Source organism: Methylobacterium sp. A54F, assembly GCF_053346035.1.
Genome location: NZ_JBKFBF010000018.1, coordinates 1 through 85,340, shown reverse-complemented (window position 1 = coordinate 85,340; position 85,340 = coordinate 1). Strand labels below are relative to the sequence as shown.

Annotated in this window: 83 protein-coding genes and 1 pseudogene; 56 read left to right on the top strand and 28 right to left on the bottom strand. The window is 72.6% G+C overall.

Annotated elements, in window-relative coordinates:
- Together ACLBXP_RS23060 and ACLBXP_RS23055 are read left to right on the top strand one after the other, a co-directional pair.
- On the top strand, nt 1-1,532 hold a 1,532-nt coding region (locus ACLBXP_RS23060), incomplete at its 5' end, for a hypothetical protein (RefSeq protein WP_447670166.1).
- 179 nt (nt 1,533-1,711) lie between these two features.
- Complete coding sequence (locus tag ACLBXP_RS23055) at nt 1,712-2,683, top strand: hypothetical protein (RefSeq protein WP_447670165.1); 972 nt, start codon at nt 1,712-1,714, stop codon at nt 2,681-2,683.
- A gap of 42 nt (nt 2,684-2,725) precedes the next feature.
- On the opposite strand, the gene ACLBXP_RS23050 is transcribed toward ACLBXP_RS23055, so the two are convergent.
- Both ACLBXP_RS23050 and puuE read right to left on the bottom strand, forming a co-directional pair.
- Nucleotides 2,726-4,090: an 8-oxoguanine deaminase gene (locus tag ACLBXP_RS23050; RefSeq protein ID WP_447670164.1), complete on the bottom strand. Its 1,365-nt coding sequence runs from the start codon at nt 4,088-4,090 to the stop codon at nt 2,726-2,728.
- A 352-nt stretch (nt 4,091-4,442) separates the two neighbouring features.
- Nucleotides 4,443-5,333 (bottom strand): annotated as a pseudogene (puuE, locus tag ACLBXP_RS23045) (allantoinase PuuE); the annotation flags it as partial.
- A gap of 313 nt (nt 5,334-5,646) precedes the next feature.
- Here puuE and ACLBXP_RS23040 point away from each other — a divergent pair.
- From ACLBXP_RS23040 to ACLBXP_RS23005, 8 genes are all read left to right on the top strand, one after another.
- Nucleotides 5,647-7,053: a nucleobase:cation symporter-2 family protein gene (locus tag ACLBXP_RS23040; RefSeq protein ID WP_447670163.1), complete on the top strand. Its 1,407-nt coding sequence runs from the start codon at nt 5,647-5,649 to the stop codon at nt 7,051-7,053.
- Nucleotides 7,054-7,145: 92 nt separating this feature from the next.
- Nucleotides 7,146-9,980, top strand: a complete 2,835-nt coding sequence (locus ACLBXP_RS23035; RefSeq protein ID WP_447670162.1) for a xanthine dehydrogenase family protein molybdopterin-binding subunit — start codon at nt 7,146-7,148, stop codon at nt 9,978-9,980.
- Nucleotides 9,977-10,516 (top strand): (2Fe-2S)-binding protein, encoded by a 540-nt coding sequence (locus tag ACLBXP_RS23030; protein ID WP_447670161.1) that lies wholly within the window; start codon nt 9,977-9,979, stop codon nt 10,514-10,516. Before ACLBXP_RS23035 ends, ACLBXP_RS23030 begins: the two co-directional genes overlap by 4 nt.
- A 9-nt stretch (nt 10,517-10,525) precedes the next feature.
- On the top strand, nt 10,526-11,851 hold the full coding sequence (locus ACLBXP_RS23025) for a c-type cytochrome (protein ID WP_447670160.1): 1,326 nt from the start codon (nt 10,526-10,528) through the stop codon (nt 11,849-11,851).
- A gap of 54 nt (nt 11,852-11,905) precedes the next feature.
- Nucleotides 11,906-12,886: a LysR family transcriptional regulator gene (locus tag ACLBXP_RS23020; RefSeq protein ID WP_447670159.1), complete on the top strand. Its 981-nt coding sequence runs from the start codon at nt 11,906-11,908 to the stop codon at nt 12,884-12,886.
- Nucleotides 12,887-12,930: 44 nt separating this feature from the next.
- Nucleotides 12,931-14,760, top strand: coding sequence for a glyoxylate carboligase (gene gcl, locus ACLBXP_RS23015; RefSeq protein ID WP_447670158.1), 1,830 nt, complete (start codon nt 12,931-12,933; stop codon nt 14,758-14,760).
- Nucleotides 14,761-14,979: 219 nt separating this feature from the next.
- A complete protein-coding gene (hyi, locus tag ACLBXP_RS23010; RefSeq protein ID WP_447670157.1) occupies nt 14,980-15,765 on the top strand; it encodes a hydroxypyruvate isomerase in 786 nt (261 codons plus the stop codon).
- A 27-nt stretch (nt 15,766-15,792) separates the two neighbouring features.
- On the top strand, nt 15,793-16,683 hold the full coding sequence (locus ACLBXP_RS23005) for a 2-hydroxy-3-oxopropionate reductase (protein ID WP_447670156.1): 891 nt from the start codon (nt 15,793-15,795) through the stop codon (nt 16,681-16,683).
- Here ACLBXP_RS23005 and ACLBXP_RS23000 read toward each other — a convergent pair.
- Nucleotides 16,680-16,985 carry a hypothetical protein gene (locus ACLBXP_RS23000; protein ID WP_447670155.1) on the bottom strand — a complete coding sequence of 102 codons (306 nt, stop codon included), beginning with the start codon at nt 16,983-16,985 and terminating at the stop codon, nt 16,680-16,682. The two genes, ACLBXP_RS23005 and ACLBXP_RS23000, sit on opposite strands and share 4 nt — an antisense overlap.
- A 112-nt stretch (nt 16,986-17,097) precedes the next feature.
- Here ACLBXP_RS23000 and ACLBXP_RS22995 point away from each other — a divergent pair, with 112 nt between their 5' ends.
- On the top strand, nt 17,098-17,517 hold the full coding sequence (locus tag ACLBXP_RS22995) for an FKBP-type peptidyl-prolyl cis-trans isomerase (RefSeq protein ID WP_447670154.1): 420 nt from the start codon (nt 17,098-17,100) through the stop codon (nt 17,515-17,517).
- A gap of 16 nt (nt 17,518-17,533) precedes the next feature.
- Nucleotides 17,534-18,913, top strand: a complete 1,380-nt coding sequence (locus ACLBXP_RS22990) for a Wadjet anti-phage system protein JetA family protein (protein WP_447670153.1) — start codon at nt 17,534-17,536, stop codon at nt 18,911-18,913.
- Here ACLBXP_RS22990 and ACLBXP_RS22985 read toward each other — a convergent pair.
- Nucleotides 18,903-19,163 (bottom strand): hypothetical protein, encoded by a 261-nt coding sequence (locus ACLBXP_RS22985; RefSeq protein ID WP_447670152.1) that lies wholly within the window; start codon nt 19,161-19,163, stop codon nt 18,903-18,905. The genes ACLBXP_RS22990 and ACLBXP_RS22985 overlap by 11 nt on opposite strands.
- Before the next feature lie 121 nt (nt 19,164-19,284).
- On the opposite strand from ACLBXP_RS22985, the gene ACLBXP_RS22980 reads away from it, so the two are divergent.
- Both ACLBXP_RS22980 and ACLBXP_RS22975 read left to right on the top strand, forming a co-directional pair.
- Nucleotides 19,285-19,917 (top strand): DUF4194 domain-containing protein, encoded by a 633-nt coding sequence (locus ACLBXP_RS22980; RefSeq protein ID WP_447670151.1) that lies wholly within the window; start codon nt 19,285-19,287, stop codon nt 19,915-19,917.
- Between the two features lie 113 nt (nt 19,918-20,030).
- Nucleotides 20,031-23,480, top strand: a complete 3,450-nt coding sequence (locus ACLBXP_RS22975; RefSeq protein WP_447670150.1) for an SbcC/MukB-like Walker B domain-containing protein — start codon at nt 20,031-20,033, stop codon at nt 23,478-23,480.
- A 261-nt stretch (nt 23,481-23,741) separates the two neighbouring features.
- Here the strand turns inward: ACLBXP_RS22975 and ACLBXP_RS22970 are convergent, their stop codons facing one another.
- On the bottom strand, nt 23,742-23,957 hold the full coding sequence (locus ACLBXP_RS22970; protein ID WP_447670149.1) for a hypothetical protein: 216 nt from the start codon (nt 23,955-23,957) through the stop codon (nt 23,742-23,744).
- 429 nt (nt 23,958-24,386) lie between these two features.
- On the opposite strand from ACLBXP_RS22970, the gene ACLBXP_RS22965 reads away from it, so the two are divergent.
- The 3 genes from ACLBXP_RS22965 to ACLBXP_RS22955 are packed head-to-tail and all read left to right on the top strand — an operon-like array spanning nt 24,387 to nt 26,497.
- Nucleotides 24,387-25,535: a S1C family serine protease gene (locus ACLBXP_RS22965; protein ID WP_447670148.1), complete on the top strand. Its 1,149-nt coding sequence runs from the start codon at nt 24,387-24,389 to the stop codon at nt 25,533-25,535.
- Nucleotides 25,536-25,540: 5 nt separating this feature from the next.
- Complete coding sequence (locus ACLBXP_RS22960; RefSeq protein WP_447670169.1) at nt 25,541-25,783, top strand: hypothetical protein; 243 nt, start codon at nt 25,541-25,543, stop codon at nt 25,781-25,783.
- Between the two features lie 6 nt (nt 25,784-25,789).
- Complete coding sequence (locus tag ACLBXP_RS22955; RefSeq protein ID WP_447670147.1) at nt 25,790-26,497, top strand: J domain-containing protein; 708 nt, start codon at nt 25,790-25,792, stop codon at nt 26,495-26,497.
- Nucleotides 26,498-26,645: 148 nt separating this feature from the next.
- On the opposite strand, the gene ACLBXP_RS22950 is transcribed toward ACLBXP_RS22955, so the two are convergent.
- The gene (locus ACLBXP_RS22950; RefSeq protein ID WP_447670146.1) at nt 26,646-28,139 is read right to left on the bottom strand and encodes a D-alanyl-D-alanine carboxypeptidase; all 1,494 of its coding nucleotides are present in this window, start codon (nt 28,137-28,139) and stop codon (nt 26,646-26,648) included.
- Between the two features lie 287 nt (nt 28,140-28,426).
- On the opposite strand from ACLBXP_RS22950, the gene ACLBXP_RS22945 reads away from it, so the two are divergent.
- The 5 genes from ACLBXP_RS22945 (at nt 28,427) to ACLBXP_RS22925 (ending at nt 33,729) form a co-directional block, all read left to right on the top strand.
- Nucleotides 28,427-28,759 carry a phasin family protein gene (locus ACLBXP_RS22945; RefSeq protein ID WP_447670145.1) on the top strand — a complete coding sequence of 111 codons (333 nt, stop codon included), beginning with the start codon at nt 28,427-28,429 and terminating at the stop codon, nt 28,757-28,759.
- A gap of 267 nt (nt 28,760-29,026) precedes the next feature.
- Complete coding sequence (gene clpS / locus ACLBXP_RS22940; protein ID WP_447670168.1) at nt 29,027-29,380, top strand: ATP-dependent Clp protease adapter ClpS; 354 nt, start codon at nt 29,027-29,029, stop codon at nt 29,378-29,380.
- Between the two features lie 22 nt (nt 29,381-29,402).
- The gene (clpA, locus tag ACLBXP_RS22935; protein WP_447670144.1) at nt 29,403-31,889 is read left to right on the top strand and encodes an ATP-dependent Clp protease ATP-binding subunit ClpA; all 2,487 of its coding nucleotides are present in this window, start codon (nt 29,403-29,405) and stop codon (nt 31,887-31,889) included.
- A gap of 126 nt (nt 31,890-32,015) precedes the next feature.
- The gene (locus ACLBXP_RS22930; RefSeq protein ID WP_447670143.1) at nt 32,016-32,324 is read left to right on the top strand and encodes a hypothetical protein; all 309 of its coding nucleotides are present in this window, start codon (nt 32,016-32,018) and stop codon (nt 32,322-32,324) included.
- Between the two features lie 64 nt (nt 32,325-32,388).
- On the top strand, nt 32,389-33,729 hold the full coding sequence (locus tag ACLBXP_RS22925) for a flavin monoamine oxidase family protein (protein WP_447670142.1): 1,341 nt from the start codon (nt 32,389-32,391) through the stop codon (nt 33,727-33,729).
- Here the strand turns inward: ACLBXP_RS22925 and egtD are convergent.
- A complete protein-coding gene (gene egtD / locus ACLBXP_RS22920; RefSeq protein WP_447670141.1) occupies nt 33,726-34,703 on the bottom strand; it encodes an L-histidine N(alpha)-methyltransferase in 978 nt (325 codons plus the stop codon). The two genes, ACLBXP_RS22925 and egtD, sit on opposite strands and share 4 nt — an antisense overlap.
- Nucleotides 34,704-34,783: 80 nt before the next feature.
- Nucleotides 34,784-36,052 (bottom strand): ergothioneine biosynthesis protein EgtB, encoded by a 1,269-nt coding sequence (egtB, locus tag ACLBXP_RS22915; protein WP_447670140.1) that lies wholly within the window; start codon nt 36,050-36,052, stop codon nt 34,784-34,786.
- 234 nt (nt 36,053-36,286) lie between these two features.
- Here egtB and murI point away from each other — a divergent pair, with 234 nt between their 5' ends.
- From murI to rpsD, 3 genes are all read left to right on the top strand, one after another.
- Nucleotides 36,287-37,162: a glutamate racemase gene (murI, locus tag ACLBXP_RS22910; protein WP_447670139.1), complete on the top strand. Its 876-nt coding sequence runs from the start codon at nt 36,287-36,289 to the stop codon at nt 37,160-37,162.
- A gap of 22 nt (nt 37,163-37,184) precedes the next feature.
- Nucleotides 37,185-37,514 carry a GlpM family protein gene (locus ACLBXP_RS22905; protein WP_447670138.1) on the top strand — a complete coding sequence of 110 codons (330 nt, stop codon included), beginning with the start codon at nt 37,185-37,187 and terminating at the stop codon, nt 37,512-37,514.
- A gap of 190 nt (nt 37,515-37,704) precedes the next feature.
- On the top strand, nt 37,705-38,322 hold the full coding sequence (gene rpsD, locus ACLBXP_RS22900; protein ID WP_447670137.1) for a 30S ribosomal protein S4: 618 nt from the start codon (nt 37,705-37,707) through the stop codon (nt 38,320-38,322).
- A 13-nt stretch (nt 38,323-38,335) separates the two neighbouring features.
- Here the strand turns inward: rpsD and ACLBXP_RS22895 are convergent, their stop codons facing one another.
- Together ACLBXP_RS22895 and ACLBXP_RS22890 are read right to left on the bottom strand one after the other, a co-directional pair.
- Nucleotides 38,336-39,304 (bottom strand): ABC transporter ATP-binding protein, encoded by a 969-nt coding sequence (locus ACLBXP_RS22895; RefSeq protein ID WP_447670136.1) that lies wholly within the window; start codon nt 39,302-39,304, stop codon nt 38,336-38,338.
- A gap of 40 nt (nt 39,305-39,344) precedes the next feature.
- Nucleotides 39,345-39,614, bottom strand: a complete 270-nt coding sequence (locus tag ACLBXP_RS22890) for a hypothetical protein (RefSeq protein WP_447670135.1) — start codon at nt 39,612-39,614, stop codon at nt 39,345-39,347.
- Between the two features lie 135 nt (nt 39,615-39,749).
- Here ACLBXP_RS22890 and ACLBXP_RS22885 point away from each other — a divergent pair, with 135 nt between their 5' ends.
- The 9 genes from ACLBXP_RS22885 (at nt 39,750) to ACLBXP_RS22845 (ending at nt 45,345) form a co-directional block, all read left to right on the top strand.
- Nucleotides 39,750-40,109: a DUF2293 domain-containing protein gene (locus tag ACLBXP_RS22885; RefSeq protein WP_447670134.1), complete on the top strand. Its 360-nt coding sequence runs from the start codon at nt 39,750-39,752 to the stop codon at nt 40,107-40,109.
- Between the two features lie 72 nt (nt 40,110-40,181).
- A complete protein-coding gene (locus ACLBXP_RS22880; protein WP_447670133.1) occupies nt 40,182-40,391 on the top strand; it encodes a TOBE domain-containing protein in 210 nt (69 codons plus the stop codon).
- A 4-nt stretch (nt 40,392-40,395) separates the two neighbouring features.
- The gene (locus tag ACLBXP_RS22875; protein WP_447670132.1) at nt 40,396-40,914 is read left to right on the top strand and encodes a hypothetical protein; all 519 of its coding nucleotides are present in this window, start codon (nt 40,396-40,398) and stop codon (nt 40,912-40,914) included.
- A 24-nt stretch (nt 40,915-40,938) separates the two neighbouring features.
- Nucleotides 40,939-41,349 carry a VOC family protein gene (locus ACLBXP_RS22870; protein WP_447670131.1) on the top strand — a complete coding sequence of 137 codons (411 nt, stop codon included), beginning with the start codon at nt 40,939-40,941 and terminating at the stop codon, nt 41,347-41,349.
- A 76-nt stretch (nt 41,350-41,425) separates the two neighbouring features.
- On the top strand, nt 41,426-42,475 hold the full coding sequence (gene tsaD, locus ACLBXP_RS22865) for a tRNA (adenosine(37)-N6)-threonylcarbamoyltransferase complex transferase subunit TsaD (protein ID WP_447670130.1): 1,050 nt from the start codon (nt 41,426-41,428) through the stop codon (nt 42,473-42,475).
- 45 nt (nt 42,476-42,520) lie between these two features.
- Nucleotides 42,521-43,441: a GNAT family N-acetyltransferase gene (locus tag ACLBXP_RS22860; RefSeq protein ID WP_447670167.1), complete on the top strand. Its 921-nt coding sequence runs from the start codon at nt 42,521-42,523 to the stop codon at nt 43,439-43,441.
- Nucleotides 43,438-44,430 (top strand): NAD(P)H-dependent glycerol-3-phosphate dehydrogenase, encoded by a 993-nt coding sequence (locus ACLBXP_RS22855; RefSeq protein WP_447670129.1) that lies wholly within the window; start codon nt 43,438-43,440, stop codon nt 44,428-44,430. Before ACLBXP_RS22860 ends, ACLBXP_RS22855 begins: the two co-directional genes overlap by 4 nt.
- A complete protein-coding gene (locus tag ACLBXP_RS22850) occupies nt 44,427-44,891 on the top strand; it encodes an opioid growth factor receptor-related protein (RefSeq protein WP_447670128.1) in 465 nt (154 codons plus the stop codon). Before ACLBXP_RS22855 ends, ACLBXP_RS22850 begins: the two co-directional genes overlap by 4 nt.
- A 37-nt stretch (nt 44,892-44,928) precedes the next feature.
- Nucleotides 44,929-45,345 (top strand): EVE domain-containing protein, encoded by a 417-nt coding sequence (locus ACLBXP_RS22845; RefSeq protein WP_447670127.1) that lies wholly within the window; start codon nt 44,929-44,931, stop codon nt 45,343-45,345.
- Nucleotides 45,346-45,351: 6 nt separating this feature from the next.
- Here ACLBXP_RS22845 and ACLBXP_RS22840 read toward each other — a convergent pair whose 3' ends face one another.
- Nucleotides 45,352-46,875 carry a sensor histidine kinase gene (locus ACLBXP_RS22840; RefSeq protein ID WP_447670126.1) on the bottom strand — a complete coding sequence of 508 codons (1,524 nt, stop codon included), beginning with the start codon at nt 46,873-46,875 and terminating at the stop codon, nt 45,352-45,354.
- Nucleotides 46,876-47,110: 235 nt separating this feature from the next.
- Between ACLBXP_RS22840 and ACLBXP_RS22835 the strand changes: the two genes are divergently transcribed.
- From ACLBXP_RS22835 to ACLBXP_RS22800, 8 genes are all read left to right on the top strand, one after another.
- Nucleotides 47,111-47,566 (top strand): (2Fe-2S)-binding protein, encoded by a 456-nt coding sequence (locus tag ACLBXP_RS22835; RefSeq protein WP_447670125.1) that lies wholly within the window; start codon nt 47,111-47,113, stop codon nt 47,564-47,566.
- 25 nt (nt 47,567-47,591) lie between these two features.
- A complete protein-coding gene (locus ACLBXP_RS22830; protein WP_447670124.1) occupies nt 47,592-49,829 on the top strand; it encodes a molybdopterin cofactor-binding domain-containing protein in 2,238 nt (745 codons plus the stop codon).
- A gap of 165 nt (nt 49,830-49,994) precedes the next feature.
- A complete protein-coding gene (locus ACLBXP_RS22825; RefSeq protein WP_447670123.1) occupies nt 49,995-50,642 on the top strand; it encodes a uracil-DNA glycosylase family protein in 648 nt (215 codons plus the stop codon).
- Between the two features lie 62 nt (nt 50,643-50,704).
- The gene (locus tag ACLBXP_RS22820; RefSeq protein WP_447670122.1) at nt 50,705-51,667 is read left to right on the top strand and encodes a glycosyltransferase family 2 protein; all 963 of its coding nucleotides are present in this window, start codon (nt 50,705-50,707) and stop codon (nt 51,665-51,667) included.
- Entirely contained in the window at nt 51,664-52,344 is a 681-nt protein-coding gene (locus ACLBXP_RS22815; RefSeq protein WP_447670121.1) for a class I SAM-dependent methyltransferase, read from the top strand. The genes ACLBXP_RS22820 and ACLBXP_RS22815 overlap by 4 nt, the downstream gene beginning before the upstream one ends.
- A 104-nt stretch (nt 52,345-52,448) precedes the next feature.
- A complete protein-coding gene (locus ACLBXP_RS22810) occupies nt 52,449-53,000 on the top strand; it encodes a PAS domain-containing protein (protein ID WP_447670120.1) in 552 nt (183 codons plus the stop codon).
- A gap of 67 nt (nt 53,001-53,067) precedes the next feature.
- Nucleotides 53,068-53,763, top strand: coding sequence for an orotidine-5'-phosphate decarboxylase (pyrF, locus tag ACLBXP_RS22805; protein ID WP_447670119.1), 696 nt, complete (start codon nt 53,068-53,070; stop codon nt 53,761-53,763).
- A gap of 16 nt (nt 53,764-53,779) precedes the next feature.
- A complete protein-coding gene (locus ACLBXP_RS22800) occupies nt 53,780-54,124 on the top strand; it encodes a DUF1330 domain-containing protein (RefSeq protein ID WP_447670118.1) in 345 nt (114 codons plus the stop codon).
- On the opposite strand, the gene ACLBXP_RS22795 is transcribed toward ACLBXP_RS22800, so the two are convergent.
- A complete protein-coding gene (locus ACLBXP_RS22795; RefSeq protein ID WP_447670117.1) occupies nt 54,073-54,759 on the bottom strand; it encodes a TetR/AcrR family transcriptional regulator in 687 nt (228 codons plus the stop codon). The two genes, ACLBXP_RS22800 and ACLBXP_RS22795, sit on opposite strands and share 52 nt — an antisense overlap.
- Nucleotides 54,760-54,956: 197 nt before the next feature.
- Here ACLBXP_RS22795 and ACLBXP_RS22790 point away from each other — a divergent pair, with 197 nt between their 5' ends.
- Nucleotides 54,957-55,727: an SDR family NAD(P)-dependent oxidoreductase gene (locus ACLBXP_RS22790; protein WP_447670116.1), complete on the top strand. Its 771-nt coding sequence runs from the start codon at nt 54,957-54,959 to the stop codon at nt 55,725-55,727.
- Between the two features lie 205 nt (nt 55,728-55,932).
- Nucleotides 55,933-57,555 (top strand): methyl-accepting chemotaxis protein, encoded by a 1,623-nt coding sequence (locus tag ACLBXP_RS22785; RefSeq protein WP_447670115.1) that lies wholly within the window; start codon nt 55,933-55,935, stop codon nt 57,553-57,555.
- A 4-nt stretch (nt 57,556-57,559) separates the two neighbouring features.
- Here the strand turns inward: ACLBXP_RS22785 and ACLBXP_RS22780 are convergent, their stop codons facing one another.
- The 4 genes from ACLBXP_RS22780 to ACLBXP_RS22765 form a co-directional block, all read right to left on the bottom strand.
- Nucleotides 57,560-57,757, bottom strand: a complete 198-nt coding sequence (locus ACLBXP_RS22780; RefSeq protein ID WP_447670114.1) for a hypothetical protein — start codon at nt 57,755-57,757, stop codon at nt 57,560-57,562.
- A 219-nt stretch (nt 57,758-57,976) separates the two neighbouring features.
- Nucleotides 57,977-59,824, bottom strand: coding sequence for an NADPH-dependent assimilatory sulfite reductase hemoprotein subunit (locus ACLBXP_RS22775; RefSeq protein WP_447670113.1), 1,848 nt, complete (start codon nt 59,822-59,824; stop codon nt 57,977-57,979).
- Between the two features lie 65 nt (nt 59,825-59,889).
- Nucleotides 59,890-61,659 carry a diflavin oxidoreductase gene (locus tag ACLBXP_RS22770; protein WP_447670112.1) on the bottom strand — a complete coding sequence of 590 codons (1,770 nt, stop codon included), beginning with the start codon at nt 61,657-61,659 and terminating at the stop codon, nt 59,890-59,892.
- A 110-nt stretch (nt 61,660-61,769) separates the two neighbouring features.
- Nucleotides 61,770-62,285 (bottom strand): Lrp/AsnC family transcriptional regulator, encoded by a 516-nt coding sequence (locus ACLBXP_RS22765; protein ID WP_447670111.1) that lies wholly within the window; start codon nt 62,283-62,285, stop codon nt 61,770-61,772.
- 222 nt (nt 62,286-62,507) lie between these two features.
- Here ACLBXP_RS22765 and ACLBXP_RS22760 point away from each other — a divergent pair, with 222 nt between their 5' ends.
- The 3 genes from ACLBXP_RS22760 to cysN are packed head-to-tail and all read left to right on the top strand — an operon-like array spanning nt 62,508 to nt 65,673.
- Nucleotides 62,508-63,332 (top strand): phosphoadenylyl-sulfate reductase, encoded by an 825-nt coding sequence (locus tag ACLBXP_RS22760; RefSeq protein ID WP_447670110.1) that lies wholly within the window; start codon nt 62,508-62,510, stop codon nt 63,330-63,332.
- On the top strand, nt 63,329-64,270 hold the full coding sequence (cysD, locus tag ACLBXP_RS22755; protein WP_447670109.1) for a sulfate adenylyltransferase subunit CysD: 942 nt from the start codon (nt 63,329-63,331) through the stop codon (nt 64,268-64,270). The genes ACLBXP_RS22760 and cysD overlap by 4 nt, the downstream gene beginning before the upstream one ends.
- Nucleotides 64,270-65,673, top strand: a complete 1,404-nt coding sequence (gene cysN, locus ACLBXP_RS22750) for a sulfate adenylyltransferase subunit CysN (RefSeq protein WP_447670108.1) — start codon at nt 64,270-64,272, stop codon at nt 65,671-65,673. Before cysD ends, cysN begins: the two co-directional genes overlap by 1 nt.
- Before the next feature lie 144 nt (nt 65,674-65,817).
- On the opposite strand, the gene ACLBXP_RS22745 is transcribed toward cysN, so the two are convergent.
- Nucleotides 65,818-66,474, bottom strand: a complete 657-nt coding sequence (locus ACLBXP_RS22745) for a GntR family transcriptional regulator (RefSeq protein WP_447670107.1) — start codon at nt 66,472-66,474, stop codon at nt 65,818-65,820.
- 165 nt (nt 66,475-66,639) lie between these two features.
- Between ACLBXP_RS22745 and dctP the strand changes: the two genes are divergently transcribed.
- Genes dctP through ACLBXP_RS22730 form a run of 3 tightly spaced genes read left to right on the top strand, consistent with a single transcriptional unit; the run spans nt 66,640 to nt 69,697 of the window.
- Nucleotides 66,640-67,662 (top strand): TRAP transporter substrate-binding protein DctP, encoded by a 1,023-nt coding sequence (dctP, locus tag ACLBXP_RS22740; protein ID WP_447670106.1) that lies wholly within the window; start codon nt 66,640-66,642, stop codon nt 67,660-67,662.
- Nucleotides 67,659-68,348, top strand: coding sequence for a TRAP transporter small permease (locus tag ACLBXP_RS22735; protein ID WP_447670105.1), 690 nt, complete (start codon nt 67,659-67,661; stop codon nt 68,346-68,348). Before dctP ends, ACLBXP_RS22735 begins: the two co-directional genes overlap by 4 nt.
- Complete coding sequence (locus tag ACLBXP_RS22730) at nt 68,345-69,697, top strand: TRAP transporter large permease (RefSeq protein ID WP_447670104.1); 1,353 nt, start codon at nt 68,345-68,347, stop codon at nt 69,695-69,697. Before ACLBXP_RS22735 ends, ACLBXP_RS22730 begins: the two co-directional genes overlap by 4 nt.
- 57 nt (nt 69,698-69,754) lie before the next feature.
- Here the strand turns inward: ACLBXP_RS22730 and ACLBXP_RS22725 are convergent, their stop codons facing one another.
- The 5 genes from ACLBXP_RS22725 to ACLBXP_RS22705 all read right to left on the bottom strand — a co-directional run bounded on the left by ACLBXP_RS22725 (nt 69,755) and on the right by ACLBXP_RS22705 (nt 75,500).
- Nucleotides 69,755-70,549, bottom strand: a complete 795-nt coding sequence (locus ACLBXP_RS22725) for an enoyl-CoA hydratase/isomerase family protein (RefSeq protein WP_447670103.1) — start codon at nt 70,547-70,549, stop codon at nt 69,755-69,757.
- Nucleotides 70,550-70,572: 23 nt separating this feature from the next.
- Nucleotides 70,573-71,793: a CaiB/BaiF CoA transferase family protein gene (locus ACLBXP_RS22720; RefSeq protein WP_447670102.1), complete on the bottom strand. Its 1,221-nt coding sequence runs from the start codon at nt 71,791-71,793 to the stop codon at nt 70,573-70,575.
- A 7-nt stretch (nt 71,794-71,800) separates the two neighbouring features.
- Nucleotides 71,801-73,108, bottom strand: coding sequence for an MFS transporter (locus ACLBXP_RS22715; RefSeq protein ID WP_447670101.1), 1,308 nt, complete (start codon nt 73,106-73,108; stop codon nt 71,801-71,803).
- Nucleotides 73,109-73,612: 504 nt separating this feature from the next.
- A complete protein-coding gene (locus ACLBXP_RS22710) occupies nt 73,613-74,866 on the bottom strand; it encodes an MFS transporter (protein WP_447670100.1) in 1,254 nt (417 codons plus the stop codon).
- Between the two features lie 262 nt (nt 74,867-75,128).
- Nucleotides 75,129-75,500, bottom strand: a complete 372-nt coding sequence (locus ACLBXP_RS22705) for a hypothetical protein (protein ID WP_447670099.1) — start codon at nt 75,498-75,500, stop codon at nt 75,129-75,131.
- 311 nt (nt 75,501-75,811) lie between these two features.
- Here ACLBXP_RS22705 and ACLBXP_RS22700 point away from each other — a divergent pair, with 311 nt between their 5' ends.
- Nucleotides 75,812-76,726, top strand: a complete 915-nt coding sequence (locus ACLBXP_RS22700; protein WP_447670098.1) for a L,D-transpeptidase — start codon at nt 75,812-75,814, stop codon at nt 76,724-76,726.
- Between the two features lie 10 nt (nt 76,727-76,736).
- Here the strand turns inward: ACLBXP_RS22700 and ACLBXP_RS22695 are convergent, their stop codons facing one another.
- The 3 genes from ACLBXP_RS22695 to ACLBXP_RS22685 form a co-directional block, all read right to left on the bottom strand.
- Complete coding sequence (locus ACLBXP_RS22695; protein ID WP_447670097.1) at nt 76,737-76,910, bottom strand: hypothetical protein; 174 nt, start codon at nt 76,908-76,910, stop codon at nt 76,737-76,739.
- Between the two features lie 182 nt (nt 76,911-77,092).
- Nucleotides 77,093-77,359, bottom strand: a complete 267-nt coding sequence (locus tag ACLBXP_RS22690) for a hypothetical protein (protein WP_447670096.1) — start codon at nt 77,357-77,359, stop codon at nt 77,093-77,095.
- 336 nt (nt 77,360-77,695) lie between these two features.
- Nucleotides 77,696-78,190, bottom strand: coding sequence for an HD domain-containing protein (locus ACLBXP_RS22685; protein WP_447670095.1), 495 nt, complete (start codon nt 78,188-78,190; stop codon nt 77,696-77,698).
- A gap of 156 nt (nt 78,191-78,346) precedes the next feature.
- Here ACLBXP_RS22685 and ACLBXP_RS22680 point away from each other — a divergent pair, with 156 nt between their 5' ends.
- From ACLBXP_RS22680 to ACLBXP_RS22670, 3 genes are all read left to right on the top strand, one after another.
- Entirely contained in the window at nt 78,347-78,946 is a 600-nt protein-coding gene (locus ACLBXP_RS22680; RefSeq protein WP_447670094.1) for a PAS domain-containing protein, read from the top strand.
- Nucleotides 78,947-79,069: 123 nt separating this feature from the next.
- A complete protein-coding gene (locus tag ACLBXP_RS22675; RefSeq protein ID WP_447670093.1) occupies nt 79,070-79,270 on the top strand; it encodes a hypothetical protein in 201 nt (66 codons plus the stop codon).
- Between the two features lie 215 nt (nt 79,271-79,485).
- Nucleotides 79,486-79,746, top strand: a complete 261-nt coding sequence (locus ACLBXP_RS22670; protein ID WP_447670092.1) for a hypothetical protein — start codon at nt 79,486-79,488, stop codon at nt 79,744-79,746.
- Nucleotides 79,747-80,003: 257 nt separating this feature from the next.
- Here the strand turns inward: ACLBXP_RS22670 and ACLBXP_RS22665 are convergent, their stop codons facing one another.
- Nucleotides 80,004-80,405 carry a hypothetical protein gene (locus ACLBXP_RS22665; RefSeq protein WP_447670091.1) on the bottom strand — a complete coding sequence of 134 codons (402 nt, stop codon included), beginning with the start codon at nt 80,403-80,405 and terminating at the stop codon, nt 80,004-80,006.
- Nucleotides 80,406-80,737: 332 nt separating this feature from the next.
- Here ACLBXP_RS22665 and ACLBXP_RS22660 point away from each other — a divergent pair, with 332 nt between their 5' ends.
- A complete protein-coding gene (locus ACLBXP_RS22660) occupies nt 80,738-81,832 on the top strand; it encodes an NAD(P)/FAD-dependent oxidoreductase (RefSeq protein WP_447670090.1) in 1,095 nt (364 codons plus the stop codon).
- Between the two features lie 30 nt (nt 81,833-81,862).
- On the opposite strand, the gene ACLBXP_RS22655 is transcribed toward ACLBXP_RS22660, so the two are convergent.
- Complete coding sequence (locus ACLBXP_RS22655) at nt 81,863-82,186, bottom strand: hypothetical protein (protein ID WP_447670089.1); 324 nt, start codon at nt 82,184-82,186, stop codon at nt 81,863-81,865.
- Between the two features lie 62 nt (nt 82,187-82,248).
- A complete protein-coding gene (locus ACLBXP_RS22650; protein WP_447670088.1) occupies nt 82,249-84,324 on the bottom strand; it encodes an NAD(+) synthase in 2,076 nt (691 codons plus the stop codon).
- A gap of 283 nt (nt 84,325-84,607) precedes the next feature.
- On the opposite strand from ACLBXP_RS22650, the gene ACLBXP_RS22645 reads away from it, so the two are divergent.
- On the top strand, nt 84,608-85,340 hold a 733-nt coding region (locus tag ACLBXP_RS22645; protein WP_447670087.1), incomplete at its 3' end, for a hypothetical protein.

Genomic DNA, 85,340 nt, shown 5'->3' with positions numbered 1-85,340 from the left:
GTGGGCCCGCCGGGGGGGCCTCGGAGGGCGCCGCGCTCGCGGGAGCTCTGTTTCGAGGGCAGCAGCGCGGCCGCCCCGGGATCAGCTCGCGCGGGGGATCCGTGGAGCGGCGGGACCTCCCGCCGGTCCGCGGCCCGCCCGTATCAGATGTGGGCCGGCTCCATCCGTCCGGCCGGGGCGGGGTGCGCGCCCGGCTCGGCCTCGCGCCTCCGCCCGCGCCGCCCCCGGCCCCCGAGGCTCCCGAGGCCCGCGCCGAGCGCCGGCTCGCCGACTGGGCGGCGCGGGCGGAGGCCGACGAGCTCGAAGCCGCGGCCTGCGCGGCGCTCCGGCGCATCGTCGCGGCGATCCTGCGCCATCGCGGCAAGCTCATCGGCGATGCCCGCCTGATCACCGGCCTCGCCGCCATCCTCGTGGCGAACGACCTCGGCAGCCGGCGCATCGGCCGGATGATCGAGCCGTGGTTCGCGCAAGGTGCGGCGCGCGCCGGTCACCACCGGGTCCGCCCGCAGGAACACCCGGTGGTGATGAACGTGAAGGGCGCCTCGGCCTCCGGCAAGAGCACCATGCGGCCCCTGCAGCGCGCGCTCGCCGGCCGCCTCGGGATCGACTGGACGGACTTCGCCCTGATCACCCCCGACATCTGGCGCAAGTTCCTGCTCGACTACGACTCGATCGGCCCCGCTCAGGGCTACGCCGGCACGCTCACGGGCCACGAGGTCGAGATCGTCGATCGCAAGCTCGACCGCTACATGGCCGACAAGGCCCGCCAGGGGCGGATGTCGCACCTGCTGATCGACCGCTTCCGGTTCGACAGCTTCGCGGCGAACTCGGACACGCAGGACGGCAGTCAGCTCCTCACCCGCTTCGGCCACCTCGTCTACATGCTGTTCATGATCACGCCCCCGGACGCGACGGTGGTGCGGGCCTGGAAGCGCGGCGAGATGTTCGGCCGCTACAAGGCGGTGGACGATCTCCTCGCCCACAACGTCGAGGCCTATTCGGGCATGCCGGGCCTGTTCTTCACTTGGGCGCTCAAGGCCGACAAGCGCGTCCACTACGAGTTCCTGGACAACAGCGTCCCGGAGGGCGCGCGGCCCCGCACGGTGGCCTTCGGCACGAACGGGGCGCTCACGATCCTCGACCTGAAGTACGTCCTCGACATCGACCGCTACCGGAAGATCAACATCGCGGCGACGAGCCCGGAGGCGGTCTACCCGGATGCGGGCGCCATGGCGCCGGAGCGCAACACCGACTTCCTGCGCCAGTGCGTGCGCCGCCTCGCGACCGTGCGCTTCGCCGACCATGCCACCGGGCAGGTCTACGCCCGCGTCGACGGCGGCCGCTTCACTTGCCTCGACCGGGCGCTGTTCGCCCGGGCCCAGGCCGATCCCGACGCTGCCGCGGGGCTCGCCGCGGCCGGCGGCTCCGGCGCTCCCGACGCTCCGGATCACCCCGGCGAGCGCCTGCGCCGGGAGGCGACCCACACGCTGGGCGCCTGGGGCGCTGGGCCGGGGGCCGACGACGCGGGCTGACCCGCTCCGGGCGTCCGCACCACAGGTCGTCGACGCGCGATCCCGCGTAATCCGAAACGCTTCCGGAGATTTTCGCGAGGACGCCGCCCGTTTGCCGCCGACATACTTCCCCCGCCGGAGACCTCGGGCGGTGGCCGACCGGCCGGAAAGATATCCTGCACCGTCCGGAGGGGGCACCGATGGACGCACGGTTGAGAACCGCCACGCGGGTGGCGGCGGGCGTGATCGCCCTGGGGCTCGGGAGCGCCGCAGCGGCCGATCTGCAGGAAAAGATGGCGCCCGAGGCGCGACCCGTGCCCGAGACCGGGTTCTTCCTGTTCTCCGACACGCAAATCGGCACCTACCACGAGTTCAGCGCCCGGGAGCCCGGCATCCCGGCGACCGGCGGCAACCCCCTCGACGGGCGCGGGATCCCCAAGACCGTCCTCAACATCAGCCACGCGGATGCCTGGGCCTACGGCACCAACTTCTTCTCCCTCGACATCCTGAAGTCGGGCTCGCAGGACCCGGCCGGGTACGCCTTCCCGAACAGCGGCATCGCCACCGGCGTCGGCGCCACGGAGGCCTACGGCCTCTATCGCGGCACGCTGAGCGGCAACGCGCTGACGGGTACGACGGCCTTCGCGGTGCCGGGGCTGATCAAGGACGTGTCGCTCTCCTACGGGACCGACCTGAACTCCAAGAACACCGCTTTCGGCTCGGAGAAGCGCCTCGTCGTGGCGGGCCTCAACGTCGCCTTCGACCTGCCGGCGGGCTTCCTCAACCTCGCGGTCCATGCCTCGAAGGAGTTCAACCGCAACGGCCTCGTGCCGCTGCCGGCCCGCGCGGTGGAGTTCAACGTCACGCCGGAGTTCGAGATCGTCTACAAGCTGCCGCTCGGCTTCACGGGCCTGCCGCTCAGCCTCGCGGGCTTCAACAACATCGTGCTGCCCAAGGGCCGGGACGGCTTCGGGGCCGAGACGGTGACGGAGTTCCTCTCCCGCACGAACCTCGTGCTCGACCTCGGCAAGCTCGTCTACGACCAGCCCGGCAAGGTCGACGTCTTCGTGGGCTTCCAGTACTGGCGCAACAAGTTCGGCAACGACGCCCGCCGCGTGCCCGGCTCCGAGGAGAAGACCTTCCTGGCCGGCGTCAGCCTGCACGTGTTCTGAGGCGCCGCCCCGCGAGGCGGCCTCGCTTGGCGGCGGGGCGCCTCAGCGCCCCGTCTCGCCCCGCACCAGGGCCGCCGCCAGCGCGTTGTGGCGGGCGACGAGCGCCCGGGTGTCGACGGTCTCGAGCCGCCCTTCGCGCACCACGACCCGGCCGTCGATGATGCTCCAGGCCACGCGCGGGGGCGCGCAGAACACCAGCGCCGCGACGGGATCGTGCAGGGCGCCCGCGGTCTCGAGGCCGCGCAGGTCGAACGCCACCACGTCGGCCGCCATCCCGGGCGCGAGCGCCCCGATGTCGTCGCGGTTGAGCACCGCGGCGCCCCCGAGGGTGGCGATCTCCAGGGCCTCCCGGGCGCTCATGGCGGCGGGCCCGTGGCCGACGCGGGCGAGCAGCATCGCCTGGCGGGCCTCGCCGAGGAGGTGCGAGCCGTCGTTCGAGGCGGAGCCGTCGACCCCGAGCCCCACCGGCACGCCCTCGCAGCGCATCCGCCCCACCGGCGCGATGCCGGAGGCGAGCCGCATGTTGGAGCAGGGGCAGTGCGCGACGCCGGTGCCGGTGCGCCCGAACAGGGCGATGCCCGGCGCGTCGAGCTTCACGCAGTGGGCGTGCCAGACGTCCCGCCCGACCCAGCCGAGGTCCTCGGCGTACTGCGCGGGGCTCATCCCGAACTTTTCGAGGCTGTAGCTGATGTCGTTGTCGTTCTCGGCGAGATGGGTGTGGAGGGAGACGCCGTAGGCGCGCGCGAGGGCGGCCGATTCCCGCATGAGATCGCGGCTCACCGAGAAGGGCGAGCAGGGCGCCACCACGATGCGGCGCATGGCGAAGCGCGCGGGGTCGTGCCAGCGCTCGATCAGGCGGCGGGTCTCGGTGAGGATCGCGCCCTCGTCCTCCACCACCGCGTCCGGCGGCAGGCCGCCCTGGCTCTCGCCGACGCTCATCGAGCCGCGGGCGGCGTGGAAGCGCATCCCGATTACCTCCGCGGCCTCGATCGAATCGTCGAGCCGGCAGCCGTTCGGGTAGATGTAGAGGTGGTCGCTCGACGTGGTGCAGCCGGACAGGATCAGCTCCGCCATCGCGGTCTGCGTCGAGACCTGCACCATCTCGGGGGTGAGCCCGGCCCAGATCGGGTAGAGCGCCTTCAGCCAGCCGAACAGCTCGGCGTCCTGGGCCGCCGGCACCGCCCGGGTCAGGGTCTGGTACATGTGGTGGTGGGTGTTCACGAGGCCCGGCAGGACGACGTGTCCGGCGAGGTCGATCACCGTGTCCGCCGTGTCCGGCAGCTCGTCCGCCGTGCCCACCGCCACGATGCGGTTGTCCTCCGCGTAGAGGCCGCCGCCGCGGATCTCCCGGCGCGCCCCGTCCATGGTGACGAGCACGTCGGCGTTCTTCAGGAGGAGGGTGGGCATCGGCGGGCTCCTTCGTGTCGAGATCGGTCCGTTCACCTGCGACCTCGTCCTGAGGCGCGAGGCGGAGCGGCGCCCCGGAGGGTGGCTCCAGAAATCGCTGCGGCCTCTGGAGAGCTCCTTCGAGGCCCCCTGGCGGGGGCACCTCGGGATGAGGTGTATGGCTGGGAGACTCCGCCCCTCGCTCCCACCCGCGACCTCATCCTGAGGTGCGCAGCGCAGCGCAGCGAAGCCTCGAAGGAGGGCTCCAGGAAGCTCCGCGCCGTCCGGAGGGCATCCGAGGCCCGCCTCCAGCGGCCGCCTCAGGTCGCCGCCGCGGGTGGGCAGGATCCCCAAAAGGCAGCCCTCACCGCGGCGGGTGGCGGCGGGCCCAGTGCTCGGCGATGTCGACCCGGCGGGCCACCCAGACGCGGTCGTGGGCGGCGACGTGGTCGAGGAAGCGGGCCAGCGCCGCGACGCGTCCGGGGCGGCCGACGAGGCGGCAGTGCAGGCCGACCGACATCATCTTCGGGGCGGTCTCGCCCTCTGCGTAGAGCACGTCGAAGGTGTCGCGCAGGTACTGGAAGAACTGCTCGCCCGCGTTGAACCCCTGCGGGGTCGCGAAGCGCATGTCGTTGGCGTCGAGGGTGTAGGGCACCACGAGCCCGGTGCCGCCGCGGCCGCTGATCCAGTAGGGCAGGTCGTCCGCGTAGGCGTCGGACAGGTAGGAGAAGCCCCGCTCCAGGGCGAGGTCCAGGGTGTGGATCGAGGAGCGTCCGGTGTACCAGCCCCGGGACCGCGCACCGGTCACCGCCTCGTGGATCGCGAGCGCCTCGTCCATGTGGGCCGATTCCTCGGCGCGGGAGAAGTCGCGGTAGTCGATCCACCTGAGGCCGTGGCTCGCGATCTCCCAATCCGCCTCGCGCATGGCCGCGACCGCTTCGGGGTTGCGCTGGAGCGCGGTGGCGACGCCGAACACGGTGACGGGCAGGGCGCGCCCGGTGAACAGCCGCCAGAGCCGCCAGAACCCGGCCCGCGACCCGTACTCGTAGATCGATTCCATGTTCATGTGGCGCTGGCCCGGCCACGCCTGCGCGCCGACGATCTCGGACAGGAAGGCCTCCGAGGCGGCGTCCCCGTGCAGGATCGAGTTCTCGCCGCCCTCCTCGTAGTTCAGGACGAACTGCACCGCGACGCGGGCGCGGCCCGGCCAGTCGGCGTGGGGCGGCGTACGGCCGTAGCCGATCATGTCGCGGGGATAGGTCATGCGTCGGGGCCCTGGCGGACTGCGATGCGGCCAGAATACGACCGCGCGGCCGCCTGACCTCCCTGCCTTTTCCGAAGCTGTTCGCGAATTTCCGGCGTGGTGCCGCCGGGTCGATCTGCAAGACTTGCAGGGCAGGCAGTTGAAATTCGCATGAACGGCCACGCTTGGCGGCCGTCCCGGCGAATCCACCGTCGGCAGGGAGAGGCCGCAGCGCCGCTCCGACCCGCGGCGAGGCACGGCGCGTCAGACGCCCCCGCCCCGATCATCATAGCCGAGACGCCGGAAGACCTCGGCCACCCGCGAGGAACGTCCCATGGACCGAGCCGAAACACCAGAGGCGGATTCCGTCGACGCGATGCTGCCGCTGCCGCGGCTCCTCGCCTACGGCATGCAGCACGTCCTCGTCATGAGCGCCGGCGCGGTGGCGCCCCCGCTGATCATCGGCGCCGCGATGGGCCTGCCCACCGAGACGGTGGCCTACCTCATCAACTGCGACCTCCTCGTGACGGGCCTGGCGATCCTGATCCAGTCCTTCGGGCTCGGGCCCTTCGGCGTGCGCCTGCCCGTGATCATGGGCGTCAGCTTCGCCTCCGTCGGCCCGATGGTGGCCATGGCGCAGGACCCGGCGATCGGCCTGCCCGGGATCTTCGGGGCGACCATCGCGGCCGGGATCTTCGGGCTGATGATGCGGCCGTTCTTCTACCGGCTCGTCGGCTTCTTCCCGCCCCTCGTCACCGGCACGGTGATCCTGATCATCGGCGTCACGCTGCTGCCGGTGGGCATCAACTGGGCGGGCGGCGGCTTCGGGGCGCCCGATTTCGGGGCGCCGGTGCACCTCGGCGTCGCGGCCCTGGTGCTCGCCGCGATCCTGGTGGTGAGCCGCTTCGCCACCGGCTTCGTGGCCAACATCGCGGTGCTGATCGGGCTCTGCGTCGGCCTCGCCGCCGCCTGGCCGCTGGGGCTGTTCCACCTCGAAGGGCTCGCCGCGCGCCCTGTCGTCGAGGTCGTGACGCCCTTCCGCTTCGGGCTGCCCACCTTCCACCTCACCGCGGTCGTCGCGATGTGCATCGTGATGATGGTGACCCTCGTCGAGTCGACCGGCATGTTCCTCGCCGTCGGCGACATCGTGGGCCGCAAGGTGGATCGGCCGATGCTCACCCGCGGCCTGATGGCCGACGCGCTCTCGACCACCATCGCGGGCGTCCTCAACACCTTCCCGCACACCTCCTTCTCCCAGAACGTCGGCCTCGTGAACATGACGCGGGTGCGCAGCCGCTACGTCACGGCCACCGCCGGCCTCATCATCCTGGCCGTCAGCCTGCTGCCGAAGCTCGCCTACGTGGTGGCCTCGATCCCGCCGGCCGTGCTCGGCGGCGCCGGCATCGTGATCTTCGGGATGGTGGCGTCCGCCGGCCTCAAGATCGTCGGCGGCGCCGACCTCGGCGACCGGCGCAACCAGATCGTGGTGGCGGTCAGCATCGGCCTCAGCCTGATCCCGATGGCGGCCCCGAAGTTCTTCGCCGCCACCATGCCCGACTGGACCGGCCCGATCCTGCACAGCGGCATCACCCTCGGCTCGATCAGTGCGATCGTCCTGAACCTGCTGCTGAACTCGGACCGCCTCGGCCAGGGGCATGAGACCGCGCACGAGACGGCGCACGAGACCGGGCACGAGACGGCCCACGCGCTGCCTCGCGAGGCCGCCCTCGGCCGGGCGTGACAACCACGTCCCCCTCCCCCGCAGCCGGGGAGGGGGATGTCGCGGCCCTCCGAGCGCCTCGTCAGTCCCGAACCCATCACGACGGACGCCCCATGCCCCATCCCACCCACCCGGCCCTGTCCCGCCGCGGCTTCCTGCGCGGCAGCGCCGCCGCCGGCATCGCCGTGAAGGTCACGCTGCTGCGCGGCACCGCCGAGGCGCGCCTCGCCGCGGGCCTTCCGAGCCCGGACTGGATCGCGGGCGGGCGGCCCCGCCAGCGCCTCGATGCGCTCGCCAAGGTGACGGGTGCCAAGACCTTCACGCGGGACTACCGCGCCCGCGACCTGCCCGGCTGGCCGGACGCCCAGGCGCACGCCCTGCTGATCGCCGCGACGCGGGCCGACCGCACCGTCGAGGGGCTCGACCTCTCGCGCCTCGGCGAGGGCCTGCAGCCGGACCGGCTCGTGCGGCACGAGGATCTCGAGGCGGACGGGATCGCGGCGCCGCCGCACCCCGAGTTCTTCGGGGACTGGTTCCTGGTGCCGCGGGGGCGCACGCCCCGCCTCCTCGGCCAGGCCGTCGCGATCCTGATCTACCACGACTACCCGCGCTACGCGGCCGCCCGGCGGCGGCTGCGCTTCGCCGACGACGTGGTGGTCTACGGCCCCGAGACCCCCCTCAACCCGCCGCCCCATTACGGCGCGACGCGCTGGGTGCGCGTGGAAGGGGAGGGGCCCGAGGACGAGGACCGCTTCTCGCCGTTCCGGGACGCTCCGATCTTCGCGGGCTTCCGGGGCGACGACCCGGCCTGGCCCGAGCCCGGCACCGAGGGCGCGGGTGCCCGCGGCATGGCGGCGGCCGGGGCGATCGCCGCCGAGATCGCGGCGGCAGGTCCCGACGCCCTGGTGCTGGCCCGCCGCTTCGCCTCCCAATCCGTCGACGCCTCCGCGATGGAGGCCGACAACGGCAACGTCTGGTACGATCCGGAGAGCGGCCGCCTGCACCTGATGATGGCCACGCAGGCGCCCCACGACGTGGCCGAGGCCACCGCGGCCCTCGTGGCCAAGTCCCGCTTCCGCCTCACCGAGGTGGACCTCAAGGCGGGCTACACCGTGGGCTACGGCACCAAGGACCACCATCTCCACCCGTTCCTGTGCGTGCTCGCCGGCCTCTACGGCGGCGGGCGCCCGGTGCGCCTCGCCAACGACCGGTTCGAGCAGTTCCAGAACGGCCTGAAGCGCCACGCCTTCGACATGGACGTGACCCTGCTCGTCGACCGTGCCAGCGGCCGTTTCCGGGCGATGACCGGGGTCTACGCCTGCGACGGCGGCGGGCGGCCGAACTTCTCGATGTCGGTGTCCTTCGTGGGCGCCACCGCCGCGCAGTCGGTCTACTACCTGCCGAAGAGCGACTTCCAGGCGATCGCGCGGGCCTCCCGCGCGGTGGATGCGGGCTCCACCCGGGGCTACGGCACGCTGCAGACCATGTCGGCCACCGAGATGCTGGTGGACGAGGCGGCGGACGCGCTCGGCCTCGACGCGATCGAGCTGCGCCGCCGCAACGTCTTCCGCACCGGCCAGCGCAACAGCCAGGGCGCGGTGCCGGCGGGTGCGCTGCGCAACGACGAGATCCTGGAGCGCGCGGCCGTCCACCCGCTCTGGCGGGAGCGGCACGCCCGCAAGGCCGCGCACGAGGCCGCCCATCCGGGCCGGCGCTACGGCGTCGGCTTCGCGCAGGTGCACAAGGATTACGGCACCGGCGCCGAGGCGGCGCTCGTCTCCCTGGAGATCGACGCGCGGGGGCAGCTCTCCCTCGCCCACGTCGCCCACGAGATGGGGCCGGGGGTGACGACCTCGCAGGCCGTGATGGTCGGCGAGATCCTGGGGGCGGTGCCGGCCGAGACCGCGTTCGGCGTGGTGCGCTGGCCGCAGATGCCGCTGGAGACCACCGACGAGCCCTACACGACGCCGCAGGCCGAGGAGGATCGCCGGGCCAGGAATCCCCGCTGGGTGCCCCGCATCACCTCGCCGATGTCGGCCACCAACTCGGCCTACTACCTCGGCCACGCGACGCGCACCGCCGCCCGCTTCCTCGCCGACCACGCCCTCTGGCCGGCCGCCCGCTCCCTCTGGGCGCGGGGGCCCGGAGGCGGGCCGCTCGCGGCCTACCACACCCTCGCCCGCGAGGACCTGCGCCTCGCGGACGGGCGGGTCTCCGGCGGCGGCCTGCCGAGCCTGAGCCTCGCGGCGGTGGCGGCGGAGGCGCACCGGCTCGGCCTGCCCACCGGCGTGACGCTGCATACCTTCAACCGCTGGCAGTGGACCGAGGCGGAGTTCGACCTGCCCGGGACGGGCCGGGTGCGGCTGCCGATCGACGCCCTCGCGCTGCGCTACGGCGAGGGGGCCGGGCCGGAGCGGCGGAGCCTGATGACCACCGCCGGCTGGCACTTCGTGGAGCGGGCGGCGGTGTTCTACCCGCCGACCCAGCGCAACAACGTCGGCACCACCTACTACTCGCCGATGGCGACGCTCGCCGAGGTCGAGGTCGACACCGGCAGCGGCGAGATCCGCATCCTCTCCCACCACTCGATCCTTGAATGCGGGCGCCAAGTGGTGCCGGAGCTGGTCTCGGGCCAGGTCCAGGGCGGCCTCGCCATGGGCATCGGCCACGCGCTGAAGGAGTTCCTACCCCTCTACGAAGACGGGCCGGGCGACGGGACCTGGAACTGGAACCGCTACGAGCTGCCCCGGGCGCGCGACGTCGCGGTCTGGAACCAGACCGTCGAGATCTTGGCCCCCCTCTCCGAGACCGACCCGCCGAAGGGCATCGCCGAGGTCGTCATGATCGCGGTGGTGCCGGCCCTCGCCAACGCCGTCGCGCACGCGGTCGGCCACCGCTTCCGCAGCCTGCCGATCCGGCCCGAGAACATCCGCGAGGTCCTCGCATGACCACCGCCGACCCGACCCTCGCGCTCACCGTCAACGGGCAGGCCGTGGGGCCCTTGCCCGTGCCGCGGGACATCTCGATGCTGGAGTTCCTGCACGAGTGGCTCGGCCTCACCGGCAGCCGCATGGGCTGCGGCCAGGGCATCTGCCACGCCTGCACCGTGATGGTGGAGGAGCCGGGCGGCCCCCGGGAGGTGCGCGCCTGTATCACCGGCGCCCACTGGTTCGCGGGCCGCAGCGTCCGCACCGTGGAGGGCCACGCCACCACCCGGGCGGACGGGGCGGTGGAGCTCTCGCCGGTCCAGCGGGCCTTCGTGGAGAACTTCGCCTTCCAGTGCGGCTACTGCACGCCGGGCTTCGTCACCGGGGCCACCGTGCTGGTCGAGCGCCTGAAGCGCCGGCCCGTGCCCCGGGGCGAGGTGGAGCGCGTCGTCACCGAGGCCCTCGATCCGCACATCTGCCGCTGCACCGGCTACGTCCGCTACCATCAGGCCGTGCGCGATCTCATCCTCGCCACCCCCGGTCTCGTGACCGGCTGAGGAACCCCGATGCCGATCCCGTCCCTCTCGCGCCGGCGCGTCGCCGGCCTCGTCCTCGGCGGCGGCCTCGCGGGGCTGATCCTCGCCGGCCTCGTCTTCGCGGGCGCCTTCGAGACGAGCGTCGTCGCCCGCGACGTCGAGGCGGCGCTGTCGCCCGAGGCGATGCGCGCGCTCGCGCCCCGCGGCGCCCGGGTCGCCGAGGCCGCCGACTGCGCGGCCTGCCACACCGCGCGGGGCGGCGCGCCCTGGGCCGGCGGGCTGCCCCTCGAGACGCCCTTCGGCACCATCCACGCCACCAACATCTCGCCGAGCCCCGAGGGCATCGGCGGGTGGAGCCGCGCCGCGTTCCACCGGGCGATGCGCGACGGGCTCGCGCCGGGCGGGCGCCACCTCTACCCGGCGATGCCCTACACGTCCTACCGGGGCCTGACGCCGGAGGACACCGACGCCCTCTACGCCTACCTGATGACCCGCGCGCCCGTGGCGGTGGCGAACCGGCCGAACACGCTGGCCTTCCCGTTCGACCAGCGCTGGACCCTCGCGGCCTGGAACACCCTGAGCCTTCCGGCCACCGTCGCTGCGCCGGACCCGCGCCGCTCCGCCTTGTGGAACCGCGGCCGCTACGTCACCGAGGCGCTCGCCCATTGCGGCGAGTGCCACACCCCCCGCAACCTGATCCAGGCGACGCGGGCGGATGCCGCCCTCACGGGGGCCACCATCGAGGGGGTGGAGGCGCCGGACATCACCCCGGCGGGGCTCGCCCGGATGGGCTTCGCGCCCCAGGGCCTCGCCCGCTTCCTGAAGCGGGGCCTCTCCGCGCAGGGCGGCATGACCAACCAGATGTTCGAGGTCGTCCACTTCTCGACGCAGTACATGCCGGAGGCCGACCTCGCCGCGCTCTCCGCCTACCTGTTCGACCTCGACGCCCTGCCGGACGCGCCGCGGGAGCCCCCCGCGCCCGCGCCGCAGCCCGTCGCGCAGGCGGTGGCGGAGCGGGCCCGCGCGACCTACGCCGGGCTCTGTGCGGGCTGCCACGGGGGCGAGGGCCAGGGCCTGCCCCACGTCTCGGTGCCGCTCAGCACCAACGCGGGCCTGCGGCTCGCGAACCCCGCGAGCGCCGTGCGGGCGGTGCTGGCCGGCCTGCCCGCGCAGCGCTTCCCCGGCGGCGAGCGCATGGAAGCGATGCCCGGCTTCGCCGCCGACCTCGACGATGCCGCGCTCGCCGACCTCGTGAACTGGATGCGCGCGGCCTGGGGCGGCCAGCCCCCGACGCTGGCGCCCGCCGACATCGCCCGCATCCGCGGCGGCCTCGCACGGTCGCATGCGGGGCCCTAGTTGCGGTCGGGCCGCGCGGTGTGCCTCACTTCGAATCACCGCGGAGCCCGACCCATGGACCACCTGACCGGTCTGCGCATCTTCGTGCGGGTCGCCGAGCTGAGGAGCTTCTCGCAGGCCGCGGAGGACCTCGGGATCGCGCAGTCGACCGTCACCAAGAACGTCGCCTGGCTCGAGGCGCATGTCGGCGTGCGGCTCCTCAGCCGGAACACCCGCGGCGTCAGCCTGAACGAGGCGGGGCGGCTCTACTACGAGCGGGCGCGGGCGATCCTGCGGCAGGTGGAGGAGGCGGACGCGCTGGTGCGCAGCCGCGACGGCCAGCTCGACGGCACCCTGCGGATCTCGACCTCGGTGGCCTTCGGCGAGGCGGTGATCGGCCCGCTGCTGGTGTCGTTCATGCGCGCGAACCCGCGCCTCAAGGTCGATCTCGCCTGCGAGGACGGCTACGTCGACCTGATCGCCCGCGGGGTCGACGTGGCGCTCCGCATGGGCCGGCTCGCCGATTCGTCGCTCGGCGGGCGCTACCTCGGCGCGAACCCCTGGGTGATGGTGGGAGCGCCCGCCTATCTGGAGGAGCGCGGTCGCCCGCGGGTGCCGGACGACCTCACCGGCCACGACTGCATCGTCTACAGCAGCGTCCAGGGCGACGCGGTCTGGCAGCTGCGGGCGCAAGGCGGCCCGACCTCGGCGGGCGGGACGCACGCGGCGAGCGTGCGGGGCGCGCTGCGCTCGAACAACCTGCCGACCCTGCTCTCGGCGGCCCGCTCCGGCCTCGGCATCGCGATCCTGCCCCGCTACGTCGCGGAGGGGGCCCTGCGGCGCGGCGAGCTGGAGGCGCTGATGACCGACCACACCCTGCCGGACCAGGAACTCTACGCGGTCTTTCCCTCGCCGAAGCTCGTCTCGGCCAAGGTCACGGCCCTGATCCGCTTCCTCGGCCCCCGCCTGCGAGGAGACTGGTGGCGATCCGCGGAAAGCATTGATCCGGGAATAAATGATATCGCCGCCTCGGTCTTCGAAGGTGAGGCGGTCTAGGGCACAAGTCGATCCGTCAATGAAACGACGGGAGGACTTGAGCCATGGCGAGGATGCGCGCGATCGATGCGGCGGTCCGGGTTCTGGAGCGGGAGGGCGTCACCTGCGCCTTCGGCGTGCCGGGCGCCGCCATCAACCCGCTCTATTCCGCGCTGCGGGCGCGGGGTTCGATCCGCCACATCCTCGCCCGCCACGTCGAGGGCGCCTCGCACATGGCCGAGGGCTACACCCGCGCGCGGGCCGGCAACATCGGCGTCTGCATCGGCACCTCGGGCCCGGCCGGCACCGACATGATCACCGGGCTCTACGCGGCCTCGGCCGACTCGATCCCGATCCTCTGCATCACCGGCCAGGCGCCGCGGGCGCGGCTGCACAAGGAGGATTTCCAGGCGGTCGACATCGAGGCGATCGCCAAGCCCGTCACCAAGTGGTCGGTCTGCGTCCGTGAGCCGGCCCTGGTGCCCCAGGTCTTCCAGCACGCCTTCCACGTCATGCGCTCCGGCCGGCCCGGACCCGTCCTCATCGACCTGCCGATCGACGTCCAGGTCGCCGAGATCGAGTTCGACCCGGATTCCTACGAGCCGCTGACCCCCTACAAGCCGGCCTGCACCCGCCGGCAGGCGGAGCGGGCGATCCAGATGCTGCAGGCCGCCGAGCGGCCGCTCATCGTCGCGGGCGGCGGCATCATCAACGCGGATGCCTGCGACCTCCTCGTCGAGTTCGCCGAACTCACGGGCGTGCCTGTGATCCCGACCCTGATGGGCTGGGGCGCCATCCCCGACGACCACCCGCTGATGGCCGGCATGGTCGGCCTGCAGACGAGCCACCGCTACGGCAACCGCACCTTCCTGTCCTCGGACTTCGTCCTCGGCATCGGCAACCGCTGGGCCAACCGGCACACCGGCTCCGTCGAGGTCTACACGAAGGGCCGCACCTTCGTGCACGTCGACATCGAACCGACCCAGATCGGGCGCGTCTTCGGGCCGGACCTCGGCATCGTGTCGGACGCCAAGGCCGCGCTCGCGATGTTCATCGACGTCGCCCGCGATCTCAGGGCGCGGGGCGCGCTGCGCGACCGCGCGGCCTGGGCCGGCGACTGCCGCCACCGCAAGGCCAGCATGCTGCGCCGCTCGCACTACGACCAGGTCCCGTTGAAGCCCCAGCGGGTCTACCAGGAGATGAACGAGGCCTTCGGCCGCGACACCTGCTACGTCACCACGATCGGCCTGTCGCAGATCGCGGGCGGCCAGTTCCTGCACGTCTACGAGCCGCGCAACTGGATCAATTGCGGGCAGGCCGGCCCCCTCGGCTGGACCCTGCCGGCGGCGCTCGGCGTGCGCGCCGCGGACCCCGACCGGCGGATCGTCGCGCTCTCGGGCGACTACGACTTCCAGTTCCTCATCGAGGAGCTGGCGGTCGGGGCGCAGCACAAGCTGCCCTACCTGCACGTCGTCGTGAACAACTCGTATCTCGGCCTGATCCGACAGTCGCAGCGCGGCTTCGCGATGGACTTCGAGGTCAGCCTCGCCTTCGACAACATCAACGCCAGCCCGGAGGGCGACGCGGTGCCGGGCTACGGCGTCGACCACGTCGCGGTGGCCGAGGGGCTCGGCTGCAAGGCGATCCGGGTCAAGAGCCCGAATGAGTTCAAGGACGCCTTCGCGCGGGCCGAGGCGCTGATGAACGAGCATCAGGTGCCCGTCGTCCTGGAGTTCATCCTGGAGCGGGTCACCAACATCGCCATGGGCACCGAGGTCGACGGGATCAACGAGTTCGAGGAGATCCTCTGCCTCGACCCCGACCTGTCGCTGCGCGAGAGCCAGAGCCTGGAGACCCGCGCCGCGGCCCCGACGCCCGAGCCCGTCCCGGCCTGAGGGCCGGGCACGACATCGAACGCGCCCCGCGCCGCCTTCCTCCTCCCCCCGTCATTCCAGGGCCGCGTAGCGGAGCCCGGAATCCAGAGCCGCCGAGGCGGCAGGACCTGCGTCGACGGCGGGTCTGGATCCCGGGCTCGCTCTGCGAGCGCCCCGGGATGACGGGGGGAGGGGGAGATGTCGCGGGTCGACCCACCAACCCCCCATCCAGGTGCCCCCATGCCGCGTTTTGCCGCCAACCTCACCATGCTCTTCACCGAGCTGCCCTTCCTCGATCGCTTCGGGGCCGCGCGCCGCGCCGGCTTCACGGGCGTCGAGTACCTCTTCCCCTATGCCTTCCCGGCCGCCGACCTCGCCGGGGAGCTCGCCGAGAACGGCCTGACCCAGGTGCTCCACAACCTGCCCGCGGGCGACTGGGATGCGGGCGAGCGCGGCATCGCCTGCCGGCCGGACCGGGTTTCGGAGTTCCGCGAGGGCGTCGGCCGGGCGATCGAGTACGCCCGCACGCTCGGCTGTCAGCAGGTCAACTGCCTGGTCGGCCTGACGCCGCAGGACGTGCCCGCCGGACAGGTGCGGGACACGCTGGTCGCGAACCTCGCCTACGCGGCCGACGCGCTGAAGCGCGCGAGCATCCGCCTGCTGGTCGAGCCCGTGAACACCCGCGACATCCCGGGCTTCCACCTCAGCCGGACGCGCCAGGCCCTCGACCTGATCGCCGCGGTGGGATCCGACAACCTGTTCCTGCAGTACGACATCTACCACGCGCAGGTGATGGAGGGGGACCTCGCCCGGACCATCGCGGAGAACCTTTCGCTGATCGCCCACGTGCAGGTCGCCGACAACCCCGGCCGCCACGAGCCCGGCACCGGCGAGATCAACTTTCCTTACCTGTTCGAGCACCTCGACGCCCTCGGCTACCGCGGCTGGATCGGCTGCGAGTACCGCCCCCGCGGCGCCACCGCGAGCGGCCTGCACTGGCTGCCGAGCCGCCGCCGCGCGGCCTGACCCCAACCTTCGGAGAGGACGCATCCCATGAGCAGAATCGGATTCATCGGGCTCGGCGTGATGGGCCGGCCGATGGCGGAGAACCTGATCCGGGCCGGCCACAGCCTGTTCCTCAAGTCCGGCGCGCGCGCCGTGCCCGAGGACCTGATCCGGGCCGGCGGCACGCCCTGCGACAGCGCCCGCGCGGTCGCCGAGCAGGCCGACACGATCATCACCATGCTGCCCGACACCCCGGACGTCGAGGCGGTGCTGTTCGGCCCCGGCGGCGTCGCCGAGGGCCTGTCTCCCGGCAAGGTCGTGATCGACATGAGCTCGATCGCCCCGCTGGCCACCAAGGACTTCGCCGCGCGCATCAACGCGCTCGGCTGCGACTACCTCGACGCGCCGGTCTCAGGCGGCGAGGTCGGCGCCAAGGCGGCCTCCCTCACCATCATGGTGGGCGGGCCGGACGGCGCCTTCGCGGAGGCGCGGCCGCTCTTCGAGGCCATGGGCAAGAACGTCACGCTGGTCGGCCGCAACGGCGACGGGCAGACCACGAAGGTCGCAAACCAGATCATCGTGGCGCTCACCATCGAGGCGGTGGCCGAGGCCCTGGTCTTCGCCGCGAAGGCGGGGGCCGACCCCGCCAAGGTGCGCCAGGCCCTGATGGGGGGCTTCGCGGCCTCGCGCGTCCTGGAGGTCCACGGCGAGCGCATGATCCGGCGCACCTTCGAGCCGGGCTTCCGGATCGCGCTGCACCAGAAGGACCTGAACCTCGCCCTGGAGGGCGGCCGCGCCCTCGGCGTGCCGCTGCCGAACACGGCGGGCGCCCAGGCACTGTTCACCGCCTGCACCGCGCAGGGCGGGGCCGGCTGGGACCATTCCGCGATGGTGCGGGCCCTGGAGCTGATGGCCGGCCACGCGGTGGCGGAGGCCTAACCCCGCATCCGCTCCCGCAGCCGCGCCCAGGTCCGCTCGATCCAGCGGGCGGACTCCTCCAGGGGCGGCTTCAGGGCGGGCACGTCCTGCGCGAGCAGGGCGAGGCCCAGCGGCAGCATCCAGAGCCCGAGCACCGGCAGGATCGAGAAGATGCCGCCGAGGATGAAGAGGAACGCCGCGCCGAGGCGGAGCCAGAGGCGCGAGGGCTCGCGCAGCCAGTCGACCGCGCGGCGCAGGCGCTCCGGCAGCTTCTCCGACAGGCGGGTGACCCGCGCGTCCCAGTCCTCGGCGGTGGCTCTCATGGCAGGCTGAACGCGCGAAGCCGCCGGAGGGCTCCCGGCTGGCGTCCGGCGGCGCAACCTCGTAAGGACGCCCCCCGAGGGCCCGCCCGGGCGGGCCTGCCGGAGGAAACCGATGCCTCGTCCGATCCTTCCCCTCGCCGGAGCCGTGCTGATCGCCATGACCGCTGCCGCCTACGCCGATTTCACCACCCTCCCGTCCGGCCTCAAGGTCAACGATGAGGTGGTCGGCACCGGGCCCGAGCCGAAGGCCGGGCAGCAGGTGACCGTCCACTACACCGGCTGGCTCGACCAGGGCGGCCAGAAGGGCAAGAAGTTCGATTCCTCGCGCGACCGGGGCCAGCCCTTCACCTTCACGATCGGTGCCGGCCAGGTCATCCAGGGCTGGGACCTCGGCGTCGCCACCATGAAGCCCGGCGGCAAGCGCACCCTCGTGATCCCGCCGGATCTCGGCTACGGCGCCCGCGGCGCCGGCGGCGTCATCCCGCCGAACGCGACCCTCATCTTCGACGTCGAGCTGATCGGCGCGAAGTAGGCCGACCGGTCGTCGGATGCTGTTCACGCACCTCTCCGACGACCTGTTCCGCCCGCTCGCCGCGCCGAGCCGGGCGTTCAACGCGGCGCTCCTCCTGCACCTCCACCGGCGCGTCATGGGCGCCTCGGTGGAGCCGATCCGCAAGGGCGAGCTGATCGCGGCGATCGGCGACTTCGCGGCGGGCTGGACCCAGGCCGACATCGCCGACGACGAGACCACGCCCGTCGATCCCGTGGAGCGCCGCTCGGCGCTCTACCGCCGCTTCCTCGACACCGGCTGGCTGGTGGAGCGGCGCGAGCGCTACGTGCCGGTGGTCGACTTCGACCCGGAGGCGCGCCTCCTCCTCGAGGAACTCTCCCGCCTCGACCGGGGCGAGACCCGCTCCTACGGCGGCGCCGTGCTCGACGTGCTCGGCAGCCTGGAGAGCGCGGTGGCGAACCCCGCCGAGCGCTCGGAGGCGCTCGCCAACGCCGCGAAATCCGCCCGCACCTTCCTCGGCCACGTCCGCTCGCTCGCGGGCTCGATGCGCAAGATCGAGGAGCGGATCCTGCGCGAGGAGGACCTGCGCGCCGCCTTCCGCCTCTACTTCGAGGACTTCGTCGAGCGCCACCTGATCAGCGACTACCGGACGCTGCACACCCGCTTCAACCCGTTCCGGTTCCGCTCGGCGATCGTGCGCGAGGCGGGTCGGGCGCTGCGGGACGGGCTGCTCGTGCGGTCGCTCGCCGACGCGCTGGTGCGCGAGGGGCGCGCCGGGGACGTGGGTGCCGGCGAGCGGCGGGTGCGCACCGACCTCGCCGAGATCCTCAACGTCTTCGACGGTCTCGACCGGCACTTGGAGGCCGTGGACGAGGTGGTGGCCCGCATGGAGCGGCGGATCGCGGCGGCCGTGCGCTACATGGACCGGCCGGACTCCCTCGGCATCGAGCGGACCGCCGCGGCCCTGCGGGCGGTCGGAGCGGCGCCCGCGGCGCCTGACTGCCCCGCCGAGGTCTCGCTGCTGCGCGCACCGCTCGGCGAGGCCCACCTCTACGCCCCCCGCAGCCGCCGGGCGCCCATCGACATCGACCCGCTGCCCGAGGTGCTGCTCGACCCGGCGATCGAGGCCTTCGCCAACGCCAAGGCGGAGTTCCGCCGCCGCACCACCGTGACGCCCGAGGTGATCGCCGCCTACCTCGACCACCAGCTCGCCGGCCGCGCCGCGATCCGCGGCTCCGAGATCGCGGTGACGGATGTGGACGCCTTCGTGGTGTTCCAGCGCCTGCGCGAGATCGACGTGCTGTTCGACGGGCAACTCGCCGACCGCTACGTCCTCGCCCGCAGCGAGGGCCGGGTCGCGAACGGCTGGCTCGAATGCCCGGACTTCGTGGTGTCGCGACGCGAGGTCAGGGCCTGAAAACGCGCGCGAGCGCGATCACGGTGCCGATGATGGCCAGCGTCTGGAAGGCGATCAGCCCGGTGACCCAGCGGATGATCTCGCTCTTGGTCTCGGCGAGGTCCACCTTGGTCGCGAGATCGCCTCGAATGGTTTCGGCCATGGCGTCAGCCAGACCCTCTGCCAATCCTTCCGCCTGCTCTGCCGACAGCTTCGCCTTGTCGCGCAGCGTCCGCGCGAGCTTGAGCGTATCGAAGGTGACGGCCGCCATGGTGATCCTGCCCTTGAGCGGGCTCTCACGGAATCGTAGGGAGATTGCATGATCTCGGTGCGGCTGCCCGGCAGTCAAGGGCACCGAGGCCGTATCGAGCGCCGCACGACCGACCCCGCCCATGCTCGAAGCCTTCCGCGCCATCCTCGACGGTGACGAGCCGCCCCCGCCGGGCGCCCGGGCTCCCGATGCGGAGGAGCTGGCCCGCGCCCTCCAGGTGGTCCTGAAGACCCAGGTCGTCTACGCGGCGACCCCCGGCATCGGCCGCTCCTACGAGCTGGCGCGCCACTACGCGCCCTTCTTCCGGGACTACTTCGCCTGCCTCGGCTACGACTTCGAGGTCCAGCACCGGGACCAGATGGTTTGCCTGCGCCTGCCGCCCGATGGCGCGCGCCACGACATGGCGGCGGAGCGCCTGCGCAAGGACGAGACCCTGGTGCTGCTCGCGCTGCGCCTCGCCTACGAGGAGGGCCTGCGCGATCACCGCGTCACCACGGACGGCGTGGTCGAGTGCACCACCGACGACGTGGCCGAGTCGATCCGCACGGCGACCCGCAACGAGCCGCCCGAGGAGGCCCGCCTCCTCGAGATCCTGCGCCTGTTCGCGCGGCGCGGCGCCGTGCGCCTCGGCGAGCGCGACCGGACCGAGCGCCTGACGCCCCTCGCGGTGCTGCCCGGCATCGCGGTGATCGCGGCCGATTCCTGGCTGGAACGGATCCGGGCCTGGTCGGAGGCCGGGGGCGACGCGCCGTGAGGGCCCGTTCGTTCGGGCTCCGAGCCGGCTAACCGGCCCCGCCGGCCTTGCGCGGGCCCGCCCGAGCGTCCAACAGGGCGCCAGCGCGAACTGCAGCCTCGGACGAGCCGGGAGTGTACCTCCTCACCGACATAGCCCTCTCGAACTGGTACCTCATCCGGCGCGACCAGATCCGAATCCGGGGGGCGGCCGCGCTCGTCGGGCCGACGGGGGCCGGCAAGTCCACGATCTTCGACGCGGTCGGCACGGTGCTGGCCGGCAACAACGCGAGCCGGCTCGCCCTCAACGCCTCCGCCTCGGGCCGCAGCAGCCGCACCGTGCGCGACTACTGCCTCGGCTGGATCAGCGACCCGGCCGAGGGCGGCCGCCCCACTCGCGAGGCCTGCGAGACGGTGCTCTGCCTCACCTTCGAGAACGAGCACACCGGCCGCCTCGTGTCCTTCGGGCTGGCGCTCGCCGCGCGGGCCGAGGACCAGAAGGAGGAGGTGCTCTCCCGCTTCATCGCCACCGGACACCGCTTCGAGATCGAGGATTACGCCCGCGTCACGCCGGAGGGCAGCTTCACGGCGCCCTGGAGCGAGATCGCCGCCGACCTGCGCCTGCGGGCCGAGCGCTTCGAGGAGTTCCGCACCTCGGGCGAGCGCTTCACCGCGGAAGTGCTGGCGACCCTGCGCGAGGGCGCGCCGGTGCCGGACCCGCGCCACTTCCTGCGCACCTTCGCCAACGCCGTGGCGTTCAAGCCGATCTTCGATTCGAGCGCCTTCGTGCGCAGCTTCGTCCTCGAGCCGGAGCCCCTCGACGTCGCGCGGGTGCGCCAGTCCGTGGAGAACTGGCGCCGCCTCCTCGAGACCATCGACGAGCTGGAGGCGAAGCTCGGCCGGCTGCGGCGCCTCGTCGGCCGCTACGAGGCCTGGGGCGACGCGGTGATCGCGGGCGCGATGCACGAGGCGCGGGCCGCGAGCGCCGAGCTGCGCCGGCGCACCCTGGACCTCGCCGCCGTGCGGGCGCGGCTCCGGGAGGGGGCGGACGCGCTGCGCATCGCCCGCGAGAGCGTGCGGTCGAGCCAGGGCTTCGTGCGCGACATCGACGGAGAGATCGCCGACCGCAAGGCGCTCCTCGCCGGCAGCGCCGCCGAGGGTCGGCTTGCGGCCTCGAAGGCGGGGCTCGCCATGCTGGAGCGGGACCGGCGGGAGCTGGTCGCCCGCGTCGCCGACCTCGTCGGGCTCGTCCAGCAGATGGGCCGGCTCCAGGCGGTCGCCAGCGCGCTGCGTGCCGGCGCCCCGCAGGCCGCGCGCCTCGCGGAAGCCTGCGCGCGGGCGGGGCTGCGCAAGGAGGCGCCTCTCGACGAGCTGCTGCGCGGCGACGGACCGCTCGCCACGCTCCTCGACGGGCTCGCGCGGCTGCCCGCCTTCGACGAGATCCTCGACCGCGCCGCCGAGGACGTGGCGCTGCAGGCCCGCTCCCAGGAGGCGGAGGCCGAGCGCACCGCCCCGCCGATCGGCGCCGGGCAGGCGGCCCGGTTGTCCTCCGATACGGTGGCGCTGCGGGCCGAGCTCGGCCGCCGCGGCATCGAGGCTGTGCCCGTCTGCGAACTCGCCGAGATCGTCGACCCGACCTGGGGCCCGGCCCTGGAGGCGCTCCTCGGCCGCGCCCGCGAGGCCCTGGTGGTCGAGCCCCACCGGCTCGACGAGGCGCTCGGCGTGCTGCATGCGGGGCGCCAGCAGTACCACCGCTGCATCCTCGTGAAGACCACCGACACCGCCCGCCACCGGGCGCGGCGCTTCGACGAGGGGGCGCTCTCGGTCATCGAGACGCGCGACCCCCACGCGGAGGCGTTCCTGTCCGTGCGGCTCGGGGGCTACGACCTCGCCCGCAGCGACGCGGAGCTCGCCGGGCTGAGCCGGGCGGTGGCGCCGAGCGGGCGCACCACCGCCGGCATGGCCTACTCGGTGACCCGCGCCGTCGAGCTGATGATGACCCGCGGCGCGCGGGGCCCCACCGCCGAGAGCCGCCGCCTGCACGAGGCCGCCACGGTCGAGGCCCGCCGCCTGCGCCAGGAGGCGCAGGTGCTGCGCGAGGCCGCCCGCGCCGCGGCCGGCATCCGCGCCCGCATCGACCGGGGCCTCGAAGCGGTCGAGGCCCTACGCGAGGAGGCTGACGGGATCGAGGGGCGCCGCCGCACCCTCAACACGGAGCGCGAGGCCGTCGAGAAGCAGGATGCGGACGGCCTCGCGGCTGAGATCAAGGCACTCACCGCCGAGCGCAACGCCTACCTGCGCGAGCTCGCCGAGGTGCTGGAGCCGAAGCTCGACGCGCTGCTCAGCGAGGACGCGCAGCTCCGGGCCCGGACGGCCTCCCTGCGCGAGGCGGCGCGGGCCGCCCTCGCGGCGCGGCGCGGCGCCCTCCACCGGCTTCGCAGCGGCGACCCGATGCGGATCCGCCTGGTGCGCGAGACCGCGTTCGACCCCGCTGAGGCCGCCGCGGTTCGGGCGGAACTCGCCGGCCTCGACGCCAGGGAGGTCTCGGCCCTCGCGGCGGCGGAGCGCGGGGCCGCCCGGGAGGCGGCCGAGAGCGCCCGGAGCCAGGGGCGCGCGGCCGAGCGCGACCTCGCCGAGTACTGCGCCCAGTGGCGCATCGACAATCCCTTGGGCAAGGGCGACGTCCCGGCGACCTTCGGCTACGCCTGGGCGCGCCGCGAGCACGACGAGGTGGCGGGCCACGAGCTTCGCCGCTACCGCGCCCAGGCCGAGCGGGCCGAGGGCGAGATGCGGCGCCTCATGACCGAGGACCTGCTGACCCGCCTCGCGGACAAGTTCGAGCGCGTGCACACCCGGCTCGACACCCTGAACGAGCGCCTCTCGACCCAGACCTTCACGGGCCAGACCTACGCCTTCGAGGCGACGGTCGACCGGCGCTACGCCGCGGTCCATGCGCTCGCGACGGAGGTCGCTCGCTCGCCCGATGCGGCGCAGTCCGTCCTGCCCGCCGGCGGACAGGACGGCGACCAGGGACCGATGGCGGCCGCCGTGGAGGAAATCTCGCAGCTCATCGCCGGCTCGGAGGACGCGGCGCGGCTCGCCGATTACCGCAACTACTTCGTCTACGAGATCGGCATGCGCGACCGGGCGGGCGGCCGCACCACGATGTCGAGCCGGGCGCTGCGGGGCTCGGGCGGCGAGGCGCAGGCGCCCTTCTACGTGGCCATCGCGGCCTCGCTCGCCAGCGCCTATTATCCGGGGGACCGGCCGGGCGACGAGAACCCGGGTCTCGGCCTGTGCCTCCTCGACGAGGCCTTCTCGAAGCTCGACGTGCGCAACAGCCAGGCGCTGGTCGATCTCTACCGGGCCTGGGGTCTGCAGCTCCTGATTGCGGCACCGGAGGACAAGCGCACCACCCTCACCGAGGTGATGGACACCATCGTGACCGTCTACAAGAGCCCGGATCTGACGGGCGTGCGCATCGAGTCGGAGCACCCCCTGGAGGCGGCCAAGCGCGCGCTGGCGGCGATCAACCCGGATCGGCGGGGCATCGAGGGCTACCGTGAGCGCGATGCGGCCGAATGAGGGGGGGTGGCACCGCCGACGCAAAGCGATCGGGGGGAAAGTTCGGACGGCGGTGCCAGCCAGATGAGAGGGGGGTTTAACTCACCCAGCCGCTACACGTGTAGCGGGTAGGTGCCCCCGTCTACATTCACATACGTCAAAATCGACCCAGAAAGGTGGCTGCGGGCACCGCCCGGGCTGAGGGCCCGCTCCGCGCGTCGCGCGCCGATCCCCGCAATCCTCAGGGGGGCCTCGCAGCCTCGGGCGTCTCCGGCCCGATCCTCAGTTGATGTAGGTGCGGATCCAGTTGGGGGAGAGGATCTCGCCCTCCTCGGTGATGATCCAGGGCTGCTTGGCCGGGTCCGCCAGCGCGCCGGCCGCGGCCGCGATGGCCTCGCGCAGGGTGTCGTACCGCTCGGGCTGCGCCAGAGGGGAGCTCGCCGGTACGGTGCGCCAGATGGTCAGATCGGCAGGTCGTTCCAGGGCTTCGGTTTCCATCTCGAAATGTTCCTTCCGAACCGTGTTCGTCCGTTCAGGTCCCGTCCGGAGGCCGCTGGCGACCCACCGGAGGAACGATCGTTTAACGATGAATGGCAACATCTCTGCGGCGGCTTTGCGATTGTTTCAGCCGTCATCTCAGGTCGAGTCACGATCTTGACGCAAATCACACGCAGCGATCTCCATGTTTCTGCCATAAAGATCGTCGCAGCCGCTCCGAGATGTTCTCCGTTCACTTGCGAAGATTGTCTCCCCGAGGGATGACCATTTCGTTAGCCTGGTCGTGGCCCGATCACGGTGCGCTTGCGCACCCGTCCGGTCACGCTTTCCGAAACGTTGAAGCCCGCATCCTGAACGACCAGTTAAGGGTGGCCGCCGGGGGGCGCCCGCGCGCGGCCTCGTGTCTTTCGGGTATCGGAGGTTGAGGTCGTGACGGATCGCTACGGGCGCATCGTGCTCACCGCGGTGCTGGTGCTGCTCGCGCTCTACGTGGCGCAGCCCTACGTCACGGGCCTGCTCTACTCCGCGCAGGCTCCGCGGGCGATCACGGCGCGGGGCGACCTCGCGCCGGCCGAGGCCACCACGGTCGCGCTGTTCGAGCGCGCGAGCCCCTCCGTCGTCCACGTCTTCGCCCAGGCCGCCGCGCAGGGCCGCGCCCTGATGAGCCTCGACGACGAGGACGAGCAGGGCCAGGGGCAGGGGGGACAGGGCGGCACGCAGACCGGCACCGGCTTCGTGTGGGACGCGGCCGGCCACGTCGTCACCAACAACCACGTCGTGCAGGCCGCGACGCAGTCCGGCGGCTCCGTCTCGGTCCGCCTCTCCTCCGGCGAGGTGGTGGGCGCCAGCATCGTCGGGACGGCGCCGGCCTACGACCTCGCCGTACTCAAGCTCGGCCGCACCACCGCGACGCCGCCGCCCCTCGCGGTCGGGACCTCGGGCGACCTCAAGGTCGGCCAGGCGGCCTACGCCATCGGCAACCCGTTCGGCCTCGACCACACCCTGACGACGGGCGTGATCAGCGCGCTCCAGCGCCGCCTGCCGACCGGGGAGGGGCGGGAACTGTCCGGCGTGATCCAGACCGACGCGGCGATCAACCCGGGCAACTCGGGCGGCCCGCTCCTCGACTCCGCGGGGCGGCTGATCGGCGTCAACACCGCGATCTTCTCGCCCTCCGGCGCCAGCGCCGGCATCGGCTTCGCGGTGCCGGTCGACGTGGTGAACCGGGTGGTGCCGGACCTCATCCGCAACGGCCGCGTGCGCAATCCCGGCATCGGCATCATCGCCGGCCAGGAGGCGACGGCGGCCCGCCTCGGCATCGACGGGGTCGTCGTGCTGCGCGTCCTGCGGGGCTCGCCCGCCGCGGCGGCCGGCCTGCGCGGCGTCGATCCGCAGACCGGGGAGATCGGCGACGTCATCGTCGGCATCGGCGACCGCCCGGTTCACCGCCTTTCCGACCTGACGGCGGCGATCGCGGCGGCGGGGCTCGGCACGGCGATCGATCTCGCGGTAGAGCGTGACGGACGAGCCCGCCGGGTGCGGGTGACCACGGCGGACGTCGCGGAGAACCGGCTTTGAGAGCGATGCTGACGGCGCTCCTCGTCCTCGTGCCCTGCCTCGTGCATCCGGCCGCCGCCGGAGAGTTGGGCCGTCCGCGCCTGTGTCCCGAGGACGCGCCGGAGGGGGTGCGGCTTCCGCCGCGGCCCGGCTGCGGCCGGGCGGAGGCGGCCGTCCCCCGTGGGCGCGACGGCTTCCGCGATCTCGGCAACGGGGTGAGCGTGCGCGTCGGCGGCCGGGCCGCCGCCGAGTTCGGCGTGCGACGCTGAACCCGGATGGCGCTGATCCTCGGAATCCTGGCCTGCCTCGGCCTCTGGTGGCTGTCGCGCAATGCGGGACGGCTCAGCCCGCGCCTCACCGCCGCGCTGCTGCGGCGGGTGGGTGCCTGGACGGCGCTCATCCTCGCCGGGCTCTTCTTGCTGCGCGGGCGCCTCGACCTCGCCCTGGTGCTCGGGCTCGGCGGGGTCTGGCTGCTCGAAGGGGCCCGCGACCTCGGCCGGCGCCTGGGGCGGCTCCTGCCCCGGGCGCGGCCGGCGCGGCGCTTCCGCTCCGCCACGATCGAGCTGAGCCTCGCGCCGGACGGCAGCATCGCCACCGGCCGGATCCTGGCGGGCCCCGAGGCGGGCCGGAGCCTCGACAGCCTCGGCCCCGCGGCCCGGCGCGACCTCCTCGGCTACTGTCGGGCCCGCGACCCGGACGGCGCCCGCCTCCTAGAGGCGTATCTGGACCGCCGGCATCCCGGCTGGCGTGTAGACGCTCAGGGTGATCCGGACCCGCGGGCGGGCCGCACGGCGGGTCCAGGGCCGATGACGGAGGAGGAGGCCCACCAGATCCTGGGGCTTCAGCGCGGGGCGTCCCCAGAGGAGATCCGCGCCGCCCACCGGGCGTTGATGAAGCGGGCCCACCCCGACCAGGGGGGCAGCGTCGCGGATGCGGCCCGCCTCAACGCGGCCCGGGACAGATTGACGAACCGACATCGCTGATACTCCACGCGCGTTGCCAGATGTTTTCACAGGTGTTCGATCGGCCGCCCGCGGACGGGCGCCGTACTGGTGCCGGGTGTCGTCTCCCGCTCCGATGTGTCGTGGCGTCCGGCCTCAGCGCGGCCGGCAGGCGCCGGCCCGGAGCTCCTCAGCTCCGCGTCGCGAAGCAGTTGAAGCCGCTGCGCTTGAGGGCCGAGCAGGCATCCTGCGCGGCGTCCTGCTCGGAGAAGCCCGAGAAGCGGGCGCGGTAGAGGGTGGCGCCGCCGTGCTCGACCTTCACGGTGTAGGGCGCCGCCTTGCCGAGGCTGCCGACGCGCGCCCGCGCCTCGGCCAGCATGGACTTCGCCTTGCCCTCGTCGTCCATGGCGCCGAGCTGGATCACCCAGGGCGACGGCACAACCTTGGGTCCGGCGAGCGCCTTCGGCGCCTCGGCGCGGGCCGAGGCCTCCGCCGCGGCGATCCGCGCGTCGGTCTTGCCGGCGCCCGGGAACGGGGCCTGGCCCGCCTGGCCCGCATAGGCCTGGGCCGACCGCGGCAGGGGCTGCGCGCCCGTCCGCCAGGTTCCGCCGGGCGTCGTGGTGGAGCGGTTCGGGCCGATGTCGAGGGGCTGGGCGCGGTCGGTCGAGGCGGTGGTCTCGACCTCGTCGTCGTCCGCCGAGGCGACCTGGGTGCGGGTGCCGCGCGAGGCGGCCTCGGCCACCACCGCCGGGCGGGCGCGCTCGGCAGCCTCGCTCACGCCGGGGACCTGCCGGGCGCCCGCATAGGCCCGGGGCAGGCTCGCGCGCACGAGGTCGGCCATGATGCGGTCGCGGCTCGCGCCTGACTTGCCGCCCAGCACGATCGCGACGATCTGGCGGTCGTCGGACTTCGCCGCGGTCATCAGGTTGAAGCCCGAATCGCGGGTGTAGCCCGTCTTGATGCCGTCGACCCCCTGCACCGCGCCGAGCAGGCGGTTGTGGTTGCCGATCACCCGGCCCCGGAACGCGAAGGAGCGGGTCTGGAAGTAGCGGTAGTAGCGCGGAAAGCGGTCCTGGATGGCGCGGGCGAGCACCGTCAGGTCGCGCGCCGTGGTGATCTGCTCGGCATCCGGCAGGCCCGAGGCGTTGGCGTAGTGGGTGCGGCCCATGCCGAGCGCCCGGGCCTTGGCGGTCATCAGCTCGGCGAAGCGCTCCTCGCTGCCGGCGATGTTCTCGCCGATGGCGCAGGCCACGTCGTTGGCCGACTTCGTCACGATCGCCTTGATGGCGTCCTCGACCGAGATGGTCTGGCCGGGCCGGAGCCCGAGCTTCGAGGGGGCCTGCGCGGCCGCGTGGGCCGAGATCGAGAGCTCGGAATCCAGGGCGAAGCGGCCGCGCTCCATCTGCTCGAAGAGCATGTAGAGGGTCATCACCTTGGTGATCGAGGCGGGGTGGCGCAGCGCGTCCTCGTTGACGGCATGCAGCGTCTTGCCGGTCTTCACGTCGACGACCATCGCCGCGTAGGGCGGGTTGTAGCCGCCGCCCGCCCGCGCATGGTGATGGCGCCGGCGCGCCTCCGCGGGGGAGGCGAGGGCGGTCAGCACGGCCGCGGCGAGGAGCGCCGCGGGAAGGGCCGGAACGGCACGCGACGAGGACGACGTCTGGCGGCCTGGAACGCTACGCATCTCGACTGACCGCCCTCGAAACACACCGGCTGGGCCGGTTGCAACGCACCATCCCAGCGGGGGCGGCGCCCTGCGCCGTCGCCCCGCTACCTCTGTCAAACAGGCTAGGCGGACGCAGTTACGGCGCGGTTAATGGATCGAGGCCATTTCGCGGCGCGTTTCGCGCCGCAACATTGACTTGACGAAGTATGTTGCAGCGCACATATCGCGGATGCCGGCCGATCCGCGGGTGCGTTCCGAACCGGCGTCAACGCGAGGACTGCCCGTAGCGGGCACCGGAGGCAGACATGAACCCAGGCATCGAGAAGACGGAAGCCGCCATGAAGGGCGGCATGGACGCGGTGATGAAGAGCGTCGGCGCGACCACGAAGTCCGCCCAGACCATCGCGATCGAGTGGGCGGACTACGCCAAGGTCTCCTACGAGCAGGCCGCCGCCGCGGCCGAAAAGCTCGCCAAGGCCAAGAACCCCGGCCAGGCCTTCGAGATCCAGACCGAGTACCTGAAGGGCGCCTACGAGCGCACGATGGCCCAGGCCACGACCTTCCGCGACCTCTACGTCGCCATGGCGAAGGACGCCGCCGCGCCGTTCCGTGGCATGGCGCTCCCGAAGACCGCCTGAGGCGCACCCGACACCGGCCCCGGCAGTGCCGGGGCCGCAGCGGGCGGGCCCTGCCTCCCGCAATGCAGCGCGCGGACAAGTGCGCGCAGCCGACTGGCGAACCGACGCCCCAACCTATAGATTGCCGTCGAAGCGAGCGCGTCTCGCCGGCGCCCCTCGGAGGCTCGGCGCCGTCGACGATGCGCCGCCACAGGGGTCGGTTCGATACAGATGTTCCAGGACCGGAATCAGGTCGGCTTGGCCGCGCGCGGAGCGTGGCCGACCGGAATGGGGCGGCCGGCCCCCGTCGCGACCGGCTCGCGCCCGCCCGGCGGCGGCGACGATCGCTCGAACACGGCCATCATCACGCGTACGCGCACCCGCACCAAGCGGCCGAGCCTCTACCGCGTGCTACTCCTAAACGACGACTACACGCCCATGGAATTCGTGGTCCATGTCGTGGAGCGGTTCTTCAACAAGAGCCACGAGGACGCCTACCAGATCATGATGCACGTCCACCACAACGGCGTGGGGGAGTGCGGCGTCTTCACGTACGAGGTGGCCGAGACCAAGGTGACGCAGGTCATGGACTTTGCGCGCAAACACCAACATCCTCTCCAGTGCGTTATGGAAAAAAAGTAGGCACCCCACACAGAGGCCAGCTTTGCCCAGCTTCTCTCGCAGCCTAGAACAAGCTCTGCACCGTGCCCTGGCCCTCGCGGGCGAGCGCCGCCACGAATACGCGACCCTGGAGCACCTGCTCCTCGCCCTCGTCGACGACCAGGACGCCGCCGCCGTGATGCGGGCCTGCAACGTCGAGATCGACGCGCTGAAGCGCAGCCTCGTCGAGTACGTCGACACCGAGCTCTCGAACCTCACCGGCGACGGGCGGCAGGACGCCAAGCCCACGGCCGGCTTCCAGCGCGTGATCCAGCGCGCGGTGATCCACGTCCAGTCCTCGGGGCGCGAGGAGGTGACCGGCGCCAACGTGCTCGTGGCGATCTTCGCCGAGCGCGAGAGCCACGCCGCCTACTTCCTGCAGGAGCAGGACATGACCCGCTACGACGCGGTCAACTACATCAGCCACGGCATCGCCAAGCGGCCCGGCGCCTCGGAGGCCAAGCCCGTGCGCGGCTCCGACGACGAGGGCTCCGCCGAGCGCCCGAGCGGCGAGGAGGGCGAGGCCCGCACCAAGAAGAAGGGCGACGCCCTCGACGCCTACTGCGTCAACCTCAACAAGAAGGCCCGCGACGGCAAGATCGACCCGCTGATCGGCCGCGAGTCGGAGGTGCAGCGCACGATCCAGGTCCTCTGCCGGCGCCAGAAGAACAACCCGCTCCTCGTCGGCGACCCCGGCGTGGGCAAGACCGCCATCGCGGAGGGCCTCGCCCGCAAGATCATCCAGCACGAGGTGCCGGAGGTCCTGGCCGACGCCACCGTGTTCTCCCTCGACATGGGCACGCTGCTCGCCGGCACCCGCTACCGCGGCGACTTCGAGGAGCGCCTCAAGCAGGTGATGAAGGAGATCGAGGCGCACCCCAACGCGATCATGTTCATCGACGAGATCCACACCGTGATCGGTGCGGGCGCCACCTCGGGCGGCGCGATGGACGCCTCGAACCTCCTCAAGCCGGCGCTGGCCTCGGGCACGCTGCGCTGCATCGGCTCGACCACCTACAAGGAGTACCGTCAGTACTTCGAGAAGGATCGGGCGCTGGTGCGCCGCTTCCAGAAGATCGACGTCAACGAGCCCTCGATCCCCGACGCGATCGAGATCGTGAAGGGCCTGCGGCCCTACTTCGAGGAGTTCCACAAGCTCAAGTACACGACCGAGGCGGTGAAGGCCGCGGTGGAATTGTCGGCGCGCTACATCAACGACCGCAAGCTGCCCGACAAGGCGATCGACGTGATCGACGAGACCGGCGCCTCGCAGATGCTGGTGCCGGAGGCGCGCCGCAAGCGCACCATCGGCGTCAAGGAGATCGAGGCGACCATCGCCACGATGGCCCGCATCCCCCCGAAGACCGTCTCGAAGGACGATGCCGTCGTCCTCCAGAACCTGACCGAGAACCTGAAGCGGGTCGTCTACGGCCAGTCGAACGCCATCGAGGCGCTGACCTCGGCGATCAAGCTCGCCCGCGCCGGCCTGCGCGATCCCGACAAGCCGATCGGCTCCTACCTGTTCGCGGGCCCGACCGGCGTCGGCAAGACCGAGGCCGCCAAGCAGCTCGCCGCCTCGCTCGGCGTCGAGATGCTGCGCTTCGACATGTCGGAGTACATGGAACGCCACACCGTGAGCCGCCTCATCGGCGCGCCCCCCGGCTACGTGGGCTTCGACCAGGGCGGCCTGCTGACCGACGGGATCGACCAGCACCCGCACTGCGTGCTGCTCCTCGACGAGATCGAGAAGGCGCACCCGGACCTGTTCAACATCCTGCTGCAGGTGATGGACCACGGGAAGCTGACCGACCACAACGGTAAACAGGTCGATTTCCGCAACGTGATCATCATCATGACCTCGAACGCGGGCGCCTCGGACCTCGCGAAGTCGGCCTACGGCTTCACGCAGACCAAGCGCTCGGGCGACGACGTGGAGGCGATCAACCGGCTGTTCGCGCCGGAATTCCGCAACCGCCTCGACGCGATCATCTCGTTCGGCCACCTGCCGAAGGAGGTCGTGGCGAAGGTGGTGGACAAGTTCGTCCTCCAGCTCGAGGCACAGCTCGCCGACCGCAACGTCACCATCGAGCTCTCCGACGAGGCGCGCGACTGGCTGGTGGAGCACGGCTACGACGACGCGATGGGCGCCCGGCCCATGGCGCGGCTCATCCAGTCCACCATCAAGACGCCGCTCGCCGACGAGGTGCTGTTCGGCCGCCTCAAGGACGGCGGGGCCGTCCGCGTGGTGGTCCGCAAGCCCGAGGACGCGGAGGCCAAGGCCGGCGCCAAGGACAGCCTCGCCTTCGAGTTCCCGGACGGCCCGGTGACCCCGAAGCCCGAGAAGGACGTGAGCAACGCGGCCAAGAAGCACAAGCGGTCCACCAAGCCGCGCGCGGCCACCCGCAAGAAGACCCAGAAGCCCGACAAGGGCGGCGGGTCCGGCGGCGGGGGCGTCCGCACCGTGCCGAAGGTGCCGCTGGTCCGCGCCTGATCCCGCCGAGACGGCCGAGCCCGCGCGCCGCCCGAAGCACCCGCCTCCGCGGTCCTGCTCCGGGCGGTTTCGCATTTGCCCGGGAGGCGTTAAGAGCGCGGCGCGCGAGCGAACCAGAGGGGCACGATGAACAACCACCTGCAGGAGGGGCCCCTCAGCCCGGTCTCCCCGGCGCCCTCGCACGACCTGGCGCCGCAACCGCTGTCGCCGAAGGCTCTGCCGCCCCAGAAGCTGACCCGGCGCGAGGAGCGCCGCCGCCGGCGCAAGCGCCGCCGCCGGGGCGAGGAGATCCTGGCCTGGTTCCTGGTGCCGGCGATCATCCTCGGCATCTACTGGAGCGTCACCGCCGGCCTCGACCTCCTCGGCACCTCGCCGGGGCAGGTCTGGGACCAGCTCATGCAGGTCAAGGCGATGATGGAGAAGCGCAGCTCCTGAGGCGCGAGCCCCGAGGCATCGCCCCCGCGATTCCCGGACCGCGCCTGCGGGCGCCGGCACATTCATGGTGAAGCGAGCAGCCGAACCGGACCCGACACGCCGCGGCCTCGTCCTCGGGGGCCTCGTCCTCGGAGGCTTGTCGCTGCCGTCCGTGCGCGCCGCCGCCGGCGACGGGCCGGTGGTGATCGTCGGGGCGGGCGCGGCGGGGCTCGCGGCCGCGCGGGCGCTGGCGCAGGCCGGCCGGCCCTTCACGCTGATCGAGGCGCGCGCCCGCATCGGCGGCCGCGCCTACACGGACCTCAGCCTCGGGCCCGATCACGGCTTCGATGCGGGCGCGCAGTACGTCCACTGGGCCGAGCGCAACCCCTGGGAGCCGGTCGTGCGGGAGACCGGCGTGCGGATCGCCTCCGATCAGGGCTGGGCCCGCACGCTTCTGATCGACGGCCGGCCCGCGACGGAGGCCGAGCGCACCGCCCGCCGCGCCGGCTTCGCGACGCTCGACGCGCTGCTGAAGCCCGGGGACCACGATGCCTCGATCGCCGAGGCGGCCCGGGGCGGCGGTCCCGAGGCCGAGCGCGCGGCCGCCAGCCTCACCCGGCTCTCGCTCGGCGAGGAGCCCGAGCGGGTCTCCGTCCTCGACTACGACCGCCTGTGGTCGGGCCAGGACCTCTGGGTCGACGGCTACGGGGCCCTCGTGGCGCGGACCCATGCGGACCTGCCCGTGAGCCTCTCCACCGTCGCCGAGGCGATCGACTGGTCGGGCACGGGCGTGCGCGTCGCCACGAACCGCGGCACCCTCGCGGGGGCGGCCGCGATCGTCACGGTCCCGGTCGGCGTCCTGACCGGCGGGGCTCTGCGCTTCGCGCCCGACCTGCCGGAGCCGATCGCGGCGGCGCTGCACGGCCTCGGCATGGGCGCCTACACCAAGATCGCCCTGCGCCTCGACCCCGACCGCCTCCCGCTCGCGGCGCTCGGCGATGCGGTCTCGGTGGCGCGGGCGGACGGACACGATCGGACGCTGTACGTCGAGATGGCGCCGTTCGGCCGTCCGCTCGCCATCGCGCATATCGGCGGCGACGGGGCGCGCGACCTCTGCGCGCTCGGCGAGGACGGGGCGGTGGCGGCCGCCCGCGACCGCCTCGCGGCGATCCTCGGCGGGCGTGCCCGCGAGGCGGTGACGGGCGGGCGCCTCGCCGGCTGGTGGACGGACCCCTTCGCCCGCGGCAGCTACGCGATCGCCCATCCTGGCTCGGCCGAGGCGCGCGTGGCGCTGCAGCCGCCGATCGGCGGGCGCATCTTCCTGGCCGGGGAGGCGCTGGCGCCCGGCAGCGCCATGACGGTCGGCGGCGCGACCCTCGACGGGCAGCGCGCGGCCCGCGCGGTGCTGCGGGCGCTCCCGGGCTAGCCGGCCCGGCGCAGCGCGTGCACCGAGAACAGGGCCTCGGGATCGGTCCAGACCGCCTCGGCCGTCCAGCCCGCCTCCGCGGCGAGGGCCCGGAAGCTCTCGACCGTGTACTTGCAGCTGTTCTCGGTGTGGATGGTCTCGCCGTCGAGGAAGGCGAACGGGTGCCCCGCCACCGTGACGGTCTGCGCCCGCCGGCTGACGAGGTGCATCTCGATGCGCGAGGCCGCGGCGTTGAAGACCGCCCGGTGCCCGAAGGCGTCCCGGTCGAAATCGGCGCCGAGCTCGCGGTTCATGCGGGTGAGGAGGTTGAGGTTGAACGCGGCCGTCACGCCCGCGGCGTCGTCGTAGGCGGCCTCCAGCACCGCGCTGTCCTTCACGAGGTCGACGCCGACGATGAGGCGCGCCCCGGCGCCCAGCACCGTCCCGAACTGCGCGAGCAAGCCCGCGGCGTCCCCGCGCTCGAAGTTGCCGATGGTGGAGCCGGGGAAGAAGCCCGCGGCCGTCGCGCCGCCGAGGTCGTCGGGCAGCCGGAAGGCCTGCGTGAAGTCGGCGGCGATCGGCTCGATGCGCAGGTGCGGGAAATCGGTCCGGAGCGCCTCCGCCTCGCTGCGCAGGAAGCTCTCGGAGACGTCCACGGGCAGGTAGGCGGCGAGGTCCGGGAGGTGGGCCAGCAGGCGCCGGACCTTGACGGTCGAGCCGCTGCCGAACTCCACGAGGGCCGCGCCCCGCGGAAGCCAGGCCGCGATCTCGGCCCCGTGGGCGTCGAGGATCCGCAGCTCCGTCCGCGTCGGGTAGTATTCCGGCAGCCGGGTGATCGCCTCGAACAGGTCGGAGCCCGCCGCGTCGTAGAAGTACTTCGCCGGCAGAGACTTCTGCGGGTTCGCGAAGCCCGCCAGCACGTCGGCCAGGAAGGCGCGGTCGTCGGGCAGCTGCGCGATCGGCCGCGCCTCGGGGAACGTGGGCTTGATGGTCAAGGGCGACCTCCGGAACTGGGCTTCAGGCAAGGTGGCGCGTCGGCGGGGAAACGCCCGGCGCGCCGGAAAGGTCGCGCGGCTCAGGCGCGGTAGGCGGCGAGCCGCAGGCCGGTGAACTGCCAGCGCTGGTGCGGGTAGAAGAAGTTGCGGTAGGGCACGCGGGCATGGCCCTCCGGCGTCGCCACCGAGGAGCCGCGCAGCACGAACTGGTTCGACATGAACTTGCCGTTGTACTCGCCGAGGGCGCCCGGCAGGGGCCGGTAGCCCGGGTAGGCGGTGTAGGCGCTGCGGGTCCATTGCCAGACGAGGCCGAAGGCGTCGCCGAGGAGGTCGTCGCGGGCGGCGATCTCCCACTCGGCCTCCGTCGGCAGGTCCCGCCCGGCCCAGCGCGCGAAGGCGTCGGCCTCGTAGTAGCTCACGTGGCTGACCGGCTGGTCCGGGTCGACCGGCCGGCGGCCGGCGAGCGTCATGCAGCTCCAGCCGGACGCGTCCTGCCGCCAGTAGCCCGGCGCCTCCCAGCCCTCGGCCTGCACCGCGAGCCAGCCGTCCGAGAGCCACAGCTCCGGCCGGGCGTAGCCGCCATCCTCCATGAAGGCGAGCCACTGGGCGACGGTGACGAGGCTCCGGTCGATCGAGACCGGCAGGACCAGCACGTCGTGCCGGGGCGACTCGTTGTCGAAGGAGAAGCCCGCGCCCTCGTGGCCGATGCGGGCGATGCCGCGCTCCAGGGCGGCCTTGCCGCCGCGGGCCTCGGCCGCGGGGAAGCGCCAGGCCGGGTCGTAGGCGGGCTCCAGCGGGTTCTGCGCGAAGGCGTGCAGGATGTCGGTGATCAGCAACTCCTGGTGCTGCTGCTCGTGGTAGAGCCCGATCTCGAGGATCGGCAGCACCGCCTCCAGCGCCGCCGGGGCCGCCTGCCTGAGCAGCGCCGTCACGGCCTGGTCGACATGCGCCCGGTAGCCCGCGACCTCCGCGGCCGTGGGCCGGGTGATCAGCCCGCGGCTGATGCGCGGCTGACGGGGGCCGGCCGCCACGTAGTACGAGTTGAACAGGTAGTGGAGCCGCTCGTCGTAGATGCGGTAGCCCGGCAGGTGCTCGCGCAGCAGGAACTGCTCGAAGAACCAGGTCGTGTGCGCGCGGTGCCACTTGGTCGGGCTCGCATCGGCCATGGACTGGACCTGCTGGTCCTCCGGCGAGAGCGGCGCGGCGCGGCGCTCGGTCTCGGCGCGGACCTCGGCATAGGCCCGCAGCCACGCCCCGGCATCGATCGGGCGGGCCGAGAGGGGCGGGGGCGGAAAGGCCGCGCCCGTGCGGGCGGCCTCGGGTTCGCGGAGGGCGGCGGTCGCGGCCATGCGGAATTCCCCTTTTCGGCCCGGCCGGAGAACGACGTTCCGGCCCGGGCGCTCGCCGTAGAAGGTATGGCTCGCGCGCAATCGGACAACACCGCCGCGCTGCGCAGCTTCGCCGCTGGGGCATGCGCCGCAGCTTTGGGGAATCCGCGGCCTTTTTCGCGCCGCAGTGACAGGGCCTTAACCCTCCGGCGCCGAAGCTGAGCCGATATCCACGCTCAGGTTGCGGGGCGCTTGATGCGGATCGACCTCATGGCTGGAGCGACCCTCTCGGCGATCGCCCTGCGGCCGGCGCTGCCGCCGACGATCCTGGTGTTCGATTCCGGGCTCGGCGGGCTGACGGTGCTGGCGCAGGTGCGCCGCGCCCGGCCCGACGCCCGCTACGTCTACGCGGCGGACGACGCGGCCTTCCCGTACGGCCGCCTTGCGGAGCCGGTGCTGGTCGCGCGGGTGCTCGCCGTGATGGAGCGGCTGATCGCCCGCCACGCCCCCGACCTCGTGGTCATCGCCTGCAACACCGCCTCGACCCTGGTGCTGCCCGCGCTCCGACAGCGCTTCCCGACCCCCTTCGTCGGCGTGGTGCCGCCGATCAAGCCGGCCGCCGAGGCGACGCGCTCGCGCCTCGTGAGCCTGCTCGCCACCCCCGGCACCGTGGCCCGCGCCTACACGCACGACCTGATCGACACCTACGCGGGCGCCGCGCGGGTGACCCTCGTCGGCTCGCCGAACCTCGCGAACTACGCCGAGGCCGAGATGGCCGGGAGCCCCGTGGACGACGCGGCCCTCGGCGCCGAGATCGCGCCCTGCTTCGTGGAGGCCGCGGGGCGCCGGACGGACGTGGTCTGCCTCGCCTGCACCCATTACCCGCTGCTCCTGCCGCGCTTCGAGCGGCTCGGCCCCTGGCCGGTGACCTGGATCGATCCGGCCCCCGCCATCGCCCGGCGGGTGGTCCAGCTGCTCGGGCCCTGCGCGGATCGCGGGGCGCCGGACGAGGCCGGCGTGCGCGGCGCCTTCACGGGCGGGCTCGGCCTCACGCCCGCGCTGCGGGCCGCCCTCGACGCCCGCGGCTTCTCGGGCCTGGACATCGAGGCCATGCCCCTCGGCCTCCAGTAGTCGCGCGGGCGGACCGGTTCGGATGGACGTCCTCTGGAAGGGTCTCGTCGGCGGCCTCGTCACCATGGCGATCGTGCTCGCCTCGCGCCGCGGCAACATCCTGCCCGGCATCCTGCCCCTCGCCCCCACCTTCGCGATCATCGCGCTCCTCGCCGTCGGCGCGAAGGGCGAGGCCGGCGCCTTCCGGGAGACCTGCCTCGCGGGCGCGCGCACGATCCCGGCCTACCTCGTGTTCCTCGGCGCCTGCTGGTGGCTCGGCGGCGGGCTCGACTACCGCCTCGCCATCCTGGGGGGCCTCGCCGCCTGGCTGGTGGTGGCCCTCGCGATCTTCCTGGGGCCGCGCTACCTGTGATCGGCGCGCCTTGACGCGCCGGGCCATCTCCTCTAGGCAGCCCCGGCGCGCGGGGTCCCGGTATCGGGGCCCCGCGGCGTTTTCATACGCACCCGTGGGCGGTTGTCGAAACACCGCCCTGTCGCCCCAGCCCATGGCAGGGGAGAGGAGGGCGCGTTCCTCGATAATCTCGTTTGCGAGAGGAACAGCGATGTCGAAGCGCGTTCAGGCGAAGCACAAGCTCGATCGCCGCATGGGCCAGAACATCTGGGGCCGCCCGAAGAGCCCCGTGAACCGCCGCGAGTACGGCCCCGGCCAGCACGGCCAGCGCCGCAAGGGCAAGATGAGCGACTTCGGCACGCAGCTGCGCGCCAAGCAGAAGCTCAAGGGCTACTACGGCAACATCACCGAGAAGCAGTTCCGCCGCTACTACGCCGAGGCGATCCGCCTGCGCGGCGATTCCGGCGAGAACCTGATCGGCCTGCTCGAGCGCCGCCTCGACGCCGTGGTCTACCGCGCGAAGTTCGTGGCGACGCCCTTCGCGGCCCGCCAGTTCGTGAACCACGGCCACGTCAAGGTGAACGGCCGCCGCGTGAACATCCCGAGCTTCCTCGTGAAGCCCGGCGACGTGATCGAGGTGAAGGAAGCCTCCCGCCAGCTCGAGATCGTCGTGGTCGCCTCGCAGCTCCCCGAGCGCGACGTGCCGGACTACATCGAGGTCGACCATTCCAAGATGACCGCCCGCGTCACCCGCGTGCCGGGCCTCGGCGAGGTGCCCTATCCGGTTCAGATGGAGCCGAACCTCGTGATCGAGTTCTACTCCCGCTGATCCGGGGGAACGCTCAGGACCTTTCCGGAAGGGCCGCCCGCGAGGGCGGCCCTTCTGCTTTCGCGGCCTCCCGCAGCGCGTCGAGGTCGAGCCGCCGCGGTTCCGGGCCCGCGACCCGCAGGCGCACTGCGCCGCGCGCCAGCATCAGGGCCAGGGCGTCGCGCAGGGAAGCCTGCGGCGCGATCTCGGGCATGGCGCCCGCCTCGCCCGGGACCGCCACCTCGGCCACCGTCAGCAGGGCGAGGCGGCGCAGGGCCCGGTCCGGCCCCACGAACGCGGCGACGAAGTCGTCGGTGGGCGCCGCCAGCAGGCGCTCGGGCGCATCCGCCTGCACGAGGCGCCCGGCCCGCATCAGGGCCACCTGATCGCCCATGGCCACCGCCTCGTCGATGTCGTGGGTGACGAGAATGACGGTCTTGCGCAGGCGCCGCAGGATGGCGCGAATCTCCGTCTGAAGCCGCCCCCGCGCGATCGGGTCCACCGCCCCGAACGGCTCGTCCATGAGCAGCAGCGGGGGATCGGCGGCGAGCGCCCGGGCGACGCCGACGCGCTGGCGCTGCCCGCCCGAGAGGGCGTCCGGCCGGCGGTCGCGGTAGGTCGTCGGATCGAGGCCCACGAGGTCGAGCAGGGCATCGACGCGCGCGGTAATGCGGGCGCGCGGCCAGCCGATGAGCTCCGGCACGGTCGCGACGTTCTGCGCGACGCTCCGGTGGGGGAACAGGCCGACCCCCTGCAGCACGTAGCCGATGCCGCGGCGCAGCCGCACGGGGTCCGCGCGCGCGACGTCCTCCCCGCCGAGCAGGATCCGGCCGGAATCCGCCTCGACCAGGCGGTTGACCATGCGCAGCGTGGTGGATTTGCCGCAGCCCGAGGGGCCGATCAGCACGCAGGTCGTGCCCTCGGCCACCGTGAGGTCGAGCCCGTCCACCGCGGGGGCGGGCGCGCCGGGAAAACGCTTCGCGACGCCCTCGAAGCGGATCATGGGGCGCCCGCGGCCATCATGGAACGGAGGGCGTCGCGCCTCAGCAGCCGCGGCAGATCGAGCCGAGGGTGGTGCGCATCCGCGCGTCCCAGGCCTTGTCGCGGGCGGCGGCAGCCTTCTGGGCCTTCTGCATCGCGGCCTCGGCCTCCGGCCGCATCGGCGCGCCGCCGGAGGGCGGCTTGGTGGTGCCGGTGGCGGTTGTGGCGCGTGTGGCCTTCGGCGCGCCCGGCGCGGCGGCCGGGGCCTGCGCGTGGGCGGGCGCGAAGCCGAGGAGCGTAGCGAGGGCGGCTGCCGCCAGTGATGCGCGCATGGCGTGGATTAAGTCCCTGACGAGAGCGGCAGCCTTCGTGCGCCGGGCCGCCTGATCATGCAAGGCTACGCGTGCCTCGCGCAGGAATTATGGCGCGCCGCTTCGCGACGACCGACGGATGAGGAGACGCCGCGCATGGGCCGATCGCCCCCCGAGCCACCCCCGCGCAACCGCCGCGAGGCGGTCGCGGCCGCCCTGCGCCGCCTCGCGCCGCGCCTGCCGGCGTTCGAGGCCGAGGCCAGCCTCGACCGGGCGCTCGCGAGCCCGGGCCTGCGCGGCGCGGCGCCGGAGACCGCGGCCCGCCTCGCCCTCGTCGCCTACGCGCGCCACGTCTTCACCGAGTACGACGCGCTGCTCGCCGAGGGCTACGACCGCGACAGTGCCCGCCACTTCATCCTCGACGACCTCAACGAGACGCTGGCAGTCTGGGGCGCGCGGCCGGTGCCGGAGGATCCGGAGCCGGGCTCGGAGGACGAGGGATTTCCCGATTCCTGAGGTCGCATCGCCGGTGCGGGGTGGTATAGGGGCGCGGCCCGCGACAGGCGGGCGGTGCACAGGACCCCGAGCATGAAGATCAGCGCGCGCAACATCCTCAAGGGCACCGTCGTCTCGGTCGAGAAGGGTGCGACCACCGCTCACGTGAAGATCGAGATCGCGCCCGGCCAAGTGGTCACCGCCGCGATCACCAACGAGGCGGTCGATGCCCTCAAGCTCACGAACGGCGCGCAGGCCTACGCGGTCGTGAAGTCCTCCGACGTGATGGTGGCGGTGGACTGACCGGGTGCGCGCGCTTCCCGTCGTCCTGATCCTCGGGCTCGCGGGTGCCGGGCCGGCCGCGGCCGAGGAGCCTGCGCCGGTGCCCGCCGCCTGCTCGCGCTTCGACTGGTTGCTCGTGCGCGAGGAGGCGTGGTTCTCCGCGCCCGGCCTCGCGCGGGTCGCCTCCGGCGAGCAGGTGGCCCGCGAGATGCCGGGCGCCGTGCTGGCCCTGAAGCCCACGGCCGAGGTCGCCTTCCCGGTGCCCCCCTCGCGGGAGCCAGGCCCGGGCACCTTTGGGGGCGTCCTGCGCTTCCCGGCGCCGATCGCGCCGGGGCTCTATCAGGTGACCCTCTCGGACGACGCCTGGATCGACGTGAGCCAGGACGGTGCGACCACCCGGCCGCCCGTCGCCCACACGATGCAGCGCGACTGCCCAACGGTGCGCAAGAGCCTGCGCTACCAGTTCGGCACGAATCCGGTGACGATCGAGATCAGCGGCGCGAAGGCCGAATCGATCAAGATCGCCATCGCGCCCGCGGAGTAACCCGAACCGTCCCGGAGGATGGCCATGCAGCCGATGATCTTCGTGAACCTGCCCGTGACCGACGTCGCCCGCGCGACCGCCTTCTACGAGGCCGTGGGGGCGACCCGGAACCCGCAGTTCAGCGACGCGCGCACCGCCTGCATGGTCTTCTCCGAGACGATCCACGTGATGCTTCTCAGCCACGAGCGCTTCGCCGAGTTCTCCCCGAAGCCCATCGCCGACCGCTCGACCTGCGAGGTGCTGATCGCCCTCTCGGCCGAGAGCCGCGCGGCCGTCGACGCGGTGACGGAGGCGGCCGGCCCCGCCGGCGGGCGCCTCGACCCCTGTCCCCGGCAGGACCACGGCTTCATGTACGGCCGCAGCTTCGAGGACCCGGACGGCCATATCTGGGAGGTGGTCTGGATGGACGCCTCCATGGCCGGGCAGGGCGCCTGACCCGGATCCCGGCGCGTTGCCCTCCGGCCCCCGGGGCGGCTAGGGTCGCGCCTCCCGCCCCCGCACCGATCGGCCCATGAACGTCCTCGGCATCGAGACCACCTGCGACGAGACCGCCGCCGCCATCGTCGCCTCCTCGGAGGACGGCCCCGGCGACATCCGCGCCAACGAGGTGCTGAGCCAGATCGCCGAGCACGCCGCCTACGGCGGCGTGGTGCCGGAGATCGCCGCCCGCGCCCACGTCGAGGTCCTCGACCGGCTGATCGCCCGGGCGCTCGACCGGGCCGGCACCCGGCTCGCCGACCTCGACGGCATCGCGGTGGCGGCGGGCCCCGGGCTGATCGGCGGCGTGCTGATCGGCCTCGTCACCGCCAAGACGCTGGCCCTCGTCACCCGCAAGCCGCTGCTGGCCGTGAACCACCTGGAGGCGCACGCGCTCACCGCGCGCCTCACCGACGGCCTCGGCTTCCCCTACCTCCTGCTCCTCGCCTCCGGGGGCCACACCCAGCTCGTCGCGGTGACGGGCGTCGGCGCCTACATCCGCCTCGGCGGCACCATCGACGACGCGATCGGCGAGGCCTTCGACAAGGTCGCCAAGCTCCTCGGCCTCGGCTACCCGGGTGGTCCGGAGGTCGAGCGCATGGCGGAGCGCGGCGATCCCGAGCGCTTCGCCCTGCCGCGGCCGATGCTCGGCCGGCGCGAGGCCGACTTCTCCCTCTCGGGCCTGAAGACCGCCCTGCGGGTCGAGGCGGAGCGGATCCAGCCTCTGGCCGAGCGGGACGTGGCCGACCTCTGCGCGAGCTTCCAGGCCGCCGTGGTGGACACCGTGGTGGACAGGGTGCGGGTCGCGCTCCGCGGCTTTCGGACAGTCGCCGGACACCCGACCGCCCTCGTCGCGGCCGGCGGCGTCTCGGCCAACGGCGCCATCCGGCGGGCCCTGTCGGCGCTTGCCGGGGAAGCGGGCCTCGCCTTCGTGGCCCCCCCGTTGCCGCTCTGCGGCGACAACGGCGCGATGATCGCCTGGGCGGGCCTCGAGCGCCTGCGCGCCGGCCTCGTGGACGACCTGACGGCCCCGGCCCGCGCCCGCTGGCCCTTCGCCGAGGCCCCGCGGGCGGCGCTGGCCTAGGTGCGGCGCGCCGGGCGCCTCGTCCTGCCGCGCGGCAACTACCTGATGCAGGCGGAGCCCGAGCCTCCGCCGCCGGAGCCCGCCGTGACGCCGCTCCAGGCCCGCTGGCGCGACCTCGTGGACCGGCGCCTGCCGGCGGCCGCGCCGCACCGGCCGGACTGGCCGGTGCGCCTCGACCACTGCTTCGCCCGCATCCTCCTGGACAACGCCTGCGGGGGCCCCTGGCGGGCCAGCGTGGCGCCGCCGGCCTGGGCCAACATGCCCCCTGAGCGTCTCGCCGTCGCCATCGAGATCGGCGAGGCGGTGCTCGCCGGGCGCGCCGACCTCCGCCTGCTCGACCGCCGCTCCCTGCAATGGCGCGGCAAGCTCCGGCCCCTCCCGGCGCCGGCTTCCCTCGGCGATGCGAGCCTGTGCCTGCGTCGCTGGCGGCGCGCCGACGACGCGCTCTTCGCGGCCCTCAACGGCGACCCGGAGGTGATGCGCCACTTCCCCGCGACGAAGAGCCGGGCCGAGAGCCTCGCCGAGGCCCGGGCCCTCGACCGCCGCTTCGAGGCGGACGGGTTCGGCCCCTGGGCCGTGGAGGCCGCGGGCGGCGGCTTCCTCGGCTTCGCCGGCGGCATGCGGCTGATGCGGCCGATGCCCTTTCCGGGCGCCGAGCGGCCGGGGGCGCTCGTGGAGATCGGCTGGCGGCTCGCCCGGCCCGCCTGGGGCCGCGGCATCGCCACCCGCGCGGCCCGGCTGGCGCTCGCCGACCTGTTCGGACGCTGCGGCATCGCGGCGGTGGTGGCCTTCACGGCCGCCGGCAACGACCGCTCCCGCGCCGTGATGGAGCGCCTCGGCATGACCCGCGACCCGGGGGAGGACTTCGACCATCCGGCGCTCCCCGAGGGCGATCCCCTGCGCCGCCACCTGCTGTATCGTCTCGACGCCGCGAGCTTCGGCGCGGGCCACGGAGATGCCTCATGAGCGAACGGATCGCGGTGGTCGGCGGGGGAGCCTGGGGCACGGCGCTCGCCAATGCGGCCGCGGCCGCGGGGCACGACGTCACCCTGTGGCTGCGCGACGCGCAGGCCGCCGAGCGCCTCGAGGCGAGCCGCGAGAACACCCGCTACCTGCCCGGCGTGCCCCTGCACGCCGGCATCCGGGCGACGGCGGCGGCGGCCGAGCTCGGCGCGGCCGGCACGGTGCTCCTCGTCACGCCGGCCCAGACCATGCGCGCGGTGCTGGGGCAGCTCGCGCCCGCCCTCGCGGCGGGCGCACCGGTGGTGCTCTGCGCCAAGGGCATCGAGCGGGGCAGCGACGCCTTCATGAGCGCCGTGGCGGCCGAGGCGCTGCCGGCCGGCACCCCGGTCGCCGTGCTGTCGGGCCCGAGCTTCGCGGTGGACGTCGCCCGCAACATGCCCACCGCCGTGACCCTGGCGGCAGCCGACGCGGACCTCGCCGCCCGCCTCGCCCGCACGCTGTCGGGGCCGACCTTCCGGCTCTATCACACCGACGACGTGCGCGGCGTCGAGGTGGGCGGCGCGGGCAAGAATGTGCTCGCCATCGCGTCCGGCATCGTCGCCGGCCGCGGGCTCGGCGAGAGCGCCCGGGCGGCGCTGATCGCCCGCGCCTTCGCGGAGCTGATGCGCTTCGCCCGCAGGCTCGGCGGCCGCCCCGAGACCCTGATGGGCCTGTCCGGCCTCGGCGACCTGGTGCTCACCGCCTCCTCACCCCAGTCGCGCAACTTCGCCTTCGGCCTGGCGCTGGGGCAGGGGGCCTCGCCGGAGGCGGCCTCCGGCGGCAAGCTCGCCGAGGGAGCCTTCACGGCCGCCGCCCTGGTGGCGCTCGCCCGGGCCGCCGCGGTCGAGATGCCGGTGGCCGAGGCGGTGGCCGCGGTGGTCTCCGGCGAGACGAGCGTCGAGGCCGTGGTCGCGCGCCTCCTCGCCCGCCCGCTCAAGGGAGAGACCGAGTGAGCCGCATCCACGCCTTCCTGGCCGGCACCGGCCGCGACGGGGCGGGCCGCAGCCTCGCGGACGTCCTGGGCTTCGAGGATGCCCGCATCGAGGGCGTGCACGACTTCATCCAATGGTGCTTCCCGCTCTCCGAGGCGAGCCGTGCGGTGCCGGGCGCGCCCGTTCTGACGGCGGCGGAGGCCGAGGCGATCCGGGCCGATCCGCAGGCGCGGGAGGGGCTCGCGGCGGCGCTCGCGCGGATGCGCCGGTTCTACGCCGAGACCGACTTCTGGCTGCGCCCCCACGACCACAACCACCTGCGCATCAGTCGCATCCTGTCCGCGGTGCGGGCGCTCCTCGGGTCCGAGGCGGCCCTGGATTTTCACGCCTTCGCGACGGCCCGCAACGCCGAGGCGGGATCTCCGGTGAATCCCGAGAGCCTGCGCTTCTGGGGCCGCGCGGCGGGCCTCGGGATGCGCTAAGCGGTCCGCTCACGCTTCGCGCGGGGGGGGGAACCCGATGGCCCACTGGCTCTACAAGTCCGAACCCGACACCTGGTCCTGGGACCAGCAGGTGGCGGCGGGCGAGGCCGGCACCCACTGGAACGGCGTGCGCAACCACCTCGCGAAGAAGCACCTGATGGCCATGCGGGTGGGCGAGCGCGGCTTCTTCTATCACTCGAACGAGGGCAAGGCGGTGGTGGGGGTCGTCGAGGTGATCCGGCCCTACTATCCCGACCACACGGATGCGAGCGGGCGCTTCGGCATGGTCGACCTCAAGGTGGTCGAGCCGCTGCTCCGGCCCGTCTCCCTCGATGTCATCAAGGCCGAGCCCGGCCTGAAGGACATGGTCCTTGTCAACAATTCCCGGCTCTCGGTGCAGCCGGTCACGGATGCCGAATGGGCGATCGTGCGGCGCCTCGGCGGGCTCGGCTGAGGCGGCTCAGGCGGCCTGCTTCTCGCCCTTGTTCTCGACCTTGGCGACGCTCATCGCCGGCAGCGTGTCCATCACGCGGCTCGCCGGCAGCGTCACGATCACCTCGGTGCCCTCGCGGGGCTTCGACTTGAGCGTGAACTGGCCTCCGTGCAACTCGACGAGGCCCTTGACGATCGGCAGGCCGAGCCCGGAGCCCTGCTCGGCGGTCTTGATGGCCAGCGAGCCGCGGCCGAAGGAGGACATCACGGTGCCCAGCTCGTCCTCGGGGATGCCGGGCCCGCTGTCCTTCACGGCGACGTACTGCCCGCCGGAACTCGTCCAGCCGACCTTGATCGAGATCTCGCCGCCCGGGGGCGTGAACTTCACGGCGTTCGACAGGAGATTCAACACGATCTGGCGCAGCGCCCGTTCGTCCGCCCAGAGGCGAGGCAGGGAATCGTCCACGAAATCCTGGAAGGTCTGCGACTTGCCGCGGGCGCGAAGCCCCATCATGTGGCGGCAATCCTCCACGATGTGGGCGAGCTGCACGGCCTCCTCGTTCAGCTCGTAGCGCCCGGCCTCGATCCGCGAGAGGTCGAGGATCTCGTTGATCAGGTTGAGGAGGTGCATCCCGCTGTCGTGGATGTCGTTCGAGTACTCGCGGTAGCTCGGCGCCGCGTGGCTGCCGAACACCTCGTTCTTCATCACCTCCGAGAAGCCCAGGATCGCGTTCAGGGGGGTGCGCAGCTCGTGGCTCATCGTGGCGAGGAATCGGGATTTCGCCAGGTTCGCCTCCTCGGCGCGCCGCCGGGCCTCGTCGGAATTCGCCTTCGCCTGCTCCAGCTCGCCGAACATCGCGTCCTTCTCGGCCCGGGACTGCAGGGTGCCGACCGCCGAGGTGTAGAGGCGCCGCGCGAGCCCGAGGAAGAACACCTCCGCGCCGAGCGCCATCGCGACGAGCAGCATGGCGTTCGTGTCGGGCGAGAAGGCGAGGAGCGCCAGCGTCGCGCAGGAGAGCGGCACCAGGGCGGCCACCGCGGCGGCCGGCACGCTGGCGGCCAGCATCGTCGCCACCGCTGCGGCGATGACGAGGCTGAACAGGGCGAAGCTGCGCCCGCCCGTCGCGCCGAGCCCGACCATGGCCGACCAGGCCAGGCTCTGCAGCAGCTCCCCGCACGCGAAGGCGCGGCGCCAGAGGGTGAACGACACGGCCTCGGCATCGGCCCGCAGGAAGCGCCGCCCCAGGGACGAGTTGATCGTGATGGTGACGAACACGGCGAGCGCCCAGCCCGCCGCCACCACCGGCGGCACCCAGAAGGCGGAGGCCGCCGCCATCGCCATCGCGAACAGGCCGAACGGGATGCCGGCGCCCGCCCGGTACTCGGCGTAGAGGCGCAGCAGCTCGTAGTCGAAGGCGCGCTCGAGCCCCGTCGTCGAGGTCAGCTTCTCGCGGGCCGAGCGCATGTCGCGGGCGACGCCCCGACGGCGGGCGACCTCCTCGGACGCGGGCCCGCGGCCGCGTTGAACCATCTCCACCGTCAGGTCGGACATCGTGGGTCTTTGGAGGCTCGCGAGATCTGGACCGCTGGACGGTCCGGGACACCGGCGCCCAGCATGCCGGGGATGTGTTAAGAACGACCTGCACGGATGCGTCCGATTGCGCCGATGCGCAGCGACAGCGCCCGGCATCCCGTGTGTGCTGCCGCACATCGGCTCGGCTCGACGCCGGACTAGCCCTCGGTAATCCTGGAACGACTTCAAACTTCGCGCCGCGGAGAACCTCGTGATGCTGAAGCTGACCGTCAACGGCGTCTCGCACGACGTCGAGGCCGACCCCGACATGCCGCTCCTCTGGGTCCTGCGCGACCGCCTGGACAAGACCGGCACCAAGTACGGCTGCGGCATCGCGCAGTGCGGCGCCTGCACGGTCCACCTCGACGGCCAGCCCGTCCGCTCCTGCCAGACCCGGATCGGCGACGTCGGCGCGGCGAAGATCACCACGATCGAGGGCGTCTCGGGCCGCGTCGCGGAGGCGGTCCAGGGGGCCTGGCGCAAGCTCGACGTCGTGCAGTGCGGCTACTGCCAGTCCGGTCAGATCATGTCGGCGATCGGCCTCCTCAGCGACAACCCGAAGCCGACCGATGCCGACATCGACGGCGCCATGGACGGCAACATCTGTCGCTGCGGCACCTACCAGCGCATCCGCGCCGCGATCCACGAAGCCGCCCGCTCTCTCGCCTGAGCCCCGCACGGACAGGAGCACGATCATGCTGACACACGGTCGGTCGAACGACGCGGGCCCGGCGCAGGACGTCGCCCCGCAGCCATCCCGCCGCCGCTTCCTCGCCGGCGCCGCCACGGCGGCCGGCGCCCTCGTCCTGGGCTTCCGCCTCGACCTGCGCGGGGCCCGGGCGGCCGGGGGGCCGGACCTCTCGCAGGTCAAGGCGCTCCCGAACGCCTTCGTGCGCATCGCCGCCGACGACACCGTCACGGTGGTGATCAAGCACCTCGACATGGGCCAGGGCAACACCACGGGCCTCGCCGCGATCCTCGCCGACGAGCTCGACGCGGACTGGGCGCAGGTGCGCACCGCATTCGCGCCGGCCGACGCCGCGCTCTACAACAACCTCCTGATGGGGCCCGTCCAGGGCACGGGCGGCTCGACCGCGATCGCCAATTCCTGGTTCCAGCTCCGGAAGGCCGGCGCGGCCGCCCGCGCCATGCTGGTCTCCGCCGCCGCCGCCCAGTGGAGCGCCCCGGCCGGCGAGATCACCGTGGAGAAGGGCGTCGTGCGCCATGCCGGCTCGAACCGGCAGGCCCGGTTCGGGGAGCTCGCGGCCGCGGCGGCGACGCAGACTGTCCCGGAGAACCCCCGCCTCAAGGACCCGTCCGAGTGGCGCATCATCGGGAGCCGGGTGCCCCGTGTCGATTCGGTGGCCAAGACCAACGGCAGCGCGATCTATTCCCTCGATATCCGCCGTCCGGGCCAGGTGACGGCGGTCGTCGCCCATCCGCCGCGCTTCGGCGGCGTTCCGGCCCGCGTCGACGACGCGGCCGCCCGCAAGGTGGCGGGCGTCCTCGACGTGGTGACGATCCCGACCGGCGTCGCGGTCATCGCCCGCGACACCTGGACGGCCATGAGGGGACGCGACGCCCTGCAGGTGACCTGGGACGAGGGCGCGGCCGAGACCCGCTCCTCGGACGTCATCCTGGCGGAGTATCGCGAGACCGCGAAGCGGCCCGGCCTCGTCGCCTCCGAGCGGGGCGATCCGGCTGCCGCCATCCAGGGGGCCGCCAAGGTTCTGGAGGCCGAGTTCAACTTCCCCTACCTGGCGCACGCCGCCATGGAGCCCCTCAACGCCACCATCGAGCGGGCGGCGGACGGCACCTACGACGTCTTCGCCGGCTGCCAGCTGCAGACCATCGAGCAGGCGGTGGTCGCCGCCACCCTGGGGGTCACCACCGACAAGGTCCGGCTGCACACGCAATGGGCCGGCGGCTCCTTCGGGCGCCGCGCGACGCCGGGTGCCGACTACTTCGCCGAGGCCGCCGCCATCGTGAAGGCCACGGGCGGCAAGGCACCGGTCCACCTCGTCTGGACCCGCGAGGACGACATGGCGGGCGGCTACTACCGGCCCACCGTCTACCACAAGCTCCGCGCCGGCCTCGACGCGAAGGGCGGCATCGCCGGCTGGCAGCACGTCGTGGTCGGCAAGTCGATCATGATCGGCTCGCCCTTCGAGGCGATGATCGTGAAGAACGGCATCGACGGCACCACCGTCGAGGGCGCCTCGGACACGCCCTACGCCCTGCCGGCCTACCGCTTCGAGGTCCACAACGCCCGCGAGGGCGTGCCGGTGCTGTGGTGGCGCTCCGTCGGCCACACCCACACCGCGCACGCCATGGAGGTGTTCATCGACGAGCTCGCCCACGCGGCGGGCGCCGACCCGGTCGCCTACCGGCTCTCGCTCCTCACCCGCGCACCCCGCCTCTCCGGCGTGCTGAGGCTCGCCGCCGAGAAGGCCGGCTGGTCGGCGCAGCAGGGCGCGGCGGCGGACCGGAAAGGCCGCGCCCTCGGCGTCGCCGCCCACGAGAGCTTCGGCTCCTACGTGGCGATGATGGCCGACGTGTCGGTCGACGGCGGCAAGGTCAAGGTGAACCGCATCGTGGCGGCGGTGGACGTCGGCATCGCGGTGACGCCGGACGTGATCCACGCCCAGGTCGAGGGCGCGGTCGGCTTCGCGCTCTCCTCGGTGCTGCGCAATCGCATCACGCTGAAGGACGGCGTGGTCCAGGAGCGCAACTTCGACAGCTACGAGCCCACCCGCATGAGCGAGATGCCCGTGGTCGAGGTGCACATCATGCCGAGCGAGGCGGCGCCGACCGGCATCGGCGAGCCGGGCGTGCCGGTGCTGGCGCCCGCCATCTCCAACGCGATCTTCGCGGCGACCGGCCAGCGCCTGAGATCCCTGCCCCTCGATCTCGCCGGCCTGAAGGGGGTGTAGGGGCGCTCCCCACGGGGCCTCCCGCGTGCGCCAGCGCACGGACGCCGGCTCAGCGTCGGCGCAACCTGCGGGCACCTCCCAACGAGACCCCACTCCGACGGCGCGGCTTCCCAGAAGCCGCGCCGTTCTTTCGTTTCGGGACCGGCCTCCCCATCTCCTCCGGGCATGTCCGCCCCGAGCTTCGACGAAACCGCCGCCCTCCTACGCGCCTGCCGCCTCTGTCGCGACGCCCCCCTCTACGGCGGGCCGTTGCCGCAGGAGCCGCGCCCCATCGTCCAGGGCAGCGCCACCGCCCGTCTCTGCATCGCGAGCCAGGCCCCCGGCACCCGGGCGCACCGCTCCGGACGCCCCTTCATGGACCCATCGGGCGTGCGCCTGCGGGCCTGGCTCGGCCTCGACGAGCCCGCCTTCTACGATGCCGCCCGCGTCGCCATCGTCCCGATGGGGGCGTGCTTCCCGGGCCTCGACGCGAAGGGCGGCGACAAGCCGCCCCGCCGGGAATGCGCCGACCGCTGGCGCACCGAGCTGTTCGGGGGTCTGCCCGACCTCGAACTCATCCTGGTGATCGGGCAATACGCGCAGGCCTGGCACCTCGGCCGGATGGAGGGCGGCCTTACCGAGACGGTCCGGAACTGGCGCGGCATCCTCGCGGCCCCCCGGCGCCCGCGCATCCTCCCGCTGCCGCATCCGTCCTGGCGCAACAACGGCTGGCTGAAGCGCAATCCCTGGTTCGAGGCCGAGACGCTGCCCGTGCTGAAGGCGGAGGTCGCCCGCGTGATGGCGCCACCGGAGGCCCGGTTTACCGCCGCTTAAGCACGCGCGGTGGAAGCTTCGCGCCGCCCGGCACCCGTGCCGTCCGGATCCCGAGCCCTCCCGTGCGCTACAGCATCGTCATTCCGGTCTACGACGAGGAGGCGGTGATCCCCCTCCTGCTGCACCGGATCGAGGGGCTTCTCGCCCGCCTCGACGGGCCCGCGGAGGTGATCTTCGTGGACGACGGCAGCCGCGATACCGGGCCGATCGTGCTGCGGGCGAAGGCCTTTTCCGATCCGCGCTTCCGCTTCATCGGCCTCTCGCGCAACTTCGGCCACCAGACCGCGATCACCGCCGGGATCGACGCCGCCGCGGGCGACGCGGTGATCGTGATGGACGCCGACCTGCAGGACCCGCCCGAGCTCGTCCTCGAGATGATCGCCCGCTGGCGCGACGGCTATCAGGTCGTCGATGCGAAGCGCCGGCAGCGGGCCGGCGAGGGCCGCTGGAAGCTCGGCAGCGCGAGCCTGTTCTACCGCCTGCTGAACCGGGTCTCGCGCATCCGCATCCCCGAGGACGTCGGCGATTTCCGGCTGATCGACCGGGCGGTGGCGGACGCGTTCCGGGCCATGCCCGAGCGGGATCGCTTCGTGCGCGGCATGTTCGCGTGGCTCGGTTTCCGCCACGCCACCGTGGAGTACGATCGGGCCGCCCGCGGCGCGGGGGTCACCAAGTATCCGCTCGCCCGGATGCTGCGGCTCGCCACCGACGGCATCATCGGCTTCTCCGACCTGCCGCTGCGGGCGGCCGTCTGGGGCGGCCTCTGCGTCTCCGGCCTCGCCTTCCTCTACGCGTGCTACGTCGGGGTCGCCTGGATGGCGGGCAGCCGCCTCGTCGAGGGCTGGGCCTCCACGGTGATCGTGCTGTCGTTCCTCTCCGGCATGCACATGATGATGACGGGGATGGTGGGCCTCTACGTCGGCCGTATCCACGCCGAGGTGAAGCGGAGGCCGCTCTACGTCGTTGAATCCCGGGTGGGATTCCCGGATGGGGCGGCTGCGCGGCCCGCCGCGAGGGCCGCATGAGCGCGCCCTTCGACGCCTATGCCGACGCCTACGGGGCGGCGGTCCAGGCTTCCATCGACTTCGCCGGCCTGCCGCACGATTTCTACCTGCGCGCCAAGGCCTTGCTCCTCGCCGACGTGATCGCCCGGGAGGGCGGGCGCTTCGAATCCTGCCTCGATGTCGGCTGCGGCGTGGGCGCCCTGCACCCGCACCTGGCGGGGCTGTTTCGCCACCTCGCGGGCGTCGATGTCTCGCAGGAGTCCATCGCGCGGGCGGCGGCGTCCAACGGTCTGTCCAGCTACCGGACCTACGATGGACGCGCGCTGCCCTACGCGGACGGCAGCTTCGATCTCGCGCTGACCTCCTGCGTGATGCACCACGTCCCGCCCGCCGACTGGCCGGCCTTCGCGGCCGAGATGGCGCGGGTGGTGCGCCCGGGCGGCCTCGTCGCGGTGATCGAGCACAACCCCTACAACCCGCTGACCCGCCTCGCCGTGCGCCGCTGCGCCTTCGACCGGGACGCGGTGCTGCTCGGGCCCGGGCGCACGCGGGACCTCTTGCGCGGCGCGGGGCTCGGGCGGGTCGCGGTGCGCAGCTTCCTGCTGCTCCCCACGCTGCACCCCGCGGCGCGCCGCTGCGAGGCCGCGCTCGCGCGGATCCCCCTCGGGGCGCAGTACCTCGCGCTCGGGCGCCGGTAACCAATTCGCGTTCCTCGCGGAACGGCGGAATCGCGTGTCGGTTGCTGTTCGAGCGGACTGCACGCATGGCGTGCGGAAGCCGCCGCCAGGGTCTCCGCCGCCCGATGATCTGGACCACCGACGCGCAGGGCTCGCTGACCTACATCAGCCCCGAATGGTACCGCCTCACCGGGCAGACGCCCGCGGAGGCGAGCGGCGACGGCTGGCTCGCGGCGGTCCACCCCGACGACCAGGCGGCCATCTGGGCGATCTTCCGCGAAGCGGTGGACCGGCAGGCCCAGTTCTCCCTGCGTTACCGGCTCCGCAACGTCGACGGGCCCTGGCTCTGGGTGATGGGCGGCGCCGTGCCCTCCTTCGGGCCGCCCGACAGCACCTATATCGGCTACCTCGGCTCGATCAGCGAGATCGCCCCGAGCCGCACCGAGGCGCTCACCGCCTACGGCACCATCGGGCGCCCCGTGCCGGCGCCGAACCGCGCCACGGCCCGGCCCTACGCGGCGGTCGACCTCGTGGCGGACCACGTCCTGATGGCCCACGCGCTCGCGGTCGAGGCCGGGGAGGCGGCGCTCGCCGGCCTCCTCGACGGCGTCCTGTTCGAGGTCGGGCGGAGCCTTGCGCGCAGCGCCGGCGATCCCGGTCCGGACCGCATCCACTGAGCGGCGCCCGAGCCGTTGACAGGCGCCGGGCCGGCATGGTCCGTGCCGCGCACCACCGGAGCCAGCGATGACCGAACCCCAGGACCCCCGAGACCGCCTGATCGTCGCCCTCGACCTGGCGGACGTCGCGGCGGCCCGGGACCTCGTGGGCCGAATCGGGGATGCGGCGACCTTCTACAAGATCGGGTACCGCCTCGCCTACGCGGGCGGCCTCGCCCTGGTGCCGGAGCTGGCGCGGGCGGGCCTCCGGGTCTTCCTCGACCTCAAGCTCCACGACATCGGCAACACCGTCGAGGAGGGCGTCCGGTCGCTCGCGGACCTCGGCGCCACCTTCCTGACGGTCCATGCCTACCCGCAGACCATGCGGGCGGCCGTGCAGGCGCGGGGCGCGGGCCCCATGCGGATCCTCGCCGTCACCGTGCTGACCTCCTACGACGACGGCGACGCGCGGGAGGCCGGGTATGCCCTCCCGGTCCGGGACCTCGTGGCGCACCGCGCCGCGCAGGCGCGCGAGGCCGGCATCGACGGCATCGTCTGCAGCGCCATCGAGGCGGAGGCCGTGCGCGGCGTCGTCGGGCCGTCCCTGTCGATCGTCACCCCGGGCATCCGGCCGGCCGGCTCGGAGACGGGCGACCAGAAGCGGGTGATGACCCCGCGGGAGGCCCGCATCGCGGGCATCGACCACATCGTCGTCGGGCGCCCGATCACGGGGGCCGCGGATCCCCGCGCCGCCGCGCAGGCGATCGTCGCCGAGATGGCGTGATCTGAGGAGAACAAGGATGGCGCGAGGCTACTGGATCGTCCGGGTCGACGTGCGCGACGCGGAGGCCTACCGGGACTACGCGGCGGCGAACGGCGCCGCCTTCGCCCAGTTCGGCGGCCGCTTCCTGGTGCGGGGCGGGGCCTTCGAGGCCGTCGCCGGAACGGCGCGGGCCCGCAACGTCGTGGTCGAGTTCCCGAGCTACGCGGACGCGCTTGCCTGCTGGAACTCCGAGATCTACCAGGCCGCCCGCGCCCGCCAGAAGGGCGGTGCCGAGGCCGATATCCTGGTCATCGAGGGCTACGAGGGGGCTCAGCCCGGCGAGACCGCCCCGCCGCAGGCGCCCAACCCGGCCTCGGAGTGAGGCCGGGCGGGGCCCGACCGCGCCCCGAGCCCCCGCAGCACGAAGTCGATCATCGCGTCGAGGGGGGGCGCCGGGACGTTGGCGTACTGGCTCACCATGACGGGGTGGCTGTAGCGCACGAGCGCGGCCTGGACGCACAGGGCGGTCACGGCCGGATCGTCGGTCTCGAAGTCCCCCCGCGCCGCACCGTCCGCGATCACGCGGGCGAGCACCGCGCCGATGCGGGCGACGTGGTGCCGGCAGACATCCCAGCTCTCCGTCATGGCCGCCTCGACCATCTCGTGGATCCGGGGGTTCTCGGTGCAGCGCTCCAGGCAGTCGACGTGCAGGGCCCGCATGATCGCGGCGATGCGCTCGGGGGCCGCGAGCCCGGGCGCCTCCGCGATCGCCGCGATGAGGGCCTCGACCTCCCGCGTCACCCGCTCGACCACGGCCTCGTTGATCGCCTTCTTCGACTCGAAGAAGCGGTACACGTTGGCGGGGCTCATCCGCAGCGTCTTGGCGATGTCGGCCACCGTGGTCTTCTGGTAGCCGATCTCCCGGAAGAAGCGCTCGGCCGTGGCCAGGATCCGGCAACGCGTGGTGGGCGCGCTCTCCTCCGCGAGGGCAGGGTCCTGATCGAGCAGACTTGTCATCCCGAAAGCCTATGCCGCGGCGTCATGGCCGTCCATGACCGTCAAAACGCACTGGACCCTCAAACGGTTGTCGGGCCGGAGCCCCGGGGGTGGCGCGGCGTCGCAACGGAGCGCGGAACTCCGGGCGCCGGCGCGCCATTGGCCGAGCGAACCGCGCGCACGAGGCCGCGCGCCACCTCGAGGCAGACGGATCACCCATGAAGCTCCAGGACAGGAAGGCCCTGATCACCGGCGCCGATTCCGGCATCGGCCAGGCGACGGCCGAGCTCTTCGCGCAGGCCGGCGCGGACGTCGCGATCACCTACCACACCGATGCGGAGGGCGCCGCCGAGACCGCGCGGCGGGTCGAGGCCGCCGGGCGGCGGGCGCTGGTCGTGCAGGCCGACGTGGGCGATCCCGCCTCCGTCACCGCCCTGTTCGACCGCGTGGCGCGGGACCTCGGCACCCTCGACATCCTCGTCAACAACGCCGGCCAGGCCATGAGCGGCGTGGAGGTGGCCGAGATGGACGAGGCGATGCTGGAGCGCATCCTGCGCGTGAACCTGATGGGGCCGCTCTTCTGCTGCCGCGCCTTCATCAAGGTCCGGCGCACGCAGGGCGGCCGGGGGCGGATCGTGACCGTCTCGTCGGTCGCCCAGCACCTGCCGACGCCCGAGAGCGCGCCCTACGGCATGTCGAAGGCCGGCGTCGGCTCGCTCACCCGCAGCCTCGCCCGCGAGCTCGCCGAGGACAAGATCAACGTCAACAACGTCGCCCCCGGCCTCATCCAGACGCCGATGACCCAGGCGCGGTTCGAGAAGCCGGAGAAGATCGAGGCGTCGCTGGAGAAGATTCCGTGGCACCGCGCCGGGCAGCCGGACGAGATCGCCAAGGTCGTCCTGTTCCTGGCCTCGGACGATGCCGACTACGTCACCGGGCAGACCTGGGTTGTGGACGGTGGGCTGACGATGCAGTGGGGCGGCGCTTAGCCTCCAGAGCCAAGCGGATACCGGTTCCAAACCCTGCGGTGGAGGCCATTTACGGTGCGTTAGGCGAGATTTGGGACAGTCTCGACTTATGAAATCTCTCCTTGCCAGAGTATCCCGCCCGGCCGCCGTCGAGGCCGTGGCCGCCGCCGGCCCTGTGCCGGCGGCGGAGCCGCAACCCGCCGTTCCCGCGAACGCGGGCGGTGAAGTGCTCGAAGTCATCGAGGCCGACGTCCTCGCCGCGATCACGGGCGTCGGCGCCTCCATCGGGCGCGCCCGGAGCGAGGTGGTCGACATGCAGGCCGGGCTCGCCGCGATCCGGGCCCAGATGACCGATCTCACCGTGGCGGCCGAATCGGCGGCCGCCGCGACCGCCGGGCTCGCGGAGCGCACGGGCGGCCTCTCGACGGGGTCGCGCCGCATCACTGCGGCGATGACCGAGGCCGGCAGCCATCTCGACCGGGCGGGCGACCGCGGCGCCGAGGCCCGGGCCCTCATCGGGATCCTCGCCAGGGCGGGCGACGAGATCGCCGGCATCGTGGATACGATCTCGGCCGTGGCGCGCCAGACCAATCTCTTGGCGCTCAACGCCACGATCGAGGCGGCCCGCGCCGGCGAGGCGGGGCGCGGCTTCGCGGTGGTGGCCGCCGAGGTCAAGGCCCTCTCGGTGGAGACGGCGCGCGCCGCCGAGGACGTCCGCACCCGCATCGCGCGCCTGCGCGAGGGGGCCACCGCCTCGGGCGCCGCCATCGAGGCGGTGGCGGGTGCCCTGGATGCGGCCCGGCCCGCCTTCGGGACGGTGCGCGACATCGCGGACGGGCAGGTCGCCACGGTCTCCGAGGTGGTCGGCGAGGCCGCCCGGACCTCCGACCTTGTGGCGACGCTCAGCATGGGGGCGGGCGCGGCGAGCGCCGCGACGGTCGATCTCGACCGGCAGGCGGAGACGATGGAGGGCGCCGCCGGCCACGCCGCCGAGCAGGCGGACGGCCTCGCGCGCCGCTTCGTGGCGGTGATCCGGCAGAGCGAGATCGGGGACCGCCGCCGCTTCGACCGCTACCCGGCGGACCTCGCGGTGACGCTCGCCGACGGCCGGCGCTGCCGCACCGTCGACATCAGCGAGGGCGGGGTGCTGCTCGCCGCTCCCGAGGGTGATGCCGCGGAGCCCGGCACCGGCCTCGTGGCCGAGATCGCCTCGATCGGCCGCGTCACGCTCCGGGTGATGGGCCGCAGCGGCCTGGGGCTGCACTGCGCCTTTGAGGGCCTCGGGACGACGGCCCTGGCCAACCTCGCGGACGTGATTTCCGGGATCCGCACCGCCTACGCGCCCCTCGTGGCCAAGGCCCAGGATCTCGCGGCCCGCATCGGCGGCCTGATGGAGGGCGAGGTCGCATCCGGGCGCCTCGCCGCGGCGCTGCTGTTCGACACCGCCTATCAGCCGATCCCCGGCAGCGACCCGCCACAGTATCGGACCCGGTCGGTGGACGCCCTGGAGGCGCTGCTGCGCGGCACGCTGGAGCCCGAGCTCGTCCGCGATCCGGCGATGCTGTTCTGCATCGTCGCGGACCGCAACGGCTACGTGCCGGTCCACAATCTCGCGGTGTCACAGCCCCAGCGGCCGGGCGATCTCGTCTGGAACAACGCCCATTGCCGCAACCTGCGGATCTTCGATGACCGCACCGGCATCACCGCGGCACGGGCGACGCGGCCCGCGACGATCCAGGTCTACCACCGGCAGGTGGGCGACCGATTCATCGTGGTCCGCGAGGTCGATGCGCCGATCCGCGTGCAGGGGCGCCACTGGGGCGCCTGCCGCACCGCCTACCGGATGTGAAGGATCAGGAGCCGAACTGAGAGCCGAGCTGCTCGAGGTACTCGGCGAGGTCGACGCCGCCGACGCGCTTGCCGTAGTCGAAGCGCATGCCCTGGCGGATGTCGATGCTGGAGCTCTTCGTCGTCAGCGTGAACGGCTTCACGCAGATCCAGGCCCCGTCCGTGCGGTGCTCGAAGTAGCCGAGGATGTCGTGCTTGGCCATGGATCCCTCCGTGTGCTTATCGAAGCTTACAACGGCTCCACGGGCGCGCGGTTGCTGCGGCAGTTCAGCTTTCGTTACGCAGGGCGGGCATCAGGTCGGACAAGCTTTGCCGTAAGGGGGGCTGCGGGGGCTCGCGCAACTGTCGAGAGCGGGCTCCGGGCGCGTCACGGGCGGTCGGCCGTCTGTGACGCGGGTTGAACGCGCGGCAGGCGCGCCGGATCAGGCCGCCGGGGTCAGGGCGCCCGTGTGCTCGTGGAAGTCCGGGCCGTTCGTGGTCCGCGCGACGTAGCCGGCCCGGATCAGGAAGTCGCCGAAGTGCTCGCCCGGCTCCCGGCGTTCCGCGTAGGCCGCGAAGAGCGGGTCCAGCGTCGCCCGGATCTCGCCGGCCGCCACGTCCTCCCGGTAGAGCTTGCTCAGGCGCGAGCCGTCGAAGGCGGCGCCGAGGTAGAGGTGGTAGCGCTCGGGGCCGCGGCCGACGAGGCCGATCTCGGAGATGAAGGGCCGGGCGCAGCCGTTCGGGCAGCCGGTGGAGCGGATGGTGATCGGCTCGTCCTGCAGGCCGTGGCTCGCCAGGCTCTCCTCCAGCTCCGTCAGCAGGTCGGGCAGGTAGCGCTCGCTCTCGGCCAGCGCCAGGCCGCAGGTCGGCAGCGCCACGCAGGCCATGCTGTTCCGGCGCAGCGCGCTCGCGCCCTTGGTCAGCGCGTACTCCTCCACGAGGGCGTCGATCTCGGCCCGCTTCTCCTCCGGCACGTTGGCGATGATCACGTTCTGGTTGCCGGTGAGGCGGAAGTCGCCCGCGTGCACCTCCGCGATCCGGCGCAGGCCGGAGAGGAACTGGGGACCGTCCTCGATGTCCTTGATGCGGCCCGAGGGCACGTAGAGGGTGAGGTGGTGGCGCCCGTCCTCGCCCGCGACCCAGCCGTAGCGGTCGCCGTTGTCCGCGAAGCGGAACGGCTTCGGGTCGGCGAGCGGCTTGCCGACGCGCTTCTCGACCTCGGCCCGGAAGGCCGCGAGCCCGTAGCGCTCGATCGTGTACTTGAGGCGCGCGTTCTTGCGGTTCTTGCGGTTGCCCCAGTCGCGCTGCACCGTCATCACCGCCTCGGCGACCTTGACGGCATCCTCCGGCTTGCAGAACGCCATCACGTCGGCGGTGCGCGGGAAGGTGTCGGTCTCGCCGTGGGTCATGCCCATGCCGCCGCCGACCGTGACGTTCCAGCCCGTCACGCGGTTCTTCTTGTCGAGGATCGCGATGAAGCCGAGGTCGTGGGCGAAGACGTCGACCTCGTTCGAGGGCGGCACCGCGATCACGGTCTTGAACTTCCGCGGCAGGTAGGTGCGGCCGTAGACGGGCTCCACCTCCGCCGCGTCCTCGCCGCCCACCACGCGCTCGCCGTCGAGCCAGATCTCGCGCCAGGCGCCGGTCTTCGGAAGCAGGGTGTCGGAGATCGCCTTGCCGAGGTCGTAGGCGGCCTTGTGGGCGCCGGCCTGGGCCGGGTTCGTCGACGCCATCACGTTGCGGTTCACGTCGCCGCAGGCCGCGATCGTGTCGAGGAGGGCGGAGTCGATCGCCGCCATCGTGCGCTTCAGGTTCGACTTGATGACGCCGTGGTACTGGAAGGTCTGGCGCGTGGTCGCGCGCAGGGCGCTGCCCGCGTAGGTCGTGGCGATGTCGTCGAGGATCAGCCACTGCTTCGGGGTGATCACGCCGCCCGCGATGCGCAGGCGGATCATGAAGCTGTAGGCCTTGTCGAGCTTCTTCTTGGTGCGCTCCGGCCGCAGGTCGCGGTCGTCCTGCATGTACATGCCGTGGAACTTCACGAGCTGGCCGTCATCCTCCGAGATCGCGCCGGTGGCGTGCCGGAGGAGGCCGTCCGCGAGGGTGCCGCGCAGGTAGCCGCTCGCGATCTTCAGGTGCTCGTTGTGGGCGAGCCCGGCGCTGCGCGCCGCCTCGGCCTCCGTGATCGGGCGCTCGGTGGGCGGCGTCTCGTAGGTGCGCGCGGCGGGCGCCTGCGTCGGGGCGGAGCCTTGCGCCGGGGCGTCGGCGTCGCGGGGGCTGTGGTCGTCCATGGGATGAATCCGGTTCCTGAACGCGTCCGCCTCCCCCGCGAAGGGGGAGGGCCGGCTGCGGTTCGTCAGTAAACGTCCTGCTGGTAGCGGTGGCTGCGCTCCAGGCCCGCGACGCGGGCCTCGGCATCGGCGGCGCTCAGGCCCTTCGCCGCCTCGAAGGCGCGGACCAGGGCGGCGCGCACGTCGCGCGCCATGTTCTTGGCGTCGCCGCAGACGTAGAAGTGGGCGCCGTTCTCCAGCCACTCCACCAGTTCCGCACCGTGCTGCGCGATCCGGTCCTGCACGTAGATCTTCTCGGGCTGGTCGCGGGAGAAGGCTACGTCGATCCGCGTCAGCGAGCGGTCCTCCAGCGCCTCCTGCCATTCGAGCTGGTACAGGAAGTCGTGCGTGAAGTGGCGGTCGCCGAAGAACAGCCACGAGCGGCCGGGCGCCTCGATGGCGCGGCGCTCCTGCACGAAGGCGCGGAAGGGCGCGACGCCGGTGCCGGGCCCGACCATGATGATGTCGGTGGCGGGGTCCGCGGGCAGGCGGAAGTGCCGGTTCGGCTTCAGCCGCACCTTCAGCTTGGCGCCGTCCCGGATGCGGTCGGCGACGTGCACGGAGGCAACGCCGGAGCGGGCGCGCCCGTGGGTCTCGTAGCGCACCGCCGCGATGGCGAGGTGGACCTCGTCGCCCACCTCCTTGCGGGAGGAGGCGATCGAGTAGGCCCGCGGCGGCAGGGGCCGGGTGATGGTGGAGAGGTGCTCGGCGGTGAGCTTGGCCGGGTAGGTCTCGATCAGGTCAATGAGGTGGCGGCCCTCAATCCAGGCCCGGGCCTCGCCGCTCTCCAGGAGCGCCTGGGCCTCGGCGTGGCCGGTCGCCTTGGCGAAGCGCTCGATCGTGGCGGCCGAGAGCGTGGTGATGTCGCGCTCGGCGAGCAGCGCCCGGCGCAGGGCCTCGTCGCCCGAGAGCCCCGCCGCCGTCAGGATCTCCTCGACGAGCTGCGGGTCGTTCTCGGGGTAGATCTCCAGCGAGTCGCCGGGCTCGTAGGCCGGCGCCCCGTCCTCGAAGGCGAGCGCCAGGTGGATCGTCTCCTTGTCGGAGCGCGAGGAGTTCAGGTTGACGTGCTCGACGACCTCGACGGTGACGGGCTCGCGGCTCGGCTCGGCCTCGTCGTCCTCGGCCGCGGCGCCGCGGGCGAAATCCACCGCCACGACGTTGTCGGCCGGCGCCGCGGGGGCGAGCGCCTTCAGCGCGCCCTTGATCCAGTCGGCCGCCGGCTTCTCGAAATCGAGGTCGAGGTCGGCCCGCTCGTGCGCGCGCCGGGCGCCGAGCGCCTCGAAGCGCGCATCCAGGGCTTTGCCGATCGCGCAGAACTCCGCGTAGGAGGTGTCGCCGAGGGACAGCACCCCGAACTCCACCCCGTCGAGGCGCGGCGCGCCATCGCCCATCAGCTCCCCGTAGGCCCGCACGGCGCGCGCCGGCGGCTCGCCCTCGCCCCAGGTCGCCGCGATGGCGACGAGCTTGCCGGCCTTCGGCAGGCTCGCGAGATCGAGGTCGGCGAAGTCCACGACCTTCGGCTTGAAGCCCTGCTTGCGGGCGAGCTTGGCGACGTCGCCGGCCAGCTTCTCCGAATTGCCCGATTCGCTGGCGTAGATGACGGTCAGCGGCTCGGCCGCCTTCGGGGGCGCGGCCGGGACGGCGGCCGGCTGGCCGCCCGCCGCGTCGAGGCCCGCGAGGAAGCCCGCGAGCCAGGCGCGCTGGATCGGCGTCGCGGCCCCGAGGACCGCGTCGAGGCTCGCCCGTTCCTGGTCGCCGAAGGGGGCCGTGCGGGGAAGGAGTGCGTGTCGTGACATCGTGGGACCATGTCGTCTTGCGCGCGTCGTCTGTCAACGGGGGTTGTCCGTTTTACAGAACGGGCTCGCGGGAGAATGAGCTGCCTGTCGCTGCAGCGCAAAAGAGAAATTTATTCTCCGACCACGGCCAGGGCCGGGGTCAGCGCCGCGAGGTGGCGGCCTTGCGTCGGCGGGGCCGGCAGCGGCAGGGCGGTGGTGGACTTGACCTTCTCCATCGCGAAGCGGGAGGTCACGTTCTTGAGAGGGAGCGTGGCGATCAGCTGCTTGTAGAAGGTGTCGTAGGCCTGCATGTCGGCCACCACCACCCGCAGCATGTAGTCCACGTCCCCGGCCATGCGGTAGAACTCGAGCACCTCGGGCATGGCCGAGACGGTGTCGGCGAAGCGCTCCAGCCAGTCCTTGGAATGGTCCGCGGTCTCGATGGAGACGAACACGGTCAGGCCGAGGCCGAGCTTCACCGGGTCGAGCACCGCCACGCGCCGGTCGATGACGCCGTCGGCCTCCAGCCGCTGGATGCGCTTCCAGCAGGGGGTCTGCGACAGGCCGACCCGCTCGCCGATCGCCGCGATCGAGAGGGTGGCGTCCTGCTGGAGCAGGGCGAGGATCTTCAGGTCGATCGAATCCACGGTGGGCCTCGTCGTTGTGGAAGCGTCATCGGGTGGTCCGTTCCGCACGGACCGAGAAGGATCTTCCTTCGGCGGGCAACCGGGCCGGGCGGCGTCGCGTTGCTCCGCGACAGTCTATTGCGCTGCCCGAAACCCTGGTCCGCGCCGTCCGCTGCCTTGACACCGTTCGTTATAGCGAACATCTCAGGGGTCGGACAAGCAGGTATCCCCATCGAACACGCCATGAACCGCGAACTCGCAACGACCGCGGAGACCCTCGCCGCCGCGCTGAAGGGGCTCGGCCTCGCCGAGCGGATCGCCCTGGTCGAGCGCACGATCCCGGGCCGCCTCGTCTTCACGACGAGCCTCGGCATCGAGGACCAAGCCCTCACGCACGCCCTTGCGATGGCCAAGTCGCGCACCGAGATCGTCACCCTCGACACCGGCCGGCTCTACCCCGAGACCTACGACGTCTGGGCCGAGACCGAATCGGCCTACGGCATCCGCATCCGCGCCTACGCGCCGGAGCGCGAGGCCGAGGAGCGCTTCGTGGCCGAGGCGGGCATCAACGGTTTTCGCCATTCCGTGGAAGCACGTCAGGCATGCTGCGGCTTCCGGAAGGTCGAGCCCCTCGCCCGTGCGCTGAAGGGCGCGGACGCCTGGTTCACCGGCCTGCGCGCCGGGCAGTCGGTGAACCGCGCCGACACGCCGCTCGCCGAGGCCGACGAGGCGCGCGGCCTCATCAAGGTCAATCCGCTGGCCGACTGGACCCGGGCCGACGTGGACAGCTTCGTGCGCGACAACTACGTGCCCTACAACGTGCTGCACGACCGGGGCTTCCCCTCGATCGGCTGCGCCCCCTGCACCCGCGCCGTGCGCGTCGGCGAGCCCGAGCGCGCCGGGCGCTGGTGGTGGGAGCAGGAATCCAAGAAGGAGTGCGGCCTGCACATCCACGTTCCGGAAGCGGACGTGGAACCCGGGGATTTGGAGCCCGGGGATTTGGAACCCGGGCAGGAACCCGCCGCCTTCGAGACCACCCACTCGCACCGACCGGAGATGGCCCGATGAGCGCCGCCCCCGCGACCACGGCCGACCTGCTCGGCCCTGCGCGCCTCACCCATATCCAGCGCCTGGAGGCCGAGAGCATCCACATCATGCGGGAGACGGTCGCCGAGACCGAGAACCCGGTGATGCTCTACTCGATCGGCAAGGACTCGTCCGTCCTGCTGCACCTGGCCCAGAAGGCCTTCGCCCCGGGCCGGCTGCCGTTCCCGCTGATGCACATCGACACCACCTGGAAGTTCCGCGAGATGATCGCCTTCCGGGACCGGCGCGCGGCCGAGATCGGCGCGGACCTCATCGTGCACACCAACCAGGAAGGCCTCGCCAAGGGCATCGGCCCGGTGACCCACGGCTCCGAGGTGCACACGGACGTGATGAAGACCCAGGCGCTTCGCCAGGCGCTGGACAAGCACAAGTTCGACGCGGCCTTCGGCGGCGCCCGGCGCGACGAGGAGGCCTCCCGCGCCAAGGAGCGCATCGTCTCCCTGCGCAACGCGCAGCACCGCTGGGACCCGAAGCGCCAGCGCGCCGAGCCGTGGCATCTCTACAACATGAAGAAGAAGCGTGGAGAATCCCTGCGGATCTTCCCGCTCTCCAATTGGACCGAGCTCGATATCTGGCTCTACATCGAGCGGGAGCAGATCCCGATCGTGCCGCTCTACTTCGCCAAGCCCCGGCCCGTGGTGGAGCGGGACGGCCAGCTGATCATGGTCGACGACGACCGCTTGCCGCTGGAGCCCGGAGAGACCCCGCGGCAGCTGTCCGTCCGCTTCCGCACCCTCGGGGACTATCCCCTCACGGGCGCCGTGGAGAGCCGCGCCGCGACGCTGCCCGAGATCATCGGCGAGACGCTCGCGGCCCGCACCTCGGAGCGGCAGGGCCGGGTGATCGACAAGGACGGCGCGGGCGCCATGGAGCGCAAGAAGCAGGAGGGTTACTTCTGATGACGATCCATCAGTCTCCCGAGGCGTTCGGCTACGAGGCGTTCCTGGCCGCCCACCAGGGCAAGGAAGTGCTGCGCTTCATCGCCTGCGGCTCCGTCGACGACGGCAAGTCGACCCTGATCGGTCGCCTCCTGCACGACACCAAGCAGATCTTCGACGACCAGATCACCGCGCTCCAGCGCGACTCGCGCAAGCACGGCACGCAAGGGGCCGAGGTGGACCTCGCGCTCCTCGTCGACGGCCTCCAAGCCGAGCGCGAGCAGGGCATCACCATCGACGTCGCCTACCGGTTCTTCTCCACCGACCGGCGCTCGTTCATCGTCGCCGACACGCCCGGCCACGAGCAGTACACCCGCAACATGGCCACCGGCGCCTCGACGGCGGACGTCGCCGTCATCCTGGTCGATGCCCGCCAGGGCCTGACCCGGCAGACGCGCCGCCACGCGCTCCTCGTCTCGATGCTCGGCATCCGGCGGGTGGCGCTCGCCGTGAACAAGATGGACCTCGTCGGCTGGTCGCAGGACAAGTTCGACGGGATCGTCGCGGGCTTCAACGCCTTCACGGCCTCCTTCGGCTTCGCGGAGGTGCGGGCGATCCCGCTCTCGGCCAAGAACGGCGACAACGTCGTCCTGCCCGGCGCCGCCGCCGGCTGGTACACGGGCGAGCCGCTGCTGCGCTACCTTGAGGAGGTGCCGGTCCACGTCGAGGCGCAGGCCGCCCCGTTCCGGATGGCCGTGCAGTGGGTCAACCGCCCGAACTCGGAGTTCCGGGGCTTCGCGGGCCTCATCGCCAGCGGCCGCGTCCGGCCGGGCGACGCCGTCACGGTCGCGCCCTCGGGCCGCGGCTCGACGGTGGCGCGCATCTTCACCGCGGACGGCGATCTGCCGGAGGCGGTGGAGGGCCAGTCGGTGACGCTCGTCCTCGCCGACGAGGTCGACGCCTCGCGCGGCGCCCTCATCGCCGCGGCCGACGCGCCGCCGCGGGTGGCCGACAGCCTCGACGTGCGCCTGTTCTGGGCCTCCGAGACCGAGCTCGCGCCCGGCACGAGCCTCTGGGCCAAGATCGGCACCGTGACGGTGAACGCGGTGGTGGCCTCCATCCGCGACCGCATCGACCCCGAGACCGGCCAGGCCGGCCCGGCCGAAAAGCTCGTCGCCAACGACATCGGCGACGTGACGCTGACGCTGGATCGGTCCGTGGCCTTCGACGCCTACGCGACGAACCGCGACACCGGCGGCCTCATCCTGATCGACCGCGAGACCACGGACACGGCCGCCCTCGGCCTCGTCCAGGCACCGGCGGCACCGGGGACCGGCGCGACGGTGGCGCGTGCGGAGGCCGGAAAGGCCGAGCCCGCCCGCGGCGGCTTCCTCGCGGGGCTCCGCCGCCTGTTCGGCGGCTGATCGGCCTCGGCGTCCGGCGCGCGCCCGCATCCCAAGGGGCGGCGCGAAGCCGCGAAGGAGCCTTCCGGGACGCGCGATGGGTGGCTCCTCCGGGGCCGCTCTCGCGCCTCCGGACGAGGTCGCGTAGGCCGGCGGGAGTGAGGGTCAGGCCGCGTCGTTGAGCGTGCGCAGGTTCGCGACGAGGTCCGAGAAGCGGTCGCCCTGCACCAGCACGTGGCTCCGCAGGGCCTCGGCGGCCCCTGCCTCGTCCCCGGCGATGATCGCCTCCACCACGGCCGTGTGCTCCGCCAGGGACTGAGCGAGGCGCTGGCGCGCGCGCAGCTGCAGGCGGCGGAACGGCGCGAGGCGCCGGTGCAGGTGGCGGGCCTGCTCGCTCAGGAACTCGTTGCGGCAGGCGCGGTAGACCACCGTGTGGAAGACGTAGTTCTCGGCATAGTAGGCTTCCGTGTCGCCGGCCGCGGCGGCAGCCGCGCAGGCCGCGAGGGCGGCCCTAAGGGCCGCCTCGTCCTCGGGCACGAGGCGCCGCGCCGCCAGGCGCCCGCAGGCGGCCTCGATCTCGGCCATCGTCTCGAACATCGCGAGGAGGTGCTGCGGCTGCGGCGCGCTGACGATCGCGCCCTTGCGGGGCTTCGTCTCCACGAGGCCGGTCACGGCGAGCTGCAGGAGCGCCTCCCGGATCGGGGTGCGCGAGACCCCGAACCGCTCGGCGAGCTGGACCTCGTCGAGGCGGGCGCCGATGGCGAGCCGGCCCTCGACGATCTCGTCCTCGATCGTCTGCCTCAGGCGTTGGGCCTGGCTCATGGCATGATCCTCCCCGACACGCCGGGCTTTCCGGCGCGAGTCATTATGCAGGGGAGTTGACAAAATATACAAGAGCGCGGTTTCTATATACCGGACGACGCATACAATATAATTTTTGCGCTGCACAATGCCGGCGCCATCATGCTGCGCCGCGGGAGAAACGCCATGCCGCTGACACGACGCTCGATCCTCGCCTCGGGCCTCGCCGCCCCCGCCCTGCTGCGCTTCGGCCTCAACGCCGCGCAGGCCGCGACGACCCTGAAGCTCTCCCACCAGTTCCCCGGGGGCACGATCGACGAGGGCGATTTCCGCGACCGGATGTGCCGGAAGTTCGGCGCGGTGCTCGCCGAGCGCTCGAAGGGTGCGCTTGAGGTGCAGGTCTACCCCGGCTCCTCGCTCATGAAGACGAACGCCCAGTTCGGCGCCATGCGCAAGGGCGCCCTCGACATGTCGCTCTATCCCTCGCCCTACGCCGGCGGCGAGGTGCCCGAGATGAACATCGGCCTGATGCCGGCCCTCGTGACCTCCTACGCGCAGGGCGTGGCCTGGAAGACGGCGCCGGTCGGCCGCAAGCTCACCGAGATCCTCGATTCCAAGGGCATCATCCTGGTCTCCTGGGTCTGGCAGGCGGGCGGCGTCGCGAGCCGCGAGCGGCCGCTCTACGCGCCGGCCGACGCGAAGGGGCTCAAGGTCCGCGGCGGCTCCCGCGAGATGGACCTGATGATGAAGCAGGCGGGCGCCGCCACCCTCTCGATCCCGTCGAACGAATCCTACGCCGCCATGCAGACCGGGGCGTGCGACGCGGTGATCACCTCCTCCACGAGCCTGATCTCGTTCCGGCTCGAAGAGCTGTCGAAGTCCCTCACCTCCGGCCGCGAGCGCTCCTACTGGTTCATGCTGGAGCCGATCATGATGTCGAAGATCGTGTTCTCGGGGCTTCCGAAGGACCAGCAGGACCTGATCATGGCGGTCGGCGCCGAGCTCGAGAGCTTCGGGCAGGCGGGCGCGAAGGCCGACGACACCCGGGTCGAGGAGGTGTTCGGCAAGGCGGGCGCCAAGGTCCAGAACCTCGACGAGGCGACCATGGGCAAGTGGCGCGAGATCGCCCGCGAGACCGCCTGGAAGGACTACGCGGGCAAGAACGCCGCCTGCGCGGAACTCCTCAAGCTCGCGGAGCAGGTCGCATGAGCCACGCCTTCGACGCCGCCTCGGCCGCGGCCGAGACCCACGCCCCCGAGGAGGTCCGGATCCCGGGCCCCCTCGGGGTGCTCGACCGGGCCATGAAGGGGCTCAACCGGGTGATCCTAATGCTGGGCGGCCTCGCCCTCATCGGGGCCTGCCTGGTGCTGAGCTACAGCGTGGTGATCCGCTACGTCCTGCACGAGCCCACCGAGTGGCAGGACGAGATGGCGGTGTTCCTGATCGTGGGCGCCACCTTCTTCTCGGCCGCCGCCGTGCAGGCGAAGCGCGGGCACGTGGCCATCGAGGCGCTCACCGGCCTGCTCTCGCCCGCCGTGAACCGGGTGCGGCTGATCCTCGCCGACCTGATCAGCCTCTGCTTCGTGGCGTTCTTCGCCTGGAAGAGCTGGACCCTCGACCACGAGGCCTGGGTCGACGGGCAGGTCTCGCAGTCGACCTGGGGGCCGCCCCTCTGGATCCCCTACACGCTGATGGCGCTCGGCATGAGCCTGCTGACGCTGCAGTTCATCCTGCAGATCGCCGAGGCGCTGCTGTACGGCCCCCGCACGGCGGGCTTCGCCGCGCCGAAGGTCGGCGTCGGCGCCGACATCAACCGGGACATGAACCACCGACCCGACCTGACCCCGAGCGGCCCCGACGTGATGGCCGGCTCGACCGGAGGACAGAAGCAATGAGCGTCGCGGCTATCGGCTTCCTCTACGCGGGGGCCACCCTGACGGCGATGTTGTCGGGCATCCCCATCGCCTTCGCGCTCGGCTTCGTGGCGCTGGCCTTCATGTACGCGTTCATGCCCGCGGCCTCCCTCGATACGGTGGCCCAGAACGTCTACGAGGAGATGGCCTCGATCACCCTGCTGTCGATCCCGCTGTTCATCCTGAAGGGCGCGGCGATCGGGCGCTCGCGGGCCGGCCAGGACCTCTACTCGGCCATGCACGCCTGGATGCACCGCATCCCCGGCGGCCTCGGCATCGCCAACGTCTTCGCCTGCGCGCTGTTCGCCGCCATGGCGGGGTCCTCGCCCGCCACCTGCTCGGCCATCGGCTCGGCCGGCATCCCGGAGATGCGCAAGCGCGGCTACTCGCCGGGCTTCGCGGCCGGCATCATCGCGGCGGGCGGCACCCTCGGCATCCTGCTGCCGCCCTCCATCACCATGATCCTCTACGCGGTGGCGGCCGAGCAGTCCCTCGGGCGGCTGTTCCTCGCCGGGATCGGGCCGGGCCTGCTGCTCGTCGGCCTGTTCGCCCTCTGGGCGATGTACCGGTTCCGCTCCGAGTACGCGGCCGCCAAGGCGGCCTACGCGGGCGGCGGCACCAAGTCGGCGATCCTCACCGAGGAGGCCTACAGCATGCGGGAGCGCTTCTCGACGCTGCCGCGGGTGCTGCCCTTCGTGGTGCTGCTGACCGGCGTGATGGTCGCGCTCTACGGCGGCTACGCCACGCCCTCCGAGACCGCGGGCCTCGGCGGCCTCCTGGCCCTCGGTCTGATCGCCGTGATCTACGGCGTCTGGCGGCCCAAGGACGTGAACCCGATCCTCGCGGCGACGCTGCGCGAATCGACCATGCTGATGCTGATCATCGGCATGTCGCTCCTCTACGCCTACGTGATGAGCTACCTGCACATCAGCCAGGCGGCCGCGCAGGCGATCGTGGCGATGCAGCTCTCCCCCTGGGTGCTGCTCGTGACGATCCTGGCGCTCGTCATCGCCCTCGGCTTCTTCCTGCCGCCGGTCTCGATCATCCTGATGACGGCGCCGATCATCCTGCCGCCCCTCAAGGCGGCCGGCTTCGACCTCGTCTGGTTCGGCGTGGTGATGACGATCACCATGGAGATGGGCCTGATCCACCCGCCGGTGGGCCTCAACATCTTCGTCATCAAGAACATCGCCCCCGACATCCCGCTCTCGGACATCATCTGGGGCACGCTGCCCTTCGTGATCCTGATGGCGGTGGCGATCCTGGTGCTGTGCCTCGTCCCCGGCATCGCCCTGTGGCTGCCGGACCTGCTGCTGCCCTCGACGCGCTGAAGCACGACGGCCCCCGAATCCGCCGATCCGGGGGCCGTTCCGTGTCGACTGTCCTCCTCAGCGGCCCTGCCAGTTCGGCGGGCGCTTGCCGAGGAAAGCCTCCATCCCCTCGCGGAAATCGGCGCTCATGTAGCACTGGAGGATCAGGTCGTCGCCCTCGGGCAGGCCCGCCTCGTGGAGGCGCCGCAGGCCCTCCTTGGTGGCCTGCAAGGTCAGCGGCGCGTGGCCGGCCAGCAGGGTCGCCAGCTCGTTCGCGCGCTGCTCCAGGGCGGCCGCATCCTCCACCACCTCGCCGACGAAGCCCGCGGACAGCGCCTCCTCGGCGCCGAGGAGGCGGGCGGTGAAGATCATGTCCTTCACGCGCGCCGGCCCGATCAGCGCCGAGAGGCGCTTCAGGTTGCCGATCGACAGGCAGTTGCCGAGCGTCCGGGCGATCGGGAAGCCGAAGCGCGCGTCCCGGGTGGCGATACGCAGGTCGCAGGCCGCGGCGATGGCCGCGCCGCCCCCCGTGCAGGCTCCCGCGATCGCCGCGACGGTCGGCACCCGCAGGCGCTCAAGGGTGCCGAGCACCCGGTCCATGAAGCGCTCGTAGCCGAGCGCATCCTCCGGTGTCTTGAACTCGCGGAACTGCGCGATGTCGGTGCCGGCCGCGAAGGCCTTGCCGCCCGCGCCCGTTATCACCAGCACCTTCACGGCGGGGTCCGCGCCGATCCGCTCGCACAGGGTCACGAGGCCCTCGTACATCGCGAAGGTCAGCGCGTTGCGGGCCTGGGGCCGGTTCAGGACGATGCGGGCGATGCCGGCCGCGTCCGTCGTGAACAGGAGCTCGTCGGTGGGGGAGGGGGCGGTCATCGGCGTCTCCTGGTGGGGTCGGGTCAGGCCGTGGTCTCGCGCACCACGCCCCGGGCGATCAAGTCGTCGATCGCCTCCGGCGCGTAGCCCGCCTCCGCCAGGACCGTGCGGCTGTGCTCGCCGTGCAGCGGGGCCGGGCCGTGGACCCGCCCCGGCGTCGCCGAGAACTTCACGGGCAGGCCGAGGGTCTTCATCGGGCCGACGCGGGTGTGGTCGACCTCCACCACCATCTCGCGGGCGAGCGCCTGCGGGTCCCGGTGCATGGCGGCGACGTCGAGGACGGGGCCCGCCGGCACGCCGCCGGCCTCGAGACGGGCGAGCCACTCGGCCGAGGGGGCGGTGCGGAAGTGGGGCGCCAGCGCCGCGGCGAGCGCTTCGCGGTCGGCCATGCGGCCGCGGTTCTGCGCGAAGCGCGGGTCCTCGGCGAGGTCCGTCGCCCCGAGGACGTCGAGGAGGCGCAGCCAGTTCGTCTGGTTGGCGGCCCCGATGGTGATCCAGCCGTCGGCGGTCTCGAACGCCTCGTAGGGCGCGTTGAGGGGGTGGGCCGAGCCCATCGGGCCGGGCGCGACGCCGGTCGCCAGCGCGATCGCGGACTGCCAGTAGGTCAGGGTGATGCCCGCCTCGAACAGCGAGGTGTCGACGACCTGCCCCTCGCCGGTGCGCAGCCGGTGGGTGTAGGCCGCGAGCACGCCCATGGCGGCCAGGATGCCGGCGGTGATGTCGGTGACCGGCGGCCCGCACTTCATCGGCGGGCGCCCCGGCCCCTCGCCGGTGATGCTCATCAGCCCGCTCATGCCCTGGGCCACGAGGTCGAAGCCCGCCCGCTCCGCGTAGGGGCCGGTGCGGCCGAAGCCCGAGAGCGAGCAGTAGATCAGCCCCGGATGCTCCGCCCGCAGGGCCTCGTAGCCGAGGCCGAGGCGCTCCATGGTGCCGGCCCGGTAGTTCTCGATGAGGATGTCGGCCCCCGCGAGCAGCCGCTGCAGCACGGCCTTGCCGTCCGGGCTCTTGAGGTCGAGGGCGATGCCGCGCTTGCCGCGGTTCATCATCATGTAGGCGGCGCTCTCGCCCTCGATGGCCGGCGGCACGGAGCGGCGGGTGTCGTCCCCGCCGTCGATCTTCTCGACCTTGATGACCTCGGCGCCCATGTCGGCGAGCATCAGCCCGCAGACCGGGCCGGCCATGATGTGGGCGAGTTCGACGACCCGCACGCCCGCGAGGGGCCCCGTCCGCTCCGTCTCCGTCATGGCGGGCCTACCGGGTCGCCGCCGTGGCCGGAACGGCCGGCGGGGGCACCTCGTCCGCCTCCTCCTCGAAGCGGCGCTCGGGATGCATCGTGAAGGCCAGCACCGCGCCGAGCAGGCACAGGCCGATGGAGCCCGCGAAGGGCAGCACCCAGTCCCCGGTCTTGTCGACCACGAAGCCGAACACGATCGGCGAGACGATGGCGGCCACCGCCGAGCCGGTGTTCATCAGGCCGCTCGCGGTGCCGGCGTATTTCGGCGCGATGTCCATGGGCACCGACCAGATCGGGCCGATCACCAGCTCCGCGAAGAAGAAGCCCGAGGACAGGAGCAGCGCCACGGTGGTCAGGTCGCGGGTGAAGAACACGCCCGTCAGGCTCGCGGCCGCCCCCAGGAAGCCGATCACGATGATCGACAGCCGGGCGAGCTTGAGGTTGCCGGTGCGCTTCAGGATGCCGTCGCTGAGGACGCCGCCGAGCGTATCGCCGACGACGCCCGCAAAGAACACGCCCGAGGCGAACAGCGCGGAGTTCTTCAGGTCGAGCCCGTAGCTCTGCTTGAAGAAGGTCGGCAGCCAGCCGAGGAACAGCCACAGGGTCCAGCCGTAGCAGAAGTAGGTCAGCGTCACCGGCAGGATGCGCTTGGTCAGCCGCCCCCACGGCACCGACTGCTTCGCGCCCACCTTGCGGGGCGGCGGCAGCACCGCGATCTCCTCGGGCGTGATCGACGGGTGGTCGGCCGGATCGTCCCGGAAGTAGAGGAACCAGATCACGACCCAGGAGAAGCTCGCGAGGCCGAGGATCACGAAGCTGTAGCGCCAGCCGACATGGTAGATCAGGAAGGCCACGATCGGCGGGGCCACCGCGTTGCCGAGGCGCGCGAAGGCGTGGGTGATGCCCTGCGCGAAGCCGCGCTTGCCCGGCTCCGTCCAGTTCTGCATGGCCCGCGTCGCGGTCGGGAAGGTCGCGCCCTCGCCGAAGCCGAGGAGCACGCGGGCGAGGAACAGGCTGAGGAGGCCGCCGACGAGGCCGGTCAGCACCGTCGCGAGGGCCCAGATGATGCCGCAGACCAGCAGGGTGACGCGGGCACCGAAGCGGTCGCCGATCGAGCCGCCGATCACCTGGAAGATCGCGTACGGGTAGGCGAAGGCGGAGAGGATCAGGCCGAACTGCGTGTTCGTGAGGCCGAGGTCCTGGCTGATGTGGCCACCGGCCGTGGCGATGTTCACCCGGTCCAGGTAGGTGATGAAGTACATCAGGCAGAGCAGGAACAGCACGCTGTTCGTGGCGCTCAGGGCCTTGCGCGGGGATTTGCTCATCGCGCGGTTCCTCCGGTTGTGATCGCGGGCCCCGTCTCGGCAGGGTCCCGGCATGGCGTGATGGCCGGTTCGGCGACGGCACCGCGGCCGCCGGTCGCCGTGGCGTCCGGTTCGTGTTCGTATTCAGAATGCATTATTGCGGCCCGGCGCCGGAACGCAAGCCGTTCCGTGAAGAGCCACGGCGGCGGGCCCCGCGCAATCCTTCGGCGGGCGGATTTTTTGGGGGTTGGCTCGGGTCGGCTCGCGAGGAGGCCGGCGCGCCCTCGGGGCGGGGTGGGCCTCCGCCGGCGCGGGTCGGCCGATCGACCGCCCGCCTCACGGCCTGCTCGATCGGGATTTCCGACCCGCAGCCTTATTCCGGGTGGGCCCGCCGGGGGGGCCTCGGAGGGCGCCGCGCTCGCGGGAGCTCTGTTTCGAGGGCAGCAGCGCGGCCGCCCCGGGATCAGCTCGCGCGGGGGATCCGTGGACCGGCGGGACCTCCCGCCGGTCCGCGGCCCGCCCGTATCAGATGTGGGCCGGCTCCATCCGTCCGGCCGGGGCGGCGTGCGCGCCGGGCTGCAGGACCTTGCCGCGCGGGCCGACCCAAGCGCCGACCCACTTGCGCTGCCACAGGTAGAGGCAGCCGAGCACCACCACGGCGAAGGCCGCGTAGGCCACGAAGCCCGTGGCGAAGGAGCCGGTGTACTGCTTGGAGAAGCCCATGACGTTCGGCAGGATGGCGCCGCCGAGAGCCCCGACCTCGCCGATCATCGAGCCCGCCACCGCCGTGTTGGTGGGCCAGCGGAGCGGAACGAGCTGGAACAGCGCGCCGTTGCCGGCGCCCAGCGCCGCGAAGCAGAGCATGAACAGGATCGTGGTGGCCATGAGCGAGGGCGCCGCGGTGAGCGCCAGGAACGAGCCGATCGCCGCCATCAGCACCACCGACAGCACCAGGATGCCGCCGATGCGGTCGGCGAAGTAGCCGCCGGCGATGCGGATGCCCGAGCCCATCAGGGCGGCGAGCATCGTCAGGCGCCCGGCCTCGACCTTGGTCACCGCGAACTGCTCGTAGAAGAAGGTCGGCAGGAAGTTCGACAGGCCGATGAAGCCCCCGAAGGTGATGATGTAGATGAGCGAGAACGCCCAGCCGTCCTTGGTGAACAGGCAGGAGACGTGCTCCTTGAAGGACTGGTGCTCGAGGTCCGGCGGCTCCTTGGCCAGCGCGATCATCACGATCAGCGGCACGATCATCACGATGCCCGCGAAGCCGTAGACGGTCTGCCAGCCGTAGGCCTGGGCGAGCGGCGGCGCGAACAGCACGGCGAGCACGGTGCCGGAGTTGCCGGCGCCCGCGATGCCCATCGCGAGGCCCTTGTGCTCCGGCGGGAACCAGCCCGAGCCGAGGGAGAGGGCGACGCCGAAGGAGGCGCCCGCGATGCCGAGCAGCACGCCCATGGCGAGCACCTCGTCGTAGGTGTTCACCAGGAAGAAGCCGAAGGCCATCGCCAGGATGATGACGCCCATCTCGGTGATCGCGGCGTTCTTGCGCCCGATGTACTGGGCGAGCACGCCGAGCGGGAAGCGCATGATGGCGCCGGCCATGATCGGCAGCGAGATCATGAACCCCGTCTGGGCGGGCGAGAGCTTGTAGGTCTCGGTGATGAACGGGCCCATCGCGCCGTTCAGGACCCAGATCGCGAAGCAGAAATCGAAGTACAGGAACGCGGCGAACAGCGTCGGGGGGTGCCCCGACTTCATCACGGTCTTGAAGCTGGCCATCGGGTGCTCGTCTGCGTAGGGGCGGCACGCCGAAGGCGCGCCCGCTCATGCCGGGGAAGGATCCGGACAGACACCGTCCGCTCGCGGAGCGCCGTTGCCCCACTCGCCGCGCGACGCGGCGCCCGACCCGATGCACCGCGCGTGCCAGCCGCGGGTCCGCCCGTCGTTGCCGTCCGCCCGCGCGGACGCTGCCGCCCGGCGCGGCAAACCTGCCGCGTGCAGTGCGGCAATGCTCAAGAATCGGGCGGGCCCGACCGTCCCGTCAGCGGCAGGTCGTGATGGTGCGGACGACCCAGCCCTCGCCGGCCTGCCAGAACTTGCGCCGCCCCCGGCTGCAGGTCGCCGCGTCTCCCGAGGACCAGGCAACCTCGGGATCCGCGGGCAGGGCGCCGGTCGTGGAATCCGGCTCGGGCTGGGAGCCGGACCTGGCGTCGGGCGTCCGGTCAGCCTTGGCGTGCGCTCCGGCCTGCGGCCTCGTCCGCGCCTTCGCCGGCCCGGCCGCGGCCCCGTACGCTCCCGGCGCCACCTTGGTCGCGGGCGTGCGCTCGCGGGCCTGGAGAGGCGGGGCGCCGAGGCAGAGGATGGCGAGCCCGAGGAGCGCGGCGCGCGGACGGGCGGAGGGCAGGAGCGGCACGGGGCACCGGAGGCGAGGACGGCGGGGGAGCGGGGCGGCGGCCCTTCAATGGCCATGCGGCGGACGGCACCGCAACCGCAGGGCGAAAAGTTGTCCCCGGTCTTCCGGAACGTGGTGAAGAGGCGGACAACCGTGGCCCGCATACACCATCCCGCAATCCTGCGATCCAGGGATACGCTTATCGGCGTGACGCGGCCGCGCAATCTTTGCTAGGAGGGCCTGAAGCGAGCTTGGCCGCAGACCGGCCCCGCTCCGGAACGGCCGTCGCGCCCCTCGCGGCCGCGCGCCGGCACAGGGACGTCTCGAAACCCATGTCTCACACCATCCTGACGCGGCGCACGCTGCTCACCGGCTCGCTGACGAGCCTCCTCCTTGCCGGAAGCGGGCTCGGCGCCCTCGCGCAGCAGGGCGGCCCCCTGGCGGACGATGCCATCGACGGGTTCGGCGGCTTCGACGACGACCGCCTCTACCAGGACCAGAACGGGGCGCTCTACCGCCGCCGCGGCGGCCGGTACGAGCCCTATTCGGGCAGCGTCCAGAACGGCCGGCCGGTCGGGCCGCAGCAGCCGCGCAGCCGCGCGGTCGAGGACGTGCAGGACGTCCCCACCAAGCCCGGGCAGACCGTGGCGCGCAAGGGCGAGAACCGGCCCGTCGACGACGGCCCGATCGACTACGCCCGGGCCTACGCGGCGATCGCCGACGACGCCTTCCCGATCCAGGCCTTCAACTGGAAGCGGGCCAACCCCGCCTTCCTGCGCCAGGACGTCGCCTTCAACGGCCGCTACGAGCCCGGCACCATCGTGATCGATCCGCGGGCCCACCACCTCTTCCTGGTCCAGGCGAACGGGCGGGCCCGGCGCTACGGCGTCGGCGTCGGCAAGCAGGGCTTCGCCTGGTCGGGCGCCTCGACGGTGAACTCCAAGCAGGCCTGGCCGGACTGGTACCCGCCCAAGGAGATGATCGCCCGGCGGCCGGACCTGCGCGGGCACGTCTCGCAGCTCCAGAGCGGCCTCGGCGTCGCCGGGGGGCCGGGCAACCCCCTGGGCGCCCGCGCCATGTACCTCTGGCAGGACAACAAGGACACGCTCTACCGCATCCACGGCACCACGGAGCCGGAATCGATCGGCCGCAGCGTCTCCTCGGGCTGCATCCGCATGATCAACCAGGACGCGATCGACCTCTACGGCCGCGTCCCGGTGGGGGCGAAGGTCGTCGTCCTGAACTGATCCGGGCCCCTCAGGCGGCCCTCGGGACCTCGGCCTGCGCGGCCGGGCTCCCCAGCGGGCCTGCATGCAGCCGGGCGATGAGCTCGGCGAACCCCTCGGGGAAGGCCGACGCATCCTCGGTCGCGAAGGCGCGCTCCAGGGCGGGCGCGAGGCTGCGCCGGAACGCGGCGCCGCCCGGATCCACGCCGCGGCGGGGCGGCGCACGCTCGGGCTAAGCGCAGGCGAGCAGGGCTTCGGCGAACGGGGCTTCGGCAAGCATGGGCGTGGCGGATCCGGCTGGTGCCCCCGGCGGACCGGCCGGTCGCTGGAGGCCGGCCAAGCTGGGCCGTGGCGCTTGAACCGGAGCTGAAGCGGGCGCCCCCTTCCTCAGGGCACCCGCGCCTCCGCCTCGAAGAAGGGGCGGAAGTTCTCGAGCCAGTCGCGCAGCCACAGCTCGCAGTGCCGCTTCGCCCCCTCGGCGTCGGGCGCATGGCCCCAGACGTCCTCGGCGAGCGGGCTCCACCAGGTCCACAACCGGTTCGAGCCGTCATACTCGCAGATCGCGACATCCACCGCGCCGACGCGCCCGACGAAGCGCTGCAGCGGCACCTCGGCGACGCGGCCCTGGGTCCAGGTGACGGAGCTGGCTGCCATGCTCACAGAACGGCCGGGGCGCCGAAGCGTTCAGGCCCCTGCGCGCCGGGTCGCCGCCATGCAGCCCACTGCCCACCGGCCTCAGGCCGAAAGCAGCCCGTAGCCCGCCACCAGGCAATCGATCACGATCACCGCGAGGACGAAGGCCACGGCCTTCGTGTCACCGCTCGTCTTGAGGGAAGAAGCAAGAACCGACATCGCCCGCCTCCGGCATGGTCCGAGCCGCATCAGATCAGCTTTCGGGGGGCATGGGAACGCTGCGAATGCAATCGTAGAGAAATTTTTTACCACTTTTGGTGGAGGGGAGGCCCGGTCCGCCCCGCGGTCGCCGGCTGCCTAGCGGCCGGTGTAGCCGAGCTCCGCCGCGGCGGCTCGCAGGCGCGCGAAGGCGGTCGCGTAGCGCTCGGACAGGTATCGGACATCCGGCAGGACACGTGCCGGACACAGGTTGTCCTCGTTGTCGGACATCTTGATCAGGATCGCCCCGAGGTCGCCGCTGGCGATGAGCGCCGTGATGCGCTCCGAATAGGCCGTGCGGCGGGCGGGCTTGGTGAGCAGGACCACCGTGGCGACCACCGCCTCGGGGAAGCCCGCGGCCCGCAGGTCCGCCGCCGTTTTCGCTGTATCCTCAAGCACATCGTGCAGCAGCGCGGCTTGGCTCACCACCGCCGGATCGAGGGCGAGCCCGTCGATCTGCCGGGCATGGCCGGCTCGCGCCTGCGCCAGGTTCGCGACCCGCTCCAGGTGCCGGATGTAGGGCTGGCCGCCCTTGTCGATCTGCCCCGCATGCGCCGCGAGCGCGAACCCGTGCGCATCGAGAATCGTCGTCACCACCGCACCTGTTGCATTGCAGCAAAAGCCCGTCGATTTCGTGCCAATGGCGCCCGCGGCAGTTCGCTCAGTGGTTGTCTATGCAATATGACATACCTTGTGATTGCGAATTGTGTCGTTGTAGAAACGTGGATCTCCCGGGCGAGGGATCAGGGTGTGGGCAAACTGAAGAACGGCATCGATCGGGCGTCGCAGGTCACTTTGCAAGCAGCGCTCGACTCGGGCGACGTCGCCGGCAACTGGGAGTGGGATATCCGGAGTGACCGTGTCAACGCGGACGCGCTCGTGGCGCTCCTGTTCAACGTCGACCCGGAGCACGCCGAGGCTGGCGCGCCGCGAGCGGCGTTCACGGCGGGCATCCACCCCCACGACCGGCAGCGGGTTTCCGACCTGATCGGCGCCTGCGCCCGCGAAGGCAGCGTCTACGTCACGCAGTATCGCGTCTGCTCGGCGGACGGCGTAGACCGCTGGCTCCTGTCGCGCGGCCGCTTCCTTCGCGACGCCGAAGGCTTGCCGGTGCGCGGCCGCGGCATCGTCGTCGACATCACCGAGAGCCGCACGGGTGAGGACGCGTCGGGTGCTGAGGAAGCCGCCACCCCCCTGGAGCACGTCGCAGACCGGGCGATCGCGGCGCACAAGGCGATCACGGTCCTCAACGACCCGCAGCTCCAACTCCTCTCGGACGCGCTCCTTCTGGAGGTCGGGCGCCAACTCGCCCGGCGCGAGGCCAGCGAACGCCGGCGCCGCATGAACTGACCGACGACCGTCCAGAGAAGACCCAAGCGTGCCCCGGCTCGCGTTAACCTTTGCTTTACGGACGGCGAGCATCGTCGGGGGCGGCCAGCCGATTCGGCGGTTTGCGTAGGCGAGGAGATGCCCGTGTTCTTCCTGGCTGCGACGGCGATCGGTGGCGGCGCCGCGACATCCGTGATGTTCGCATCCTTCGGTCCCCTCGTGGCGATCCTGTGCGCCCCGCTCGGGGGAAGCCTCGGCGCCCTCGCAGGTGCGGTCTACCTCGCGCATCGTCGTGGTGGCATTCGCCGGAGCGGCACCTCGTCGACGGCCGCTGCCCGGGTGTGAAGCCGAGAGCGGGTGACAAATCTCGGAAGACCGGCGCGTTACGCGCTCGCCGAGGCCGCTGCAGAATGCGCTTGGTGAGACCTGCACCGAAGGCAGGGTAGGGCAGTCAAGCCCCGCCTGCGGGATCTCCTGACAAATTCTACTGGAGGTAGTGGATTTCCGGGCGATCCTTGTCCATAAATTGATTCGTGCTCTCGCGCGGCGAGGTTCCGCCCATGACGAAGCCGGATCGACCGACCTGCGCTCATCTGCGCGAGCTGTCCGCCCTTCTGAGCCGTGACCTTCCGCGCCAGGAGCGTGACGGAGCGGAGCGCCTGTACCTGGCGCTCGTCCTCCTCGAGATGCGTGCCGAGACCTGCGGTGCGCCCGAATCGAGCATACAGGCCATCGCGACAGCCCGGCGGACGCTCGGTTCCGTGGGCGTATGCGGAGCTCGTCCGTCACACGCGATCAAGCAGATTTCCCGCGCGGCCTGAGCAGTCTACACGCACAGCAGTCTGTTCATATCTGCGCCGCGGTCCGCTCCGCTGATGGATCCCGACCGAACCTCCGCCTAAACTCATCAGGAAGTCTCGTACGGGCCTGCGGCCGGAGCATCCTGTGGAAGAGGATTATTCCGGACCTCGCGAGCGATCGGTGGCTTACCTGGCAGTCGTCACGATCCTGGTCGGTCTGGTGATCGTTCTCTACGCGGCTTTCCTGTTGCAGTACGATTGAATGGCCCGGTCCTGCTTCAGACCGGACCGCAGACGCCGTAGCTGACGGATACTTCGCCCTCATCCTCGGGGTTCAGCTGTGCCTTGAGGAAGGTCCATCGGCTGAGGTCGAGCGTGACGAAGTGCGTCCCGTTCTGGCATTTGAGGGTGCTCCCCTGCCGCCGGCCCTCGGCGCGCGCCGTGACGCGCTGGCACTCGAAGTAGTCGGTTCGCCCCGCGGTGATCAGGCTGAGAAGCTCGCGGTTCAGGACAAGGGAGAAGCTGCCCTTGGGCACCGGCGCGAGCCGGAAGGCCTCCGGTGGTTCGCCGGGCTTCAAGCCGGCCGCCGCCTGCTCGCGGCACAACAGGACGCGTCGCGCCTGCGCCATGGCCGGGGCAACGCTCAAGGCGGCGAACCCGAGGCCGATCAGCAATGTCATGGTGCTTCTCAGCGGCGCCCGCACGATGATCTCCGCTTCACAAGCCGCAAGCGCGGCCACGCATTCCGCAAGGGTGACGCCGGCAGCCGAGGCCTGGAAGCTGCGCGGCCTCTCTCCGCAGTGGATGCGGATGGTTTACAGCCCACTGGTTCATCCGGGCCACAGGATGATGGCGATCGTCGCGAGCCCGAGCATTGCGCCCGCAAGTCCTACGATCGGCGAGTGCCCTCCGACAACCGCACGAGGCCGCGCTTGTTTGCACGCGCGATGCGATGAGGCAGACAGGGAGCCCGCCCCGCAGGTTGCGGAGGGGGCGGGCACGGAGGACGTCCATGGAGGTGCTGGTCGTCGGGGCCGGGGTCGTCGGGCTCGCGGCGGCGCGCGCGCTGGCGATGCGCGGGCACGCGGTGATCGTCGCGGAGGCCGCCGACGCGATCGGGACCGGGATCTCCTCCCGCAACTCCGAGGTGATCCACGGGGGGATGTACTATCCTGAGGGATCGGTGCGGGCCCGCCACTGCGTCGAGGGCCGCGCCCGGCTCTACGAATTCTGCGCGAGCCACGGGGTGCCGCACGCCCGTTGCGGCAAGCTGATCGTCGCGACGAGCGAGGCCGAGACGGACGCGATCGCGCGCCTGCACCGCCGGGGGTCGGCGAACGGGGTCGAGGGCCTGGAATGGCTCGACGCCGCCGCCGCGCGGGCACTCGAGCCGAACCTCGCCTGCACGGCGGCGCTGCATTCCCCGGAGACCGGCATCGTCGACAGCCACGCCCTGATGCTGGCGCTGCGGGGCGACCTCGAGGACCATGGCGGTGCGGTGGCGCTCGGCACGCCGGTGGACGGCCTCGAGCGCGCCGAGGGCCGCTGGCAGGTCCGCTACGGCGGTGCGGAGCCCGGCACGATGGCGTGCGATGCCGTCGTCAACGCCGCGAGCTTCGGCGCGCAGGCCCTCGCGCGGGCGACGGACGGGTACCCGGCGGAGCGGGTTCCGCCCCTGGTCCTCGCCAAGGGCAGCTACTTCGGCTGCTCCGGCAAGCCGGCCTTCCGCCGCCTGATCTACCCCGCCCCCGTCGAGGGTGGGCTCGGGATCCACCTGACCCTCGACCTGGCCGGGCGCATGCGCTTCGGGCCCGACGTGGAGTGGATCGAGCGCCTCGACTACACCCTCGATCCGGCGCGGGCCGAACTGTTCTACGCGGCCATCCGACGCTACTGGCCGGGCCTGCCGGACGGGGCGCTGACGCCCGATTACACGGGGATCCGCCCGAAGCTGTCGGGGCCCGGAGAGCCGGCCGCCGACTTCGTGATCGACGGGCCCGGCGAGCACGGCCTGTCCGGGCTTGTCCAGCTGTTCGGGATCGAGAGTCCGGGGCTCACGTCCAGCTTGTCCATCGCGGTGTCCATAGCGGACGCGATCGAGGGTTGATGGCTGGAGTCTAAACGACCTGAGGTTGTATCACTGCGGCGGCGCGGCGCTCGGATCCTGCGCGGCGCCGTAATCCTGCAGCGCCCGGGTCAGCATGTCGGCGGAGGGGTTCGCGTCCTCCAGCGGCGGGCCGCTCACGATCGGCCGCGGCGGCGCGCCCGGGAGGGTGATCGGCTCGGCGGCGACCGAGCCGAGCGAGAGTGCCGAGGGGCAGAGCCGCGTGCAGACCGGCGCCATGTCGACCGGGCTCGAGCAGACGGCGCGCATCTCGCCCTCGACGCAGGTGCAGGCGCAGCCCGCGTAGGAGGCGGTGGGCAGGAGCGCGAGGAGCGCTGCCAGCAGGAGGGGACGCATCGCGAGGGAACTCCGGTTCGGCGGCCCGCACCTTACCCCAGGCGGCGGGCGGCGGCGAGCCTTCAGGCCTCGGGCACGCTCCGCTCCAGCTCGGCGAGCCAGATCCGCGCGCTGGCATCCGAGGGCGCGCGCCAGTCGCCCCGCGGCGACAGCGCGCCGCCCGCGGAGACCTTGGGCCCGTTCGGCAGGGCCGAGCGCTTGAACTGGCTGAAGCCGAAGAACCGCGCGAGGAATATGCCGAGCCAGTGCCGGATCTCCGGCAGCTCGTAGGCGATCCGCTTCGCCGTGGGGAAATCCGGCGGCCAGGTGCCCGCCGCGGCATCGCCCCAGGCGTGCAGCGCCAGGAAGGCGATCTTCGAGGGCCGGAACCCGTGCCGCAGCGTGTAGAACAGGTTGAAGTCCTGCAGGGCGTAGGGGCCGATCTTGGCCTCGGTGCTCTGGGGCGCGGCGCCGGGGTCGCTCGGCACCAGCTCCGGCGAGATCTCGGTGTCGAGGATGCGCTGCAGGGTCGCGCCGACCTCCTCCGGAAACTGCCCGGTGCCGATCACCCAGCGGATCAGGTGCTGGATCAGGGTCTTCGGCACGCCGGTGTTGACGGCGTAGTGGCTCATCTGGTCGCCGACCCCGTAGGTGCACCAGCCGAGCGCCAGCTCGGAGAGGTCCCCGGTGCCGATCACGATGCCGTCCTGCTGGTTGGCGAGGCGGAACAGGTAGTCGGTGCGCAGGCCGGCCTGCACGTTCTCGAAGGTGACGTCGTAGACGGCCTCGCCCCGCCCGAACGGGTGGCCCATGTCGGCGAGCATCTGCCGGGCGGCCGGGCGGATGTCGATCTCCTCGGCGGTGGTGCCGAGCGCCCGCATCAGCGCGTGGGCGTTGGCCTTGGTGGCATCCGAGGTGGCGAAGCCCGGCAGCGTGTAGGCGCGGATGCCGGCGCGCGGGAGACCCAGCCGGTCGAAGGCCTTGGCGGCGACGATGAGCGCGTGCGTCGAATCGAGGCCGCCCGAGACCCCGATCACCACGCTGCGCAGGCCCGTCGCCTCCAGGCGCTTGGCGAGGCCGGCGACCTGGATGTTGTAGGCCTCGTAGCAATCCTGTGCGAGGCGCGCCGGATCGGCCGGCACGAACGGAAAGCGCTCGACCCGCCGCATGAGGCCGAGATCCGCCTCCGGCGGCGCGAGGCGGAAGCCGATGCGCCGGAAGGCCGGATGTCCCGAGGGGGCCGAGACCCCGGCCCGGGCATTGTCGTCGAAGCTGCCGGCCTGCAGGCGCTCCTGGCGCAGGCGGTCGAGGTCGATGTCGGCAAGCGTCATCACCGGGTCGCTGGAGAAGCGCTCGCCCTCCGCCAGCCGCTCGCCGAGCTCGTCGATGCTGGTCTGGCCATCCCAGGACAGGTCGGTGGTGGATTCCCCGGTGCCCGCCGCGGCGTAGACGTAGGCGCACAGGCCCCGCATGGAGGCGGCGCGGGTGAGGAGCGCCCGCGAATCCGCGCGCCCGACCGTGATCGGGCTGCCCGAGAGGTTCGCGAGGACGCTGGCGCCGGCGAGCGCCGCCTTCATGCCGGGGGGCTCGGGCACCCACAGGTCCTCGCAGACCTCGATGCCGACGGTGAGGCCGGCGAGATCCTCCGCCTCGAACAGCAGGTCCGTCCCGAACGGCACCGCGTGGCCGCCGACCCGGATGGTCTCGCCCGCGAGGCCCGCGCCGGAGGCGAAGTGCCGCTTCTCGTAGAACTCGCGGTAGTTCGGCAGGTAGCTCTTCGGCACCACGCCGAGGAGGCGCCCGCCCTGGATCGCCAGGGCGCAGTTGTAGACCCGGTTGCGCCAGCGCAGGGGAGCGCCGACGAGAAGCAGCGGCCGCAGGTCCGCGGAGGCCGCCGCGAGGTCGCCGGCCGCGGCCTCGACCGCGTCGAGGAGCGTATCCTGCAGGAACAGGTCCTCGAGGGCGTAGGCGGAGAGAGAGAGTTCCGGGAACACCGCCACCACCGCGCCGGCCGCATCGCACCGGCGCGCGAGGTCGAGGATCGCGTCGCGGTTCGCCGCCGGCTCGCCGGGGTGGCTGCGCCCCGTGCAGGCCGCGACGCGGGCGAAGCCGTGCCGGTAGAGCGAACGGAAGTGCTGGCGCGTGTCTGTCTCTGCCACCGATTCTGCCACCGATCGGGTCGCCCGCCGCCTCCGTGCCGTAACGCGGGGGCGGCCGGCAAGGTTCTGCCTCCCCTCATGCCGCAACCGGCCGCCCGACGCCATCGCCGGCGCGCCGCCGGCCACGAGCAACCAGCGCGGGTGCCAGGGCCACAGGTGCCGGACTTCCGCCGGACTCCCGGCCGCGCGACCACGGAAACGGTTAATACACCCTTCGGGCGTCTTAACCTTCGCCCCGGATCGGACCAATCTGCGCCCGTTGCATCCCCCGAGGGTATGGCGCGTGGTCGAAATCTATCTCCGGCGAGCCCCGCTCGGCATCCTGGCGGCGGGCGCGATCCTCCTCGGCAGCCCGTTCCTCCTCGCGCGCCCGGCCGCCGCCGAGATCCGGATCCTCGCCGCGAAGATCACCGCGGGGGAGCTCTGGGTGCTCGGGACGGTGGACGCGCCGGACGGCGAGATCACCCTCGACGGCGGCTTCCCGACCCGGGTCGACGGCGGCGGCAACTTCGAGTTCCGCGTGGTGTACCACCCCGCGACCTGCATCATCACCCTGCGCGCCAAGGGCCAGGAGCGCACCGCCGTGGTCGGAGAGTGCGGCCAGCAGGGTCCGCCCGGCCCCGCGGGCGCGGCCGTGACCGCGGGCGCCGCCGCGGCGGGGCCTCCCGGGCCCCCGGGCCCTCCCGGCCCACGCGGCGAGGCGGGACCCGCCGGACCGGCAGGTCCCCGGGGCGAGACCGGTCCCGCCGGCCCTGCGGGCGCGGCGAGCGAGCGCGGAGCGCCGGGCCCGGCAGGTCCGCCCGGCCAGGACGGGGCCCCCGGGCCCCAGGGCAGCGCGGGTCCCCAGGGGATCGCGGGACCGCCCGGTCCTCCGGGCGAGCCGGGGCGCGAGGGGCCGGCCGGCCCCGCGGGACCTCCGGGCGAGGCCGGTCCCCCCGGCACGCCCGGGCTGCCCGGCGCCCCCGGCAAGGTGGGTCCGCGCGGCCCCGCCGGTCCCCCGGGCCCGCCCGGGCCCC

Coding starts and splice junctions, on each gene's coding strand:
- ACLBXP_RS23055 (WP_447670165.1), top strand. CDS start 1,712: ATGGACGCACGGTTGAGAACCGCCACGCGGGTGGCGGCGGGCGTGATC.
- ACLBXP_RS23050 (WP_447670164.1), bottom strand. CDS start 4,090: ATGCCCACCCTCCTCCTGAAGAACGCCGACGTGCTCGTCACCATGGAC.
- ACLBXP_RS23040 (WP_447670163.1), top strand. CDS start 5,647: ATGGACCGAGCCGAAACACCAGAGGCGGATTCCGTCGACGCGATGCTG.
- ACLBXP_RS23035 (WP_447670162.1), top strand. CDS start 7,146: ATGCCCCATCCCACCCACCCGGCCCTGTCCCGCCGCGGCTTCCTGCGC.
- ACLBXP_RS23030 (WP_447670161.1), top strand. CDS start 9,977: ATGACCACCGCCGACCCGACCCTCGCGCTCACCGTCAACGGGCAGGCC.
- ACLBXP_RS23025 (WP_447670160.1), top strand. CDS start 10,526: ATGCCGATCCCGTCCCTCTCGCGCCGGCGCGTCGCCGGCCTCGTCCTC.
- ACLBXP_RS23020 (WP_447670159.1), top strand. CDS start 11,906: ATGGACCACCTGACCGGTCTGCGCATCTTCGTGCGGGTCGCCGAGCTG.
- gcl (WP_447670158.1), top strand. CDS start 12,931: ATGGCGAGGATGCGCGCGATCGATGCGGCGGTCCGGGTTCTGGAGCGG.
- hyi (WP_447670157.1), top strand. CDS start 14,980: ATGCCGCGTTTTGCCGCCAACCTCACCATGCTCTTCACCGAGCTGCCC.
- ACLBXP_RS23005 (WP_447670156.1), top strand. CDS start 15,793: ATGAGCAGAATCGGATTCATCGGGCTCGGCGTGATGGGCCGGCCGATG.
- ACLBXP_RS23000 (WP_447670155.1), bottom strand. CDS start 16,985: ATGAGAGCCACCGCCGAGGACTGGGACGCGCGGGTCACCCGCCTGTCG.
- ACLBXP_RS22995 (WP_447670154.1), top strand. CDS start 17,098: ATGCCTCGTCCGATCCTTCCCCTCGCCGGAGCCGTGCTGATCGCCATG.
- ACLBXP_RS22990 (WP_447670153.1), top strand. CDS start 17,534: ATGCTGTTCACGCACCTCTCCGACGACCTGTTCCGCCCGCTCGCCGCG.
- ACLBXP_RS22985 (WP_447670152.1), bottom strand. CDS start 19,163: ATGGCGGCCGTCACCTTCGATACGCTCAAGCTCGCGCGGACGCTGCGC.
- ACLBXP_RS22980 (WP_447670151.1), top strand. CDS start 19,285: ATGCTCGAAGCCTTCCGCGCCATCCTCGACGGTGACGAGCCGCCCCCG.
- ACLBXP_RS22970 (WP_447670149.1), bottom strand. CDS start 23,957: ATGGAAACCGAAGCCCTGGAACGACCTGCCGATCTGACCATCTGGCGC.
- ACLBXP_RS22960 (WP_447670169.1), top strand. CDS start 25,541: ATGCTGACGGCGCTCCTCGTCCTCGTGCCCTGCCTCGTGCATCCGGCC.
- ACLBXP_RS22955 (WP_447670147.1), top strand. CDS start 25,790: ATGGCGCTGATCCTCGGAATCCTGGCCTGCCTCGGCCTCTGGTGGCTG.
- ACLBXP_RS22950 (WP_447670146.1), bottom strand. CDS start 28,139: ATGCGTAGCGTTCCAGGCCGCCAGACGTCGTCCTCGTCGCGTGCCGTT.
- ACLBXP_RS22945 (WP_447670145.1), top strand. CDS start 28,427: ATGAACCCAGGCATCGAGAAGACGGAAGCCGCCATGAAGGGCGGCATG.
- clpS (WP_447670168.1), top strand. CDS start 29,027: ATGGGGCGGCCGGCCCCCGTCGCGACCGGCTCGCGCCCGCCCGGCGGC.
- ACLBXP_RS22930 (WP_447670143.1), top strand. CDS start 32,016: ATGAACAACCACCTGCAGGAGGGGCCCCTCAGCCCGGTCTCCCCGGCG.
- ACLBXP_RS22925 (WP_447670142.1), top strand. CDS start 32,389: ATGGTGAAGCGAGCAGCCGAACCGGACCCGACACGCCGCGGCCTCGTC.
- egtB (WP_447670140.1), bottom strand. CDS start 36,052: ATGGCCGCGACCGCCGCCCTCCGCGAACCCGAGGCCGCCCGCACGGGC.
- murI (WP_447670139.1), top strand. CDS start 36,287: ATGCGGATCGACCTCATGGCTGGAGCGACCCTCTCGGCGATCGCCCTG.
- ACLBXP_RS22905 (WP_447670138.1), top strand. CDS start 37,185: ATGGACGTCCTCTGGAAGGGTCTCGTCGGCGGCCTCGTCACCATGGCG.
- rpsD (WP_447670137.1), top strand. CDS start 37,705: ATGTCGAAGCGCGTTCAGGCGAAGCACAAGCTCGATCGCCGCATGGGC.
- ACLBXP_RS22895 (WP_447670136.1), bottom strand. CDS start 39,304: ATGATCCGCTTCGAGGGCGTCGCGAAGCGTTTTCCCGGCGCGCCCGCC.
- ACLBXP_RS22890 (WP_447670135.1), bottom strand. CDS start 39,614: ATGCGCGCATCACTGGCGGCAGCCGCCCTCGCTACGCTCCTCGGCTTC.
- ACLBXP_RS22885 (WP_447670134.1), top strand. CDS start 39,750: ATGGGCCGATCGCCCCCCGAGCCACCCCCGCGCAACCGCCGCGAGGCG.
- ACLBXP_RS22880 (WP_447670133.1), top strand. CDS start 40,182: ATGAAGATCAGCGCGCGCAACATCCTCAAGGGCACCGTCGTCTCGGTC.
- ACLBXP_RS22870 (WP_447670131.1), top strand. CDS start 40,939: ATGCAGCCGATGATCTTCGTGAACCTGCCCGTGACCGACGTCGCCCGC.
- tsaD (WP_447670130.1), top strand. CDS start 41,426: ATGAACGTCCTCGGCATCGAGACCACCTGCGACGAGACCGCCGCCGCC.
- ACLBXP_RS22860 (WP_447670167.1), top strand. CDS start 42,521: ATGCAGGCGGAGCCCGAGCCTCCGCCGCCGGAGCCCGCCGTGACGCCG.
- ACLBXP_RS22855 (WP_447670129.1), top strand. CDS start 43,438: ATGAGCGAACGGATCGCGGTGGTCGGCGGGGGAGCCTGGGGCACGGCG.
- ACLBXP_RS22845 (WP_447670127.1), top strand. CDS start 44,929: ATGGCCCACTGGCTCTACAAGTCCGAACCCGACACCTGGTCCTGGGAC.
- ACLBXP_RS22840 (WP_447670126.1), bottom strand. CDS start 46,875: ATGTCCGACCTGACGGTGGAGATGGTTCAACGCGGCCGCGGGCCCGCG.
- ACLBXP_RS22835 (WP_447670125.1), top strand. CDS start 47,111: ATGCTGAAGCTGACCGTCAACGGCGTCTCGCACGACGTCGAGGCCGAC.
- ACLBXP_RS22830 (WP_447670124.1), top strand. CDS start 47,592: ATGCTGACACACGGTCGGTCGAACGACGCGGGCCCGGCGCAGGACGTC.
- ACLBXP_RS22825 (WP_447670123.1), top strand. CDS start 49,995: ATGTCCGCCCCGAGCTTCGACGAAACCGCCGCCCTCCTACGCGCCTGC.
- ACLBXP_RS22815 (WP_447670121.1), top strand. CDS start 51,664: ATGAGCGCGCCCTTCGACGCCTATGCCGACGCCTACGGGGCGGCGGTC.
- ACLBXP_RS22810 (WP_447670120.1), top strand. CDS start 52,449: ATGATCTGGACCACCGACGCGCAGGGCTCGCTGACCTACATCAGCCCC.
- pyrF (WP_447670119.1), top strand. CDS start 53,068: ATGACCGAACCCCAGGACCCCCGAGACCGCCTGATCGTCGCCCTCGAC.
- ACLBXP_RS22800 (WP_447670118.1), top strand. CDS start 53,780: ATGGCGCGAGGCTACTGGATCGTCCGGGTCGACGTGCGCGACGCGGAG.
- ACLBXP_RS22795 (WP_447670117.1), bottom strand. CDS start 54,759: ATGACAAGTCTGCTCGATCAGGACCCTGCCCTCGCGGAGGAGAGCGCG.
- ACLBXP_RS22790 (WP_447670116.1), top strand. CDS start 54,957: ATGAAGCTCCAGGACAGGAAGGCCCTGATCACCGGCGCCGATTCCGGC.
- ACLBXP_RS22780 (WP_447670114.1), bottom strand. CDS start 57,757: ATGGCCAAGCACGACATCCTCGGCTACTTCGAGCACCGCACGGACGGG.
- ACLBXP_RS22775 (WP_447670113.1), bottom strand. CDS start 59,824: ATGGACGACCACAGCCCCCGCGACGCCGACGCCCCGGCGCAAGGCTCC.
- ACLBXP_RS22770 (WP_447670112.1), bottom strand. CDS start 61,659: ATGTCACGACACGCACTCCTTCCCCGCACGGCCCCCTTCGGCGACCAG.
- ACLBXP_RS22760 (WP_447670110.1), top strand. CDS start 62,508: ATGAACCGCGAACTCGCAACGACCGCGGAGACCCTCGCCGCCGCGCTG.
- cysD (WP_447670109.1), top strand. CDS start 63,329: ATGAGCGCCGCCCCCGCGACCACGGCCGACCTGCTCGGCCCTGCGCGC.
- cysN (WP_447670108.1), top strand. CDS start 64,270: ATGACGATCCATCAGTCTCCCGAGGCGTTCGGCTACGAGGCGTTCCTG.
- ACLBXP_RS22745 (WP_447670107.1), bottom strand. CDS start 66,474: ATGAGCCAGGCCCAACGCCTGAGGCAGACGATCGAGGACGAGATCGTC.
- dctP (WP_447670106.1), top strand. CDS start 66,640: ATGCCGCTGACACGACGCTCGATCCTCGCCTCGGGCCTCGCCGCCCCC.
- ACLBXP_RS22735 (WP_447670105.1), top strand. CDS start 67,659: ATGAGCCACGCCTTCGACGCCGCCTCGGCCGCGGCCGAGACCCACGCC.
- ACLBXP_RS22730 (WP_447670104.1), top strand. CDS start 68,345: ATGAGCGTCGCGGCTATCGGCTTCCTCTACGCGGGGGCCACCCTGACG.
- ACLBXP_RS22725 (WP_447670103.1), bottom strand. CDS start 70,549: ATGACCGCCCCCTCCCCCACCGACGAGCTCCTGTTCACGACGGACGCG.
- ACLBXP_RS22720 (WP_447670102.1), bottom strand. CDS start 71,793: ATGACGGAGACGGAGCGGACGGGGCCCCTCGCGGGCGTGCGGGTCGTC.
- ACLBXP_RS22715 (WP_447670101.1), bottom strand. CDS start 73,108: ATGAGCAAATCCCCGCGCAAGGCCCTGAGCGCCACGAACAGCGTGCTG.
- ACLBXP_RS22710 (WP_447670100.1), bottom strand. CDS start 74,866: ATGGCCAGCTTCAAGACCGTGATGAAGTCGGGGCACCCCCCGACGCTG.
- ACLBXP_RS22700 (WP_447670098.1), top strand. CDS start 75,812: ATGTCTCACACCATCCTGACGCGGCGCACGCTGCTCACCGGCTCGCTG.
- ACLBXP_RS22690 (WP_447670096.1), bottom strand. CDS start 77,359: ATGGCAGCCAGCTCCGTCACCTGGACCCAGGGCCGCGTCGCCGAGGTG.
- ACLBXP_RS22670 (WP_447670092.1), top strand. CDS start 79,486: ATGACGAAGCCGGATCGACCGACCTGCGCTCATCTGCGCGAGCTGTCC.
- ACLBXP_RS22665 (WP_447670091.1), bottom strand. CDS start 80,405: ATGACATTGCTGATCGGCCTCGGGTTCGCCGCCTTGAGCGTTGCCCCG.
- ACLBXP_RS22660 (WP_447670090.1), top strand. CDS start 80,738: ATGGAGGTGCTGGTCGTCGGGGCCGGGGTCGTCGGGCTCGCGGCGGCG.
- ACLBXP_RS22655 (WP_447670089.1), bottom strand. CDS start 82,186: ATGCGTCCCCTCCTGCTGGCAGCGCTCCTCGCGCTCCTGCCCACCGCC.